Origin of the sequence: Micrococcus terreus (assembly GCF_900116905.1) — a bacterium.
Lineage (GTDB): Bacteria > Actinomycetota > Actinomycetes > Actinomycetales > Micrococcaceae > Citricoccus > Citricoccus terreus.
This window is the reverse complement of record NZ_FPCG01000010.1, coordinates 1-115343: the sequence shown is the minus strand read 5'-3', so window position 1 is coordinate 115343 and position 115343 is coordinate 1. Positions and strand designations below refer to the sequence as shown.

The following is a 115343-nucleotide window of genomic DNA, read 5'->3' as shown; positions in this document are numbered from 1 at the left end:
CCTCGGTCATGGCCGGGGCGGCCAGGGAGTCGGGGACGGCCGCGGCCGGGGTCTGGACCTTCAGGGCGTCCGGGCGGATACGGGCATCGATCGCCACCACGTCGCCGGTGGCGTCGCCGTCCAGCTGGGAGATCATCGGCTCATCCAGCTGCACGCGCACGCGGGTGGCCTGATGGGTCTCCATGATCGGGATCGTCCGGTTGATCTTCAGAGCCGTCTTCGCAGCGATCCGCAGCCAGTCGAAGGCGTTGCGCGGGGAGAGCATGACCACGTCCAGCAGGCCGTCGTCCAGGCGAGCCTCCGGGATGAAGTCCAGCCCGCCGGTCAGCTCGCCGCAGTTGGCGATCATGATCGAGCGGACCTTGCGCCGCTGCGGCGCCCCGCCGTCCAGTGAGAGGGTGATGTCCTTGCGGTGGCCCGGCAGGTGGCGCACGCCGGCCTCGCCGTAGGCCAGCCAGCCGGCCTTCTCCTTCAGGTCGTCGCGGGTGTCGCCCATGACCTCGGCGTCGATCCCCGCACCGGCGATCACCAGGAACGTGTTGTGCACGGTCTGGCCGTCCTGACGCTCCAGGCGGATGTCCACGGCGTCGATGTGCCGGGTGGAGCCGTGCACGGCGGTGTTGATGCAGGCCTCGAGGTTCTGGATCGGCATCTTCAGGTTGCGGGCCAGCAGGTTGCCGGTGCCCAGCGGGACCAGGCCCAGCGCGGTGTCGGTGCCCGCCAGCTCCTCGGCCACGAAGCGCACGGTGCCGTCGCCGCCGGCCGCGATCACCACATCGGCACCGTCGGCCAGGGCGTCCCGGGCCATCTGCTGTCCGGGGTCCTCGGCGGTGGTCTCGTAGACCGTGACGTCCGGCAGGCCGGCGTTGCGCACGGCGGCGGACACCTGCAGGCGGACCTGATCGGCGTTCTGCTTGATCGGGTTGATCACCAGGGCGATCTTGCGCGGGTGCTCCAGGGCACGGGCGATCAGCGGTGCGTCGGTGAGCTCGTGGATCTGTCCGTCCAGTTCCCCGATCCGTCCGTCCAGCGCCTTCAGCCGGCTGGACATGTCCGTCAGCTCACCGAGCTGGGCCGAGCCGAGCTCACCGCTGATCTGGTCCACCGAGCCGCGCATGGTGCGGACCTCCGTCTGAACCTGTCCCACATCCTCGCTGAGGCGGCGCTGCCCGGTCCGCAGTCCGAGGGTGAAGGCCAGCGCGACGACGGCCACCACCACAGCGAGAAAGGCGAGGATCAGTTCAAGGGGCATAGCGCGAGTCTACGGGGCGCCGGCCCGGCTGGTGCGGGTCGCCTCGGTGAGATGCGGCGCATCGGTGAGGCGCCGTCGTCGGGACCTGCCGGGTGCCCGCGTTCCGCGGGCGCTCAGTCGGCCCAGATGGACTCTGGATCGTAGGAGCAGCCTGTCATGGGCAGCCACACCAGACGGGTGAGGTCCAGGTGTGCCGCCGCTCCGGAGGCCTCCAGGACGAGCGTCTCGAGGGAGTCGGTGTCCTCGGAATCCCAGGAGGACTCGTCCCCCACCGGCTCGCCCTCCTCCGTGACCTCGCCCTCCATGGTGCGCAGCACGCGCAGACAGGATGAGCCGTCCCACACCTGGTAGTCGCCCACGGAGGCGACCGAGGACATGGATCCCACCCAGCGCCGGCCGGGCAGCGGCCGGATGAGCAGTTCGGAGAGCTCGACGTCCGGGGAGACCAGCAGGGTCTGCTCGCCCACGGGCGCCACGGCGATCTGGCCGGCGCTCCCGTGCTGGGAGGCCTGCTCATAGGTGGACGTCAGGGTGGGCCCGTCCAGACCCAGGTCCGTGAGCAGCTGCGGGGTGAGGGGTCGGGCCCAGACGGCGAGGGTGTGGTTCATTCCCATCAGGCCAGTGTGACAGCGCGGTTCGCTAGGCTGGAAGGCGTGATCGACGTCAAGCATCTCATCGAGCAGCCCGAGCAGTACCGAGCATCCCAGCGCGCCCGCGGGGCCGATGAGTCCCTGGTGGACCGGATCATCGCCGCCGATGCCGAACGGCGCTCCTCGATCGCCCAGTTCGAGCAGCTGCGCGCCGAGCAGAAGGCCTTCGGCAAGAAGGTCGCCGCGGCCCGGGGCGAGGAGAAGCAGGCCCTGCTGGCAGAGGTCAAGGAGCTGGCCGCCCAGGTCAAGGCCGCCGAGGCCACCTCGAACTCCGCCCAGGAGGAGCTGACGGCCCTGCAGCGCTCCTTCCCCAACCTGATCGAGGACGGGGTGCCTTCCGGCGGCGAGGACGACTTCACCGTGGTCAAGCATGTCGGGCAGATCCGGGACTTCGCCGCCGACGGCTTCGAGCCGCGCGACCACCTGGAGATCGGCGAGAAGATCGGCGCGATCGACATGGAGCGCGGCGCCAAGGTCTCCGGCTCCCGCTTCTACTTCCTCAAGGGCGTGGGCGCGCGCTTGGAGATCGCCCTGATGCAGATGGGACTGGATCAGGCCGTGCAGGCCGGCTTCACGCCCATCATCACCCCCACGCTCGTGCGCCCCGAGACCATGCAGGGCACCGGATTCGACGTGGAGCACGACGACGAGATCTACCGCCTCGAGCGCGACGACCTCTACCTGGTGGGCACCTCCGAGGTCGCCCTGGCCGGCTACCACGCGGACGAGATCCTGAACCTGGACGATCCGCTGCGCTACGCCGGCTGGTCCACCTGCTACCGCCGCGAGGCCGGTTCGGCCGGCAAGGACACCCGCGGCATCATCCGGGTGCACCAGTTCAACAAGCTGGAGATGTTCGTCTACACCACCCCGGAGGAGGCCGCGGCCGAGCACCGCCGTCTGCTGGAGTGGGAGGAGCAGATGCTGGCCAAGGTCGAGCTGCCCTACCGGGTGATCGACACTGCGGCCGGAGACCTCGGCATGAGTGCTGCCCGCAAGTTCGACTGCGAGGCCTGGGTCCCCACGCAGGACGCCTACCGTGAGCTGACCTCCACCTCCAACTGCACCACCTTCCAGGCCCGCCGCCTGAACATCCGTGAGCGTCAGACCAACGAGGACGGCACCCCCGGATCCACCCGGATGGTCGCCACCCTGAACGGCACCCTGGCCACCACCCGGTGGATCGTGGCGATCCTGGAGAACCACCAGAACCCGGACGGCTCGGTCAACGTGCCCCAGGCCCTGCAGCCCTACCTGGGCGGCCTGGAGGTCCTGCCGGTCCTCTGATCGGCTGTGTGGGACCGGTCACCCGGGTGAACACTCACAGCGTGGACAACCCTGTGAGTGTTCACCTGCCGTCCACCGGCTGACGCTGAGCGCGTCCGGGCTGTCTGGTTGACTGGTGTGCATGAGAAACAGCAGTGAGATCGGCATCGAGGACCGATCAGACCAGACCATTCCCTCCCCGCAGCATCAGTCCGCCAGCGAGGCAGAGCAGGCTCAAGCACTGGACCAGGACCGCACCGGTGGCCGCACCGAGCCGGTGGGTCCGAACGGCCGCGGACCGGCTGGGTCCAACATGACCGACTCCGGCATGATCCCCGCGGTGGGACGGCGCAAGATGATCTGCCTGGACGTGGACGGCACGCTGGTGGACCATGACGGGCGCATGCATGAGGACGTCCGCTCCGCCGCCCGCGCCGTGGTGGCCGCCGGACACCACGTGATGATCGCCACCGGACGGTCTCTGGGCGCCACCCTGCCCATCATCCAGGCGATCGGTCTGGAGGAGGGGTACAGCGTGTGCTGCAACGGCGGCGTCACCCTGCGTCTGACCTCCGACCTGGAGGAGGGCTACGAGGTGATCGACCGCAAGACCTTCGATCCCCGCCCCGCGCTGCAGGCGCTGCGGCACCGGCTGCCCAACGCCAAGTACGCGATCGAGGACGATCAGGGCAACTTCCTGTCCACCGAACGGTTCCAGGACGCCAGCTTCGGCGTGGTCGCCGAGGGCGTGACGTTCGAGGAGATGATGCAGGCCACCGCCGTGCGCCTGGTGGTCTTCTCCACCGACTCCTCCGCCGAGGAGTTCGGGGAGGCCGTGGAGGCGATCGGCCTGCAGGGCGTGACCTACTCCGTGGGCTGGACCGCGTGGCTGGACATCGCCGCGGCCGGCGTCACCAAGGCCTCCGGGCTCGAGGTGCTGCGTGACCGCCTGGGCGTGCACATCGACGACACCGTGGCCGTGGGGGATGGCCGGAACGACATCGAGATGCTGGCCTGGGCCGGGCGCGGTGTGGCCATGGGCCAGGCGCCGGACGAGGTCAAGAAGGTGGCGGACGAGGTCACCGGCCACGTGGACGAGCACGGCGCGGCCACGGTCCTGCGCTCGCTGGTCTGAGGCTCAGGCGGTGGTCATCAACCGGCAGGCAGCCGCTCTGGGCTGGCCACCAGGGTCAGGAGACGTGCCGCCGCGGGCCGGCAGGCGTGCTCCTCGGTCCAGAAGGAGCGCTGCACCGCCTTGGACACCGCCTGCACGGTGACACCGAGCTCGGCGGCCACCAGCTTCTGCTGTCCCCGCACGCCGGGCACCATCAGGTCCAGCACGTTCCATTCGGCCTCGGTGCGCGTCCAGACGAGCTGACCCACCAGGCGCAGCACCGCCTCGGCCTGCTCCGCGGCCACCGTGTCCGGACCGTCCACGGCCACCGGGATGCGGACACCGTTCTTGGCGGCCTCCTCCACCGCGGCGCGGGCATAGGCCAGAGCCGGCCCGCCGACGTCGCGCAGGTCCTGGGTGTCCGGAAGCCCTGGCGTCCCATCCGCCGCGTCCAGGGAGCCGACCCCCACGCCCACGTTCCACCGGCGTTCGCGCAGGGCCCGCAGGGCGGCGTCCACAGCGGCGTGCGCGTCCGAGACCACACCGATCGCCTCGTCGCCCACCGAGCGTTGGAACTCGATCACCGTGTCCACCGGGTGCAGGGCACGCAGCAGCTCGGGGACCATGTCGCCCACCTCACGCGAGTCGCGCTGGTTGACGGTCAGGACGAAGTGGGTCATGGAGGGATCTCTCGAGGACGGTGGGCAGACGACAGGGTGCGGATGAACGTCAGGCTGGAAATCCGCGGTCACCACGTGGGCGCACCGCGGATTTCCAGCCTGACAGTGGTCATCGGGGCCGGCTGAGGGCTCAGCGGCCCTGCGGCTCGTTCCGGTCGACCTCTTCGGTGGCCGGCACGGCCTCCTTGGTGTCCACGTCGCGGCCCTGAGGCTCATCGGACGGGGTGTGCTCGCCGGCCTCGTCGAAGCGCTTGATGGAGGCCTCCAGCTCAGCCTCGGCGGCGTCGCGGTCCTTCCAGCCCTCGGCCTTGACCCACTTGCCGGGCTCCAGGTCCTTGTACCGGGTGAAGAAGTGCTCGATCTCCTTGATCAGCCACTCGTCCACATCGGCCAGGCCCTGGATGTGGTCGAAGCGCTTGTCAGAGGGCACGCACAGGACCTTGTCGTCGCCGCCGCCGTCGTCGGTCATGGAGAACACGGCGATCGGACGGGCCTCCACGAGCACGCCGGGGACCAGGTCGAAGTCCGGCAGCCACACCATGGCGTCCAGCGGATCGCCGTCCTCACCCAGGGTGTTCTCGAAGTAGCCGTAGTGCGTGGGGTACTGCATGGAGGTGAACAGCACGCGGTCCAGGCGCAGGCGGCCGCTGTCGTGGTCGAACTCGTACTTGACGCGGGATCCGGACGGGATCTCGATGGTGACGTCGTGGTTCATCGGGGCACGCTCCTTGCCTGTGGCGTTGACGGGGTCTGCCGCCGCCGGACAGGGGGCGGCCACTAGACTCCAGGGTACCGCCACCCCACCCCGCGAAAGGTTTGCCGTGCGCTCTTGGTCCGCGCCTGTGCGCCCTGCCCGACGCACCGTGGCCGGGGTGGGCCTGTCCCTGGCCCTGCTGCTCACCGGCTGCTCTGCTGGTGGGTCGGCTCCTGCGGTCAGCGCCACCGCAGGAACACCGGCCGTCCCGACGGCGGCCACCTCCTCCCAGCCCGCCTCGCCGAGCACGGCGGCCGGGGAGGCGTCCGCGCCGAAGTCCTCTCGAGTGCCGCTGCTGCCCGGGGCGGTCTCGGACGCCCCCGCACCGGACCCCGATGCCCTGGCCGCCGAACTGGACGAGATCCTGGCCGGGTCTCCGGGAACCGTGGGGGCCGCCGTCGTGGATGTCCAGACCGGAGAGCTGCTGTTCGGGCTGGAGGAGGACGAGCCGCTCATCCCCGCCTCCACGGTCAAGATCCTCACCGCCACCGCGGCCCTGTCCGTGCTGGGTTCGGACCACACCTACGCCACCCGGACCTATGCCGTGCCCCAGGAGCAGGGGACCACCGTGGTGCTGGACGCCGGTGGAGACGTGCTGCTGGGTGCGGGGGAGTCGGACCCGGGAGCGGTGCTGGGCCGAGCCGGGCTGGGCACCCTGGCCGAGCAGACCGTGGCGCAGCTGCAGGAGCAGGAGATCTCCGGGCCGGTGACCGTGCAGGTGGACGACTCCGGGTATGACGGCCCCGCCGTGCTGGAGCAGTGGCCGAGTGCGGTGGTGGATGTGGACATCGCCCGGGTGATGCCGATCGCCACCTACGGCGGACGTGAGATCGGGCAGAGGTGGGGAGGGCTCACGCCTGACCCTGCCCTGCACGCTGCCCAGGTGTTCCGTCAGCAGCTGGTGGCCCAGGCGCAGTCCCAGGGCGTGCGGCTCAGTGTCTCACCCCAGATCGCCCGCGGGGCGGTGGAGGACTTGGACCGCACAGGCTCGTCCACTCGAACGGCCCTGAGGCTCGCTGAGGTCCGTTCGGCACCGCTGGCCGAGCAGGTGCGGTTCATGCTGCATGAGTCGGACAACCTCACCGCCGAGGCGATGGCCCGGAACACGGCGCTCGCCGCGGGGCATCCCGGCAGCTTCGAGGGCGCCGCGGCAGCAGTCCGCGAGGTGCTCGAGGAGGAGACGCGGGACCTGACCGGACTGGACCTGACGGACGGCTCCGGCCTCTCCGGGTACACCACCATCACCGCCGAGCAGCTGGCCCGTGCCGTCCGGCTGGCCGGAGAGCGGGAGGAGACGGTGGCCGCCGTGGAGAGCCTGCCGGTGGCCGGACGGGAGGGGACGCTCAAGGACCGCATGGTGGGCACCGCCGCTGAGGGGTCGGCGCGGGGCAAGACGGGGACCTTGGGCACGGTGGCCACCCTGGCGGGGGTGGTGGTGACGCAGGACGGGCGCGAACTGGCGTTCAGCATCCTGGCCAATGACCAGCGCGGCCGGATCCCCCAAGCGCGGGAGATGATCGACCGCGCCGTGGTGACCCTGGCTGAATGCGGCTGCGGGGGAGACTGAACGGATGGGACAGGTGATCGCCGGGCGTTTCGAGCTGGCCGAGCACATCGCCTCGGGCGGCTCGGGCTCGATCTGGCGCGCCTGGGACCGGCGCCGGGCCGTCTGGTGCGCGGCCAAGGTGCTGCGCCAGAAGGACTCGGCCGAGCTGCTGCGGTTCGTGCGGGAGCAGGGCATCCAGCTGGACCACACCCACCTGGCCACCCCGTACGGCTGGGCGGCGGAGGACCAGGACGTGGCCATCGCCATGCCCCTGGTGGCCGGCGGGACGCTGGGCGAGGCCCTGAACGACCACGGCGCCTTCTCCTCGCCTCTGGCCGCCCAGCTGCTGCTGCAGCTGCTGGACGGTCTGGCCCACGTGCACGCCGCCGGCTGGATCCACCGGGACGTCAAACCGGCCAACATCCTGCTCGAACCCACTGGCGAGGGCACCCCGCACCTGCGCCTGGGCGACTTTGGCATCGCCGTCCGCGAGGACGATCCCCGGCTGACCTCCCTGGGCTGGGTGAACGGCACCCCGGGCTACCTCGCCCCGGAGGTGACGGAGCTGGCGGCCCCCGCGCCGGCCCAGGACCTGTACGCGGCCGGCGTCGTGGGCCTGCGCATGCTCGCGCCCACCCTGGCGGGGGAGCGGGAGCTGACCCGCGCCCTGCAGGATCCGGCAGGGACCCTGGCCCAGATTCCCGACGTCGACCCCTCCTTGGCCTCCACCCTCACCTCCCTGCTGGCGCGGGATCCGGAGCAGCGGGTGCGCGCTGCGGCCGCGGCACCGGGTCTGCTGGGCACGCTTGCCCGGCCGACCACGGCCACCGGCGGGTACCTGACCGCCGTGGGAGAGCCCTTCGCGGTGTTCGATGTGCTGGGTGCCGAGGAGACCCGGCGGCGGGAGGAGCCGTCTGGGGCGCCCCCGGTCCCCACCACTGTCCCGGCACCGCCGACCCGCACCCCTCAGGTCGGTGCGGTGGGTGCCGAGTCCGCCGGCTCAGCTGCCGCGCCGGGCACCGGGTCGAGGGCGGCGGGCGCCGCGCCGTCCGGAAGGCCGAGCCGTTCGTGGGTGTCCCTGCTGCCCTGGCTGCTGATCGTGCTCGGTCTGGTGGGGCTGGTGACGGCGGTGGCCCTGCTGTGGCCGCGCGGCGGTGGGGACACGGGAACCCAGGAGAGCCCGTCACCCACAGGCGGCGCCACCAGCGAGACCGCGCCCGAGACGCCGGATCCGAGCGCCACGTCTCCTGCACCGACTCAGACCACGGACACCGCCACCCCCCAGCCTCGTCCCACGTCGACCTCGCCGACTGCCACGACCCCGGATTCGTCCACCGCGTCACCGACCGCCAGCGCCCCGCCGCAGAGCACCTCCGGGGCGCCGATCCGCAGCTCTGTGCGGGAGGGGGACTCCTGCACCTGGCTGGAGGAGGGCCTGGTGGTCACCGGTGCGGACAGCCAGCGACTGATCTGTCAGGAGGGCGGCTCGGGCACGGTCTGGACCGCGGCGGACTGAGACGGACCCAGACGGACTGAGGCCCCGGTCCGCACGGGTGTGCGGCACCGGGGCCTCAGGGTGAGCTGGCGCGCCGTCGGCTCAGGCCTGCTGTCCGCGGCGGCGCAGCAGCAGCCAGGCCACGCCGGAGAGCAGCGCGCCGAGCCCGATCCCTCCGGCCAGCGCGCCGAGCTCGGCACCGGTGGGCATGCCGCCGCCCGAACCGGCGGCCTGCGGCTGGCCGCCGTTCTCGCCGTTCTCGGCCCCATCGCCAGCAGCCTCAGCGGCCTGCTCCTGCGCGGCAGTCACCCAGTCGGTGGTGCCGCCGGGCTCGCCGGTCAGCTCCACGGCCAGCTGGTACCGGAAGGGCTGGGAGCCCTGGCGGTTCGCGCGGGCGTTCGAGGCGGACACCACGATGTAGTAGTCCCCGGCGATGCTCAGACTCCCGTAGCTGTGGCTCCCGTGGTTGTCCGGGCTGGTGGTCACCGAGGTGCTCTGGGTGACCACCTCTCCCACGGTGTCGTAGAACAGGTGCACATAGCTGTTGGTCGAGTCGGGCCGCCGGAGCAACGGGGTGAAGATCCTGCCCTCCACCCGAGCCACGCTGGCGTCCTGGTTGTTGCCCTGAGCCAGCCGGTAGTTCAAGCGCTGGCCGTACTCGACCGGGACCTTGAAGTACTGCACCTGACTGGGGCGGATCTCCACCTCGTGGACCTGGCCCGGGGTGGCCTCCACGGCGGTGGCGAAGGAGGAGCCGCCCTCCAGCGGGGTGGCCTCCCCGGTGATCGTCACCGACTGGGGCGCTTCGGCACTGGTGGGGGCCGCATTCAGCTGGCTCTCATCCACGGGGGGCGCCACCCAGAAGTGCAGCTCCACCGGCATGGGCGTGTCTGACTGCCAGGTGCCCGTACGCTGCACCTGGGCCGCCACGATCCCGGAACCGTCCTCGAAGCAGCCGTAGCTGCGCTCGGGATCCATGGGGTCGGTGACGGCGGTGACCACTGGGTGCCCACTGGGACTGGACGCCGAGTGGTTGGTCGTGTCCCGGCTGCTGCAGCTCTCACCCTGCTGGTTGACCAGCTGGAACTCCAGGCCCACCATGCCGTTGGAGTCGGTGCGCTGCTGGGTGTCCACCGCCAGCACGGCCGCCGCGTACAGCCGTTCGCCCTCCTGCAGGGCGGGGAGCGTGTAGAACCGCTGCGTGCCGTCCCCGGAGACGCCCTCGGAGTCGCCGGCCTCGAGGGTGTCCCAGTGGACCCCTGGCTGGATCTCCACGGCCCCGGCCAGGTCGGATCCGCCGGTGACCTGCTCCCCGGCCGGCTCGTAGACCGGCACCGGTCCGCGGGGGTTGGCGTCAGCACTTCCCGACGACGTCGCGCTCGCGCTGGGCGTCGCGGCCGCCGGGAGGGCGGTGGCCAGCGGGTACGCGGCCAGGGCTATGGCCAGGGCGAGCCCGGCGGCTCGCCGAGGTGCCCGGCCAGGCCGGCCGGACCGGACAGCGAGACCGGCCCGGTCGGATCGGGACATGCGGTGCTCGACCGTGGGGTTCTGCGTGCTCATCGCTGCGGTCCTTCCTGGCCGTAGGGGTTCTGCGGGGAGCTGTTCGGGTACGGGGGCTGCGGCTGCCCGTTGATCAGGGTGCCGCGGCTGTCCCCGGGGTGGCCCATCGGCGCGGTCGGTCCGGTGTGAGCCACACCCGAGGCCCCACCGGCGGCGGCAGGTCCGCGGCGGGTCAGCAGGGCCACCAGGACGCCGCCGAGCAGGGCGCTGCCGGCCAGGCCGCCCAGGAACCAGGGCAGCGGAGCGCTGTCCCGGACAGAGGACGCAGCCTGCGGCTCACCGTCACCCGGTGCTGCGGCGTCATTACCGCCCGCACCGGCCACGGGGGCCTCGCTCTCCTGACCCGCGCCCTCGGTGGGCTGGGCGCTCTGGTCCGTGCCGTCGTCGGGAGACTGGGTCTCCTGCCCGTCCTGCACTGTGGAGGGATTCTGGCCGAGGCCCGGGTCTGCGACCATGGGTCCGTCCTGCTCCTCGCCGGTCACCTCGAGGGCGAGGTCGTAGGGGTAGGGCTCGCGATTGCGGTCCCCGGTCCACTTCCGCGCAGAGACCACCACGTAGTAGTCACCGGCCAGGTAGGCGTCGCTGCCCACGGAGCCGTCTCGGTTGGACTGGCTGACCGGCACCCGCATGCTCTGGGTGGCCGTCTCACCGGTGCCGCTGCGGTAGAGGAGGTCATCGCCCACAGTGCGGACGGGGCTGCGCACGGCGGAGTACACATCCACGTGGATTCCATCTGGGCCGGCGTCGTCCACATTGGCCTGGGAGGCGCGCACGTTCAGTCGCTGGCCGTACCCGACGTGGATCCGGTAGTAGCGGCTCTCCATCGGCATGGTGGAGTCGGTGAGGACCGTGCCCGAGTCCACCTCGGTGGCGTCGTTGAAGCTACCGCCACCGGCGATCGCCTGCGGGGCGTCGGAGAGGGTCACCGACTGCACCGGCTCGGCCTCGCTGGCCGGGGTGTCCAGGCTGGACTCGTCCACGGCCGGCTCCAGCACGTACTTCAGCTCCACCGGCAGGGCCAGGTCGCTCTGACGGTTGCTGGTGCGCATCACCTTGGCATAGAGCTGACCGGAGCCGTCGGAGTAGCAGCGTTCACTGCTCTCCTGGGCGTAGTCCTTGCTGCGCACATAGCCGGCGATCGGCCGACCGCCGTCGTCGTCGCCACGGTAGGCGGAGTCGATGCTGGAGCAGCTGACGCCCTGGCCGTTGACCAGTTCGACCTTCAGGCCGGCGTAGGAGGCCCCGCGCTCGGCCGGTGCGGACTGGTCCGGGATCAGCAGGGCGGAGAAGTGGGCGCGTTCTCCGGGCTGGATGGTGCCCAGGTTGTAGAACTTCAGGGTGCCGTCATCGGCGTGGATCTTCGACCCGCCCTTCTCGTACTTGTCCAGGTACTGCCCGGGGGCGAGCTGCGGAGAGGCGTGCAGGGTCTCGCCGCCGGTGACGGGGGTGCCCTGCGGGACGTAGCCCTGGAAGGCGCGGACCGTCTTGGTCTCGAGCCTGCTCTCCAGCTCCTCGGCGTTCTCGGCCTGCACGTAGGTTCCGCCGGTGGCCTCGGCCACGCAGGTCAGCTCATCACGGGCCTGGTCGTTCACCTTGAACCCGATGGTGTGCACGGTCAGGTCGATCCCGCGGTCAGCCAGGTCCTGGGCGGCCTCGCAGGCCGGGGGCTGGGAGCAGTTCTCCTCGCCGTCGGAGACCAGGATGATCGACTTCTCGCCGTCGTGGTCCTTCAGCTCGTCCGCCGCGTGCAGCAGGGAGGCGCCGATCGGGGTCTCGCCCACGGCGTTGAGGGCCTCGATCTTCTTCTTGAGGTCGCCCTTCTTCAGCGGCGCCACCGACTGCACCGTCTCGATGTCCGCGCAGTCCTCCACAGTGTTGGCGCCGTAGACCACCACGCCCAGGTCCGCGCCGTCCGGGGCCTTGTCGATCAGGTTCAGCGTGGCGGCCTCAGCGGCCTCCAGCCGGGTGGTCCCGTCCTCATCGGCGTCGGCCTGCAGCATCGAGGAGGAGTAGTCCATGACCACCACCACCGGCTGCAGCTCGGATCCGCCCTCCGGTGCGTCCGGGGTGGCGGAGGGACTGGTCACCACGGGAACCACTGCGGCCGCGGAGGCGGGCATCAGCCCGGCCATCCCGACGACGGCCAGCAGGGTGGCGAGGGCGGTGGCCAGTGCCGCTCGGGTCACCCGCGCCAGCGGGGCCCGGTGGACGGGGTGGGAGCCGGGGGCGATCCCCGGGCCTCCCATGGTCTGGGTGCGATGCGATCCGTTCATGATTCCCCTTGGACGTGATCGGGACAACAGATTTGCTGGTGCAAATGTACCCCACTTGTTCGCAGTTGCAAACCCCTCATGGGGCGGGATGCGTCCCGTGGTGGCGACGGCCCCGATGCTCCACGGTCCAGTGTGGCAGACCCGACCGGTTGCCCCGAGGTCGGTGGTCGGCCGCGAGTGTCTCGAGAGATGACCTGTCCTTTTGCGTCTGCAAACACTCAAGTGCACAATCAGGACATGCGTTCCGCCCCGGATGACCACCGCGACCAGCAGCGTGCCCTGTACGGCATGCCCCTCTCCGAGCGGTTCGGCGCGGTGATGCAGGCCTATGGGCTGAGCCAGCGGGCGCTCGCGGGCGTGCTCGGACTCTCCGCGCCCATGCTCTCCCAGCTGATCAGCGCCCAGCGGATCAAGATCGGCAACCCGGCGGTGTACGAGCGGCTGGTCATGCTGGAGGAGCGCCAGGACGAGACCGATCTGCCCGCCGTGCTCCAGCAGGTGCAGGACTCCGATCCCGTGCTGTCCACGGGCGTCTCGCGCGTTCGGCCCGCGGGGGAGTCCTCCCCGTCAGGATCTCCCGACGACGACCCCCGCCTCCCAGCGACCCTGGCCTCCCAGCTGGCGATGCTGGGCACCGCGGACCAGCTGCGCGCGGTGGTGGCCACGGCGCGGGCCGTGCAGGCCGAGGAGCTGGCGGGTCTGCTCCAGGCCGCCGCCGACCACGCCGCGGGCGCCTCGCCGGCCCGCTGAGCTGCGCTGAGCAGTTCTGACCGACGCCGGACCCACCCCACCTCCAGACTCCTGTGGTGGGATGGAGTCATGCAGACCACCCCCGCCCCGCAGTCCCTGGTCAACTGGGACCTGGCCGCCGCCACCGCCGCCCGTCTGAGCACCGCCGGACCCCGGTTCACCCGCCGCCAGGCGCTCAAGGAGGCCGACGGTCTGCGCTGGGCCGCGGACGCCTCCGTGGAGCACGTGCACCGGCTGACCGGACTGGACGCCGCCCGGGACCTGCGTGACTCCGAGGTCCTCGTGGTGGACCGTCCCACCTGGGCGCAGGCCAATGTGCAGGCCTTCTCCACGCTCCTCACTCCGGCGTTCGGACACCTGCGGCAGACCCGCCCGGAGGAGTTCGCCCGCGCCTCCACCGCCCTGGGCACCACCGCCACCGGGGTGGAGGCCGGCACCGTCCTGGCGTTCATGGCCTCCAAGGTCCTGGGCCAGTACGAGCCCTTCTGCGCCCTGCCCGGCCCGGACGGCACCGCCCCGGGACCGGAGGGTGGACGGCTGCTGCTGGTGGCACCGAACATCGCCGAGGTCCGGGTGGAGCTGAACGTGGACCCGGAGGACTTCCGCCTCTGGGTCTGCCTGCACGAGCAGACCCACCGCGTGCAGTTCGCGGCCGCCCCCTGGCTGCGCGAGCACCTGCGCACCGAGATCACCGCACTCGTCTCCGGCATGTTCGACAAGGCCGAGACCCTCCCGGACCGCCTCACCTCCGGGCTGCGCTCCCTGGCCGGCAGCGCCCGTTCCGGGGGGAGTCCCCGCCACCAGGTTCCCGACGACGGCCCCTCACCTGAGGCCTCGGGTTCCGGTGACGCTGAGGTCCCGTCCGCCTCCATGGGACTGTTGGACCTGATCCAGGACCCCGAGGACAAGGCTCGCCTGTCCCACCTGACGGCCGTGATGTCCCTGCTGGAGGGGCATGCCAACGTGGTGATGGACGGGATCGACTCCTCCGTGGTGCCCACCGTGAAGACCATCCGGCAGCGCTTCGACCATCGCTCCGCCCACCGTTCGGCCCTGGACCGGTGGATGCGCCGCCTGATGGGGATGGACGCCAAGATGCGCCAGTACCGGGACGGCCAACGGTTCGTGAAGCACGCCGTGCAGCAGATGGGGATGGACGCGTTCAACATCGTCTGGGACGGGCCCGAGCACCTGCCCACCGAGACCGAGCTGCACCACCCCCAGCAGTGGGTCGAGCGGATGCGGGGTCGGTCCTGAGCACCCCGTCCGGCCCGGATCTCTGGCCGCCGCCGACCCGGTGGCCGCAGCCGTTGCAGCGCGCCGTGCGTGCGGTGCAGGAGATGATCCGCGGCCAGTGGAGTGTGCTGGTCGGGCTCTCCGGCGGTGCGGACTCCCTGGCGCTCGCGGTGGCGCTCGCCGAGGTCCGACGTCTCGAGGAGAACGCACGGTCTGGCGGCTGCGCCCTGCCCCCGGGGGACATGCCTCCACCGCTGCACACCGGGGCGCTGGTGGTGGACCACGGACTGCACCCGGACTCGGCCGAGGTGGCTCGGCGTGCTGCCGAGTGCGCGCGCCGATTGGGGTTCCAGGAGGTCCTCGTCCGACGAGTCCACGTGCCCACGGGCCGCGAGCCGGGAGCCGAAGCAGGGCCGGAGGCGGCCGCGCGGAAGGCCCGCCACGAGGCGTTCGACCAGGCGCTGCAGGCGACCGGGGCGCAGTCCATCCTGCTCGCCCACACGCGGGACGATCTGGCCGAACAGGTGCTGCTGGGACTGGCCCGCGGCTCCGGCACCCGGTCCCTGGCCGGCATCCCCGTGCGCCGAGGACCGATCCTACGACCGCTGCTGGAGCTGACCCGTCAGGACACCGAGCAGATCTGCCGCTGGGCCGGACTGCAGTGGTGGGAGGACCCCGCCAACGCCGACCCCGCCTATCTCCGTTCGCGCGTGCGCACGCAGATCCTGCCCGCCCTCGAGGACCCCGAGACGGGACTCTCGCCCGGGCTGCGGGGGGCGCTCGCTCGCACCGCACAGATCGCCGCCGAGGACGCCGAGGCCCTGGACCTGTGGGCCGAGGACGAGCTGACCCGCCTCACCCTGCCGGGGGGCACCCCCGGTGAGCTGGACGGGGAAGGCGCCGGCCGTCGTCGGGAGGGTGTGACTCTGGACTCACTGGCCCTGGACCTGGAGGGACTGGCCGCCCTGCCCACCGCCGTGCGGCTGCGCGTCCTCCTCTCCGCCGCCCGGGCCTGTGGGGCGCGGGACCTCACGCGGGAGCGGGCGCAGGCCGTGGATCGGCTGGTCGCGGCGCGCTCGCAGGGGGGAGGCTCGGCCGGTCCGGTGCAGCTGCCGGGTGGGGTCGTCGCCCACCGTGAGCGGGCTGCGGGGTATGCGAGACTGGTGCTCTACGCCCCCGGCTCGGCCACAGAGCGTGCGCCCAGCTGACCCCGTCCCCCTCGGCCCACCGCGGCCACTCGACACTGCAGGAGCAGCCCCCATGGATGCACAGGACGTTCACGGCGACCTGGACCACGTGCTCATGACCAAGGAGCAGATCCAGGAGACCGTCCAGGGCCTGGCCGCCCAGATCGATCGCGACTACGAGGGCAAGGACGTCCTGCTGGTGGCCGTGCTCAAGGGCGCCGTGATGATCATGGCCGACCTCTCCCGGGCCATGCACTCCCACGTCACGCTGGACTTCATGGCCGTCTCCTCCTACGGCTCCGGCACCCAGTCCTCCGGCGTGGTCCGCATCCTCAAGGACCTCGAGACCGACCTGATGGGCCGCCACGTGCTGATCGTGGAGGACATCATCGACTCCGGTCTGACCCTGTCCTGGCTCAAGACCAACCTCGAGTCCCGCGGCCCGGCCTCGGTGGAGATCTGCGCGCTGCTCCGCAAGCCCGAGGCGATGAAGGTCGAGATCGACGTGAAGTACGTGGGCAAGGACATCCCCAACGAGTTCGTGGTCGGCTACGGCCTGGACTTCGCCGAGAAGTACCGCAACCTGGACTTCATCGGCACCCTGGCGCCGCACGTCTACTCCTGACGGGCCACTCCCCGCGGTGGGCTGGTCTGCGCCCGCGAGACTGAAACCCGCGCCCGTCTGTGGATCGAGTGATGCGGTCCTGTCGCCGAGCGAATCTCCGCTGTTCGCTGGGCGACATCTCCGCATCAGTCGAGTCTCAGCGACGCGCTGAAACCCCGCTGGGCGACTGACTCAGCACTCGTCTGACCTGCTCCACGGCCGTCCGAAATCCCTGGGCGGCATCCACGGCATCGAACCTCAGGTTGGTCCACCCCTGCCGGACGAACGCCTGCTCCCTGCGGATGTCACGGTGGAGCTGTTCCTCGGACCGGTGATGACGTCCTTCGTAGTGGATGGCGATGCGCCACTGCGGGTACCCCAGGTCGGCGGTGGCCGGAAAATGGGCACTGTATTCCGGATCCCAGCACTGCACCTGCAGCTGGGGTTCGGGCAGCCCCGCCATGATCAGGGCCAGACGCAGCTCTGTCTCCTTGGGAGAGTCCGATCCCACCCGGATCAAGGACAGAGCCTTCCGGGCCACAGTGATCCCGCGGACGCCGGTCGAGCGCTGGAGCTGTTCTTCGAGACGTCCGGGAGTGGTCCACGCCGCCGGCCGGCGCTCCTCCACCCAGGCGTAGGGAGTCCGGACGAGGGAGTCGCCCAGGATCGTGAGCTCGTCGACACTGAACAGGTGGGCACAGTCCAGCCAGGTCCGTTCCACTGAGGTCGCCCTCCGTCCGTCGACCACTGCGATGTCCTCCAGCTCCAAGGCCAGCCGATGGGTGGTGACGCCCGGGCGCGAGGTCGGTGGCCGATGGGGAGGGCGGGCGATGTGGACCGGAGCCTCCGTCACGAACCTCTGTGGCAGCCACCAACCGCGTGCGGCAGCGGCGCTGGTGTGGGACAGGGCGGCATCGGGGATGGCGTCCAACACCGCTCGGGCCCGGTGATCGGCCGTGGCGGGAGAGATCTCTCGGACGATGCCCTCCAGCTCTGCGGTGGGGTGCGGCGCGGACCGCGGTCGGCTACCCGATCTCCGACCCAGCGGTACCTTCCTCGGTTGACGCGCAGGATGTCCCGGCGGCGGAGTCGTTCCGGGTGTACGCCGGCATTCAGGGCCTCCGATCGAGTGAAGATCCGCCCGTGCAGTGATACGGGGATCGGTTCCGGGGCTGCCATCTGATCAGTGTGAGTCCTCTGGGCGCACTGTTCGGTGGGTTGTCCACAGGATGCAGATCTCCTGTGGACAGTGTTCGGCTGGGGCGGGGCGTCGGATGCGGGGCAATGCCTCCCGAGAGATGCGGTCCTGTCGCCGAATCGAGTCTGAGTGGCTGGACGGCGACAGCTTGGCAACAATCCGGGTCAGGCGCCGCGGATCTGGGGGTCGTTGTCCACCGGTCGCGAACGGGTGGCCGAGTTCTCAGGCCGGGCCGGTACCGTGGACGCGTACCGCTGTGCCCTGCGCCCCCTGATCCTCGGTGGCTGGGCGGGCCGCTGTCGTGATGTCAGGAGAGCTGTTGGACGCCAAGAAGATCTTCAAGGGACCGATCATCTGGATCGTGCTCGCCTCCCTGCTGCTCCTGCTGATCGTGCCCGCCTTGACCCAGGGCAGCAACGCCCGCGTGGACACCAACGTGGGCATCCAACTGCTCAAGGACGACAAGGCGTCCCAGGCCAAGATCGAGGACGGCGAGCAGCGGGTGGACCTCACCCTGCGGGAGGACCTGGAGCTGGACGGCCGGGACCTGGGCAAGAACGTCTACTTCTACTTCTCCGAGGCGCGCGCCGAGGACGTGGTGCAGGAGGTCAACTCCTCCTCCCTGGACGGCTTCACGGACCAGCCGGTGCAGAGCAACTGGCTGCTCTCCATGCTCGGCTTCATGATCCCGTTCATCCTGATCGCCCTGCTCTTCTGGTTCCTGCTCTCGCGCATGCAGGGCGGCGGCGGCAAGGTCATGCAGTTCGGCAAGTCCCGGGCCAAGCTGATCACCAAGGACATGCCCCAGGTGACCTTCGCGGATGTGGCCGGCGCCGAAGAGGCGGTGGAGGAGCTGCATGAGATCAAGGAGTTCCTCGCCGAGCCGGCCAAGTTCCAGGCGGTGGGCGCCAAGATCCCCAAGGGCGTGCTGCTGTACGGCCCTCCCGGCACCGGCAAGACCCTGCTGGCCAAGGCCGTGGCCGGTGAGGCCGGCGTGCCCTTCTACTCCATCTCCGGTTCGGACTTCGTGGAGATGTTCGTGGGTGTGGGCGCCTCTCGTGTGCGTGACCTGTTCGAGCAGGCCAAGACCAACGCCCCGGCCATCATCTTCGTGGACGAGATCGACGCCGTGGGACGTCACCGCGGTGCCGGCATCGGCGGCGGCAACGACGAGCGCGAACAGACCCTGAACCAGATGCTGGTGGAGATGGACGGCTTCGACTCCACCACCAACGTCATCCTGATCGCGGCCACCAACCGCCCGGACGTGCTGGACCCGGCTCTGCTGCGTCCAGGACGCTTCGACCGGCAGATCCCCGTGGAGGCCCCGGACCTGAACGGGCGCGCCAAGATCCTCGAGGTCCACGCCCAGGGCAAGCCCATGGTGCCCGGCATCGACCTGCGCTCCCTGGCCAAGCGCACCCCCGGGTTCACCGGCGCGGACCTGGCCAACGTCCTCAACGAGGCCGCCCTGCTCACCGCCCGCTCCAACGCGCAGCTGATCGACGACCGCGCTCTGGACGAGGCCGTGGACCGCGTGATGGCCGGGCCGCAGAAGCGCACGCGCCTGATGAAGGAGCACGAGCGCAAGGTCACCGCCTACCACGAGGGCGGTCACGCCCTGGTGGCCGCTGGCCTGCGCAACTCGGCTCCGGTCACCAAGATCACCATCCTGCCGCGCGGCCGGGCCCTGGGATACACCATGGTGGTCCCGGAGGACGACAAGTACTCGGTGACCCGCAATGAGCTGCTGGACCAGCTGGCCTATGCCATGGGCGGGCGCGTGGCCGAGGAGATCATCTTCCACGACCCCTCCACCGGCGCCTCCAATGACATCTCCAAGGCCACGGACACCGCACACAAGATGGTGACCGAGTACGGCATGAGCAACCGGGTCGGTGCGGTGAAGCTCGGCTCCGGCGGGTCCGAGCCGTTCGTCGGACGGGACATGGGCTCCAGCCGGGAGTACTCCGAGCAGGTCGCCGCCCTGGTGGACGAAGAGGTCCGGATCCTGCTGGACAACGCCCATGCCGAGGCCTACTGGATCCTCAATGAGAACCGGGACATCCTGGACCGTCTGGCCTATGAGCTGCTGGAGAAGGAGACCCTGAACCAGGAGCAGATCGCGGAGATCTTCGCCGAGGTGCGCCGCCGCGAGCCCCGCCCGGTATGGCTGAGCGCCGAGGACCGTCCGGTCTCGGACATCCCCCCGGTGCTCTCCCCGTCCGAACGCCGCGCCCAGCTGGCGGACGGACAGTCCGGTGAAGGCGGCTCAGAGACCCCGGTAGACCCGGAGTCCACCTCGGATTCCCTGGGTCCCACCGTGGATCCCACCCCGGGCGGTCAGCTTCCCGGAGACGGCGACGGCGGCGCCCCGGGTGGACCGTCCACCGGCCCCACCCTGCCCTGAGGGCATGAGACGCAGAAGGCGAGAGGCAGCAGATGAGCGCTGAGACACCTGAGCAGGCCGAGTCGGCCCAGAGCACGCCGAACCCGGTCGACCTGCCCCGGATCGAGGCTGCCGTCCGCGAGATCCTCGAGGCCGTCGGCGAGGACCCGGACCGTGAGGGCCTGCGGGACACCCCCGCGCGGGTGGCCCGGGCCTACGCCGAGTTCTTCTCCGGGCTGCACCGGGACCCGTCTGAGGTCCTGGGCACCACCTTCGACCTCTCCCATGAGGAGCTGGTCCTGGTGAAGGACATCCCCTTCTACTCCACCTGTGAGCACCACCTGGTGCCCTTCCACGGGCGGGCGCACATCGGCTACATCCCCTCCAAGCAGGGCCACGTGACCGGGCTGAGCAAACTGGCCCGGCTCGTGGAGATCTACGCCCGGCGTCCGCAGGTCCAGGAACGGCTGACCACGGAGATCGTCGAGGCGCTGATGAGCCACCTGCACCCCCAGGGGGCGATCGTGGTCATCCAGGCCGAGCACATGTGCATGTCCATGCGAGGCGTGCGCAAGCCCGGCGCTCAGACCGTCACCTCCGCCGTTCGTGGCCAGCTGCGGGACGCCACCACCCGTGCCGAGGCGATGAGCCTGATCCTCAACGGCTGACCGCCTCTCGAAAGGAGACCTCATGGACTCGATGGCAGCAGGACCGGGCACCGGCCCGGCCACCGGAGCGATGACCGTGGTGCGCAAGGTCAGGTGCCGCACCCTGGCCGACCTCCCCACCGACCGCACCCTGGTGATGGGCATCCTCAACGTCACCGAGGACTCCTTCTCCGACGGCGGGGCGTACCTGGACCAGGAGGCCGCTATCCAGCACGGCCTGGCCCTGCACCACTCCGGCGCGGACCTCATCGACGTGGGCGGAGAGTCCACCCGCCCCGGGTCTGAGCCGATCGCCTCCGCCACCGAGCAGGCTCGAGTACTGCCCGTGGTCGAGGCCCTGGTCACGGCGGGCGCCGTGGTCTCCCTGGACAGCCGTCACACGGACACCGCTGAGGCCGCCCTGAAGCTCGGCGAGGTGATCATCAACGACGTCTCCGGGTTGCAGCACGAGGAGGCCATGCCAGAGCTGATCGCCCGCACCGGGGCGCACTACATCCTGATGCACAACCGGGGCGACTCCCGCACCATGGACTCCCTGACCGACTACGACGACGTGGTGCAGGACGTGATCGCGGAGCTCACCGAGGTCCGAGACCGGTTCCTGGCCGCCGGGGTGAAGCCCGAGCAGATCATCCTCGACCCGGGACTGGGCTTCGCCAAGACCGGCGAGCAGAACTGGGAGCTGCTGCGCGGGCTCGAGCAGATCCAGCAGCTGGGCCACCCGGTGCTGGTCGGGGCCTCCCGCAAGCGGTTCCTGGGCACGCTGCTCACTCAGCGTCCCGGTGGCGCTCGGCAGGAGCCGGCCCCGGCCGAGCGGGACCACGCCACGGCCGCCGTCACGGCCCTGAGCGCCGCGCACGGTGCCTGGGCGGTGCGCGTGCACGATGTCCCCGCCTCGATCGACGCGGTGCTCGCCGCAGCCGCCTGGACCGGCCAGGCGGAGCAGGGCTGAGCATGACCGGGACCGAGGCCGCACCGGACACCATCGCCCTGCGCGGACTGCGTGCGCGCGGATTCCACGGTGTCTTCGAGCATGAGCGCCGGGAGGGACAGGACTTCATCACCGATGTCCTGCTCCACCTTGACGCCGGCCCGGCCGCGTCGCAGGACGACCTCGCCTCCACCGCGAACTACGCGGAGGTGGCCGCCACCGTGGAACGGATCGTCACCGGTGATCCCGTCGACCTGATCGAGACCGTCGCCCTGCGGATCGCCACCGCCGTCCTCCAGGAGCAGCCCGTGGCGGCCTCGGTGGAGGTCACCGTGCACAAGCCCCAGGCGCCGATCCCCGCCGACTTCGCCGACGTCTCGGTGACGGTCCGCCGGAGCCGGACTTGAGCGGCACCGCCGACGCGCTGGGCCAAGCGCCTGATCAGCCAGTCCACGCCGTGCTCGCCCTGGGTGCGAACCTCGGAGATCCCGCCGCCACGCTCAGTCAGGCCGTCCAGGACCTGGCGGACACTCCCGGGATCACGCTGACCGGAACCTCACCGCGTGCGGTGACGGCCGCCGTCGGGGGGCCTGCCGGTCAGCCGGACTACCTCAACCAGGTGCTCACCGTGTCCACCACCCTCTCACCTCGCGCCCTGCTGGCCGCCTGCCAGGCGGTGGAGCAGGCCCACCACCGGACCCGGGACGTGCGGTGGGGGCCGCGGACCCTGGACGTGGACGTGATCGCCTACGGGCAGCTGCGCAGCGAGCACCCGGAGCTGACCCTGCCTCATCCCCGCGCCCGTGAACGGGCGTTCGTGCTCGCGCCCTGGTCCTGGCTGGACCCCGAGGCCATGCTGGAGGGAGCACGTGTGGCCGAGCTGGCTGACCAGGCGGCGGACGCGGGCACCGTGCGCCGGGAGGAGAGCCGATGAACACCATTCGCCCCCTGTGGCTGCTGATCATCCTGGGCGCGGCCGGAGTGCTGGGCTGGTGCGCCACCCTGATCACCGCCGGTGCCGGACTGAGCGCCCCCGTGCTGGGCCTGCCCTCGGTCATCACCCTGGCCGCGGTGGGGCTGATCGTGCTGGTGCTGGGCCTGCGAGTCCGCCGTGACCAGGATCGCCCGGCGGGGGCACGGATGGACCCGCTGGCGGCCGCACGCACTTTGGTCCTGGCTCAGGCCGGGGCCTACGCTGGATCACTGATCGCCGGGTGGCACGCCGGAGTGCTGGTGCATCTGCTGGGCGCCACCGGGCCGGGCAGCCGCACCACGAACGACGCCTGGGTCATGGTGATCGCCGGACTCGTGCTGGTCATCCTGGGATACGTGGTGGAGCAGTTCTGCCGCATCCCCCCGGAGGACGGGACCGGGGGAGGCAACGGTGTGAACGGGACGCCGCGCCAGGGCATGCCGCGCACCGACCAGGGGCCGGCCTACGGACGGGAAGGGGACCACGGACATGAGCACTATGGACCGCACACCAGACGCACGCGAAGCTGATGCGGCAGGGCAGGGGATCGAGCTGCACGGGGTGCAGTGGACTCCGGTCTCCCCGAAGCTGATTCCCGCACGCTTCATCAGCGCCATCATCAACACGGTCATCTGGACCGCCCTGTTCTCCGTGCCGCTCGTGCTGCACCTGCTCGGTCCCTGGTCGGGGTACCCCGCCTGGCTGGCGTGGGGCGTTCCGGCCGTGGTGCTGGCGATGTTCCTGGTCAACCTGGCCCTGATCCCGCGCCGCGTCCGTGCCCTGGGCTACGCCGAGCGTGAGGACGACCTCCTGCTGCGCTCCGGGCTCTGGTTCCGCCGCGTGATGGCCGTGCCGTACGGCCGTCTGCAGTACCTGGATGTCAAGGACGGGCCGGTCCAGCGCCGTTTCGGCATCCGCACCCTGGAGTTCCAGACCGCCTCTGCCGCCACCGACGCCACCCTGCCCGGCATCCCCGCCGCGGAGGCCGACCGCCTCCGGGAGGAGCTGGTGGCCCGCGGCCAGACCCGTCTGGCCGGACTGTGAGCGCCCCGCACCCCGCCCCGGGACCAGGGCCGATGCAGAGCACCCACGGGACGCATGGCGTCCAGACCGCCCAGACCGCCGACGGCGCATGGCACCGGGTCCATCCCATCAGTCCCCTGGTGCGCGGCTGGTTGGTGCTGGCCGGTCTGCTCTTCTTCTTCATCCAGTCCGCCGGTGAAGACGTCGTGCAGGTGCTGTTCGAGGGGGGACAGTTCCGCGCCGCCCGGGGTCTGGGCATCTCCCTGGCGATCTTCGGCGGCATCTTCGTGCTCGCTCTCATCGCCTTCTTTCTCTCCTGGCGGTTCACCCGCTACCGCCTCACCCCGGAGACCGTCCAGCTGCACACCGGCATCATCTTCCGCCAGCGCCGCGAGGTCCGGCTGGACCGCGTGCAGGCGGTGGACCTGCGCCAACCACTGCTCGCGAGGATCGTGGGCCTGGCGGAGCTGAAGTTCGAGGCGGCCGACGGCGGCTCCTCGGCCATGGCACTGGAGTTCATCAAGCGCGACGAGGCCGAGGCCCTGCGCCGGGAGATCATGGGCCGTGCCTCGGGCATCCAGTCCGGAGTGGACCCTGACGTGGCCGCCGATCCCCAGGCCCGCGCCGTCGCGGGCCCGTCAGATCCTGCGGATCCTTCCGGACACCCCCATCCCGACGACGGCCGGGACCTGGCGCTGGAAGGCGCCGGGGCCGTCGTCGGGCAGGTGGGCAAGGGCCGCTCCGGCCTGCCCGAGGCGCCGGAGCAGGTGATGCTCCAGGTCCCTGCCGGACGGCTGATCGGTTCGGTGCTGCTGGGCACCGGCATGACCACGCTCGTGGTCGCGGCGCTCTCCCTGGGCGTGGTGCTGGGCGTGATCTGGTGGTTCAACGGGCAGGAGCTGCCGCCGGAGGCCACGCGCGGTGTGCTGCTGGGCTCGATCCCGGTGGCGATCTCCTCGGTGGGTGCCGTGTGGTCGCAGTTCAACTCCGGGTACAACTTCACCGTGGCCACCGCCTCGGACGGGCTGCGCCTTCGCTACGGCCTGCTGGAGACCAGCCAGCAGACCGTGCCGCCGGGGCGGGTCCAGGCGATCAAGGTGCACCAGCCGCTGCTGTGGCGTCCGTTCGGCTGGCACCGGATGGTGGTGAACGTGGCCGGGTACGGCAGCCTGTCCGAGGCCGCGGACGCCAAGAAGTCACTGGTGCTGCCGGTGGGTCCGTTCGAGGACGTCCTGCGCGTGCTGAGCGTCGTGGCCCCGGATCCCGGCGTGCGGGAGGGCGAGGAGGCGGCGCAGATCATCCGCACGGGCGTGGTGGGCTCCGGCGAGGACCAGGGCTACCGTCATTCCCCGCGCAGCGCCCGCTGGGTGGATCCGCTGACCTGGCGGCGCAACGCGGTGCGCAGCACGCAGACCATGATGCTGATCCGCGGGGGCAGGCTGACCCGCCGGCTGACGCTGATGCCGCACGAGCGTGTGCAGTCGCTGTCCGTGGAGCAGGGGCCCTTGGAGCGTCGGCTCGGTCTGGCCGTCCTCAACCTGCACTCCACCATGGGTCCGGTCACGCCCGGCCTGCGGCACGCGGATGTGTCGGTGGCGCTGGAGCTGTTCGAGCAGGAGTCGGCCATCGCCGCGGTCTCGCGCCGGATGAGCGACCGCAACCAGTGGATGCGCCCGGAGGAGCGGGCCCGGTTCGAACGGCGCACCGTGGAGGCCGTGGAGAAGGTCGAGGAGCTCTCCGACGAACGCCCGTCCGCCGTGGCTGTGGATTCAGCCCCGTCCCCACCCCAGGAGCCCGCCCGATGACCTCCACCCCGGACCAGCGCCCTGGCCGTCTCGGCGTCGGCGTGATCGGCGTCGGCAAGGTCGGTGCCGTGCTGGGCGCCGCCCTGCGCAACGCCGGCCACGTGGTGACGGGTGTCCACGCCGTCTCGGAGGCCTCCCGCACCCGCGCCGAGGCCCTGCTGCCGGACGTGCCGATCCTGGAGATCCCCGAGATCCTGCGCCGCTCCGAACTGGTGCTGCTGGCCGTCCCGGACGACGTCCTGCCCGATCTCGTCTCCGGTCTGGCCACCGCCGGTCACCTGCAGGCCGGGCATCTGCTGGTGCACACCTCCGGCCGCTACGGCACCTCCGTGCTGGATCTTGCGCGCGCCTCCGGGGCCATCCCGTTGGCCATCCACCCCGCCATGACGTTCACCGGACTGAGTCTGGATCTGGCCCGGCTCAAGGACTGCATGTTCGGGGTGAGCGCGGACGGGATCGTGCTGCCGGTGGCACAGGCGCTGGTGGTGGAGATGGGCGGGGAGCCCGTGGTCATCGCCGAGGCCGACCGCGGGACCTATCACGCCGCCCTGGCGCACGCCTCGAACCACCTGGTCACCCTGACAGCGCAGTCCCGCCAGCTGCTGGAGTCGATCGGCGTGGAACAGCCCGACCGCATGCTCTCCCCGCTGATGCACGCCGCCCTGGAGAACTCACTGGCCGACGGCGATTCGGCCCTGACCGGACCGGTGGCTCGGGGTGATGTGGGCACGGTGCGTCGTCACCTGGACGTGCTCTCCGAACTGGTGCAGGACGGCCTTCCCGACGACGTCCGCCTCGCCTACCAGCAGATGGCGCGGGTCACCACGCTCCGCGCCCTCCAGCGCGGAGCGCTCAAGGAGTCCGTGGCCCGCGAGCTGCTGGACGTCCTCGCCGACCACCCCTGACCGTTCCTCACCCCCGGCCCGGAAACTCCCTCCCCTGCAGGGGCGTGGGTTTCCGGTGCGGGGGTGCAGAAGCACGCCCGGCCGGCTCTCAGACCGCGTGCCGCTGGACGGTCTCCTCCAGGGAGCCGTCCTGCAGGGCGGCCACCAGGCCGTCCACGGCCTCCTCGATCTGGTCGTACATGGAGACATAGGCCTCCCGCGGGTGGCCGTAGGGGTCCGGCACCGCGCGGGCTCCGGACTCGGCCGCGTCCGAGGCGAAGGCGCCCAGCGGCACGACCTTGGCCCGATCCCTGGCCGTCCGGGCCAGCGCGCGCACGTCCTCGCCGTTGGACTCGTCCATCACCAGGATCAGGTCCGTGGTGTCGAAGTCCTCGGCGCTGAACTGCGCGGCCACCGTGGTGAACGCGTAGCCGCGGGACTCCCCCTCGGCCTGGCTGAGCTCATGCGGGGGCCCACCCAGGTGGTAGTCGGAGGTGCCGGCCGAGCTCACCGTGACGTCCTCCAGCCCGGCCTGCTCGAGGCGGTGCAGCAGCACCGCCTCCGCGGCAGGCGATCGGCAGATGTTCCCCAGGCAGACGGTCATGATGTGCATGCCCCCAGTCTGGCCCATCGGGCCCGGTCGAGGGCTCCGATACCTCAGGCTCCCCCCGGCTTGCATAGGGGGGTTCACTGTCTGCGTACAGCCGCTCGGCCCCTGGTGAGGAGCCGGTGCCGGGCCTAACGTCAGGACGGAGGCCGCCTGCTCCTGTCCGTGGGGCTCGGCGGCCGGGATCGGAAGGACACCCCATGACAACGAACCCGGATCAGTCGGCGAACGTGCCCGGCACGGTCAGCAAGAAGGACGCGGCCCAGGATGCGGCGCGTCAGGAGGCCGGTCAGCTCGGCCACGAGGCCAAGGACGCCGTGCGTGACGTGGCGGGAACCGTCCGCGAGGAGGTCGGCCACGTCAAGGACGAGGCCGTCCAGCAGGTCAAGTCCCTGGCCGGATCCGCCAAGGACGAGGTCGGGTTCCAGCTCTCCGCCCAGCAGGAGCGCCTGGCCGGCCAGTCCCGCACCGTCTCGGATGACCTCGAGCGCATCTCCCGCGGCGAGAAGCCCGAGTCCGACCTGGTCAACCAGGCCGTCTCGATGATCTCCCAGCGGGCACGGACCCTGACCGAGCAGCTGGAGACCAAGGAGCCCCAGGACCTGCTGGAGGACGTGCGCCGCTTCGCCGCGCGCCGGCCCGGCACGTTCCTGGCGATCGCCGCCGGCGTCGGACTGCTGGCCGGTCGACTGACCCGCGGGCTGAAGGACGCCCAGGACGACTCCCAGACCTCCGGTGAACTGGTGCCGCGCCGCACCTACGGCTCCCCGGCTCCGGTGCCCGCTGCCGCCCCGCCGGCCTACGCTCCCCAGGACACCCTGGACTCCCAGCCTGGCATCCAGACCGGTGCTCCGGCCGTGGACGGCACCCCCGGTCTTCCGCCCACTCCCGGCGCCCCCGGCACTCCCGGCACGCCGGGAACCCCGGACACCCCGCGTGTCCCGGGCACCCAGTACCCGGACACTCCGGGAACCCAGAACACGGGAGGCCGCTCGTGACCACCGACCCCCGTCACTTCGGACCGCCGGTCGGCGGCGTGGGCGCACCGGGGGAGCAGGCCAGCGGCGTGGGGTCCACCGAGGCCCCCCTGCCCGAGGCCGAGCACCGGGCGCGCACCGAGTCCCTCGGTGAGATGTTCACCAGCTTCGCCGACCACCTGACCACGCTGATGCGCCAGGAGATCACCCTGGCCAAGGCCGAGGCCACCGCCGAGGCCAAGAAGGCCGGCACCGGCGCAGGCATGCTCGCCGGAGCCGCTGTGGCCGGGTTCCTGCTGCTGCTGTTCCTGTCCATGGCGCTGATGTGGGCCCTGAGCTCGCTCATGCACCTGGGCTGGGCCGCGCTGATCGTGGCCGTGCTCTGGGGCATCGCCGCAGCCGTGCTGGCCCAGATGGGCAAGAAGCACTTCGACCGCATGAAGGGTCTGCCGCAGACCCAGGAGACCGTTCAGGAGATCCCTGCGACCCTGAACCCCAGCAAGGAGACCCCATGAGCAACAACCCCGATGAGATTCGCGCCGACATCGAGCGCACCCGCCAGGAGCTGGGCCGTGACGTGGACGCCCTGGCGGAGAAGGTCAATCCCACCAAGGCCGCCCATCGTCAGGGCGATCGCGTCCGCGAGGGCGTGCGCAACCTCAAGGAGTCGGTGATGGGCACCCCGGACCCGTACGCACACCAGGCCCCCACGCTGGGCGCCAAGGCGGAGAACGCCGCCTACGACGTCCAGCACGCCGCCGAGGGCGTGGCCCACGATGTGCGCGACCGCGCGGAGGACGCCGTCCACGCCGTGCAGAACGCCCCGGCCACGGTGCGCCGCAGCACGCGCGGCAACCCGCTGGCCGCCGGGCTGATCGCCCTGGGCGCCGGCTGGCTGGTCGGCTCCCTGATCCCGGCCTCCCAGAAGGAGCAGGACGCTGCGGAGCGGCTCAAGGACCAGGCCGGCCCGGTGGTGGACGAGGCCAAGTCCGCGGCCCAGGAGATGGGCCAGAGCCTGAAGTCCGAGGCCCAGGAGGCCATGGAGTCCGTCAAGGAGACCGCCGCCGAGGGCGCCGAGCACGTCAAGGGCGAGGGCCAGCAGAAGGCCGGCGAGCTCAAGGACGACTCCACCCGTGCCGCCCAGCACGTCAAGGGAGCCGTCCAGGACGGGAAGTGACCGCCTGAGCTCCAGACCGAGGCCCCCTCCGGACCCATCCGGAGGGGGCCCCGTTGCGCCTGCCCCCTGGGCGCCCCAGGAGGCGTCGCGGAGGATTCATTCCGACCTCGGCCACTCGCCTTACCGGCGTCGTCCGGCGGCCACGGTGGGAGAGGTTCACTGGTCCCCGTAGACCGGCGCCCCCACCGTCCCACCGCTACACCGACTTCCGGACCGGGGCCGACCCGAACCCCCACGGCGACCTGGAGGGCATGGTCCTCACCTTCCTGCGGGGACCTAGACTCGAGCCGTGACTCCGCTCGACCGCGTCCCCGACCGCACCCCCGTCCCCACCGGCACCGGCCTGACCCTCGAGGACACGGCACGCCCGCTGGCCGCGGGGCAGACCCGGCCGCAGATCACGACGACGAAGGCCGAGTTCCGCGCGGCCCTCGCCGAGTGCGTGGGGCAGGCGGTGCAGGACGGGCTGGAGGCGCCCACCGTCGGACTGGTGCCCACCATGGGCGCTCTGCACGGCGGTCATGCGGCCCTGGCGCGTCAGGCGCGGGCGGAGAACGACATCGTGGTGGCCAGCGTCTTCGTCAACCCGCTGCAGTTCGGGGACCCCTCCGACCTGGAGCACTACCCCCGCACCCTCGAGGCCGACGCCGACCTGCTCGGCGCCGAGGGCTGTGACCTGGTGTTCGCCCCCTCGGTGGAGGAGATGTACCCCGGATACCCGGACGGGCCGATCATCCGGGTCTGCTCCGGCCGGATGGGCGCCGTGCTCGAGGGCGCCTCCCGGCCCGGGCACTTCGACGGCGTCTGCACCGTGGTGGTCAAGCTCTGGGGCCTGGCCCTGCCCGTGGACGCCCCCGCTCCGGCCCGGCTGCGCAGCTACTTCGGCCAGAAGGACGCCCAGCAGCTGGCCATCCTGCGCCGCACCGCCCAGGACCTGGACTTGCCGGTGGAGATCCGCCCGGTGGCCCTGGTGCGCTCCCCGGAGGGGCTGGCCCTGTCCAGCCGCAACACGCGCCTGGACTCGGCCGGGCTGGACGCCGCCCTGGTGCTCTCTCGGGCCCTGCAGTCCCTGCGGGACGCTGCCGAGGCCGAGCGCCCCCTGGACGTGAAGGCCGCCCGCCGGATCATCGAGGCCGAGCCGCTCGCCAGCCTGGACTACCTGGAGGTCGTGGACCACGACACCCTGGAGCCGCTCACCGCAGACCAGCTGACCGCGCCCCTGCAGCGTGAGGCGCTGGCCCTGGTCGCGGCCACCGTGCAGCCCGTGCGGCTGATCGACAACATGATCCTGCCTGCGGCCGCCGCCTGACCCAGTCGTGCTCGTCCCCTCACCGGACCCCAGCGGACCTGTTCGCTGGTGGCACAAGAGGCGACCGGCCGTCGTCGTGCCCTTGAAAACGTGTCCGGGCCAGCCGCTAGGTTGGGACCATGGCTACCAATGAGACCGCCCATGGCGAGAAGAAGCAGAGCGTGACCCGCACCATCGAGGCCCCGGCCAAAGACATTTTCGACGTCCTGACCCTCCCGGCCCGTCACCACGAGTTCGACGGCTCGGAGATGGTCCGGTCGGACGAGAAGTCCCAGCGGATCCAGCAGGTCGGCGATGTGTTCACCATGAACATGCACGCCGAGGCTATGGGTGGGGATTACCAGACAGACAACCATGTAGTGGCGTACGACGAGAACAAGTTGGTCGGCTGGAAGCCCGCCCCGGCCGGCGAGGTGCCCGGCGGCTGGCAGTGGGTCTACACCCTGCAGGCCGTAGATCAGGACACCACCGAGGTCACCCTCACCTATGACTGGGAGCAGGTCACCGACCAGAAGCTGCTGGACAAGAACCTGTTCCCCATGGTCAGCGAGTCCCAGATGGAGGACTCCCTGGCCCGTCTGTCCTCGGTGGTCTGATCCTCCGCCTGCCCTGAGGATCGCTAGGATCGTCAGACACTGCAGCGTCCGGTGGCCATGGCTGCCGGACGCTGGTCTGCATCGACGGCCGGCCCAGCGCCAGCGCCGCCGGATGCCCCTGCATCGCCCGCACCCCTGAGACCGTACCAGGAGCACTCGTGACCGAGACCGTGAACGCCCAGCCCACCGCCCGCGAGGACCTCTTCCGTCACGTGAACGGTGCGTGGCTGGACTCCGTGAGCATCCCCGCTGACCAGGGTGCGTACGGGTCCTTCCAAGAGCTGCGGGACGCCTCTGAGCTGGCCGTGCGGCGGCTGTGCGAGAGCGCCGCCACCGGGGTTGACACCTCCTCCGGCCCGTTCACCGCCGGGCATGACGAGGACGGTGCTCGCCGCCGGATCGGCGCGCTCTACGCCTCGTTCATGGACGAGGAGCGGGTCGAGGGACGTGGCCTGGAGCCGATCCTGGCGGACCTGGCGGAGATCGAGACCGTCACGGACCTGCCCGGCTTCCTGGAGCTGAGCGGGCGGTTCCAGCGTCAGGGCATCAGCGGGCTGGTGCAGACCGGTGCGCTGAACGACGCCGGCAACCCCGAGCGGATGCTGCTGCACCTGCTGCAGGACGGACTGGGACTGCCGGACGAGTCCTACTACCGCGAGGAGAAGTTCGCCGAGATCCTGGCCGCCTACCGGGTGCACGTGGCGCGGCTGTTCACCCTGGCCGGGATCGGCGGGGACTCCGGGGAGACCCAGGCGGACGCGGACCGCGTGGTGGAGCTGGAGACCCGGATCGCCGCCCACCACTGGGACGTGGTGAAGGTCCGGGACGCCGTGGCCCGCTACAACCTGATGGACCGGTTTGGCCTGATCGAGCTGTTCCCGCTGGCCGAGCACTGGCTGCGCGGCGTGGGCGTGGACGGGGACCGCAGCGCCGAGGTGGTCGTCTGGCAGCCGGACTTCCTGACCGGACTGCAGCAGGTGCTGGAGGACACCGACCTGGCCGACCTCAAACTCTGGCTGGACCTGCAGCTGCTGCGCTCGCGTGCACCGTACCTGGCCGCAGCGTTCCAGGAGGAGCACTTCGACTTCTACGGTCGCCGTCTGGCCGGCACGGAGGAAGACCGTCCTCGCTGGAAGCGAGCGGTGGCCTTCGCCAACGGTGCCGTGGGTGAGGACATCGCCCGGCTCTACGTGGCCCAGCACTTCCCGGAGACCCACAAGGCCGTGATGGACCGGCTGGTGAACACGTTGATGGAGGCCTACCGCCGCTCCATCTCCACCCTGGAGTGGATGGGGGAGCAGACCCGCCAGAAGGCGCTGGAGAAGCTGTCCATGTTCACCCCCATGGTCGGCTACCCGGTGAAGTGGATCGACTACTCCGCGCTCACCGTGGACCCCTCGGACCTGGTGGCCAACGTCCGCGCGGCCTCCGCCTTCGCCTTCGAGCGGGACCTGGCCAAGATCGAGACCGGCCCGGACCCGGAGGAGTGGCACATGACCCCGCAGACGGTCAACGCCTACTACTCCCCGCTGGAGAACGCCATCGTCTTCCCCGCGGCCATCCTGCAGGCCCCGTTCTTCGACCCCGAGCGCAGCCCGGCTGAGAACTTCGGCGCGATCGGCGCGGTGATCGGCCATGAGATCGGCCACGGCTTCGACGACCAGGGCTCCCACTACGCCGGTGACGGCTCGCTGAAGAACTGGTGGACGGACGAGGACCGGGCCGCCTTCGAGGAGCGCACCGCCCGCCTGGTGGACCAGTACGACTCCCTGCGTCCTGCCGAGGCCCCGGACCACACGGTCAACGGCCGGCTCACCCTGGGGGAGAACATCGGCGACCTGGGCGGTCTGGGCATCGCCTACCAGGCGTTCACCATCTGGCGGGAGGAGAATCCCGACGACGACGCCCCGGAGAGCGCCTCGGATCCCCTGGACCAGGTCTCGCCGGAGGAGCGGGCCGCCGAGCAGGACCGCGCCTTCTTCGCCGCCTGGGCCGAGTGCTGGCGCCAGCTGACCCGCACCGAGACCGCGATCACCCGGATCACCTCGGATCCGCATTCCCCCAACGAATTCCGCTGCAACCAGGTGGTGAAGAACCTGGACGCCTTCCACGAGGCCTACGGCACGCAGCCCGGGGACCCCATGTGGATGGAGCCGGAGGAGCGCGTCACCATCTGGTGAGCCTGGTCGGTCAGCTGGGGACCGGGGCCGGCCCGGGGGCGCCCCCGGGGCTGCCGCCGCCCTGTCCGCCCGTAGACTGGACGACTGTGACGACCCAGAACCAGCCTGCCCAGACCCCCGCCGCCCCCGCCTCTGCCGAGCAGAGTGCCGAGTCCCGCGACCAGCGCCAGGTGCGTCTGGACAAGCGCGCTGAGATCCTGGCCGCTGGTCAGGACCCGTTCCCGGTGGCGGTTCAGCGCACCCACTCTCTGGAGCAGGTGCGCGAACGCTTCCCGGACCTGGAGCCTGGTGCCGAGACCGGTGAGAAGGTCGGGGTCGCCGGCCGCGTGGTGTTCCTGCGCAACACCGGCAAGCTCTGCTTCGCCACGCTGCAGGAGGGAGGCTCGGACGGGTCCGGCCAGCGCCTGCAGGTGATGGTCTCCCTGGCCAACGTCGGCGAGGACTCCCTGGCCCGGTGGAAGCACCTGGTGGACCTGGGCGACCACCTCGTGGTGCAGGGTGAGGTCATCTCCTCGCGCCGCGGAGAGCTCTCGGTGATGGCCGACTCCTGGGAGATGGCCTCCAAGGCGTTGCGTCCGCTGCCGGTGCTGCACGCCGACCTCAATGAGGAGACCCGCGTCCGCCAGCGCTACGCGGATCTGATCGTGCGCCCTGAGGCTCGCCAGATGGTCCACACCCGGGCCGCCATCATCCGCTCCATCCGCCGCACCCTGGAGGACCGCGGCTACGTGGAGGTGGAGACCCCCATCCTGCAGCTGATCCACGGTGGTGCCCAGGCCCGTCCGTTCGGCACCCATCTGAACGCCTTCGATCAGGACATGACCCTGCGCATCGCCACCGAGCTGTACCTCAAGCGCGCCGTGGTGGGCGGGATCGACCGGGTCTTCGAGATCGGCCGGGTCTTCCGCAACGAGGGCGTGGACTCCACGCACTCTCCGGAGTTCACCACCCTGGAGTCCTACGAGGCGTGGGCGGACATGTACGTCATGGCCGAGCGGATGCAGGAGATGATCCTCAACGCCGCTGACGCCATCGGTGCCGGCCGTCAGATCGAGACCCCGCGCGGCACCGTCAACCTGGATGGAGAATGGCGCTGGCTGGCCGTCTACCCGGGGCTGTCCGAGGCCGTGGGCCGGGAGATCACTCCGGACACCCCCGCTGAGGAGCTGCGTGCCCTGGCTGCCGAGCACGAGGTCTCCGTGGACCCCGCCTGGGGTGCCGAGAAACTGGTCATGGAACTCTTCGGGGAGATCGTCGAACCCACCCTGATCGACCCGACCTTCGTCTACAACTACCCGCCGGCGGCCCAGCCGTTGGCCCGCCAGCACCGGTCCGAGCCCGGCGTGATCGAGGCCTGGGACCTGATCATCGGCGGCATGGAGCGCGGGACCGCCTTCTCCGAGCTGATCGACCCGGTCATCCAGCGTGAACGCCTCACCCAGCAGTCCCGGGCGGCCGCGGCCGGTGACGACGAGGCCATGCAGCTGGACGAGGACTTCCTGCGGGCCCTGGAGTACGGGGCACCGCCCATGGGCGGTATCGGCCTGGGCATCGACCGGCTGGTGATGCTGTTCACCGGCGTCGGCATCCGCGAGACCATCCTGTTCCCCCTGCTGAAGCCGGAGGCCTGACCTCGTGGACACCTTCTGGGAGTACTTCTCCGTCCTGGCTCCTTCTGTGGGGCTGGCTCTGATCTTCTGGCTCGTCATGCGCTCGCTGTTCCGCGCTGATGCCGGGGAGCGCAGCGCCAAGGCCGCCGCAGAGGAGCGCGAAGCCCAGGAATGGGCACGTCTGCGTGACCAGGGTGAGACACCGGATTCCGAACCCCGTCTCTGAAGGGAATTCACGATCGCTCTCCCCTGAGGGGATTGATCGGTTGCCCGAGGCGGGATTCTCGAGGCGAGTTTCCCTCATTACCTGAATCTGTATACGATGAGGTGGATGGTGAGCCCGATGCCGATAATCGGGGGTTGAAAGTCTCGCTGAACTCATCGAATGGAACGAACGGATTCTTACGGTGAGAGTTCGCCATCCTTCACCCACCAACAGAGTAGGAATCCATGGCGCAGAAAGTGGAAGTGGTTCTCGTCGACGATTTGGACGGCCAGCCGGCCGATGAGACGGTTCAGTTCGCGATTGACGGACGGCATTACGAAATCGACCTGTCAGCCGATCATGCCAAGGAGCTGCGTGGTGTCCTGAAGCCGTACATCAAGAAGGCTCGTGCTGTGGCGCCCCCGGCGCCCTCCACCGAGGCCGCCAAGATCCGCGAATGGGCCCAGAAGAACGGCTACGAGGTCTCCCAGCGAGGTCGCCTGCACCGCGACATCGTCGAGGCCTACCGCAACTCCAAGAAGTGACCGGTGCCCCCGCCGCGGGGCATCGACGATGCGCCGGACCGTGACGGTTCCGCGCGTTCGGGCGTCCTCCGGGCGGCTGTTCTCCCAGTGGCGAACAGTCGCCCGGTGGCATGTGTGGGTGCGTAGCATCGGAGGCACAGTCAGCAAGGAGTGTGCCCATGTTTGAGAGATTCACGGACCGTGCCCGGCGGGTGGTGGTGCTCGCGCAGGAAGAAGCGCGGATGCTCAACCACAGCTACATCGGTACCGAGCACATCCTGCTCGGACTCATCCACGAAGGCGAGGGCGTCGCAGCCAAGGCCCTGGAGTCGATGAACATCTCCCTGGGAGCCGTCCGCGAGCTCGTCCAGGAGACCATCGGCCAGGGGCAGCAGACCCCGTCCGGCCATATCCCCTTCACCCCCCGTGCCAAGAAGGTGCTGGAGCTCTCGCTGCGAGAGGCCCTGCAGCTGGGGCACAACTACATCGGCACCGAGCACATCCTGCTCGGACTCATCCGCGAAGGCGAGGGCGTGGCTGCCCAGGTCCTGGAGAAGCTGGACGCTGACCTCAACCGCGTGCGCCAGACCGTCATCCAGCTGCTCTCCGGCTACCAGGGCGGAGCCGGCGGCAAGGAGACTGCCGGAGCCGGCGTCTCCTCCGGCGGACAGTCGGAGGGATCCCCTGCCGGCTCGGTGGTGTTGGACCAGTTCGGCCGCAACCTGACCGCCGCTGCCCGTGAGGGCAAGCTCGATCCGGTGATCGGACGCGAGCACGAGATGGAGCGGGTCATGCAGGTCCTCTCCCGCCGCACCAAGAACAACCCGGTCCTGATCGGTGAGCCCGGCGTCGGCAAGACCGCCGTGGTGGAGGGCCTGGCCCAGTCCATCGTGCGCGGCGATGTCCCGGAGACCCTCAAGGACAAGCAGCTCTACACCCTGGATCTGGGCTCACTGGTGGCCGGCTCCCGGTACCGCGGTGACTTCGAGGAGCGCCTGAAGAAGGTCCTCAAGGAGATCCGCACCCGCGGTGACATCATCCTGTTCATCGACGAGATCCACACGCTCGTGGGTGCAGGTGCCGCGGAGGGCGCCATCGACGCCGCCTCCATCCTCAAGCCCATGCTGGCCCGTGGAGAGCTGCAGACCATCGGCGCCACCACGCTGGACGAGTACCGCAAGCACATCGAGAAGGACGCCGCGCTGGAACGCCGCTTCCAGCCGATCCAGGTCAACGAGCCCTCCGTGGAGGAGGCCACCGAGATCCTGCGCGGGCTGCGTGACCGGTACGAGGCCCACCACCGGGTCTCCATCACGGACGACGCCCTCAAGGCCGCGGCCACCCTGGCCGCACGGTACATCTCGGACCGCTTCCTGCCGGACAAGGCGATCGACCTGATCGATGAGGCCGGTGCCCGTCTGCGCATCAAGCGCATGACCACCCCGCCGGAGATCAAGGCCTACGACTCGCGCATCGCCGACGTGCGTGCCGAGAAGGAGGCCGCGATCGACGGCCAGAACTTCGAGGGGGCCGCGCGCCTGCGCGACCAGGAGCAGAAGCTCCAGGATGAGCGTGCCCAGAAGGAAGAGGAGTGGCGGTCCTCCGTCACTGACGGCATCGCCGAGGTGGACGAGGATCTGATCGCCGAGGTGCTCTCCAAGTCCACCGGCATCCCGGTCTTCAAGCTCACCGAGGAGGAGACCGACCGCCTGCGGAACATGGAGGCCGAGCTGCACCAGCGGGTCATCGGCCAGGACGAGGCGATCAAGTCCCTGTCCCAGGCCATCCGTCGCACCCGCGCCGGCCTGAAGGATCCGAACCGGCCCTCCGGCTCGTTCATCTTCGCCGGCCCCACGGGCGTGGGCAAGACCGAGCTGGCCAAGGCGCTGGCCGAGTTCCTGTTCGGGGACGAGGACGCCCTGATCACCCTGGACATGTCCGAGTTCCAGGAGAAGCACACCGTCTCCCGGCTCTTCGGCGCCCCTCCCGGCTACGTCGGCTACGAGGAGGGTGGACAGCTGACCGAGAAGGTCCGTCGTCGCCCGTTCTCCGTGGTGCTCTTCGACGAGGTCGAGAAGGCGCACGCGGATCTGTTCAACTCGCTGCTGCAGATCCTGGAGGACGGCCGCCTGACCGACTCCCAGGGCCGAGTGGTGGACTTCAAGAACACCGTGATCATCATGACCACCAACCTGGGCACCCGGGACATCTCCAAGGGCGTGATGACCGGCTTCCAGTCCACCTCGGACACCCAGACCGGCTACCAGCGGATGAAGGGCAAGGTCCAGGAGGAGCTGCGTCAGCACTTCCGGCCCGAGTTCCTCAACCGCGTGGATGACGTCATCGTCTTCCCGCAGCTGTCCAAGGACGAGATCGTGCAGATCGTGGACCTGTTCATCGCCCGCCTGCAGAAGCGGCTGACCGAGCAGGAACTGGTCATCGAGGTGGACACCGCCGCCAAGGAGCTGCTGGCCGATCGCGGCTACGACCCCGCCATGGGTGCTCGTCCGCTGCGCCGGACCATCCAGCACCTGGTGGAGGACCAGCTCTCCGAGAAGATCCTGTTCGGCGAGATCCTCCCCGGCTCCACCATCCACGTCAGCGTGGAGGGCGAGGGCGAGACCGCCAAGCTCAGCTTCCGCAGCGAGAAGACCGAGGAGGGCGAGCCGGCCGTCGAGGCAGCACCGGCCCGCGAGGCGATCGAATCCTCCCCGTCCGACCCTGCTCAGGAGCAGCACAGCGCCTGACCCTTCGCCCCCGGCGGCTGTCCGCCGGGGGCGAAATCAGTCTCCGTTTTCGTCCGGAGATCTGGCGCACTCAGGTCCCTCCGACCTAGGTTGGGGGGACCGTCGCGGTGACGGTGCGGGGAAGGGTCCGCAGACAGGGCCACGCCCCGTGTTCCCGATCGAAGGAGTTGCCCATGTCATTCGCAGAGAACCTCGGCAACATCAAGGACCAGCACGGAGACCAGATCAACGAGCAGGTCGACAACCTGCAGGAGCAGCACGGCGAGAAGCTGGGCCAGCACCAGGATCAGGTCAACCAGGGGATCGACGGCGCACAGGAGAAGTTCCTGGACAACGCCGGCGAGAACCAGCAGGACCAGAAGTAAGACCGAGTCAGAACCGACCGCACCGCTCAGGCCACACGGCCTGACCTGACATCAGGACCCGTTCCCGGTTTCCGGGGACGGGTCCTGTGCATGCGGGCAGCACTGTGGACTCCGGGTCCGAGCGGCAGACCTAGACTGGAGCGATGACCACCGAGGGACTGACCGTGCGCCCGGCACGCACCAGCGATGTGGCCACCATCCGATCCGTGGTCGCCCCGTTGGCGGAGCAGCGGGTGCTGCTGGACAAGGAGGCCGTGGTCTACTTCGAGTCCATCCAGGAGTTCCAGGTGGTCCAGGCCCCGGACGGCCAGATCGCCGGCTTCGGAGCCCTTCACGTGATGTGGGAGGACCTGGCTGAGGTGCGTACCCTGGCCACCGCCCCGGCGTGGCGTGGACACGGGGTGGGACACCTGCTGCTGGATGCGCTGATCGACCGCGCCGTGCAGCTGGGAGTGGACCGGGTGTTCTGCCTGACCTTCGAGACCGAGTTCTTCGCCCGCCACGGCTTCGAGGTGATGGCTGACCAGTCTGCGGTGGATCCGGAGGTCTACTCCGAGCTGCTGCGCTCCACCGACGAAGGCGTCGCCGAGTTCCTCGACCTGGCCCGCGTCAAGCCGAACACCTTGGGCAACACCCGGATGATCCTGGATCTTCAGTCTCGCGTCCATCCGTGATTGACTCGGGGGCACCAGGGGGCCACACCCGGGTTGCCCCCGCAACTGGTCAAGGAGGTTCCCTATGGGAGTCGGAGACCGCATTGAGAACAACGCCGAAGAGGCGAAGGGCAACGTCAAGCAGGGCCTCGGCGAGGCGACGGACAACGATCGTCTGAAGAACGAGGGCGGTGCCGACGAGGCCAAGGGCAAGGTCAAGAACGCCGTCGAGGATGTCAAGGACGCCTTCAAGGGCGACAAGTGACCTGTTGACCTGCGTGCCTGGGCATCCCAGGCGCCACTGACGACGGTCCCGCAGACCCCTCAGCCGGGCAGGCTGTAGGTGGTCTCGGGGCCGTCGTCGTCTGCGTCGGCAGGTCGGCGCTCCGCCAGCTGGTCGGCCACCAGGGAGGACAGACAGCGCCGCCACTGGTCCGGCTCCGGCGTGTGCTCTCCGAGCCGACCGGAGGAGGCGACCACGCTCTGCAGCTCAGAGCCAGTGGCGGATCCGTTCTCGCGCAGCACCGCCATGATCTCCCCGCGCAGCTGGCGGTCCGTCCCGGCCCAGGACTGGCCTCGCGGCTGATAGTGAGGCTCAGGCATGCCGGCGGTCCGCCAGGCGCACAGCTCTGCCACCGGACACTCACCGCAGCGGGGCGAGCGAGCGGTGCACACCAGGGCTCCGAGCTCCATCACCCCTGCGTTCCAGGCGCACGCGGTCCCGGGATCTTCGGGCAGGAGGGTCTGTGCCAGGGCGGATTCGGCACGGGTGAGCGACTTCTCCGGCAGCGCCCGCCCCGAGACCAGCCGGGCATGGACCCGCCGGATGTTGGTGTCCACCACCACGGTCGGGATCTCGAAGGCGAAGCAGGCGATCGCCGCGGCCGTGTAGGCGCCCACTCCCGGCAGGGCCAGCAGCTCCGCCTCGGTGTCCGGCACGTCACCGCCGTGCTGCTCCACGATCCGCTGGGCGGCCGCCTGGAGCCGCAGCGCCCGGCGTGGGTACCCGAGTCGTCCCCACGCGCGGATGACCTCGGAGGTGGGTTCGGCGGCCAGGTCGGCCGGAGTGGGCCAGCGGCGCATCCACTCGGTCCAGACCGGGAGCACGCGCACCACTGGGGTCTGCTGGAGCATGAACTCGCTGACCATCACTCCCCAGGGGCCGCAGTCCGGGTCGCGCCAGGGCAGGTCCCGGGCCTCATGGTGGAACCAGTCCGTGATCCTGCGGTGCAAGGTGGGCAGGGATCCGAGCTCAGGCATGGGCACCACAGTAGTGCTCGCTCTGGTCCTCTTCACGCCGTCTGGCGGCCCTGCGGCGTGCCAGCGGCCGACCCTGCGGCGCGCTCTCTACCCTGGAGTCATGGCCGGCACACCCCCTGACGATCCCTATGACCACGATCTCTCCGCGGAGGATCCGGAGGAGTTCGGGGGCCCCTCGGAGCTGGACCGTCAGCCGGGGCGTCCCTCGGCGGAGGTGTACCGCCGGCGTCGTCTGGCCGCCGGCCTCGCCGCCCTGGTGGTGCTGGCCCTGCTGATCGGTCTGGTCGTCTGGATCGGCAGTCTGCTGGGCGGCAGCCAGGAGGATCCCGACGACGCCCCCTCACCCACGGTGAGCTCCTCACCGGCCGCCTCGCCCACCTCGAATGCGCCCACGAGTCCCGAGCCCTCCACCGAGGAGCCGGGCTCCGCATCCGCCAGCCCCACGGCGAGCGGCACGCAGTCACCGTCACCGTCGGTCTCGGAGTCCGGGTCCGCCTCCGCCTCGGCTGACGCAACAGCGTCCGCGTCGCCCTCGGCCACCCCGGTGGCCCAGGACTGCCAGCCGCAGGACCTGAGCGTCTCCGGCGCCACCGATCAGACCTCGTACGCGGTGGAGCAGGATCCGGTCCTGGAGCTGCGGATCGAGAACGTGGGGGAAGACCCCTGCCGGGCCAACGTGGGGACCTCGCAGCAGGTCTTCACCGTGACGTCCGGATCAGACCGGATCTTCTCCACGGAGGACTGCCAGGTCGAGGGGGAGGATGTGCAGATGACCCTGGAGCCGGGCGTCCAGGAGTCGGCGCGATTCACCTGGGACCGCACCCGGTCGGCCCCGGAATGCGCCGAGGTCTCCTCCACGCCGGGTGCGGGCACCTATCGGCTCGTGGTCTCCCTCGGGGAGATCACCGCGCAGCCGGTGGCCTTCACCCTGCAGTGAGGGGTGCGTGCCGATCCCGAGACGGCGGGGTCCAGGATGTCCGGATCATGATCGCCTCCTGCAGCGTGGAGACCTGAACCACCTCGATCCCGTCCGGGAGCGTGCCCAGGTCCTCGGGTGAGACGGGGACCAGGGCGCGCTTGAAGCCGAGCCGGGCGGCCTCCCGGATGCGACGCGCGATCCCCGGCACGGGTCGGACCTCGCCGGCCAGACCGATCTCCCCGAAGGCGATGGTCCCGTGCGGCAGGGGGGTGTCGTCATGTGCACTGGCGATGGCCAGCGCCACGGCCAGGTCGGAGGCCGGTTCGCTCAGCCGCACTCCGCCCACCGTGGAGACGTAGGCGTCCTTGGAGGTCACGTTCAGATGCGCCCGGCGATGCACCACGGCCAGCATCATGTTCACCCGTGAGGTGTCCAGGCCGTGCACGGTCCGGCGCGGGCTGCCGCCGCTGCTCTCGGTGAGCAGTGCCTGGACCTCGGCCAACAGTGGACGCCGCCCCTCCAGAGTCACCGTCACGCAGGTCCCGGCCACCGGGGTGGCGGTCCCGGAGAGGAAGAGCCCGGAGGGGTCCTCCAGGGACCGGATGCCGGTGTCGCCCAGATCGAAGCAGCCGACCTCGTCCGTGGGGCCGTACCGGTTCTTCACCGCCCGGACCATCCGCAGTCGCGAGTGCCGTTCTCCCTCGAACTGGCACACCACGTCCACCAGGTGCTCGAGCAGTCGCGGTCCGGCGATCGACCCGTCCTTGGTGACGTGTCCCACCAGCACGGTGGTCATGTTCCGTTCCTTGGCCGCGCGGATCAGGCTGGCGGCCACCTCCCGGATCTGGGTGACTCCGCCCGCAGTGCCGTCCACCTCCTGGGACTGCAGGGTCTGCACGGAGTCCACGATCAGCAGGGCCGGGTCGGTCTTCTCCACCTGTCCCAGCGCCTGGCCCAGGTCGGTCTCCGCCGTCAGGTACAGGGTGTCCGCCACGGCGCTGATCCGGTCGGCGCGCAGCCGCACCTGGGCGGCGGACTCCTCCCCGGTGACGTACAGGACGGGGCGGGTGGCGCCGTCAGGCCGCTGGGTCCGGGCCACCTGCGCGGCCACGTCCAGCAGCAGGGTGGACTTGCCGATCCCGGGCTCACCGGCCATCAGGATCACCGCGCCCGGGACCATGCCTCCGCCCAGCACCCGGTCCAGCTCATCCACCCCGGTGGGATGGAAGCGTGCCTGGGAGGCGTCCACCTCACCGATCCTCGGGGCAGGGGAGGTGACTGCCGAGGCGGTGGTGCGTCCCGCCGTCGGGTCGGAGCCGGCCTCCACCACCGTGCCCCAGGCTTGGCACTCCCCGCACCGGCCCACCCACTTCACGGTGGTCCAGCCGCACTCGGCACAGCGGTATCCGGGGGTGGTCTTGCGCGTCGACTTGGTGGCCATCACCTCAGCGTAGTGATGCGGGCGGACGTGTTAGCCCAGTGCGCACCCGGCTGTGGTCAGGCCAGGTCCGGCAGGTAGGACACGGCCTCCGCATGGGAGGCGCCGGTGGCCTCGAGCAGATCGACCATCATCGGCCGCAGCAGCATCACCAGGGCCTCCGAATGCAGCGTGGTGGCGCCCAGAGCGGCCGGATCCAGCTGCGCGGCGGCCGAGCCGAGGGCGTCCCGGGCCACCGAGAGGGAGCGGTGCCGGCCGGCGGTCTTGGGCTCGGAGAGGGAACGGCCGAGGATGGAGGCGGCGTCGGCGGCCTCGTCGAACCAGTCGGCCAGGGCCCGCATGCCCTCCTCTCCCAGCTGGGCGGAGTCGATCACGGTGATCACGCGCCGGGCCACGATCCGCAGGCTGCGCACGGCCAGGTCGGTCTTCTCGGCGGTGACCGCCGTGGCATCCAGCTCGGGCCGCATCCCGCGTTTGGTGGGGGAGTAGGTGGCCACCTCACGGGCGTTGCGCACGTCCTTGTGCAGGTTCTCCAGGTCCGTCTGGGTCCCACGGCAGGCCACCAGGCCCATCCACGCACTGCGTGACTCATGCTCCCGCATCGCCTCAGCGCAGTCCCGCAGGACGGAGGTGATGGTCCGGTAGAGCTCCCGCAGCCCCGTGGCGGTGTCCTTGTGCAGGCTCCGGGGAGACAGCAGGGTCACCACCAGGGCGATCAGACCCCCGACGACGGCATCCTGGCTTCGCGTGAACGGCCCGCCTTCCGCGGCGGGCAGCAGGACGACCAGGATCGACTGCAGGCTCATCTGCAGGGTGAACGCCGCGCCCGAGTCCAGGAATCGGGCCACCATGATGGAGGTGAACACCACGACCACCGCCTGCCACAGGCCCTGCCCCAGCACGGCCTGCAGGAGGTCGCCGATCAGGATGCCCAGGGTGCAGCCCACGGCCACCTCGAACACCTTGCGGACCTTGGGGTCGCGATTGAAGCCCAAGGCGATCAGTGCCGCTGTGGCCGCGAACAGCGGTTCGTCATGCCCCAGCACGTTCTGGGCGAAGGCGTAGGCGCCCACGGCGCAGACGGCGGAGATCAGGGCCGGCACCACGGCAGAGCGCACTCGGCTGGCGCCGGCTCGCACCCGGCGGCGCAGGAACTCACCGGCGCGGACGCGGCGGGGCAGCTGTTCGCTCTGCTCGCCTGCGCTGCGCTCGTCCATGGGACCAGCGTAGGCAGTGCGGGCTGGCCGGGGGAGTGGTCGCTAGTCCAGCGTGCCGGACATCACAAGCAGACTGTCTCACAGTTCACCCGTCGTTCACCTGCGGCGGACCATGGCTTCACCTGCCCCGCATAGCTTTCAGTGTGGATCGAGACCGTCGGCATCCCCTGCCGCGCGTGCTCACGCTCTTCCGGCTCGCCGGGACGGACTCGACGCACTGTCATCCCATACTCGAAAGAGGCACTTCCGTGAAGGCATTCCGCTTCGGCCGCTCCGCAGCCGTCCTGTCCATCGCCGCTCTGGCCCTGACCGCCTGCGGCGGCAATGACTCCGGTTCCGGGGACTCCACCTCCCCGGCCGGCGAGGGCTCGGGCAACGGCGAGTCCGTCGCCCAGGTCGAGGGCACACTGCGCGGCGGCGGCGCCTCCTCGCAGGAGTCCGCCATGAACGCCTGGACCGAGGGTGTCGTCGACTCCCAGCCCGGCCTGACCATCCAGTACGACCCGGTGGGCTCCGGCTCCGGCCGCGAGGGCTTCATCGGCGGTCAGTACTCCTTCGCCGGCTCTGATGCCGCGATGGAGGAGGAGGAGGTCACCGAGGCCGAGGCTGTCTGCGGTCCCGACGGCGTGTTCCACGTTCCGGCCTACATCTCCCCGGTCGCCGTGTCCTTCAACCTCGAGGGTGTGGACACCGTGAACATGGACGCCGAGACCATCGCGGCTGTGTTCGCCGGCAAGATCACCACCTGGAACGATCCGAAGATCGCCGAGCAGAACGAGGGCGTCGAGCTGCCCGACACCAAGATCACCGTGGTGCACCGCTCCGATGACTCCGGCACCACCGAGAACTTCACCGAGTACCTCACCGCCGCCGCTCCGGAGAACTGGACGTACGACGTCGTTGAGACCTGGCCCTCCGAGATCAACGCCGAGTCCGCCCAGGGCACCACCGGAGTGGTCCAGCTGGCCTCCACCACCGACGGCGCCATCACCTACGCCGACGCCTCGCAGATCGGCCAGCTCGGCACCGTGTCCGTGAAGGTCGGCGAGGAGTACGTGGAGTACTCGGCCGAGGCCGCCGCCAAGGCCGTGGAGACCGCCGAGGAGGGCGAGGCCGGCGCCGTGGAGCTGGACCGCACCACCGAGGAGGCCGGTGTCTACCCGATCGTCCTGGTGTCCTACCACATCTACTGCAACAAGTACGCCGACCAGGAGACCGCTGACCTGGCCAAGGCCTTCGCCACCTACGTGGTGTCCGAGGAGGGCCAGACCGCGGCTGAGGATGTGGCGGGCAACGCGCCGATCTCCGAGGCCACCCGCGAGAAGGCCATGGAGTCCATCGACGCCATCGGCGTCCAGGGCTGATCCACTGCTCTCGCAGTCGACACCGTGGTGATGCGGTTGCCGGTCGTTCCTCGACCGGCAACTGCATCGTCGTGTGACACACTGTGCCTCACTTCCCCCTCCAGGCTGACCGCCTGACCACCGCATTGATCCCTCTGGAGTGTCATGGTGACCGAATCCGCAGTTGAGCCGCAACGGAAGAGCTCACTCACAGCCCCGCGCGGCGGTGCCGCGGGAGACAAGGTCTTCTCCGGCCTGTCCCTGACGGCAGGCATCCTCATCCTGGTGACCCTGGCCTTCGTGGCGGTCTTCCTGGTGGCCGAGTCCCTCCCTGCCCTGGCGCCGGAGGTCTTCTCCGACCAGGACTCGATCGAGAGCGCCGACAACTTCTTCGAGTACGTCTGGCCGCTGATGGCCGGCACGCTGATCGCCTCAGCGATCGCGCTGCTGCTGGCCACCCCGGTGGCCATCGGCGTGGCCCTTTATATCTCGCACTACGCACCGCGTGCCATCGCCACCCCGGTGGGCTATGTGATCGACCTGCTGGCCGCCATCCCCTCCGTGGTCTACGGTGCCTTCGGCATGTTCATCCTGGCTCCGGTGATGGGCCCCATCTACGCCTGGCTCACCGAGAACCTCGGCTTCATCCCCTTCTTCAGCGATGGATACTCGGCCACCGGCCGCACCTTGCTGACCGCCAGCATCGTGCTGGCCGTGATGGTCCTGCCGATCATCACCTCCCTGTGCCGGGAGATCTTCGTCCAGACGCCCAAGCTGCACGAGGAGGCCGCCCTTGCTCTGGGCGCCACCCGCTGGGAGATGATCAAGATGACCGTCTTCCCCTTCGCCCGTGCCGGCATCATCTCCTCGATCATGCTCGCCCTGGGCCGTGCTCTGGGTGAGACCATGGCCGTGACCATGGTGCTCTCGCAGGGTGTGTTCAGCTGGAACATCATCTCCGCCGGCAACACGACCATCCCGTCGGAGATCGCGCTGAACTTCCCGGAGGCGTTCGGCATGCGTCAGAGCGAGCTGATCGCCGCCGGCCTGATGCTGTTCATCATCACGCTCATCGTCAACATGATCGCCCGGTGGATCGTCAGCCGCCACAAGGAATTCTCGGGAGCGAACTGATGTCACACACCGCACAGAACGCAGCTGAGACTGCGCGCACGCAGAACGCCCCCCGCCCCCGCGGGAAGTCCACCCTGACCGCCGGTCAGATGCCCTCCTGGGTGTGGCTCGCCGTGCTGGCCGGTGCCCTGGTCCTCGGCGCAGGCATCGTCGCCCTGATGGGCGGCGGGGACTTCAACATCGTGGGCTGGCTGATCATCTCCGCGATCCTGTACGTCCTGGGCATGTACATCACCACCCGGGTGATGGAGAACAGACGCAAGGCCACCGACGGTCTGTGGCGGAACCTGGTCTGGGCGGCCTTCATCATCGCCCTGATCCCCCTGGTCGCGGTGATCTGGTCCGTGCTGGCCAACGGCCTCTCCACGCTGATCGCCAACCCGCATCTGCTCTGGGAGGACATGGGCGGTGCCGCCGGCGGTGACGTGAAGTTCATGCGCGAGGGCGGGGTGGGTCCGATCGCCGGCGGCTTCGGCCACGCCCTGGTCGGCACCCTGATGATCACGCTGTTCGCAGCTCTGATCTCGGTCCCGATCGGCCTGCTCACCTCGATCTTCCTGGTCGAGTACAGCCGCGGGGGCTGGTTCTCCCGCGCCATCACCTTCTTCGTGGACGTGATGACCGGCATCCCCTCCATCGTGGCCGGTCTGTTCGCCTTCGCCCTGATGGAGCTGGTCATCACCACCTTCATCGGTGACACGCCACGCCACCTGCAGATGGTCAAGATGGGCTTCACCGCATCTGTCGCCCTGTCCGTGCTGATGATCCCCGTGGTGGTCCGCTCCACCGAGGAGATGCTGCGCGTGGTGCCCAACGAGCTGCGCGAGGCCTCCTACGCCCTGGGTGTGCGCAAGTGGCGCACCATCACCAAGATCGTCATCCCCACCGCCATCTCCGGCATCGCCTCGGGCATCACCCTGGCCATCGCCCGCGTGGCCGGTGAGACGGCACCGATCCTGGTGACAGCCGGGTTCGTCGCGAACTTCAACTGGAACGTCTTCGACGACATGATGACGGCCCTGCCGGTCTACATCTACCGTCAGATGATCTTCCCGTCGGCCGCACAGGCCCCGGACCCCTCCATCGACCGTGCGTGGGCCGCAGCGCTGATGCTGATCCTCATCGTGATGGCGCTGAACCTGATCGCCCGCATCATCGCCAAGGCGTTCGCGCCGAAGAAGACCGGCCGCTGAGCCGCGTCGAACGACCGACAGACAGACAAGGAACCACCTCATGTCCAAGCGCATCGACGCCATCGACCTGAACGTCTACTACGGCAACTTCCTCGCGGTCGAGGGCGTGAACATCAGCATCGAGCCCCGCTCGGTGACCGCCTTCATCGGCCCCTCCGGCTGCGGCAAGACCACCTTCCTGCGCACCATCAACCGCATGCACGAGGTGCTGCCCGGTGCCCGCGCCGAGGGCCAGCTGCTGCTGGACGGCGAGGACATCTACGGCCCCGGCGTGGACCCGGTCCGGGTGCGCACCATGATCGGCATGGTCTTCCAGCGCCCCAACCCTTTCCCCACCATGTCCATCCGGGACAACATCCTGGCCGGTCACAAGCTCAACGGCACCCGCATGTCCAAGGGGGATGCGGACGCGATCGTGGAGAAGTCCCTGCGCGGAGCCAACCTGTGGGAAGAGGTCAAGGACCGCCTGGACAAGCCGGGCTCCGGTCTCTCCGGCGGCCAGCAGCAGCGCCTGTGCATCGCCCGCACCATCGCCGTCTCCCCGGACGTGATCCTGATGGACGAGCCCTGCTCGGCACTGGACCCCATCTCCACCCTGGCCGTGGAGGACCTGATCAATGAGCTCAAGGACGAGTACACGGTCGTCATCGTCACGCACAACATGCAGCAGGCCGCTCGCGTGGCGGACAAGACCGCGTTCTTCAACATCGCCGGGACCGGCAAGCCCGGCAAGCTGATCGAGTACGACGACACCAACGTCGTCTTCAACAACCCCGCCAACAAGCAGACCGAGGACTACGTCTCCGGCCGCTTCGGCTGATTCCCGACGACGCCCCTCACCTTCTCCGTTCAGCCCCCTGAGCTGGCCCGCTGGGTCAGATCAGGGGGCTGAACGCTGCCGCCAGGATCAGGGCGACCACGAAGCAGACCACCACGGTGGCCAGGGAATAGAGCAGCACCCGGATCACCTGCGGCCAGCGCACCGCGGTGTAGGGCTGGCGCTGACCGGCGCCGACGATCGCGGCCACTGCAGTGTGGGTGGAGGACAGGGGCAGGTGTAGGGCGAACGAGCCCAGGAAGAGCAGCCCGGCACTCACGCCGGAGGCGACGGCTGAGCGCATCGGGTCCAGTTGCACCAGCCGTTCGGTGAGCGTGTGGGCGATCCGCCAACCGCCCATCAGGGTGCCGCCGGCCAGGACCAGTCCGCAGGCCACCGGGATCCACCAGCCCTCGAACGCTGAGAGTCCTGCGCTGGCCAGGGCCAGGCTGGTCAGCAGCCCCAGGCGTTGCCCGATCTGGACGCCGTGGCCCAAGGCGTTCGCCGCCCCGGAGAGGGCCAGGGTCATCCGTGCGCGGTGGTTGACGGCCCCGGGCGCGGCATTGCGGCTGATCCACACGGACGGGGTGACGATCAGCCAGGCCAGCAGCCAGGCGGCCAGGGGAGAGATCAGCAGCGCCAGGACGATCACCAGGAGCATGTCCCACAGCTGATGGTCGACCCGGTCCAGGTCACCGGTGATCCACAGGGCCAGTGCGGCACCGCCCAGGGCCGTGGTCAAGGCGTGGGTGGAGGAGATGGGCATCCCCTTCCACCAGGCGCCCAGGGCCCAGGCGGTGGAGACCAGCAGTCCGACGGCCAGCAGCATCAGGCCGGTGCTGGACTCAGGGACCAGGTCCAGCACGCCCTCGGTGACGACCATGACCATGCCGCCGGCCAGCACCGCCCCGAGCAGGTTCATGGCCGCAGCGAGCCAGAGGGCCGCCGGGGCGGTCAGGGCGCGGGTGCGCACGGGCAGGGCCACGGCGTTGGGCGCGTCACGCATCCCGGTCACCAGACCATGGGTGGTCAACAGCAGCACGGTGATGACCAGCATCACCATCACGAACGGGTCCACGGGGTCAGGACTCCCGGACCAGGACGCGTCCCAGGTGGCTGACCAGGTCACGCAGGGTGTCCACGGTGCTCTCCAAGGAGTGCGCGACCTCACGCTGCTGGTGGTAGGTGCGCTGCAGCAGATCCCCACTCATGCCCGAGATCCAGGTGGTCAGGATGCGATCGGAGCGTTTGCAGGCGCGCTGCATCTGGATCCAGGTCTCCTCCACGGCATCCAGATCGCGGAACTGGCCGGTGGCGGCGGTGAACAGCTCCGCCTGCCTCCCCAGGATCTCCAGCAGGTCCATCGCGGGCGCCGGGAGGCGGAACTGCTCGGTGGCGCGGATCAGCAGACCGGCGTTGCAGACCTGCTCCACGGCGCGGTTGAGCAGGTCAGAGAACTGGTAGAGGTCCTGCCGGGGCAGGGGCGAGATGAAGGCGCTGCGCAGGCTGGTCATCAGGGCCATGTGCCGCGAGGTGGCGTCGGCGTCGATCGAGTTCAGGGCGACTTCGAGATCTGCGGACTGGCCGGTGGTGGAGCCCAGCATCTGGGCCACGCGGTCCACAGCGGCACCGAGGGACTCGGAGAGGGCGGCGAGGTGCTCCAGACTGGCCATGTCCGGAGCCAGTCCGCGGCGGAGGCGGGAAAGGGAGAAGTCCATTACGGGCAGGATACCCGGGGAGTGAGGTGGGGGCGGTGCCGGACCGGGAACGCCTCTCGGCGGAAGGCCGCTCGCAGCGGCTGAATGTTGGAGCCCGGGGTTACCGCGGCCCGGCACCGTCATCCAGTGTGGGGCCACCAGACCATCACTGTCCACCGTTGAGGGGGGTGACTCGGCTCTCGGCGAAACAAGCTGTCCGGAGGCGCACGCTCCTCCGGATCAGTCCAGGGTCCCGCCTCGCCAGGCGGCCGCCGCCTGCTCCAGATCCTCGGCCGTGCCCAGGAGCCGTTGGGCCCGCTGCAGCATCGAGGCGGCGGGCTCGGGTCGGCTGACCTCCAGCGCCTCCGCGTGGTGGGACTGCCCCAGGCTGATCACCCGGCAGAACGCAGCTGCCCGCTCCAGGGCCATGTCGAAGTCACCGCGGAAGGCGCCGGAGAGCACCGAGTCGGCCATCTGGACCATCTGGTCGGCGCCCGGGGGCTCGGCGGCACCGGCCACGAGGCGTGCCACGGGCGCGGCGTGCCGGCCGTCACGGAACAGGGCCGCGGCGCGGTGCGGATCGGCCAGGATGGCGCTGCGCAGGGCGTAGAGGCGCCAGAGTGCTCCGGGCAGGGAGACCGCCGGGCAGTGGGACCAGAGCTCGGCCACGGCCTCCAGCCCTTCTCGCTCGGTCAGATGCACCAGGCGCTCATGAACCGCTGGGTCCTCCGCATCCCGTCCACCCTGCACCAGAGCCCGAGCGGAGAGATGAGCAGCCTCGGAGACCCGGGCCGGATCCGGGCCGCCCTCGAAGGGTTCGAAGGCGCGTGGTTCGAACGCGACCGGGCGGCGGTGCCGTTGTCCGTCGGTGTGGTGATTGCGGTGCGCCGTCATCTCAGCGACGATACCGCCCGCCCTCTTGCTGGCACCGCGGGCGAGGGAACAGGGGCCGAGCGATGAACTACCATGGAACGGTGAATCGCCGGGCTCAGTCCCTGCGCTTCCCGGGCCTTTAGCTCAGCTGGCAGAGCATCGGACTTTTAATCCGCTGGTCGCGGGTTCGATCCCCGCAGGGCCCACCATTGATCCCGGAGTAAAACCGCTGGCATGGAAAATGCCGGCGAGGGTTGGCTCCCGGTTCTCGGGTTCGTGAGCGAGAGGCTCGCCCTTCGGGGCGGGCCTCTTCGCGTTGGCGGGGATGGTGCGCTGGCTGGCGGCGTGTGCGGCGTGGAGGCGCAGTGCGGGGTTGAGGAGCTGGTTGAACGGCTCGGCCAGTTCGCCCTGGGCGTGGAGCTGTCCGTGCTCGTCGGGGTTGATGCGCACGACCTCGTAGAACACCTGGTTGAGCTGCCGCTTGATGTGCTCTGGGGCTGACTTGTAGAGCTGGTCGCAGTCCTCCGCCAGGGTCAGCGCGTCGGAGAGGTTCGTGAGCAACGTGTCGTGGTCGGCGGTAGCGCCCTCGAGCTCTCGCTTGATCCGTGCCAGTTCCGCGCCGAGGCGGTCTTGCTCTTCCTTGAGCAGATCGGCGGGGATGGCGTTCTGGTAGTGGAGCTGGAGGAGCTTGCGCTGCTGGTTCTTCAGATCGTCAGCGGTTGCCTTGAGCTGCGTGACGCGTTCGCGCTGCTCGGTGGACGCGAGGGCGATCTCCTCGCGCAGGTACTGCTCGAGCTGGACGCGCTCGTCGTGGGTCAGCCGGATGTTCCGGTAGAGGCGTTCGACTTGCTTCTCGACCTCGTGGATGAGGACGGCCTTGAGGTCGCAGTCGGTGCGCTTGGAGCGTCTGCCGACGCAGACGAAGTACGGGTAGAGGTCGCCGGAGCGGGAGGTGGTCATCTGCACGATGAGGCGGGAGCCGCAGCGGCCGCAGACGACGGTGGACTTGAGGAAGTGCTTGTGCACGCGGTTGTACTCGCCGTGGCGGCGTGAGGCCATGACGGACTGCACCTTGAACCAGGTGCCGTCGTCGACGAGGGGCTCGTGGTTGCCGGGATGCTCTGCTCCCTTCCAGGTGACGATGCCGCGGTAGTACGGGTTGGTGAGTGTCGCGGTGCTGGTACAAGCCCGTCGTGAAGCGACTGTTCTGGATGGGCTACCCATTGGAGCTGCACTCCTGGCTGACACCGGAACTGGAGGAGCGGATCGAGCTGAGTCGGCGCTTCGACCCGGGGACACTGCCGAAGACAGTGGCGCTGGAACCGACGTACATCGCGACGTCTGCCTGCTGATGAACGCCGAGCCGTATCCCTCCTGGGACGAGAAGCTGAACCGGAGGCTACAGTCGTGGCGTGATGATGCCGCACGGCAGGCTCGCCGCCCGATGTTCGCGGATGACCGGCCGTGTGACGACTGCCGACGTGATCCGTACGTCGTTATCGCCCAGCTCGAGGACGACTCGACGGCGCATCGGTGGCCCCATTGGATGCAGCACACGCTGCGGGAGCATCTGATCGACGTGCGCGGTGAGCTGTCCGAAGCGCTCGCTCTCCGCGTGTACGCCGGAGCGACGATCGCCGCGTACCTCGATGGTGCCGGGCTCCGACCACGTCATACGTGGGATGAGGCGACACGACAAGCCGTGCAGATCGTGACTGACCAAGCGGTGCTCGTCGACCTGTGGCTGCGCTACCGGATGGCGACGCTGGCGCCGTGGCCGAAGCAGGTATGGCGGGCAGCTCTTCACGAAAAGCGCCGGTCATGAGATAATCGGCGTAGATCGTGACGCTAGGTTGAGCCCGTCCGGCTCCCCGTCGCGAGACTCCTCTCGGCACCGCATCCGGCGCGGCACCTTAGCGGTGTCAGTGGCCGTCGGTAGCGTAGGACACGCCCCGAGAGCACAACTTAAGACGCGCCCTGCGGCGCAGAGGAGACCCACAGCATGGCACGCGCCGCGAAGCCGAAACCGACGAAGACACTCGAGCAGACCCTCTGGGAGGCTGCAGACAAGCTGCGCGGCAACCAGGAGCCGAGCGAGTACAAGCATGTCGTGCTGGGCCTGGTGTTCCTGAAGTACGTCTCCGACCGCTTCGAGGAGCGACGTGCGGCGCTCGAGGCAGAGCTGGCTGCTGACGGCATCAAGCCGGAGCGGCTGCGGGACTTCCTCGAAGACCGCGACGAGTACACCAGTCACAACGTGTTCTGGGTGCCAGAGCTGGCGCGCTGGGGCTACATCCAGTCGGTGGCGAAGCAGCCGGAGGTCGGTCAGCAGATCGACCAGGGGATGGATCTCATCGAGAAGGAGAACCCCTCACTCCGCGGTGTGCTGCCACGCAACTACGGCCGCGACGGCCTGGACAAGCGGCGCCTGGGCGGGCTGGTCGACCTGATCGGCTCGATCGGGTTCACGGAGACTGACGACCATGGTGCAGACGACGTGCTGGGTCGGGTCTACGAGTACTTCCTCGGCCAGTTCGCGGGCAAGGAGACCGGCAAGGACGCCGGAGCGTTCTACACGCCGCGTTCGGTAGTCAAGACGTTGGTCGAGATGCTGGAGCCCTACCAGGGGCGTGTCTATGACCCTGCAGCGGGTTCCGGCGGCATGTTCGTGCAGTCGGCCGAGTTCGTCAAGGCGCATGGTGGCAAGCGCACCGACATCTCCGTCTACGGCCAGGAGTTCACGGACACGACGTGGAAGCTCGCGAAGATGAACCTGGCGCTTCGCGGCATCGAGGCCGACATGGGGCCGCGCTCGGCGGACTCGTTCATTGATGACCTGCATCCTGACCTGCGCGCCGACTTCGTGACTGCCAACCCGCCGTTCAACGTCTCGGACTGGTGGGACGCCAAGCTCGCCGATGATCCGCGCTGGAAGTACGGCACCCCGCCGCAGGGCAACGCGAACTTCGCATGGGTGCAACACTTCATCCACCACCTGAGCCCACGAGGCACAGCGGGCTTCGTCCTGGCGAACGGGTCGCTGTCGTCGAAGACGGGCGGTGAGGGCGAGATCCGCCGTAAGCTCGTCGAGGCGGACCTGGTCGACTGCATCGTTGCCATGCCCGACAAGCTGTTCTTCAACACCGGCATCCCCGTCTCGCTCTGGTTCGTTTCCAAAGCCCGACACGGCAATGGCCACCGCGAACGCCGCGGCGAGGTGCTCTTCATTGACGCCCGCAAGCTCGGCACGATGGAGTCACGCCGTCTGCGCGTGCTCACCGACGACGACATCGCGAAGATCGCCGGCATTTACCATTCCTGGCGCAACCACGATGGCGGCTACGAAGACGTCCCCGGCTTCGCCAAGGCTGCGTCGCTGGAAGAGATCGCCAAGCACGACTTCGTGCTCACCCCGGGCCGCTACGTCGGCGCTGCCGAGGCTGAGGTTGACGACGAGCCGATCGACGAGAAGATCGAGCGATTGACGAAGGAGCTGTTCGCCGAGTTCGAGCGCGGGCGTGAGCTGGAGAACGAGATTCGGCGGCGGCTGGAGGCGTTGGAGTCATGACCCAAATTGCTCATCGTCCCATTGGCGAGCTGGTGGTCAACCTCGATCGGAGACGCGTACCCGTCAAAGCTTCCGACAGACGTGGGGGCCCGTACCCGTACTACGGTGCCAGCGGAGTGGTGGATCACGTAGACGACTACCTTTTTGAGGGGCTTCATCTGCTGGTAGCGGAGGATGGCGAGAATCTTCGTAGCCGCAACACGCCTGTTGCGTTCTTGGCTGATGGGCGCTTCTGGGTGAATAACCACGCGCATGTCCTTCAGGGCAACAGCGAGAATGACACTAGGTACCTATCATATGCGCTTGAAGCCGCAGACATATCGGGCTATGTCACTGGGTCCGCGCAGCCCAAGCTGAGCCAGGCAGCGCTGGCAGCAATTGAGGTTCCAGCACCTCCGTTGGACGTGCAGCGCGCCATCGCCGCGACGCTCGGCGCGCTCGACGACAAGATCGAGTCGAACCGGCAACTTGCTGAACGAGCCTCGGCGGTGATCGATGCATCTGCCTCGCAACTTCGGGCGCGCACATCGACGGAAGTTCTTCCTCTCGCCGACCTTGTGGAGTTCAATCGACTGAGCGTGAAGCCACACTCGACCGATGCCTTGCGCTACATCGACATCGCGTCAGTATCACCGGGGCAGATCGACTCGGTTCAGGAGCTGACTTGGGATGAGGCGCCGAGTCGGGCACGACGTGGTGTGAGCGATGGTGACGTAATTTACTCGACCGTGCGCCCTGGCAACCGCGCCTTTGCTCTGATTGTTGACCCGACCCCCGGCAGCGTCGCCTCGACCGGTTTTGCCGTCATGAGCCCGAGCGTCCGACTGGGCTCATCGATGTTAACGAGCGTGGTGGGCGCGCCCGAGTTCGCTGAGTACCTCGAATCGGTCGCCCACGGTAGTGCGTATCCCGCCGTCGGTATTCAGGCGATGGGCAGCTATCCGGTTGTTGTACCGAAGGAAGCCGTTGTCGCCGAGCAGTTCGAGGCAGACACGATGCCGCTGCGGCGCCGTGTCGCTCAGGCTCGGGCTGAGTCGGAACGTCTTGCTGCGCTGCGCGACACCCTCCTCCCCGAACTCCTCTCGGGTCGCATGCGCGTCCCTACCGAAGGAGTCGCGGCATGAGTGGGCTAAATATCGAGTGGGCACTGGAGCAGCTCGAAGATTTCATCCGGGCTACCACCGTGCATCATGTGCCGCCGCCGAGCGGAGTCGTGAGCGCTGGGAGCTATCGGACGACGGACTCCGAAGCGGAAGTAGTTAAGCGCGCGCAGGTCGCTGAACAGATCCTTGACCGGGTGCTGCCGAACTGGCGTTCCCTTGAGGTCAGCACAAGCCGGAAGAAGTGGGCACTGCACCACGAGGCTTCGCTTCGTGCCCGGGAGAACCTCCGTCGTCAGGAGGAGATCCGCAAGAATCTTGGCGACGATGCGCCGGAGCTGTCGGCTGCGAACCTGCATCCGTGGGTCTGGGACGGCGCGTCGTCGCTGTGGCAGTCAGGACACTTTCGTGAGGCTGTCGAAGGAGCGATCCGCAAGCTGAACGCCGAGACGCAGAACAAGCTCGGTCGTCGGAACGTCAGCGAGACAGATCTCTTCAACCAGGCATTCAGCGAGCAGGCACCTGCGGCGGGTAAGCCCCGTCTCTACCGCATGAAGAACGACGGCAGCAGCACGTTCAAGTCAGTGCAGCGCGGCGCTCGGACGTTTGCCGAGGGTGTGTTTGCTGGTATCCGTAACCCGCTTGCGCATGAGGCTGACCAGGAGATGCCGGAGCAGCAAGCACTGGAGTACTTGGCTGCGCTCAGTGTGCTGGCGCGCTGGGTGGATGAATCGACGTTGGAGGTTGCATCGTGAGCGCGTTCAACGAGAACACTGTCGAGCTGGCGGCGCTGGAGTATTTCGCGGAGCTGGGCTACCGCACCCTGCACGGCCCGGACATCGCTCCTGGCGAGCCGGGAGCGGAGCGCGACTCCTATGCGGACGTGTTCCTGTGGGGGCGGCTGCGTGATGCAATCAGGCGGATCAATCCCGGGACTTCTCCTGCCCTTGTCGATGAGGCGATCAAGCGGGTGCGGCGGGCGGAGTCGCAGAGTCCGATCGATGAGAACTATCGGCTGCACCAGCTCATCACGGAGGGTGTGCCCGTCGAGCACCGGGATGCAGACGCTGCGCTGCGGACGACGCGGTTGTGGCTGGTCGACTTCGAACGCCCCGAGAACAACGACTGGGTGGCGATCAATCAGTTCACGATCGTCGAGAACGGCAAGAACCGCCGGCCTGACGTGCTGGTGCTTGTCAACGGCCTGCCGCTGGCTCTGCTGGAGTTGAAGAACCCGACGGCGGAGCACGCGACGTTGAAGTCGGCGTGGAACCAGGTGCAGACGTACCGACAGGACATCCCGTCCGTGTTCGTGCCGAACGCGGTGACGGTTATCTCCGACGGCACGTCAGCCGCGATGAGCAGCTACGCAGGCGCGTTCGAACATTACGCGCCGTGGAAGACCGTCGAGGGCCGGGAGGTCGTGAGCGACCGCCCAGCCCTTGAGGTGCTGATCAAGGGGGTGTTCGAGCCGAAGCGGTTCCTCGACATCGTTCAGAACTTCGTCGTGTTCAGTGACGAGACCGCCACCGACAAGGCCACCGGGCAGCCGACACGGGTGCTGGTGAAGCGTGTGGCGAAGTACCACCAGTACTGGGCGGTGAACGCGGCGGTCGAGTCGACCGTGCAGGCGTCCCGGCCGGACGGCGATCGTCGTGGTGGTGTGGTCTGGCATACCCAGGGTTCGGGCAAGAGCTTCGAGATGGTGTTCTATGCCGCGAAGATCATGCGCGACCCGCGCATGGTGAATCCGACGCTGGTGTTCATCACTGACCGCAACGACCTTGACGACCAGCTCTTCGGGGAGACATTCGCTCCTGCCCGCATCCTGCCGGAGACCCCGGTGCAGGCCGCGACCCGTACTGACCTGCGCGCGAAGCTGAAGCGCGCATCCGGTGGCATCGTCTTCACGACGCTGCAGAAGTTCGCTCCCGGTGAGGATGGCGATGCCAACCCGGTGCTGACGGACCGCCGCAACGTCGTCGTCGTGGCTGATGAGGCGCATCGTAGTCAGTACGGCTTCGGTGAGACGCTGGACCGTCATGGCCGCTTGCGCTCAGGTCTGGCGAAGCACATGCGAGATGCGTTGCCTGGTGCTACCTACCTCGGCTTCACCGGTACACCGATCGAGTCTGGTGACAAGTCCACCCGCTCGGTGTTCGGTGACTACGTCGACGTCTACGACCTGACCCGTGCGGTCGAGGACGGCGCGACCGTCAAGATCTTCTACGAGTCGCGCCTGGCGAAGATCGACCTGTCCGACGACGACCTTGCCGCGCTCGACGAGCTGGCGGACGAGATCACCGAGACCGTCGAAGAGGATGCGGCCACGGCAGCGAAGTCCCGCTGGTCGCGTCTGGAAGCCATCGTCGGCGCCGACTCGCGCCTCGACCTGATCGCCCGGGACATCGTCGAGCACTGGGAGAAGCGGCGCGAGGCGCTGTTCGGTAAGGGCATGATCGTCTCGATGAGTCGCCGTATCGCGGTGCGCCTCTACGAGAAGATCATCGCGCTCCGCCCCGACTGGCACTCAGACGATCCGGCCAAGGGCAAGATCAAGGTCGTCATGACCGGCTCGGCTGCCGACCCGGCCGAGTTCCAACCACACATCCACTCCAAGGACGTACGCAAGGACCTCAAGCTCCGGGCGAAGAACCCCGACGACGAGCTCGAACTCGTCATCGTCCGAGACATGTGGCTGACCGGCTTCGATGCGCCGAGCATGCACACGATGTACGTCGACAAGACCATGCAGGGCGCAGGGCTCATGCAGGCCATCGCCCGAGTGAACCGCACCTTCCGGGACAAGCCCGGCGGGCTCATCGTCGACTACATCGGCGTGTTCGCGAACCTCCAGGCGGCGCTCCAGGAGTACTCGCCCTCCGACCGCGACCAGGCCGGCGTACCCATCGACGAGATGGTCGCCGTCATGCTGGAGAAGCACGACATCATCCGCGGCGTGCTACACGGTGTCGACTACGACTCCTCGCCGTCACTCACTGCCTCCCAGCGCTTGGCGGAGTACGCCAAGGTGCTCGACTTCGTCATGGCCGACCCTGACCGGACGAAGCGCTTCAACGACCAGGTGCTGGCGCTGGCCAAGGCGTTCGCTCTGGCTGGAGCGCGCGACGAGGCGGCAGCGATCCGCAACGACGTGCGCCTGTTCACCGATGTGCGTGCCGCCATCTTGAAGATCCAGAACCCGGATTCTGGGCGCGGAGGATCGGGCGCGGTCGAGATCGACACGGCGCTCGGGCAGCTGATCAACGAGGCCGTCGCTGCCGACCAGGTGGTCGACATCTACAAGCTCGCTGGCGTCGAGACGCCAGAGCTGTCGATCCTCAGCGATGAGTTCCTCGATTCGCTCGCTGACAAGGACAAGCCGAACCTGCAGATGGGGTTGCTGCGTCGGCTGCTCAACGACCAGATCCGTACTGTGCAGCGCACCAACCTTGCGCAGGCACGGAAGTTCTCCGAACTGCTCGATGAAGCGATCAACCGGTACACGAACCGGTCGCTGACGACGGCGGAGATCATCGCGGAACTGGTGAAGCTCGCCAAGCAGATGCGGGACGATCAGCAGCGCCACGACGCGCTGGGGCTTTCTGCCGCGGAGGTCGCGCTGTACGACGCGATCGCCCAGAACGATGCCGCGGTCATGCGCATGGGCGATGAGACATTGAAGAAGATCGCTGTCGACCTCGTCTGGGCTGTCCGTACCAGCGTTGTTATCGACTGGAATCAGAAGGAGAGCGTACGCGCCGCGATGCGCTCGAAGGTGCGACGCCTGCTTGCCAAGTACGACTACCCGCCTGACGCCGAGGAGAAGGCCATCGAGTTGGTGCTCGAGCAAGCCGAACTGTTCGCTAAGGGGGAGGCATCGGAGGGATGAACCACGCCCCGAAGGAGCCGACCGAGAAGTCCAAGTGGAGCCTCATCCCACTCACCCCTGAGTATCTCGAAGCTGAGCACAGTGGCTACGTCTCGGCGCTTGAGGCTGCACTTGAAGACGATGAAATCCGTAACATCGCGCTGTCCGGAAACTACGGTGTCGGCAAGAGCAGTATCTTGCGGGAGCTCGGGAAGCGACTTGACGGCCGCGTGGTCGAGCTTTCGCTGTCGACCCTTGCCCCGATTGAAGCGTCCAAGCTAGACGAGTCGGTGCCACTGCAGGCCACGACTCCGACGAACCGTATCCAGCAGGAGATCGTCAAGCAGCTGCTTTACCGGGAGGATCCGAGCAAGACGCCTGCGTCCAGATTTCGTCGAATCGAGCGCTTCCGGTGGTGGAGAGAGTTCGGCACGGCTGCACTGATCGGTCTGGCCGTCGCCGTCATTTTCTTGCTGACTGGCTGGACTGCGCAGGTTATAGCGACCTTCACGGCGCTGAACGACCTCGGCGTCTGGACGCATCTGATCGTTTGGGTCGTGGCAACGACTGCGGTGCTCCTGGTGCGCTGGCTGTTCTACGGGAAGATCCGCATCAAGCAGCTGTCCGCCGGCGCAGCGACTGTCACCCTCGATGACAACGCTGTGTCGTACTTCGACCAGTACCTCGACGAGATCGTCTACTTCTTCGACGTGTCGGATCGTGACGTCGTGATCTTCGAGGACATCGACCGCTTTAACGACTCACACATCTTTGAGACGCTGCGTGCGCTGAACACGTTGCTCACCGCCTCGCCTCAGATCGAGAAGCCGATCCGCTTCATCTACGCGATCAAGGACAGCATCTTCGACCGGATCGGGCTGGAGGCGGAAGGCCGCAAGCTCGAGACAGGCGTACTGGCAATCGAGGATCCGGCGCAGGCTGAGGCGGTGCGTGCTAACCGCACCAAGTTCTTTGATCTCGTGATTCCGGTGGTGCCGTTCATCACGCATCGCAGTGCACGGAACCTGGCGACTCGGTTGCTGGCCGAGATCGAGCACAAGGTAGAGCCGGAACTGCTCGATCTGGCTGCGCAGTACGTCCCTGATATGCGGCTACTGAAGAACGTCCGCAACGAGTTCATCGTCTTCCGCGATCGAATCTTCTCAGGCGACGGTGAGCAACTCGACCTGAGCGAGACTGACTTGTTCGCGATGATGCTCTACAAAAGCACGCACCTCACGGACTTCGAGACGATCCGACTCGGCAAGAGCAATCTGGACACCCTCTACAAGCTCAGTCGCGAGCTGGTAGCCGAGAACATCAAGCGGATCGAGGGCGAGCGTCGTACGCTTCGGCAGCGGCTTGCACGCAAGAGCGGCGCAGAGTCGCGCAGCTCCCACCTTGGGGACTTGCTGGCGGCGCACATCGAACGGACGGCAGCCTCGGCCTCAGCGCTAGGAAGCCGACGTCGGAACGGTTTGACATCCTCGGTTGATGGCGCCCCGAAGTCGGACGCGGAGCTACGAAGTGCGGAGTTCTGGGCGGCTTTCGTTGCGGCGGATGGTGACCCGGAGCTCCGTCAGCAGATGTCGTCTGGCAACGTACTAACGTTCTCGCGATCCAGCCTTGTCGGCGCGCTCGGTGATCCATTGGATGCTGACAGCTGGAGCGATGCAGATCGGGATCCGCTGAATGAACAACTCAACGAGAAGTTCGAGGACATCAAGTTCCTGCGCGGTGCGGACATGGGTGATCTGATCAAGCGCCCAGAGTTTCTAGTCATGTTCAAGGAACTCGACACGCCTGCGAGCGAAGGTACGTCTGCGACCTACAAGGAGACGGCGCAGTCGCTTGAGTACGTCGCCAAGGCACTGCTCAAGCCCGGCTTGGCCTATCAGCTTGTTCGGGCCGGACACATCAACCGCAACTTCACGCTGTACACCTCGACGTTCCACGGCGACCGCGTAAGCCCAGCGGCGACGAACTTCATCATCCACCACGTCGAGCGAGACCTGATGGATGCGCACTTTGAACTCGGCCCGGAGGATGTCGATGCCGTCGTGCGGGAACGTGGCAAGAGCGCACTGAAAGAACCAGCGCTCTACAACATCGCGATCCTTGATCGTCTCCTTGCAACCAACGTTGATGCAGCCGACATCATGATTCGCTCGCTGGTTGGCCTGGGAGAGAGGCAGACGCAGTTCCTGCAGGCGTACTTGACCGCCGGTGAGCAGCGCGCACAACTCGTCCAGCGGTTTGTGACAGTGTCGCCGAGAACGCTTCTCTACCTCGTGAACCAAGCGGAGCTGGACGACGCTTCGCAGCTAGAACTAGTAGGCGTTGCACTGGCGAATCTGTCATCGTCAGCGCAGCGCACGGACGCGCGGGTCGTCGATTATCTACGAACGCACTACGCGGAGTTCTCCGTCCTCACGAACGACGGGATGTCCGCCCAGGCAGAGCGAGTTGGAGCGCTCTTCGCCGAGGCGAGTATCACGCTGCCTAGCCTGACGCCGCTCTCGGCAAGTGCCCGTCCGTCGTTCGTCTCGCGCAGTTTGTACGACATCACGCATGAGAACCTGACCCTCGCGATTGGCAATGACGAGACGGTTGCTCTCGACGTCATCCGAGCGGCGAACAAGACGGTCTATGACTACGTCCTCGAACATATCGATGCCTATCTGGGCGCGATCGAAGGCTCTTCCGCAGCGGTCGATACAGGTGAGCAGTTCATCGCAGTGCTCGAGGAACTACTCGAGCAAGGGACGCCTCGCCTGGCCGACGTGGTTGAGCGCGCTGCGCCAGCGTGCCAGGTTGTCGATCTTGGCGCCATCTCCGAGGGAGCGTGGCCGGCGTTGGCTATGCATCAGCGGTTCCCTGCAACGTTCAAGAATGTCAGCCGATACGTTGCTGCTCTTGGAGTCGATGCCCACCTCGCTCCGCTGCTGGCCGCAGCAGGCACGCTCACCGAGGCTGAGTCGGCCGACGAGGACGAGAAGACCACGTTGGCGACCACGATCCTTGCGGCGCGGGAGCAGCTGCCAGCCGCAACACTGCGCGCGGACCTTGTTGCGAGCTTGAAGCTGGGCAGCCATCTCGAGATTGGGGAGATTGCTGCCGAGACCGGCGACTTGTTCGCGGTACTCCTCAAGCACGACATCATCTCGGACACCGCCGAGTCATACGCGCACCTTGCGGCGACTGATTGGCCAACGCGAAGGGCGTTCATCCGCGAGTCGGAGAAGTTCGCGCGCTACATGACGCCGGAGCTGGTGCAGCCGGATCTGGCGGCGCTTCTCGCCGACAATGAGATCGAGGACGCGATCAAGCGGGTGATCGTCGAGCAGTCTGAAGCGTACGCCGAGGTCGCTGGGCAGCGAGGGCTGAATGAACTGGCGCGCCTTGCTGTGAAGCACGGGCACACCATCCCGTCCGCCGTCGTGCAGAAGATGGCGCAGGGTGGCGCTTCTGCGCAGTACGTAGTACCCCTTCTCGAACCGCACCTTGGCGACCTTGCCCGCGCAGACCTCTTCGCGATCTTGCAGGAGCTGGGAGGCGACTATTCGAAGCTGACCGCAGTGGGACGCACCGCCCTGCATGTCGCAAATACACCTGCAGACCGAGCCCTCCTTGAGTGCTTGAAACAGCACGGAACTGTCAGCTCGTACGACGCGGACGTGTCGCCTATCAAGGTGAACAGGAAGCATAAGTAGAGCGGCCATGACTGACCTCATCACTGGCCGTGTGCGCGCCGTCTTCCGCGACGCCGTCTCGCAGCGCATGGTGCTCCGGGAGATCGATCGCATATGGCAAGCCGAAGGCTTCGCTCCGGGGACAACTACGTTTCTTGGCGGCCAGCGCGTCACACTCTGGGCCGAGTACGAGGCATCCGTTGACTGGGCAAGCCTTGAACACATCCGTCGTGTCCTCCGCGTCTACGAGAGTTTCCTCATCGAGTTTGGCGGTGACGACATCACTCCGTTCACTCGCGTGCTCGAACTCGACGGCTTCTCGGTCGACCCGAGTCGCAAGATCACGATGGTCGGCGGTGCGCTCTCGAGCCTCTCGGGCTTGGACGGGCTACGTGATGCCTCAGGAATCCGCGACGCCTTCCGCCGTATCGAACTGCTGCTCGACTCCGACCCGGCCGGTGTCGTCGGGGCAGTCAAGGAACTCATCGAAGCGACCGCCAAGACGGTGCTGGAGCACCTGGGGGAGACGGTAGTCAGGGACGCAGACCTCCCTGCGCTCCTGACTCAGACGCAAGACGCGCTCGGACTGTCGGCGTCAGGCGTGAGCGGCACTGCCGACAGCTCGGGGTCTATCAAGAAGGTGCTCGGCGGGCTCAAGGGAATCGCTATCGGGATCACCGAACTGCGCAATGCCGAGGGTAGCGGCCACGGTCGCACGCGTGCATCCAATCTGACCGCCAGGCATGCACGCCTCGCGGTCAACGCCGGACGCACCTGGTGCGAGATCGTGCTCGACACATACGGCGACCAGTCAGCGCCGTGGCGACGGAAGTGAAGTAACCGTGGGGCATCGCGACTACACGACAGCCGGATTTGACTCACCGGAAGTGCAACACAATATCATGGCACTCGTTGGCAACGGATTTGACCTCCAGGTGGCGAGCGACTACCAGATGCCGATTGATACTCGGTATGCCAGTTTTTACCACTTCCTCAAACTCCGATCATTTGATGAGACAAACCCGATTCTACAGGAGATGGAGGAATTGCAGCGCGCGAGGAAAGACAACTGGAGTGACGTTGAAGCAGTTGTCGAAAAGATGCTTCGAGAGAATCGGGTGCGACCCCGCGAACTCGGCGAATCACTCAAGCGGATACAGGAGCAGTTCTCGCAGTTTCTCGAACTTGCGGTGCCGAGCTCCCTACTCGTTCGACTTGGCGCGGATTCAATGAACAACAACTCGGCAGTAACGTCGTTGCAGGAGTTCTTGGGGGATCTCGATCGTGACGACTACGCCCGACTGCAATTCCCCAAGCGAATCAACAACTTCGACGTATTCAACTTCTTCTTTGTCAATTTCAACTACACGTCACTGCTCGATGACTTTGTCTATCTTGATCAGCAGCAGTTCGATCCGAGGCCCTACAAAACCGTGGACCGAAACTTCGACTTCAAGATCGACCCGGGTGCTGTTGCTGGCGAGTGGGGAGACCATTTCTCTTCCTATGTCACGTCGGACGTCGTTCACCCTCATGGACACCAGAGCATCCCTCGGTCGCTCTTGTTCGGCGTAGACACTCCGCAGCATGTGCGTGGTAACCAAGATCCGGCGCTCAGGCTCGCCAAGCCATTTTGGGCTCAGAATGACCTGCGGTATCGCCACTTGTTTGATGATACCGAACTATTCATCATCTTTGGTTGTTCGCTCGGCGAATCCGATCGATGGTGGTGGAAACATATTGCCGACGCTCTCGGAACTGAGCGCACTCGATCCGATGGGGTGAGAAAATGCTCACCGGAACTCATTCTCTACTGGTTCAATGAGGGCGGAAACGTATGGGATGTCGATGCGGTCTGCGACAAATTCCTTGAGTTTGCTGCCCCATCCGAACGCGCTCGGCTGAGGGAGTATGTCCATGTCGTTATGCACGACGCCGGAACTGCCAGAAACTGGCTCAATACCTCTCGAGCAGATGGCAGTAAACTCTAGCGTGAATGTTTGGTGTTTGTCGGTCGCCTGGATTTAGCACCTGAACCCCGAGGAGCGTCAGCTGATATGCGCTCGCTTCCCCTTCCCGCCCCGCGCTGGCCGCATCTCGATCCCAGCCGCCATCGGCGCCGTGCGGATCGTTGTTGGAGTGGAGTCGAACTCCTTGGCGACGTTCGCGAGCGACGCACCCCGGACATACCGGAGCGCGGCGCCCTGTACTTGCTCCCGTGTCAGTCCTCGGCTCTCGTTGCGGAGCGGCACGCACCTGCGCTTGCAGATCTCGCTCACGGTGGCGCGGTGGATATGGAAGCGCTGAGCGATCTCCTTGACCGAGACACCAGCCTTGTAGAGCTCAACAACTTCGAGCTGCTGCATGATTGGCAGGTGCAGCTGCGGCTTGCGCCCTCGCCGCCCAGGAACGGCGTGCGGGGCCGTCTCCGGCGCCTTCGGGGGCTCTGTAGGCTCTCGGCTAGGCTTGGGCGGGCAGCCCGCCCTGTAGGCCAACAGGGGCGGCCATTCTTTGTAATGGTCGCTGCCCAGGCCCACCACATGCGCACGGCCTCCCGGCGCGACCAGTCATGCCGCTCCGGGGCGGACCAGGGGACGATCAGGACCGAGACGGTCAGGACGGCTCGAGGGGCAGGACGGCCTCCACCAGGAAGCCGAAAGAAGCGGATGGTCCCGCCCAGCCATGGCCTCCGATCCTGACGGCACCGCGGTGGACCGGTGCTGCTGGCGTTCGTCCTGGTCGAGTTCGTGGGCAGCAACTTCACCCAGTGGGCGACCTACCTCTCCGGCCTGCTCGTGGTCCTCGCCTGTGGCGGACTGGCGTGGGGAGTGCTCCGCCCGAGCTGGCGTCTCGAAAGTGACGAAACGGTCTCGACGCCTCGGTCAAAGGTCAAGATTCGATAACCCTCGCGGGCCGACGTGGGGGTCTGGGCGGGGCGCACCTGCCGGGCGGAACGGCCCACCCACCCCGTCCTACCGCTGTTCTGCTGGCGCAGCCTGTGGTCCGCCTCGGTCTGCAACGACGGCTTCACACATGATCACGGTCACTTCTCACCATCCGGGAGCCGTCTTAGGGTGGGGGCGTGAGCGCTTTCTCCCGAGCTCTCCGCCGCCGTTCGCTGTCCGACCGTCGCCCCGGAGCCCTGATGCCCACTGCCGCCACGGCAGTGCTGATCGGTGCGCTCGGATGCGGACTGGCCGTTCCGGCCCATGCAGTCCTGACCGGCGCCCCGGAGCCCAGCTCGGACCAGGAGAACTCCGCGGCCGCCGGCCCCGCGCGGTTCGGTCCGGGCGTGATCCCCGCTGACCCGCGCCACTATGCCGCCTTCCAGATCACCTTGACCGGTCAGGTGCCCGAGCGGGCCGAGGGCGATCTGCGGGTGGGCTCCTTCCAGGCTGGACTGACCCGCGCCGAGCCCGGCGAGCTGCTCGAGGAGCTCTCGGAGCCCGGGTCCGAGCAGGCCCAGCAGGTGGCTGAGGCCGTGCAGCAGGTGCGGCCGGACGTGCTCCTGCTCTCCGGGATCGATGTGGACGAGGGCCTGCAGGTGGCGGCGGCGCTGCGCACCAACTACCTCACCCAGGGCACCAGGCACACTGCGGGCATCGACTACCCCCACGTCTATGTGGCCCCGGTGAACGCCGGAGTGGACACGGGGGCAGACCTGGACGACGACGGCATGATCGGTGGGCCGGGTGACTCCTTCGGCTACGGCGAGTTCCCCGGACAGGCCGGGATGATGATCCTCTCCCGGGTGCCGTTGGAGACCGACCAGGCCCGGACCTTCCAGGACTTCAAGTGGCAGGACATGCCCGCCTCGGCCCTGCCCACCGAGCGGTTCACCGAGCTGGAGGCCTCGGTCCTGCGGCTCTCCAGCACCTCGCACTGGGACGTTCCGGTGAGCGTGGGCGGCCGCACCGTCCATCTGCTCGCCTCTGCTCCGGCCGACCCGCAGACGGCCCCGGCCGGTGCGGAGCGCAACCATGATGAGGTGCGCTTCTGGGCAGACTACATCGCCGGGGCCGGCTATCCCGTGGACGACGACGGCCACGCAGGAGGTCTGGAGGCGTCCAGCGACTTCGTGGTGCTCGGATCGCTCGGCGCCGACCCGTCCACCGAGACCGGCGCGGATGAGTCCACGATGACCCACCTGATCCAGCTGCCCCAGGTGCAGGACACCCATCCCACCTCGAGCGGAGCGCTGCTCTCGCAGACCCCGGAGGACACCGCCGTGGTGCAGGACGCCCAGGGCGAGCCGACCACGGCGCGGGTGGACTACGTGCTGCCCTCGAGCACCCTGACCGCCTCGAACTCCGGCGTGTTCTGGCCGGAGGCCGGGCAGCCGGGGCACTCCGCTGCCACCGACCACCGTCTGGTCTGGGTGGACATCACCCCGGACCTCTGAGCGGTCTCGCTGCCGTCCGCTCCCGCAGGGCCCTAGCGCCCCAGCAGCCGCCGCAGGTGGGCGCTGCCGAACACTCCGTCCGGGTCCACCCGGTCTCGCACCCGCAGGGCATCGGCGAACCGCGGGTGACGCTCCGCCAGCTCCGCCGCCCTGAGTGTGTGCATCTTCCCCCAGTGCGGCCGCCCGCCGAGCTCGCCGAACAGCCGTTCCACCGGCTCGAAGTACGGCTGATGCTCGTGGATGAAGAACTCATGCACCGCGAGGTACACGCGAGGTGAGCCGTAGGCGGTGCTCAGCCAGGCGTCGTCGGGAGCCGCTGTCCTGACCTCCACGGGGAAGCCCACCAGATGACCGGCGGCGCGCGCCTCGGTCAGGATCCGCTGCAGGCCGGACATCGCCGGGGCGAACGACTCCACGGGCAGGGCATACTCCATCTCGCGGAAGCGCACGCGGCGTGAGGAGACGTAGACGCGGTGCCAGTCATCCGTGACCGCAGGCCCGGGCATGCCCCACGCGGCGAGCCGGTTCAGCGCAGGCTGCAGGGCGGGGACGGCCCGGCCCGCACGGCACATCGCGGCGTAGGCGGTGTTGCCCAGGGCCTCCTCGCCCACGAACCGGCGGACAGGACTCGGACGGTGCACGGGAGCATCCGCAGGCAGATGCGTGAGGGTCTTGACGAGCGCTTGGCGTGTGTACGGGAACCAGAAGAACTCCAGGTGATCCTGCGCGGCCGAGCGCTCCAGGAACGACTCCACCACGGCCTCCAGCGGCTCCAACTGCTCCTCGCACCGCAGGCGGTAGGCCGGGACGCACTGGATCTCCACCTCGGTGAGCACCCCGAACGCGCCCAGGCCCACCCGCGCGGCGTGGAACAGCTCCGGATCGGACTCCGCGCTGACGGTCACGGTGGAGCCGTCGGCCAGCACCAGCCGCAGGGACACCACGGTCCCGCTGAGCCCGGTCAGCCCCAGCCCGGTCCCATGGGTCCCCGTGGAGATCGCCCCGGCCAGGGTCTGCCGGTCGATGTCCCCCATGTTCTGCAGGGCCAGGCCCTGCCGGGCCAGTTCCTTCCCGACGACGGCCAGGGGCGTCCCAGCGCGGAAGACGGCACGGTGGGTGGCCGGGTCCACGGACACCAGGCCGGTGAGGTGCTCCAGGGAGAGCTGGAGTCCGTCCGTGGCGGCGATGGGGGAGAAGGAGTGGCCGGAGCCGATCGGGCGCAGGGTGCCGCCGCGTTCGGCGGTGCGGCGGACCAGGTTGGCCAGCTCCTGCTCGGTGTGCGGAGCGGCGTGCCCGGCGGGGGTCCAGGCAGCGGTGCTGGCCCAGGTGGTGCGGGTGTGCTGGGGGTACCCGCTCTGAGGGTGCTGGCGGTTCTGCGGGGATCGGTGGATGAGCTTCACAGGAACGCCTGCCCTTCACCGCGGTAGGTGGGCCAGACATCGGTGATCCGACCCTGGGAGTAGACGAGGGTGCGCTGGACATGCTCGGCGGGCTCGCCGGCCTTGGCGTGGCGCAGGAACACGGTGTCACCGAGCTGCAGACCCGCGGCGGCAGTGCCGGTCAGCGGGGTCTGGACCTCGCCGGCGCCCTCCGCGCTGGAGTAGGACAGCCCCTCCGGCCAGGCGACCGTGGGCAACCGGTCCTTGCCGGGGACCCCGGAGGCCACCCAGCCGCCGCCCAGCACGGTCACCGTGCGCGGGCCGGGACGGCGCACCACGTCCGTGAGCAGGTAGGACGCCGGGGCGGGGCGGAACCCCACGAAGCGGTCGAAGCTCGCCGGCCCCATCAGCCCGGACCCGGCGGCCACCTCGGTCACGCACTCTTCGGCGCACGTGGACTCCAGGGACCCCGTGCCTCCACCGTTGACGAACTCCAGGTCCGTGCCTGCAGTGTGGGCAGCCTCGCGCACCGCGTGGACCACCTGCGCTCGCCGTTCGGCCAGCTCGGTGCGGGAGAACCGCTTCATGCCCCGCACCAGGGTTCCGCGCAGTCGCCCGGCGTCCGGCACCCCGGCCACCTGGCCCTCGTACGCCATCAGTCCCACCAGGGACAGTCCCTCGCGGTGCAGGATCTGTTCGGCCAGCTCCTTCGCCTGCTCGGGCGTGCGCACTGGGGAGCGCAGCGCCCCGATGTGCACGCCTCGGACCGGACGCCACGCGGCGTCCACGTCGATCGCCACACGCAACGGGGCCGTCGTCGGGAAGGTCTGTGTCGGTGCGGTGCTGGACTGGATGAGGTCCAGGTGCTCAGTGCTGTCCACCATCACGGTGATGACCTCACGGGCACGCTCGGAGGCGGCCCAGGCAGCGAGGGCGGCGCGGTCGGCGGTGGGGTAGGCCACCACGAGGTCCGTCAGTCCGCACTCGGCCAGCCACAGGGCCTCCGGGAGGGTGTAGCAGAGCACTCCGCGGAATCCGGGCTGCTCCAGCGCAGTGGTCACGGCCCGGCGGATCCGCAGGGACTTGGAGGCCACGCGGATGGGTGTGCCGGCGGCGCGGCGGGTGAGGTCGGCGGCGTTGGCCAGGAACAGGTCCAGGTCCAGCAGCGCGACCGGACCGCTGCGCTCGGCGGGAGGCAGCGCGTGCAGGGCGGTGAGGTAGCCCTGGAACCGTTCGGCGGTGCTCACCCTAGGATCCTGTCATGACCTCTTCGCCCGGCACCGGCTCTGCCCCCTGGACGCGCACCCAGCTCGACTCCGGACACCACGTGATCTGGAACCGCCCCGCAGGGGAGCGGGACGGCACCGATCTGGTGGTGGTCATCCACGGCTACGGCTCCAACGAGCTGCGGGCCGCCCAGGGCTACTTCAGCATGCTCCCGGAGGGCGTGACCGGACTGGCGGTGCGCGGCGGGTTCGAGATCGACGCGGCGGCCGCTCCGGTGACGGACGGTCCCGTGGGGGACGGATCCGGCCCCGGCGGGCCCGACCCGGGCGCCTGGGGCTGGTTCCTGCTGGACTACTTCCTCACCAACGACTTCGCCGAGGTGATCGCCGCAGCCCACCGGATCTACGACCTGCTCGAGGCCGAGGAGGTCAAGGGCCACCGGTTCCGCTCGGTCTCGGTGCTCGGCCACTCCCAGGGCATGGCCATGGCCTCCACCGTGATGCGGCTGCGTCCGGAGGCGTTCACCTGCGTGGTGGGGCTGAGCGGGTTCGTGCTCTCCAACCAGCTGCTCGAGACCCTGGACTCGCCGGCCGAGGGGCCGGGGCCGCGCCCGTTCTTCTGGGGCCGGGACCCACAGGACCTCGTCATCCACCCGGACGCCGTGGCCTATACCGCGGACTGGCTGGACCGGCACACCCTGCTCACTGCACGGCGGTACGAGGGCATGGGACACGGGATCAGCGCCGAGGAGGCCCGCGACGTGCGGATCTTCCTCCAGCACACCCTGGCCGCCGCGCACTGACCGGAACCTCCCTGTGGGAGGTGCGGGGCCGTCGTCGGGAAGGCTGTCCGAGCAGGGCGAGGCCGCTCAGAGGTCCCGGGTCTCGTTGCGGGTGACGGACTCGCCGGTTCCGGGATCCCGCACCGACCGGGACTCGGTGACGCGGCCGCGTGAGGAGTTCGCCCCCATCTGGACCAGGGAGAGCAGCAGGAGCAGCGCGCCGGCGCCCATCAGGATGTAGCCCACGATGGTCAGGTCCACGCCGGGGACGGCGTCGTTGACGGCGAAGGAGAGGATGGCGCCCAAGGCGATCAGGACGACAGAGGTTCCAAGACGCATGAGAAGGCCCTTCGTTCGAGGTTCCGACCGGGGGTGCGGCCGATGTGGCCCAGCTTACATTCCGGGCCGGACGCGTTCCGCTGAGAGCGGGACAGCGCCGATTCCCATGGTCGAGGCCCGGCGCCGTGGTGTTTCATGGAGACCTACACCCCGTTGTCCCGGAGCGGTGGACGGGCCGGACCGGTCCGCGCCGCACACAGGAGGAGCAGCATGGCCAAGAACGGCAAGATGTCCCTGAAGAGCGTCGCGGGCCAGAAGGCCACCGACTTCGCCCTCAACCAGGCGATCGACGAGGACGGCAACCCCACGCCGGCCTTCCAGACGGCCGTGCTCAAGGCCCTGGACATCCAGCGGCCCCTGGTGCTGATGAACCTGAACCGGCTGCGCACGAAGCACCCGGATGAGACCCCCGCGCAGCTGTCCGATCGGCTCACCAAGCAGTACCTGCTCAGCGTGACCGGCGGTGGGGCGGCTGTGGGCGGCACCGCCGTGGTCCCCGGGATCGGCACCGTGGCCGCTCTGGGCCTCTCCGCCGCCGCGACGGTCGGCTTCCTGGAGGCCAGTGCGCTGTACGCCCAGTCGATCGCCGAACTGCACGGGATCACCACCGATGACCCGGGCCGGGCCCAGGCGCTGGTGATGGCCGTCATGCTCGGCGAGGACGGCCGCAAGATGATCAAGGAGTTCGCCAACCAGGGCCGCGGTGGGCTCAACAGCCTCACCGGTCCCGGCCCGGCCTCCGGTGTGGCAGCGGTGTTCACCGGCTCGGCCGGCGTCTCCGAGGTGCTCTTCCAGCAGCTGCGCCGCAGCTTCTTCCGCAAGATCCTGGTCCGCCAGGGCGCCGGGTTCCTGGGACGCCTCATCCCGTTCGGCGTGGGCGCCGTGATCGGCGGCGTGGGCAACCGCGCCATGGGCAAGGCCGTGGTCAAGTCCGCTCAACACCTGTTCGGTCCTGCTCCGGTCCAGCTGCCCGAGGAGCTGCGCGGTGAGCTCACGGAGCTGCCTGAGGGCAAGGAGGCCCGCAAGGAGGCCCGCCAGCTGGTCCGCCAGGGCGTGAAGGACGACGCCGAGGACATGGCCGCCGAGGTCCGTGCGGCCCGCGAGCGGCACCGGGCTGAGCGCGGCGAGGCCTGATCAGCTGAGCAGGAGGCTGGCCACCGTGTGGATGGCCAGCCCTGCCAGCGCTCCGACAATGGACCCGTTGATCCGGATGAACTGCAGGTCCCGGCCCATGTAGAGCTCGATCGTGCGCGAGGCCTTCTGGCCGTCCCACCGCTGGATGGTCTCGCCGATCACGCCCACGATCTGCGGTCCGTACTGGCGCAGCACATGGTTGGCTGCGGTGCCGGCCCAGCCATCCACCCGGGCAGAGAGCTCCGGGTCCTCCTGCAGCCGCGCGCCCAGGTCCTGCAGCGCGGAGACCAGGGCCAGATGCAGGTCCGACGTCGGCTCCTTCAGCTGGGCCAGCAGCGTCGCCTTGGCATTGGCCCAGGCCTTGCCCGCCCACTCCTGCATGCGCGGATCGTTGAACAGGCTGGTCTTGAGCGACTCCACCTTGGCGCGGGTGTCCGCATCCGAGCGCATGTCCCGGACCAGGTCCTGCAGCCATTGGTCGATGGACCGGCGCAGCTCGTGGTCCGGGTCTGCGCGCACGGCGGCCAGGTACTTGAGCAGCTCGGCGTGGATCCGTTCGGCCAGCAGGTGGTCCAGGGCCTCCGGCACCCAGCCCGGGGAGCGGGAGCGCACCGTGGAGACGAAGAAGTCCGGGTGGGCGGCCACCCAGTCCCCGGTGTGTGAGACCAGCAGGTCGACCACGCGGTCGTGATGGCGCTGGGTGACCACGTTCTCCAGCACGGTGGCCAGGGTGGGGGACCACTCCGGCTCCACCATGTGCCGTTGGACCAGGGAGGCGATCAGGTCCCGGACGGCACCGTCGTCGGTGGCGCTGAGCAGCCCCTCAGCCGCCGTGGAGACCTCTCCGGCCACCCGTTCGGCGTGCGGACGCTGACGCAGCCACGCCCCGGTGCGTTCGGAGAGGGCCAGCTGACCGAGCTTCTCCTCCACCACCTCGCCCTCCATGAAGTTCTGGTGGACGAAGTCCCCGAGGGTCTCGCCGATCATGTCCTTCTTGCGGGGGATCAGCGCGGTGTGGGGGATCTTCAGGCCGAGGGGGTGCCGGAAGATCGCGGTGACGGCGAACCAGTCCGCCAGGGCGCCGACCATTCCTCCCTCTGCGGCGGCTCGCACGTAGGAGAGCCACGGGTACTGGTCCTGCAGCAGGAAGGCGATGGTGAAGATGACCGCCATGACCACGAGCAGTCCCGTGGCCACCGTCTTCATCCGGCGCAGGGCCGCTGCCCGCTCGGCCTCGGTGGGGCCGCCGGGCTGCAGCCGCAGGTCGGGGGCGCCGCGTTCGGGTGTGGGGTGCATGAGACCTTCCGGGCCGTGCAGTCGAGGTGTCATCACCAGTTAACCAGTCGGATGCCCACGGTCCGTGTCGGCGTCCTCCCGCCAGGACTACTCTCTGGGGTGTGCAGTCGATCCGGACCCTGTCCCCCCGCACGTCCTCGACCCAGCTGACCGGTGTCACCGCTGCGGAGGAGGCCCTGCCGGCCCGACCTCTGGTGATCGCCCATCGGGGGTCCTCGGCCGCCTACGCCGAGCACACCCGTGCCGCCTATCTGCATGCTCTGGCCGAAGGGGCCGACGGTGTGGAGTGCGATGTGCACCTGACCAAGGACCGCCAGCTCGTCCTCTGGCACGACTCCACCGTGGACCGCACCTCCGACGGCAGCGGGCGGGTGTCCGATCACACGCTGGCTCAGCTGAGCCGGCTGGACGTGCACTCCTGGCATCCCGCCGAGGTGCCGACCGAGTTTGGCCGAGCCGAGAACCAACTGCTCACCCTGCCCGAGCTGGTGGAGCTGCTGGTCGCCGCCGGTCGGCCCGTCCGGCTGGCCGTGGAGTTCAAGCACCCCAGTCCGTACGGCCATGAGCTGGAGGAGCGTGCCCTGAGCTGGCTGATCGGGGCTGGCTGGGATCCGGAGACCTCTCGGATCGGGCAGGTCCAGATCTCCTTCATGAGCTTCTACGCCGGGTCCCTGCAGTACCTCAGCCCCACGGTGAGCACCGAGATGCTGTGCGCACTCGTGGACCTGGTGCCGGCGGACCCGATCCCCTCCCGCCTGGCCTGGAGCCCGTTGAGCAGGGCCGCGGTGCGGGCGACCCTGCGGCAGGCCGCGGCGGACTCCGAGCGGATCATCTGGGACGGACGGGCCGGGATGGCCGGCCCCGGCGTGGAGTACGTGCGCAGCCACCTGGCCGATGTGAAGGCCTGGCTGGCCGCCGGACGCCGACTGCGCGTCTGGACCGCGGATCACCCCGAGGACGTGGAGCTGCTGGCCGGACTGGGAGTCCAGGAGATCACCACCAATCGGCCGGGTCAGGTGCTGGCGCAGGTGACGGATCGAGCACGGCGTTGAGCCACTTCTCCGGCCAGGTCACCGGGATGTTTCAGGTCTGAAAACACTCCTGCACACCTGGCGCTGACGGCGTGTGGCGTGTCTCCGGTGTCCGGAGGAGTGAGTATGCTCACCATCAAGCACCGTGGTGTTCCATACGTCACAGTGTCCACTCGCCACCTACATGGGAGGGACCATGTCCTTTACTCCACGCCGCCGGCGCCTGTCCGCTGTGACCGCCGCCGCCGCAGCCGCCGCGCTGCTGCTCTCCAGCTGCGCCCAGAGCCAGCGCGATGACTCGGGTGACAACGGGGACTCCGGCTCCGAGTCGTCCGTGGACGGCAACTTCATCTTCGCCGCCTCCTCCGATCCCAAGAGCCTGGATCCCGCCTTCGCCTCTGACGGCGAGTCCTTCCGCGTCTCCCGCCAGATCTTCGAGGGCCTGGTCGGAGTCGAGCCCGGCACGGCGGACCCCGCACCGCTGCTCGCCGAGTCCTGGGAGTCCAGTGAGGACGGCCTGACCCATGAGTTCACGCTCAAGGAGGGCGTGAAGTTCCACGACGGCACCGACTTCAACGCCGAAGCCGTCTGCGCCAACTTCGACCGCTGGTACAACTTCGAGGGCATCCAGCAGTCCGAGACCCAGGCCTACTACTACGGCAAGCTCTTCCGCGGCTTCTCCGACTCCCCGGACACCGCCGTCTACAAGTCCTGCGAGGCCACGGACGAGGGCACCGCCACCGTCACCCTGAACCAGCCCTTCGCCGGGTTCATCGCCTCCCTGTCCCTGCCGGCCTTCGCCATGCAGTCCCCCGCCGCCATGGAGGAGCACGGCGCGGACGAGGCCAGCGGCACCGCCGAGGCTCCGGAGCTGACCGAGTACGCCCGCGCGCACCCCACCGGCACCGGCCCCTACAAGTTCGACTCGTGGGCCGTGGGCCAGGACATCAAGCTCTCCAGCTTCGATGACTACTGGGGCGAGAAGGGCCAGGTCACCAACATCACCTTCCGCGTGATCGATGACCCCGTGGCTCGCCGCCAGTCCCTGGAGGCCGGCCAGATCGACGGCTACGACCTGGTCTCCCCGGCCGATGTGGGCTCCCTGGCCGACGCCGGCTACAACATCGTCAACCGCGAGCCCTTCACCATCCTCTACCTGGGCATGAACCAGGAGGTCGAGGAGCTCAAGGACCTCAAGGTGCGCCAGGCGATCTCCTACGCGATCGACAAGGACGCGCTGATCCGCCAGACCCTGCCCGAGGGCACCAAGAAGGCCGTGACCTTCATCCCGGACATGGTCAACGGCTACACCGAGGACGTGGAGAAGTACGAGTACGACCCGGAGAAGGCCAAGCAGCTGCTGGCCGAGGCCGGCTACGAGGACGGCTTCACCGTGGACTTCAACTACCCCACCGGCGTCTCCCGTCCGTACATGCCCACCCCTGAGCAGGTCTTCTCGAACCTGTCCGGCCAGCTGGCCGAGGTCGGCATCAAGGTCAACGCCAAGCCGGAGAAGTGGTCCCCGGACTACCTGGACCGCGTCCAGGGCTCGGCCAACCACGGCATCCACCTGCTGGGCTGGACCGGCGACTACAACGACACCGACAACTTCGTGGGTGTGTTCTTCGGCGGCGAGAAGCCCGAGTTCGGCTTCAACGATCCGGACCTCTTCGAGGCCCTGAACGAGGCTCGCCAGGTGCCGAACCTGGAGGAGCAGACGCCGATGTACGAGGAGATCAACAAGCAGGTCTCCGAGCTGGCACCGGCTGTCCCGCTGGCCCACCCGGCTCCGTCGCTGGCCTTCGCCGAGCGCGTGGAGTCCTACCCGGCCAGCCCGGTCAACGACGAGGTCTTCAACCAGATCAAGCTCTCGGAGTGATCTGAGGGTCTGGCACCTCACGCATCACCTCGCCTCACCCGTGGGGCACCTGAGTGAGGATCACGACGACGGCCCCGCGCCGTCGTCGTGATCCTCACCTGATCCACGTCTCCCGCACCTGAAGGGAAGCCTCGTGCTTCGACTCATCGGCAAGCGCCTGCTGCTGCTGATCCCCACCCTCTTCGGACTCTCCGTCCTGCTCTTCCTCTGGGTCCGCTCCCTGCCCGGCGGCCCGGCCACCGCGCTGCTGGGGGACAAGGCGACCCCAGAGGCCGTGGCTCGCGTCAACGCGGCATATGGGTTCGACAAGCCCCTGGTGGAGCAGTACTTCCAGTACATGGGCCGGATCCTCTCCGGCGACTTCGGCAGCAGCCTGCTGACCAACCGCCCCGTGCTGGAGGAGTTCGCCGCTCGGTTCCCGGCCACCCTGGAGCTCTCCGCCTTCGCGATCGTCTTCGCGGTGGCGCTCGGCATCCCGCTGGGCTACTGGGCCGCCCGCCACGTGGGCAGGTGGCAGGACCAGCTGGCCGTGCTGCTCTCCCTGATGGGCGTGGTGGTCCCGGTGTTCTTCCTGGCCTTCATCCTCAAGTGGGTGTTCGCCGTGCAGCTGGGCTGGCTGCCCCCGGACGGCCGGCAGAACCCGCGCATCGACGCCACGCACTACACGAACTTCTTCGTATGGGACGGGCTGATCACCGGTGAGTTCGACGCCGCCTTCGACGCCTTCACCCACCTGGTGCTGCCGGGCATCGCCCTGGGCACCATCCCGCTGGCGATCATCGCCCGCATCACCCGCGCCTCCGTGCTGGAGGTGCAGAACGCGGACTACGTGCGCACCGCCAAGGCCAAGGGCCTGGCCCCGAACCTGATCCGCAACCGGTTCGTCATGCGCAACGCGATGCTCCCGGTCATCACCACCCTGGGCCTGCAGCTGGGCCTGCTGATCTCCGGCGCGGTGCTCACCGAGACGGTGTTCGCCTTCAACGGGATCGGCAGCTTCCTGTGGGACGCCATCTTCAATCTGGACTTCCCGGTCCTGCAGGGGTTCATCATCTTCATCGCGCTGATCTACTCACTCATCAACCTGGTCGTGGACGTCTCCTACGGCCTGATCGACCCCCGGGTGCGTGTCTCATGAGCATGAATCTTCCTCCCACACCAGGCGGCGGACCCTCCGCCGAGATGACCCCGGGCGCTGCCCCGGTGGGCGCGCCCGTGGAGGCCGACGGCGCCCCCGTGGCCGCCGGGCAGACCCAGTCCACGTCCGAGCCGGGCATGGACACCAAGGGCACCTCCGTCTGGAAGGACGCCTTCCAGCGGCTCAAGCGCAATCCCGCGGCGATCGCCGGTGCGATCATCGTGGTGCTGTTCTTCCTGGTCGCGATCCTGGCTCCTGTCCTCGCCCCGTATCCCGGCGAGTCCGTTCCCGGTGCACGGGAGATCACCCCGGGCAATATCCCGGGACCGGGCGAGATCGGCGCCTACCCGCTGGGCCTGGACCGCTTCGGCGGTGACGTGCTCTCCAAACTGATCTGGGGAGCCCAGGCCTCGCTGACCATCGGCATCGTCTCCACGGCCATGGGCCTGGCGGGCGGCATGCTCCTGGGCCTGCTGGCCGGCACGTTCGGCGGCTGGGTGGACGGCGTGGTCATGCGGATCGTGGACATCCTGCTCTCCGTGCCGAACCTGCTGCTGGCCGTGTCCATCGCCGCCGTGCTGGGCCAGGGACAGTACGCGGTGATGATCGCCATCGGTGTCTCCCAGGTGCCGATCTTCGCGCGTCTGCTGCGGTCCTCCATGCTCACGCAGAAGGGGTCGGACTACGTCCTGGCCGCCCAGACGCTGGGTCTGAGCCGCAGCACCATCACCATGAGCCACGTGCTGCCGAACTCGGTGGGACCGGTGATCGTCCAGGCCACGCTGACCCTGGCCACCGCGGTGATCGACGCAGCGGCCCTGTCCTTCCTGGGTCTGGGCGGCGGACGCCCGGAGACCGCCGAGTGGGGACGCATGCTCACCTACGCCCAGGCCGAGCTGGGCATCGCCCCGTGGCTGGCCTTCCTGCCGGGCATCTGCATCGCGGTGACCGCCCTGGGCTTCACCCTGCTGGGTGAGTCCCTGCGTGAGGCCCTGGACCCGAAGTCGAGGAGACGGTGATGAACCAGCACCCTGAGCAGACTGAGAACTCTGAGAAGTCTGAGATGACCGAGATGTCGACCAAGCCCGTCCAGGGCGAGCCGCTGTTGAAGATCACCGACCTGCAGGTCGCCTTCTCCACCATGCACGGCAGCGTGCAGGCCGTGGACAACGCCTCCATGGAGCTGGCCGCCGGCAGCACGCTGGCGATCGTGGGCGAGTCCGGTTCGGGCAAGTCCACCACGGCCATGGCCGCCATCGGCCTGCTGCCGGGCAACGGCAAGGTCACCGGAGGCTCCATCCGGTTCGACGGCCAGGAGCTGGTCGGCATGCCGGAGTCCAAGCTGCGCCGGATCCGCGGTGAGCAGATCGGGCTGGTCCCGCAGGACCCCATGTCCAACCTGAACCCGGTCTCCAAGATCGGCACGCAGATCGCCGAGACCCTCCTCACCCACCGTCAGGCCACCAAGAAGGATGTGGACCAGAAGGTGGTGGCGGTGATGGAGCAGGCCGGCATCCCGGAGGCCGCCCGCCGCGCCAAGCAGTATCCGCACGAGCTCTCCGGCGGTCTGCGTCAGCGTGCTCTGATCGCGATCGCCCTGGCCTGCCGGCCCCAGCTGCTGATCGCCGATGAGCCCACCTCCGCCCTGGACGTCACCGTCCAGCAGGTCATCCTCGATCAGATCGGGGAGATGACCCAGGAGCTGGGGACCGCCGTCCTGCTCATCACCCACGACCTCGGCCTGGCCGCCGAACGTGCCCAGAATTTGGTGGTCATGCACCGTGGTCTGGTGGTGGAGACCGGTCCGGCCGAACAGCTGCTCAACGACCCCCAGCACCCGTACACCCAGTCCCTGGTCCGTGCGGCACCGTCCGTGGCGGCCGTGCGGCTGGCACCGGACGCGTTCGCGGCACCCAGTGGCACCTCCGGCAGCCACGCGGCAGGTGAGCCGACCGCGGACGGTGACCGGCCGTCGTCGGGAACTGCTGTGGAGGGGGCGCCGAAGCGCACCGCGGAGCCCCTGGTGACCATCACCGACCTGACGAAGGTGTACCCCAAGAGGGGCCAGGCCGACTTCTACGCCACCCGGGATGTGACGCTGGAGATCCCGCGGGGCTCCACGGTGTCGATCGTGGGCGAGTCGGGCTCCGGCAAGACCACCACGGCGCGGATGCTCCTGAAGCTGATCGAGCCGACCTCGGGGTCCATCACGTTCGAGGGCAAGGACGTGCTGAACCTGAACAAGGCGGACCTGAAGGACTTCCGGCAGCGCGTGCAGGCGGTGTTCCAGGACCCGTACTCCTCGCTGAACCCCATGTTCACGGTGGGGCGGATCATCGAGGAGCCGCTGGTCGCGTACAAGCGGGGCAACGCCCGGGAGCGGCGCGAGCGCGTGCTGAAGCTGATGGACCAGGTGGCCCTGCCGGCGCACATGTTCCGGCGGTATCCGGCCGAGCTCTCCGGTGGTCAGCGGCAGCGCATCGCGATCGCCCGAGCCCTGGCGCTGAACCCGGACCTGATCGTGTGCGACGAGCCGGTGTCCGCGCTGGACGTGCTGGTGCAGGCCCAGATCCTGGACCTGCTCAAGGACCTGCAGCAGGAACTGGGGCTGAGCTACCTGTTCATCTCCCACGACCTCGCCGTGGTGCGGCTGATCTCCGACTACGTCTGCGTGATGAAGGACGGCGAGCTGGTGGAGGCCGCGACCTCGGAGGAGATCTTCACCAACCCGCGGCACCCGTACACACGGAAGCTGCTGGCCTCGATCCCGGGCAACGAGCTGGAGATCGACGCCGACGCCGAGGTGGCCTGAGGCTCAGCGGGGGGAGACCCACATGGTGATCTCGGCATGGACCACCACGGTGCCGGACGGGTCGGTGACGTCCACCGGGACCACCACGTCACGGGACTGATCTGCTGTGAGCATGCTCAGGTCCTCCACGGTGGCCACCGCGGTCAGGGTGCCCTGGGCCTTCTTCCGGTACTCCACCGTCATGCCCTTGGGGATCCAGCGGTGGCTGGCCGGCATGGACATGTCCGCCGTGGATCCGGCCACCAGCTCCGCCAGGTTGCAGCAGGCGATGGCGTGGACGGTGCCGAGGTGGTTGCGCACACCCCACCAGTCGGGCATCCGTGCCTCCCCGCGACCGGGCTCCAGGGAGATCACTCGGGGAAGGATGGTGCGGAAGTACGGTGCCTTCAGGCACAGCGCGGCGCTGAACAGCTGCTTGCCGAGTGGGCGGCCCTGCAGAGCGGCATAGGTCTTCTGGAGTGCGGTGGGCATGGTGTCCCTCTCGTCCGGCGGCGGATGGTTACGGAACGGTAACATTCGGGCGTGCGGCGGGGAAGGAACGGACCCCTCGGCTCAGAGCTTCCCGTGCTGCTGGGCCACCTGAAGGGTGAGGGCGCCGATCGCCTGCTCCTCGTCTGTGGGAACCACCAGGACCGGGATGGCCGAGTCTGGTGTGGAGATCACGCGCGGCTCCCCGGAGCGCTGCTCGTTCAGCTCCGCGCTGTACTGCACGCCCAGGGCACCCAGTCGGTCCAGCACCGCAGCCCGGAACGGGGCCGAGTTCTCCCCGATGCCGGCGGTGAACACGATCGCCTGCGCACCGTCCACGGCCACGTGGTATCCACCGACGTACTTGGCCAGACGGTAGGAGGCCACCTCCAGTGCGGTCCGCGCTGCGGTGTCCCCGGCCTCAGCCGCCTCCACGACCTCACGCATGTCCGCGTTGCCGGACAGCCCCAGCAGGCCCGACTCCTTGTTCAGCAGGTGGTCCATCTGCTCCGCGGTGTAGATCCCGCGCGAGATCAGCTGGGTGATCACCGAGGGGTCCACGTCCCCGGACCGGGTGCCCATCACCAGTCCGGCCAGCGGGGTGTAGCCCATGGAGGTGTCCACCGACTTCCCGTCCCGGATGGCGGTGGCTGAGGCGCCGTTGCCCAGGTGCAGGACCACCGCACGGAACTGATCGCGCTCGATCCCCAGGGTCTGGGCGGCCACCCCGGTCACCAGGTCATGGCTGGTGCCGTGGAAGCCGTACCGGCGGATGCCGTGCTCGGTGTACAGCGCGTCCGGCAGGGCGTACCGCCAGGCCTCCTCCGGCATGCTCTGGTGGAAGGAGGTGTCGAAGACGACCACCTGCGGCATCTCCCGCCACCGTGCCGTGATGGCGCGCAGCCCCTGTGCCGCCGCGGGGTTGTGCAGCGGGGCCAAGGGGGCCAGCCGTTCGATCGCCCGGATGACCTCCATGGTCACCAGGGCCGGTGCGCTGAACCGCTCGCCGCCGTGCACCACCCGGTGTCCGGCCGCGTCGATCGTCCGTCCCGCCAGCACCTCCTCCAGGTGGGCGTCCACCTGCTCCAGTGCCGCGGCGTGATCCGGGATCCCCGAACCAGGCACGCCGATCCTCTCCACCAATCCCTTGGTGAGGATGGGCTGGTCAGGCTCGGAGCCGTCGTCGTGGATCTCCCGCACCTGGTACTTCAGGGAGGAGGAGCCGGAGTTGATGATCAGGATGAGCATGGTGGTCCGTTCCGTCAGGCTGAGTGGGGCTGCTGCGACTGCTGCGACTGCTGCGACTGCTGGGACTACTGGGACTGCGCCTGGATGGCGGTGATGGCCACCGTGTTCACGATGTCCTCCACGGTGCAGCCCCGGGAGAGGTCGTTCACCGGCTTGTTCAGACCCTGCAGCACCGGTCCCACGGCCACTGCCCCGGCCGACTGCTGCACGGCCTTGTAGGTGTTGTTGCCCGTGTTCAAGTCCGGGAAGATGAACACCGTGGCCTGCCCAGCGACCTCCGAGTCCGGCATCTTCGAGGCCGCCACGGACTGGTTCACCGCGGCGTCATACTGCAGCGGTCCGTCCACCTTCAGCTCCGGATGCGCGCCGCGGACCAGCTCGGTGGCCTGGCGGACCTTGTCCACGGCCTCGCCCGAACCGGAGCCGCCCGTGGAGTAGGAGAGCATGGCCACGCGCGGATCCACGCCGAACTGCTCAGCGGTGACCGAGGAGGCGTAGGCGATGTCCGCCAGCTGCTCCGCGTTCGGATCCGGGTTCACCGCACAGTCGCCGTAGACCAGGGCGCGGTCCGGCAGCAGCATGAAGAACACGGAGGAGACGATCGAGACGCCAGGGCGGGTCTTGACGAACTCCAGGGCCGGGCGGATGGTGTTCGCGGTGGTGTGCGCGGCACCGGAGACCATGCCGTCCACATCGCCCAGCTGGACCATCATGGTCCCGAAGTACGCGCCCTCGAGCATCACCTCGCGGGCGCGCTCCAGATCCACTCCCTTATGGGCGCGCAGTTTCGCATACTCCTCTGCATAGCGCTCGCGGTCCGGGGAGGTGGCCGGGTCCACCAGCTCCAGTCCGGTCAGGTCCACGCCCTCACTCGCGGCCAGCTCCTTCAGGGCGGCCTCCGGTCCCAGCACCACCAGGTCACAGACATCACGACGACGCAGGATCTCCGCGGCCCGGAGGATGCGCGGATCCTCACCCTCGGGCAGCACGATCCGCTGGCGGTCGGACTGGGCCCGTTCGATCAGATCGTGCAGGAAGCGCAGCGGGGTGATCCGGGAGGTGCGTGGGATCTCGATCCGCTGGAGCAGCTCGTCCCCGTCCACCCGCTGATGCCAGGCGCCCAGGGCCGCAGCGGTCTTGCGGGGCTGGGCACTGGAGAGCTCGCTGCGCACGGTGGAGACGTCCCGGGCAGTGGTGAAGGTGTCCGCCATGGTGACGAAGATCGGGAACGCCGCATCCCGGTAGAGCCGCTGGACGCTGTGATTGGGCAGGATCCCGTTGGTCAGGATCATGCCGGCCGGCACCGGGAAGTCCGGGGTCAGGGCCGAGGCCACGGTGGCCAGCACGGCGTCGGAACGGTCACCGGAGACGATGACCAGTGCGGCCTCGCGCAGGATCTCCAGGAAGTTCCCGCCCTCCATGGACACCGCCTTGACCTCGGAGACGTCCCGGTCCAGGTTCTCCTGCCCGGCCACCTGGGACAGATCCAGCGCGTGGGCGATCTCCGAGACGGAGGGCAGAGCCAGTTCGGGCAGCTCCGGCAGGACGTAGACCGGCCAGGAGTGGCGGCCGGGGCGAATGGCGTCGTGGATCTCGTCCAGCTGAGTGGGGTCGGCCCGGTTGACCATCATGGCCAGCAGGTCCACGCCGGCCTCGTCCAGGGAACGGCGGGCCAGGTCCACGGCGTCTGCGGCCTGGGATGCGGATAGCCCGGTCCCGGCGACCACCCCGATGACGGGCATGCCGAGGTTCCGGGCCAGATCGGCATTGAGCTCCAGCTCCACGGCGGGGTCGGCGGCGGCCAGGTCGGTGCCCTCGACCACCACGATCCCGCACTCCTGGGCGATCGCGTCGAACAGGGCCACGCAGCGTTCCTGCACCTGGTCGCCGTGGCCCTCGGCGATCAGCGCGCGCGCCTCGGCGGCGGTGAGCCCACCCCGGGACCGTTCAGCGCTCAGGCCGAACTGCTCACGCATCAGCTGGACCATCGGGTCGGCGTCCGGATCGTCCCCGGGGACGATGGGCCGGAAGTAGCCGATGGAGCCGGACCGCTTGTACAGCGAGTCGGCCAGGCCGAGGCTGACCAGGGACTTCCCGGCGCCGCTCGTGGTGGTGGTGACGAAGATGCCCTGGGGCATGGTGCGCCTCTCCTCGGGGGTCGAGTCGTCCGCGTCTGACGAGTGTCAGTCGGACCTGCCTCCACTATAGGGAGCGGGACACAGATGGTTCGTATACCCTCCATGCGCTACAGTTCGTTCATCACACTGGTGATGCCGGACACAGCTCATGGGGATCTGCATCACCGCTTCCATCGCACCATCTCCAGCCGACACCGTGGGGCGTCGGCCGATCCGCACAGAGGGGAATGGAGAACCATGTCACAGCACGCGCATGCTGATCGAGGGCATCCGGTCCACAATCCGGACATCGTCGGGTTCACCCAGGCCGAGATCAATGAGACTCCGGTCAAGCCCAAGTGGAACTCGCTGGGCCCGGGCATCGTCGCCGCCGCCACCGGTGTGGGCGCCGCTGACCTGGTGGCCACCCTGACCGCCGGCTCCCGCTACGGCTACATGCTGATGTGGGCCGTGGTCCTGGGCGTCATCCTGAAGATCGTGCTCGTGGAGGGCACCGGACGGTACTACCTCTCCACCGGCAAGACGATCTTCCAGGGCTGGCGCACGCTGGGCCAGTGGACCAGCTGGTACTTCGGCATCTACATCATCGTCTGGGGCTTCGTGTACGGCGCCACCGCCATGAGCTCCACGGCGTTGCCGCTGGCGGCCCTGTTCCCGGGCGTGGACTCCAAGATCTTCGCCATCGCGGCCGGTCTGATCGGCATGGGCCTGGTGTGGCTCAACAAGTACCGCCTGGTCGAGACCCTGATGACGGTGCTGATCGGCATCATGTTCGTCACCGTGCTGCTCTCCGCAGCCATGACCACTCCGAACATCGGCGAGATCCTCACCGGACTGGTCCCGCGCCTGCCCACCGAGGACGGCGCCATGTTCTACGTCCTGGGCCTGGCCGGCGGCGTCGGCGGCACCATCACCCTGGCCGCGTACGGCTACTGGCTGCGTGAGAAGGGGTGGAACACCCCCAAGTGGATGCGCGTGATGCGCTTCGACAACTCGGTCAGCTACATCCTCACCGGCATCTTCGTGATCGCCACCATGATCATGGGCGTGGAGCTGCTGCACTCGGCTGACATCGCCATCTCCGCAGGCGACCGCGGCCTGCTGGATGTGGGCAACGTGCTGGCCGAGCGCTACGGCGAGGCCTGGTCGGTTGTCTTCCTGGTCGGCTTCTTCGCCGCGTCCTTCTCCTCGCTGCTGGGCGTATGGCACGGCGTGTCCCTGATGTTCGCCGACTTCTGGACGAACTTCCGCCGTCCGGCCGACGAGCTGGACCAGGACGATGCCCCGTCGCTGGCCTCCAAGCCCGCACGCTTCTACCTGATCTGGCTGACCATCCTGCCGATGTCCCTGCTGTTCCTGGACCGCCCGATCTTCCTGATCCTGCTCTACGGCACGCTCGGCGCGCTGTTCATGCCGTTCCTGGCGATCACTCTGCTGTTCCTGAACAACCAGAAGAAGCTGGTCCCGGAGAAGTTCCGCAACAAGTGGTACCACAACGTGCTGCTGGGCCTCACCGCGCTGATCTTCATCGTGCTGGGCGGCAGCGAGCTGATCAAGGCTCTGACCCCGCTGTTCGGCGGCTGATCCAGCCGGCACTCCTGGCAGACGTCAGCAGCGTCCTGCACAGCTGACACAGGCCCTCGAGCCCTCCACCCGGGAGGTTCGGGGGCCTGTTCGCGTTCTGGGACGTGGGGCAGACTGGAGTACATGATCGTCGCATTCTCTGTCGCTCCCTCTGGCCAGCCCAGCCTGTCGAACCATCCGGAAGGGGCCGTCGTCGGGAACACCACCGCCGGCGCCGAGGCCGATGGCTCGGTGCATGAGGCGGTGGCTGCCGCGGTGAAGGTGGTCCGGGAGTCGGGCCTGCCCAACCGCACTTCCTCGATGTTCACCGAGATCGAGGGGGAGTGGGACGAGGTGATGGCCGTGGTGAAGGCAGCCGTGGACGCGGTCTCCCCGTTCGGTTCTCGCATCTCCCTGGTGCTCAAGGCGGACATCCGCCCGGGGCACACGGGTGAGATCGATGGGAAGGTGCAGCGCCTGGAGGCCGCACTGGAGGATCTGTGATCCGCTCCGCCCGCACGGAGCACAGCTACTACGTTCGCGACGCCGCGCAGGCGGATCTGCCTGCGGTCCTGACGATGAAGGCCGCCGCCTGGCGGGAGGCCTACGGACACCTGCGGGATGAGCAGTTCTTCCAGCGTGCCGAGGCCACCCTGGACCGGCAGATCGAACATTGGCGCGGGATCGTGGACCGGGGGACCACCGTCTGGATGGCCGAGGACGAGCGCGGGACCTGCGTGGGCATGGCCTGTGCCGCGCCGGCTCGGCCGGAGCGGATGCACGGGCGGACCGACCTGCCCGACCTCGAGCTCACCGCCCTCTACGTGCTCGCCTCGGCGCAGGGCACCGGGGTGGCCGACGCCCTGCTGGACCGCGCCCTGGGTGAGGCCCCGGCCTTCCTCTGGGTCCTGGCGGAGAATCCCCGCGCCCAGTCCTTCTACCGCCGGCACGGATTTCACGACGACGGCGCCTCCGTGGCCATGGACGGCCCCTGGGAGGGCCTCCAGGAGCAGTTGATGGTGCGGCGCGCTGCCGGCATGGGCTCGAGCGCGTGAACGGACGAGGACGGGGCGGAGGCAAGAGGTCCGGTTCCGCCGAGCGTCCGGGCCGTGGTCGAGGACGCGGTGGGGCGGAGGCGGCGGAGATCGAGCCCGGGGCGTTCCCCATCGACACCGGGACCGCCGAGATCCTGCCCGACCCCTGGACGGACGGCGCCTGGCTGCTGAAGGTCAACGGCGTGGAGTCCTCTCAGCTGAACCCGGACCAGCCCCTGGAGATGGGGTTCGAGTACATGCGCTGGGCCGCCGCGGTGATGATGCACCGCTGGACCTCGGACACGGCGCTGCGCGTGCTGCACCTGGGCGGTGCCGGCTGCACCCTGGCCCGGTGGACGCACGCCTGGTTCCCCCAATCCCGTCAGACCGCGGTGGAGCTGGACGCCGGTCTGGCCCTGGCGGCGCGGGACCGTTTCGGGCTGCCGCGCGCCCCGGCCCTGCGGATCCGGGTGGAGGAGGCTGGAGCCACGTTGGCCGGAGCCCACCCGGACAGCCGTGACGTCGTCATCCGGGACGTGTTCGCCGGCACCGGCCCGAGCGATCAGATCACCCCGCCCCACCTCACCGGCCTGGAATCGGCCGAGGCTGCCGCGCGCACGGTGGGTCCGGGCGGGCTGTACCTGGTCAACTTCGGCGGGGGACCGGATCTGACCTTGGCCCGGCGTGAGGTGTCCACCCTGCGACAGTGCTTCGCCACCGTCGGGGTGATCGCCGATCCGCAGATGCTCAAGGGGCGGCGCCGGGGGAACATCATCCTGGTCGCCTGCCAAGACGAGCTGACCCGTCCTGCGGCCGGGGGCAGGGACGGTCTGGTCCGGCACCTGCTGGCGGACCCGTTGCCAGCCCGGCTGATCGAGCCCGCCGCCGACTTCGCCGCCGGAGCACCACCCTTGACAGCAGCCCTCCAGCCCGTGTCCTGACCGGGGCGGACACCTAGACTGGAGATGCCCCCAGGATCGACGAGGATCCCGCGGACCCGAAGAGGAGATGGCCATGACCCAGCAGTCAAGACAGGTGCAGACACACGGGATCGTCGTGGGGGTGGACGGCTCGGATCAGTCGCATGCGGCCTGCCGCTGGGCCCTGCGCGAAGCTGAGCTGCGTGGCCTCCCGGTGACCCTGGTGACCGCCTACAGCATGCCGGTGTTCGCTGCATCGGCTCTGGAAGCAGGCTACGGCGGCCCGGACGACGAACTGATCCGCACCGGAGCGGCCCAGGTGCTGGAGGAGATGGTCCAGCGGCTGAAGAAGGACGGGCCGTTCTCGGTGGAGGTCCGTCAGGCCGTGGAGATGGGCGACGCCGCCGGAGTCCTGGTGGACTACTCCGCCCAGGCCGAGCTGCTGGTCGCCGGATCTCGCGGCCGCGGCGGGTTCCTGGGCCGCCTGCTCGGCTCGACCTCCGGCGCCCTCCCAGCCCACGCCAAGTGCCCCGTGGTGATCGTTCCCCCGGGGGACCTGACTCCGCGCTTCCAGCAGGGTGTCCCCGTCGCCGTGGGCGTCGATGGTTCGAACCAGGGGCGCGTTGCCGCTCTGACAGCGGCCCGCGAGGCCTCCGTGCGGGGCACCCCGCTGCGCGTGGTCTGCGCCATGCCGCCGGTCTCCGGTGCCGTGGCCTGGCTGCCGGCCACCGTGGACGAGCACGCCCTGGTGGAGGAGCTGCGCGAGACCCTGGACCAGGGGGTGGCCTGGCTGCAGTCCGAGTTCCCCGAGCTGGAGATCAGCGCCCATGTGGTGGACGGCGTCCCGGTGGACGTGCTGGTCGAGGAGTCCCGCACGGCACGGCTGACCGTGGTGGGCACGCGCGGACGTGGCGGGTTCACCGGTGCCCTGCTCGGCTCCACCAGCCACGGCGTGATCGCCCATGCCAAGGGGCCGGTGATGGTGGTGCCGTACGCCAAGGACCAGCGTCTGGCGTCCCGGGAGAAGTTCGGCCCCGTCGACTGATCTGAGGATCCCGGCAGGCGCTCGATGCCCTGCACGAGCGCTGCTCAGTCCCAGCCGAGCTCGTGCAGGCGCTCGTCGTCGATCCCGAAGAAGTGGGCCACCTCGTGGATCACGGTCACGGTGATCTCCTCGATCAGCTCGTCCCGGTCCTGGAAGGCGCGCAGCAGAGGTCCGCGGTAGATGATGATGCGGTCGGGCATCTGCCAGGGCATGCCCGCCCGCTCCGTCAGCGGGATGCCGTCATAGAGTCCGAACAGCTCGGTGTCCGGGTCCTCCCAGGGCTCGGGTTCGTACTCCTCCTCCACGAACACGGCCACGTTGGACAGTCGGTCCGCGAGCTCCGGCGGAATGCGGTCCAGCGCCTCGGTGACGACCTGGTCGAACTCGTCCTCGCTCATCTGGTCCGGAGGTCCCTCGGCGGTGCTCATCCCACCAGTCTGCCTGGTTTGCGGTGGACGCCGTCCGCGCCTTAGACTTCTCTGGTCCACTTCGGGAACCCGAAGTGTTCAGGCCCCCATCGTCTAGAGGCCTAGGACACCGCCCTTTCACGGCGGCGACACGGGTTCGAATCCCGTTGGGGGTACGCAGGAAACGGCTCCAGCAGTCACCCTCTCTGTGTCGCAGATCGCATCCATGTGTGGTCAGAAGCGGAGAGAATGTCTGGTAAAGTTGTTTCTCGCACACTGGCCCTGTAGCGCAGTTGGTTAGCGCGCCGCCCTGTCACGGCGGAGGTCGCGGGTTCGAGTCCCGTCAGGGTCGCTTGGATGTTCCGGTGCCGTTCCGGCGCGGAAGATCCTGGTGACATCGTCAGATATCACCGGGCTCTGTAGCTCAGTTGGTAGAGCGTACGACTGAAAATCGTAAGGTCACCGGATCGACGCCGGTCGGAGCCACCAGCATCACGAAGGCCCCCCGCAGCACGCGGGGGGCCTTCGCCGTTCATTCCACCTGCGGGGCCGCAACAGATTCAACGCCTGGGTAAGGTGGCCCTGTGGAATATGCCAAGCCAGCAGCCGACCGTCCGCCCCTCGGTGACCCTGACGCGCCACGAGCCAGAACGGACCGGACCGTCACCTCCGAACGCTTCGACGGCAGGGTGATGCCGTGGGTGTTCTGGCCCGCCACGGTGGTGATCCTCGCCTTCGTGATCCTCACCATGGTCTTCCCGGAGGGAATGGAGTCTGCCATCGGGACGGTCCAGAGCGTGATCATCTCCAACTTCAGCTGGTGGTACGTCCTCCTGTCCTTCGGACTGGTGGTGTTCTGCCTCTACGTGGGGTTCTCCCGCAAGGGGTCGATCATCCTCGGTCGTCCGGACACCAAGCCGGAGTTCTCCACCGTGGCCTGGCTGTCGCTGCTCTTTGCGGCAGGCATGGGCATCGGCCTGGTGTTCTTCGGCATGACCGAGCCGTTGATGCATTACGCGACGCCCCGACCGGGCGTCGAGGCCGCAGGACTGAACGAGGGTGCGCTCCAGAGCCAGGCCCTGTCCCAGACGTACCTGCACTGGGGGCTGCAGCCGTGGGCCATCTACGCTGTGGTCGGCCTGGCCATCGCCCACGCCATCCATCGACGCGGGCGCCCGCTGTCCATGCGGTGGGCCGTGGAGCCCTTGATCGGAGAGAAGGCCGCCCGCGGAGGCTGGGGCAATCTCATCGACTGCTTCGCCCTGGCGGGCACCGTGTTCGGAGTGGCCACGTCGCTGGGCCTCGGGGTGACTCAGATGGCCGCCGGTCTGCGGTCTCTGGGAGTGGTCCCGGAGGACAATCCGGCCGTCGAGTACATCATGATCGCGGTCGTCACCGGTTTCGTGATCTGGTCCGTGCTCTCCGGTGTGAACCGTGGCATGAAGTGGCTCTCCACCACCAACCTCTTCATCGCGGCGGGGCTGGTCCTGTTCCTGCTGATCGTGGGGCCCACCCAGTTCCTCCTCAAGGAGATGGTGCAGACCTTCGGCATGTACCTGCAGAACTTCATCGGCCTGTCCCTCGACACCTCGGCCTTCTTCGGTTCTGCCGGTGACGACTGGCAGGCGGGCTGGAGCAGCTACTACTGGGCGTGGTGGATGTCCTGGACGCCGTTCGTGGGAGTGTTCATCGCACGCATCTCCCGCGGGCGCACGGTCCGCGAGTTCATGCTCGGAGTCCTGCTGGTCCCCACGATGATCTCCGTGGTGTGGTTCGCCGTCCTCGGCGGCACTGCCCTCTACAACGAGGCGGTGCGTCCTGACGGGTACACCTCCGTGATCGGTGAGGACGGATCGGTGGACTCCAACTCCGCGCTCTTCCAGGTGCTGGAGCAGCTTCCCGCAGGGGGGATCCTGGTGGCCGGTGCCATCATCCTGTCCGCCATCTTCTTCATCACCTCCTCCGACTCCGGTTCTCTGGTGATGGCGATGATCTCCACCGGCGGTGATCCCGAGCCGCCGAGCAGGATCCGCGTCTTCTTCGCTGTCACCACCGCCCTGCTGGCCGCGGCGCTTCTCCTGGCTGGTGGGCTGACGGCCATCCAGACCCTGGCCATCACCATCGGGCTGCCGTTCAGCATCCTCATTGTGCTGATGGTCTTCGCCGTGCTGCGTGCTCTCAGTGCCAATGTGCGCAGGATGGAGGCCTTGAAGCGCAAGTCGTTCCTGACGCACATCCAGGACCGGTTCGGCCTGGAGACGGACGACGACGCCGTGGAGAACCCCGGCGCCAGTGCGGAGAACTGGTGGAAGGGTCTCAGCCGAGAGCATCGTGCCCGTATTGCACGGGCGGCCGCAGACCCACAGGAGGGTTCGCAAATCTGACGGGTGCCGGGTGCCAGATCCTGCCGCGGGGCGATCTCCCGCGGTGGGATCGGTGACTCACTCCCGGAGGAACCAGGCGGCGGAGTCGGGCATCAACTGGCCCTCCACCTCGGCCTCGTCGTGGCTGAACACTGCCGCGGCGTACTCCTGGGGCATGTCCACGGCGGTCTCACTCAGGTTGGCCAGCACCAGCACGGTCTTCTCCGGGATCGGCTCACCCGAGCCCAGGTGCGCACCCCCGCCGGTGGTCACGGTGAAGGACAGCACGCCGCGCTCCGGTGCATGGAGCTGGGACCAGGCGAAGCGGCCCGTGCCCAGGTCCAGCTCGCCGCGGATGCCGATCAGCTGGCGGTACAGCTCGAAGGTCGAGCCCTCCACGCCCACCTGCTGGTCCGCCGCGTAGCGGGCGAAGGACTCCGGCTGCGGCAGCCAGGGGGCACTCGGGGTGCCCTGGGGCTGGGAGGAGGTGGCGCCGTCGGGATGGCCCACGGTGAAGCCGTAGCCCGGAGCGTCCGCGCGCCAGGGCATGGGCACCCGACAGCCGTCCCGCCCCTTCTCCTCACCGTTGGTGCGGAAGAAGCTGGGGTCCTGGCGCAGGGAGTCCTCCAGGGTGGTGTGCTCGGGCAGGCCGAGCTCATCGCCCTGGTAGACGTAGGCCGAGCCGGGCAGGGCCAGCTCGATCAGGGCGGCGGACCGGCCGCGCTTCCAGCCCAGAGGCTCGTCCGGCTGCTCCTCCTCCGCCCCGATGCCCGAGGGGTAGCGGGTGGGATCGGTCAGTCCGAAGCGGGAGGTGTGGCGGACGGTGTCATGGTTGGAGAGCACCCAGGTGTTGGGCGCACCGACCTTGGCGGCCTCGTCCAGGGAGACCTCGATGGCGTCCGAGAGTCGCTGCGCGTCCCAGCCGGCCAGCAGGAAGGTGAAGTTGAACGCCTGATGCATCTCGTCGGGACGGACGTAGCGGAACAGCCGCTCCAGCGGCGAGACCCAGGCCTCGGCCACCAGGACCGGCTCGTGATCGTACTCGTCCAGCACGCGGTGCCAGGAACGGTAGACCTCGTGGACGCCCTCCTGATCGTGGTACGGCACCGGGTGGGCGTGCTCCTCCGGGTTCTCCGCGGCGTGCGGGTCCACGGCGAGGCCGTCGTCCTCGCCGAGCACGGCGGCATCCGTGACCATGCCCGGGCGGGTCTCATGGTCCGGCAGCCCCTCGGCCTTGATCAGCCCGTGGGCCACATCCACCCGGAAGCCGTCCACGCCACGGTCCAGCCAGAAGCGCAGGATGTCCTCGAACTCGTCCCGGACCTCCGGGTTCTCCCAGTTCAGATCCGGCTGGGTGGAGTCGAACAGGTGCAGGTACCAGTCCCCGGGGGTGCCGTCCGGGTCGGTCGTCCGGGTCCAGGCGTCCCCGCCGAAGGTGGACTGCCAGTTGTTCGGCGGCTCGGACCCGTCCTCGCCCTTGCCGGGGCGGAACATGTAGCGCTCGCGCTCCGGGGAACCCGGCTCGGCGGCCAGGGCTGCCTGGAACCACGGGTGCTCCGAGGAGGTGTGGTTGGGGACCAGGTCCACGATGATCCGCAGCCCGGCCTGGTGCGCGGCGGCGATCAGGTCATCGGCGTCCTGCAGGGTGCCGAACAGCGGGTCCACGTCCCGGTAGTCGGCCACGTCATAGCCGCCGTCCTTCTGCGGGGAGACGTAGAACGGGGAGAGCCACACCGCGTCCACACCGAGCTGCTGCAGGTAGGGCAGCTGGGCGGTCACGCCGGCCAGATCGCCCATGCCGTTGCCGTCCGCATCCGCGAAGGACCGGGGGTAGACCTGGTAGATCACCGCGTCCACCCACCAGGGGTTGGTCGGACGGTTCCGTGCCTCTGAGGGAGGGGTGGACATGCTGCCGGTGCTCTTTTCCAAGGTCATGGAAACCAGCCTAGTGTCCGGGTCCGGGGGCATGGCCAGCCCGGGGGCGTGCGGTCGGTCTCAGCTGGCCCGGCCGAGCTGCCGGACGTCCAGCCAGCGCTTGACCATGCGGTGGTTGGCCAGCACGGCGGTGGACATGTCCCCCGCCTCCAGGGAGTCGATGGCGGTCTGCACATCGAACACGGAGTCGTCCGGCCAGACCAGGGCGGCCAGCGGCCCGTAGTCCAGCTCCAGGTGTGCGTCCGGGTGGAAGGACTGCAGCCAGGCCACCAGCGAGGTGACATCGTCCAGCAGGTCCAGGTCCGGGGCGTGCAGGGACATCACGACGGCGGCCCTCCGGCCACGCTCCAGGGCGGCGGTGAGCGAGGTGGTCATCCGGGCGCCGACCACCTCTGCCTCGACACGCTCCACCTCCACAGGGTCCTCGCGGCCGAACAGGGTGAACCACCCCGCCGGGACGCCCCACACAGCAGTCCGGGTGCGCACCTGCAGCTGCTCGTCCTGGTCCACCTGGTCGAACATGCCCGTGCGCTCAGCCCGGGCGGCCAGCCGCTCCAGGTTCGCCTGCCGCGCCGCCTCCGGCACCACCAGGGCGAAGGTCTCCGCGCGCATGGACCCCTCCAGCTGCACGGCGGCCAGCTCCGAGCGCAGGGCCATCTCCTCCGGGCAGTAGAACTCGGAGACCCCGGCGCCGGGACGGCCGTCCGCATCCACCGCCGGCACCTTCAGCACGCGCACCAGGTCGTCCTGGTGAGGGAACGGATCGGTGACATCGCGCACCAGACGGTGACGGGACCGTCGTCGGGCCATCTCCTCCACCTGGGCCCTGCTCAGGTGACGGTGGCGCTGGAAGCCGGCCTGGACGTCGTCGGGAAAGGCGGCGAGCGGCTCATAGACCCGCAGCTCCGCCTGGGCCAGGGTCAGCATGGGGTCAGGATCCGAGCTCGACGACGACCGGTGCGTGGTCCGAGGCGCCCTTGCCCTTGCGCTCCTCGCGGTCGATGTACGCGTCCGTGACGGATTCGGCCAGGGCGGGGGAGGCCATGACGAAGTCGATCCGCATGCCCTCCTTCTTGGGGAAGCGCAGCTGCTTGTAGTCCCAGTACGTGTAGACGCCCGGGCCGGGGTGGCGAGGGCGGACCACATCCACCAGGCCGGCGTCCTCGAACGCGCTGAACGCCGCGCGCTCGGGGGCGGAGACGTGGGTCAGACCGTTCTCGAGGAAGAAGTCCATGTCCCACACGTCCTCGTCCCGGGGGGCGATGTTCCAGTCGCCGGTCAGGGCCAGGCGGGTCTGCGGGTCCGCGGCGAGCTGGGCCTGGGCGTCCTGACACAGCACGTCCAGCCACTCGAGCTTGTAGGGCATGTGCTCGTCATCCAGGGCGCGGCCGTTGGGGACGTAGAGAGACCAGATGCGCAGGGGGGCGGCAGTGTCTCCGTCCCGGGGCTCGGTGCCGACCGTGGCGGCGATGGCGCGGGCCTCCTCCTGGGGATCGATCCCGCCCTTGCCGAAGTGCGGCTGCCCGGGGAACGCCCGCTGGACGTCCTCCAGTCCCACCCGGGAGGCGATCGCCACGCCGTTCCACTGGGAGTAGCCGAAGTGGGCCACCTCGTACCCCATGCGTTCGAAGAGCTCCCAGGGGAAGTTCTCGTCCTTGCACTTGGTCTCCTGGATGGCCAGCACGTCCGTCTGGGTGCGGTCGAGCCAGGCCTCCACGCGGTCGGCGCGGGCACGGAGGGAGTTCACGTTCCAGGTGGCGATCTTCACCGCTCCAACGTACCAAGAGTGGCGGGGTGGGGGTGGGCGGTGGTGGCGCGGTGGGGGTGGGTGCGGCGGTGGGGCCGGGCCGGGGTCCGGGGACAACAGTTCCTCGTGGGGGCGGCTCGGAATGGGAACTCGTGACCCCGGAAGGGGGCGGGGAAACGTGTGGCTGGAAATACGGGGGCGGACAGTCTGCTGACCTGTGATTCTCAGCCGCACGTTGCCGGGGAGGGGGGGTGGGCCCGTCCCGCGCCCGGCCCCGCACCCCGCACGCACCCTCCGCACCCCGCCGGTGGCGATTAGTAGGAAGTCCGAGTATCTTCGACTGTGACCCCGATCACTCCCGTGCGGCGGCCCACAAGGCCTCCCCGCGAACCCCGCATCACGCAGGAAGCCAGGACTCGCATGCGCACCCTCAGCCACTTCATCGACGGACAGCACGTGGAGGGGACCAGCGGCCGCACGGCAGACGTCTACAACCCCAGCACCGGGCAGGTCCAGGCACAGCTGCCCCTGGCCAGCCGTGAGGAGGTGGAGCGGGCGATCACCGTGGCCGCCGAAGCCCAGAAGCAGTGGGCCGCCACCAACCCGCAGCGCCGGACCCGGGTCCTGCTGAAGTTCGTGGACCTGGTGAACGAGCACATGGACGAGCTGGCTGAGCTGCTCTCCCGTGAGCACGGCAAGACCTTCCCGGATGCCAAGGGGGACATCCAGCGCGGGGTCGAGGTGGTGGAGTTCTGCGCGGCCGCCCCGCATCTGCTCAAGGGCGAGTTCTCGGACTCGGTGGGCACCGGGATCGACGTGCACTCGCTGCGTCAGCCCCTCGGTGTGGTCGCCGGCATCACCCCGTTCAACTTCCCGGCCATGATCCCGCTGTGGAAGTCGGGCCCGGCGCTGGCCTGCGGCAACGCGTTCATCCTCAAGCCCTCCGAGCGCGACCCCTCCGTGCCGCTGCGCCTGGCCGAGCTCTACCAGGAGGCCGGCGTCCCGGACGGCGTCTTCCAGGTGGTCAACGGGGACAAGGAGGCCGTGGACGCACTGCTGGACGACCCGCGCATCAAGGCGGTGGGCTTCGTGGGCTCCACGCCGATCGCCCAGTCCATCTATGAGCACGCCGCCCGCACCGGCAAGCGCGCGCAGTGCTTCGGCGGGGCCAAGAACCACATGGTGATCCTGCCGGACGCCGACCTGGACATGGCTGCAGACGCCCTGATCGGCGCCGGGTACGGCTCGGCGGGCGAGCGCTGCATGGCCATCTCGGTGGCGGTCCCGGTCGGCGAGGAGACCGCCGATGCCCTGGTGGCCAAGCTGCGCGAACGGATCGCCCAGCTCACGGTCGGGGAGTCCATGGACCCGAACGCGGACTTCGGTCCGGTGGTGGCCGCCTCCGCGAAGGAGCGCATCGAGGGGTACATCGAGGCCGGTGTGCAGGAGGGCGCGGAACTGCTGGAGGACGGCCGCGGGATCACCGTGGACGGACACCCGGACGGCTTCTGGGTGGGCCCCACGCTGTTCGACCGCGTCACGCGCGAGATGAGCATCTACCGGGAGGAGATCTTCGGTCCGGTGCTCTGCGTGGTCCGCGCGCAGGACTACGAGGAGGCGCTGACCCTGGTCAACGAGCACGAGTTCGGCAACGGCACCGCCATCTTCACCCGCGACGGTGACGCCGCCCGCGACTTCTCCTCCCGGGTGGAGGCCGGCATGGTGGGGATCAACGTCCCCATCCCGGTGCCGATCGCGTACTACACCTTCGGCGGCTGGAAGGCTTCCGGCTTCGGCGACCTCAACCAGCACGGCGCCGACGCGTTCCGGTTCTACACCAAGACCAAGACCGTCACCTCGCGCTGGCCCTCGGGCATTCGTGAGGGCGCCGAGTTCATCATGCCGGAGGGGTCATGAGCACCGAGACCACCGTCCGTGAGCAGCACATCGCGTTCCTGGGGCTGGGCAATATGGGCGGGCCCATGGCGGCCAACCTGGTCCAGGCCGGGTACCGCGTGACCGGGTTCGACCCCATGCCCCCTGCCCAGGAGGCCGCCCGCGCCACCGGTGTGGCCGTCGTCGGGACCATGGTGGAGGCGGTGCAGGAGGCGGATGTGGTGCTGACCATGCTTCCCAGCGGGAGGCATCTGCTGGAGGCCTACCTGGGACAGGCACGTCCCGACGACGGCGCCGCGGCTTCCGCGCCCGAGGGCACCGAGGGTGCCCCGCAGGGTCTGCTGGCCGTCGCCCGTCCGGGGACGGTGTTCCTGGACTGCTCCACGATCGACGTGGCGGAGTCGCGCCGTGCGGCGGAGCTGGCGATCGCGGCCGGGCACCGTTCCGTGGACGCACCGGTGTCCGGGGGCGTGGTGGGCGCCGAGGCGGGGACGCTGACGTTCATGGTCGGCGGGGACGAGGCGGACGTGGCCGCCGTGGCGGACCTGTTGGACGTGATGGGCAGGCGGACCGTGCACTGCGGCGGACACGGCAACGGGCAGGCCGCCAAGGTGTGCAACAACATGCTGCTGGGCATCTCCATGCTCGGCACCGTGGAGGCGTTCGTGCTCGGCGAGCAGCTGGGGCTGGACCATCAGGCGCTGTTCGACGTGCTCTCCACCTCGTCCGGACAGTGCTGGTCCGTCACCACCAACTGCCCGGTCCCGGGTCCGGTGCCCGGCAGTCCGGCCAACCGCGACTACCAGCCCGGGTTCGCCAGCCAGCTGATGCTCAAGGACCTGACCCTGGCCGAGCGGGCGCTCGCGGACACCGGCGTGCAGGCCCAGCTCGGCCCGGCCGCCGCGGCGATCTACCGCCAGTGGGTGGAGGACGGCGGGGCGGGCAAGGACTTCTCCGGGATCATCGAGCAGCTGCGCGAGCGCTCCGCCGGGGGCTGAGGGTCCGTCGGCCGCCGCGTCCGCCCCCGTCCCCGTCCCCTCTCTCCGTCCCGTCCCGTCCCCGTCGAGCCAGAAGCAGTGGTGGGCATCAGCGCTGATGCCCACCACAGCTTCTGGCTCGATGCTCTGCGGGGGCACGAGTAGACTGGTCCGCATGTTCCGCAGTGCCACCATGAAGCCCTGGACTCGCCGCTGACGGCGGCAGAGTCCTTTCACGCCTGTCCAGACCCCTGCTGAGGTCTGCCCGCGGCTTCCTCTCCACTCTGTTCGCCGTCCCGGTCCGTGCCGGGCGGTCACTGTGTGATGCCCGGCTCCCTGACGAGTCGAAGAGAACAGAGTGCAGAACACCTATCGCATCAAGAACACCCAGCCCTCCGCCGCGTCCGGCACCGCCCTGCCCGCCGGGAACGCCGCGCACATCCGCGCGGAGGACATCCACCTCACGCTGGGGGACCGTCCGGTCCTGACCGGGGTGGACGTCACCGTCTCCGCCCAGTCCCGTCTGGCGATCGTGGGAGAGAACGGGCGGGGCAAGTCCACCCTGCTCCACGTCCTGGCCGGGCTGCTCGCGCCCGACCGCGGAACGGTCTCCCGGGTGGGGACCCTCGCCGTGGTGGAGCAGGAGCTCGAGTCCCGGGACGATCAGACCGTGGGATCACTGATCGCGCAGTCCCTCCAGGACAGTCTGGAGGCGCTCGCGGAGCTGGACCGCGCCACCGCCGCCCTGGCCGAGGGGCAGGACGGCGCGGACGAGGCCTACGCGGAGGCCCTGGAGCGGGCCGCCGGCCTGGACGCCTGGGACGCCGAGCGCCGCGTGGACATCGCCCTGGCAGGACTGGACGCCTGCGCCGACCGGAACCGAGCCCCGTCCACCCTGTCCGTGGGCCAGCGCTACCGGGTCCGCCTGGCCTGCGTCCTGGGGGCCGAGCCGGACCTGATGCTGCTGGACGAACCCACCAACCACCTGGACGCGCAGAGCCTGACGTTCCTCACCGAGCGTCTCCGCTCGCTGCGCGGGGGCCTGGCCGTGGTCACCCACGACCGTGCCCTGCTGCGGGACCTGGCCACGAGCTTCCTGGACCTGGACCCGTCCGAGGACGGCCGGCCCCGCCTGTACGCCGGCGGCTATGAGGCCTGGGTGCAGGGGCGGCAGCGTGACCGCGCGCGGTGGGAGCAGGACTACGCCGACCAGCAGGCCGAACGGGCGCAGCTCGCCGCGGCCGCCGAGGAGGCTCGCGGCAGACTGCAGTCCGGCTGGCGCCCGGAGAAGGGGCACGGCAAGCATCAGCGGGCCACGCGGGCCGGGGGCGTGGTGCAGGCGTTCAAGCGCCGGCAGGAGGCGCTGGAGGCCCACGTCATCACCGTCCCCGAGCCGCCCCTGAGCCTGGCCTGGCCCGCCGCGTCCACCCGGGCCGGGCGGCCGGTGCTCACCTGCGACGGCGTGACCGTGCAGGGCCGGCTCCACACCGCCGTCAGCCTGGACGTGGAGGGTGGGGACCGGCTGGTGGTCACCGGCGCGAACGGCGCGGGCAAGTCCACCCTGCTGGGGGTGCTGGCCGGCCAGATCGCCCCGACCTCAGGCCGCGTGGACGTCCATCCGACGGCACGCGTGGTGCTGCTCTCCCAGGAGACCCCGGCATGGGACCCGGAGCGCACCGCGTACGAGGTCTATGACCGGCACGTGAGCGCTATGCACGCGCGGCGGGCTGAGCGGCGAGACCCGGTGCCCCTGAGCGGAACCGGCCTGTTGGACTCCCGCACACAGCGCACGCCAGTGGGGCGGATGTCCCAGGGGCAGCGCCGCCGTCTCCACCTGGCCCTGTGCCTGGCCGAACGGCCCGATCTGCTCCTGCTGGATGAGCCGACCAACCACCTCTCGGTGTCCCTGGTGGACGAGATGACGCAGGCGCTGCGGTCCACCGGCTCGGCGGTAGTGGTGGCCACCCATGACCGGCAGATGCTGCGGGACCTGGCCGTCTGGCCGGCCCTGCGCCTGAGCAGTGGGGAGGAGGCGGAATGAACACTCTTCGTGTTCTGAGTCCTCTGTCCGTGCAGCACTACCGCCGCTTGTTCGCTGCCATGGTCCTGGCGGTCTTCGGTCAGGGAGCCTGGGCGCTGTACCTGGCGATGCAGACCCTCGAGTTGGGTGCCACCCCTGCGGATCTCTCCACGGTGGTGGTCTGGAGCGGCGTGGGGCTGCTGCTGTGGTCCCTGCCTGCAGGCGTGGTCGCCGACCGCCTGCCGCAGCGGACGATCCTGATCGGGGTGATGACCCTGAACGCCGTGGCTGCGGCCGTCACCACCTGGCTGGCGTGGAGTGAGGCCGTGACGTTCTGGCAGCTGGGTCTGTCGGCTTTCCTCATCGGCGCATCCACGGCGTTCTTCTTTCCTGCGTACACGGCTCTGGTCCCCACCCTGGTGGAGGCGGACGAGCTGATGGCCGTCAACGGGTTGGAGGGGGCCGCCCGGCCGGTGATCGGGCAGGCCGCTGCGCCGGCCGTCATCGGCGCCGTGATCGGCGCCAGCGTCCCTCCCGTGGGAGGACTGGTCATCACGCTGGCTTTCCTGATGGCCGTGCTCTGTGCGGTGGGGCTTCCCGTGCAGGTTCGTCTCGAGAAGGGGGGCCGGGAGGATTCCCGGCCCCACCCACTGCGGGATCTGGTGGGCGGCTTCGCCTATGTGGCACGCACGCCGTGGGTGGCCGTCAGCGTGGTGTTCGCGGCGATGATGGGGCTGCTGGTCGTGGGTCCTCTGGAGGTGCTGCTGCCGGCGCTGCTGCGGGAGGGCCATGAGAACGGGGCCGCCGTCTACGGAATGATCCTGGCCGCGGTGGGCATCGGCGGGCTCGTGGGTTCCTTGATCATGGGATCTCTGCGCACACCCCAGCATGTGCTTCCCTGGATGATCGGCCTTTGGGCAGTGGGCTGTGTGCCCTTCGCACTGGTCGCTGTGACGCTGCATCCCTGGGTCCTCGGTACGGGCCTGCTGGTGTACGGTGCGCTGATCGGGGCGGGCATGGTCATCTGGGGGACGGCCCTCCAGGAGCGCGTGCCGCTGGACTACCTGGGCCGGGTGGCGAGTCTGGACTTCTTCGTCAGCATCGCCTTCATGCCGCTGTCGATCTCGGTGACCGGGCTGCTGGCCGAACGACTTGGAACGGGCACCCTGTTCGTGGCGGCCGGTGCCGGTCCGGCTGCGGTGGGTCTTGTGCTGCTGATGGCCTGGGCCCTCATCAGGCGAAGTCGCCGGCGGCCCGGCGGAAACGGGAGAGGATGCGCGTGAGGTCGCGGACGTCGTCGGGCGTGAAGCCGGACTGGGCGAAGACCTGCGCGTTCAGGTCCTTCGCGGCCGCCCGCATCACGCGCTGACCGTCCGGGGTCAGGCTGATCAGGGTGGTGCGCCCGTCCGTGGGGTGCGGAGCGCGGGTGACGAGTCCGGCCTGCTCGAGCCGATCCACGGCGTTGGTGATCGAGGTGGGGTGGACCTGCAGCAGGGCGCTGGCCCGGTTCATCGGCAGAGCGCCGGTGCGGGAGAACTCCAGCAGAGCCAGCACCTCGAACCGCGCGAAGGTCAGGGCGTGTGGCTTCAGAACAGCCTCGATCCGCTGGGTCAGGATCTTCTCCGTGCGGACCAGGGCGGTGATCGCGGCCATCGGCTCGGCCTCCTCGGTCCAGCCGGCGCGGACCCAGTTGGCGTGGGCGTCCACGATGGGGTCGCGGTGCAGCGGTGTGGGCATGGGGAGGGTCCTCTCGCTGCGGCGGCCGGCTCGGGTTGCCTGTGACCTGCGTCACCGGCAGAATAGTTGGAAGTCCAAGTGTTTGCCACTTCGTGTCAGCACCAGTCCCTGCACACCCGCAGGTCGGAACCGCGCAGCTGCCGCCACCACCCCCGGCGCCAGCCGACCCAGGAGATCACCATGACCCTCACCGCCGCATCCGCCCAGGCCCACCAGCCCACCCCCGGGGGCACCTCCGGTGAGGCGAAAGTGGCACGTGAGGGGGCGTCGTCGGGACCTGCGATGCGGGGGATGGCCCCGGGTGCCGCCGCGAAGCCGGACACCTTAGCGTTGCCGGAACTGGACGTGCTGGGCCTGGCGGACCGACTGCCGGCCGAGGAGCGTGAGCGGCTGCTGCAGATCCGCGAGCACCTGCAGAGCGTGGTCCGGCCGGCCGTGATCGAGTACTGGAACCAGGAGGAGTTCGCCTTCGACCTGCTGCCCGGACTGGCCGAGCTGGGCCTGGGGCGGCTGCAGGTGGACGGGACCTCGCGGCTGTTCAAGGGCCTGGTGTACGCGGAGGTGACGCGGGCGGACGTGTCCCTCTCGGCGCTGGTGGGGATCCACAACGAGCTGATCGTGGGGATGATCCACGAGCTGGGATCGGACGCGCAGAGGCAGGAATGGCTGCCGCGGCTGGAGCGGTTCGAGGCGATCGGGGCGTTCGCGCTGACCGAGCCCGAGCACGGCTCGGACATCGCCGGGGGGCTGGAGACCACGGCCGAGCGGGATGGCGAGGAGTGGGTCATCACCGGGGCCAAACGGTGGATCGGGGCCGGGACCATTGCCGATGTAGCGCTGGTGTGGGCGCGGGACACGGCCGATGGTGAGGTCAAGGGCTTCCTGGTGGAGACCGACCGGCCCGGCTACCGCGCCACCAAGATCCGGAACAAGACCGGGCTGCGGATCATGCAGAACGCGGACATCGAGTTGGACGCGGTGCGGATCCCGTCGGAGAACCTGCTGCCCGGGGCCACGGACTTCTCCCAGGCCAACGAGCTGCTCAAGGACTCCCGTGCGTGGGTGGGCTGGCAGGGGGCGGGCATCCAGTTGGCCGCGTTCGAGATCGCCCGCGACTACGCCCTGACCCGCCAGCAGTTCGGCCGTCCGCTGGCCAAGTTCCAGCTGATCCAGGACGGGCTGGCCGAGATGCTCGGCAATGCCTCGGCTTCGCTCGCGATGATGGGGGAGATCGCCCGGCTGCAGGAGCGCGGGGAGCTGGAGATGACCCAGGCGGCCATGGTGAAGGCCACCACCACCCGCCTGGCCCGCTCCACGGTGGCGATTGCGCGCAACGCCCTGGGCGGGAACGGGATCTGCTCAGAGTTCGAGGCGGCCAAGGTCTTCAACGACGCCGAGGTGCTGTACACCTACGAGGGCACCTATCAGATCAACCAGCTGATCGTGGGGCGCGCAGTCACCGGAATGGGCGCCTTCGTCTGAGCGGGGCGAGGGGGGCTGATCGCCCCTCTCATTCCTCCCGACGGCGACTGGCTGGGCGGACCGGATCATCGCTCGGTTCGCCGATGTTGAGACGCAAAGCCTCCGCGGCGACGATCAAGTAGTTGTCGCGTTCACCTGAGAGCGGTATGGAATCTTCGCCGTAGAGATCGAACGCAATGTCGACGATTCTCTCCGGATCGGTGATGCCGAGTCGACTGGCGAGAAGACTGAGGTCGAGGATGTCTTTGCCGCGTTCGGCGGCCAACTTCATGGCCAGCAGAGTCTCATCGGTCGCCACGAGGACCGTCGCGGGCCCACTCGGAACAGCGGTCCATTGAGCCCCGTCGGGGATGAATGCTCGGGCGGAGTCATTCAGCCAGTTCTCGGGCAGATTGTGCTCGGCGGCCATCTGACGAGCGACAGCCTCCACCTCTTCCGTGTGTGAATAGGAAGCGTCGATGTCCTGTGTCATCCGACGGGATCCGTAGAAGATCATTGCTGCACCGTCGACAAGCCGGATGTCACTGTCCACGCCTTGATCTTGCAACCGCCGTGTCAGCGCGGTGATCAAGGAACGGACCTCCTCGGGGCTGAGGTCACGTCCTGCGCTCATGCGCTCATGAGCGATCTGCTGCGTATGCCGATATTCGCGCTGCGCAAAGCCTCTGGAGTCTCCCGATCCGTCAAGGCGATCCAGTCTTTGCTCATCGGAAGGAAGGTATCGCCGGGGTACCACTTGCTGCGCAGCGGCTCTGGGGCAGGCCACGGGCGAGAGGACCCGACTGTCGCACCGACAGCCCAACGGACCCCGGCGCGGAGCAACGTGTCGAAGCGTTCGCTGGAGGTGGATGGGGGTGTTGGCAACGTGGGGAGGGGACGCCCTGCAAGATGGGCACGCAGCCTCGTGAACACGTCGGACAGGAGGCGGAGGGCAAATTCCTCGTCGCCAGACTCAAGCTCGTGCCGGATATCAGCGGCCGCGCGATCTATATCTGCCTGGGCCTGGGCAACAGCCTGAGGAGAAACCGGTGTGAGCTCGATTCCCGCGGCCGTCAGCACAGTCAGGAAGCTGTCCAGATCAGCTCCCGGGTGGCCGGCCTCAATTTGTCTGACCAATCGCGGTGAGACTCCTGAGGCCTCGGCCAGCTGCGTCTCGGTCAGGCCTGCTGCAAGGCGCTGCCGGCGCACGCAAGTACCCACATCGAGCGGTCGCTCCAGTGACATGATGACCATGGGAACCTCCGCAGCGGTCTAGACCGAACATGTCCATCATAGGTTGGGCCTATCGAGAGTGCTCGGGATTCCTGGCCCCTGTGGGGATCACTCCGCGGTGCCGGTGGGGTCCTTCCACCAGGTGTCGAGGATGCTGGCGGGTGTGGTCCGCTTGTGCCGGGACCGCAGGTACATCTGCTCCAAGCGCTGGGCGGCGTCGGCGGGGACCACACGGCCCTCGAGGTAGTCGTCGATCATCTCGTAGCTCAGCCCCAGCTCGGCCTCATCGGTCTGACCAGGCTTGCCGTCCAGCAGGTCGGCGGTGGGGACCTTGGCCCAGAGCCGCTCCTCGGCGCCCAGGTGCTGCAGCAGGGCCCGGTTCTGGCGCTTGTTCAGCCCGAACAGCGGCAGCACGTCAGCCCCGCCGTCGCCGTACTTGGTGAAGAACCCGGTGACGGACTCGGCGCCGTGATCGGTCCCGACCACCAGCAGCCCCTGCCCACCGGCGAGGGCGTACTGGGCGACCATGCGCACGCGCGCCTTGACGTTGCCCTTGTTGTAGTCGCTGATCGGCTCACCGACGGCAGCGGCGTACTCGGCCTCGAACCCGTCCACGGCTGGAGCGATGTCATAGGTGACCTCTTCGTCCCCGTCGATGAAGTCCAGGGCGGCCTGGGCGTCGTCCTCGTCCAGCTGCACGTTGTACGGCAGGCGGACCGGGACGAACACGGCGTCCTTCCCCTCGGCGCGCAGCTCCTCCACGGCCAGCTGGCACAGCCGCCCGGCCAGAGTGGAGTCCAGTCCGCCGGAGATCCCGAGCACGAACCCGCGCGCTCCGGTGGAGGTCAGGTACTCCTTGAGGAAGCGGACCCGGTCGGCCACCTCGGTGGCCGGGTCGATCTCGGGCTTGACGCCCATCTCCTGGATGATTCGCCGCTGCAGTTCACGCATGCGTCCAGACTAGGTCAGCACCCGGGCCGATCACATCCGCGCACCTCAGCCCGTGGACTTCTCGCTCCAGCCCAGGTTGCGGGCCATCTTCTGCAGGGCGGTGACCACGGCCTCGAACTCGCCCTCGTCCAGGCCCGCGGAGACCTGCGCGCGCAGCTCCTTCACCACCTCGGCCACGCGTTCGCCGCTGGCCCGGCCGGTGGAGGTCAGCGTGTACAGCTCGCCCTCGTAGACCAGCCAGCCTGACTCCACGAGCTCCTCGAGGTGCTCCTCCACGGTCTGCGGCCCGTCCGGGTCGTGTGCCTCGGCGGCAGCGGCGGGCGGGGCGGCGCGGTGCAGTTCGGCCATGGTGTGCGGGCGCTGGGTGAGCGCGTTCATGAGCATCCACTGGGTCCGGGTCAGCCCGTGCTCCTCCAGCGACTCCCCGATCTGTGTGGTGATCAGTCCGTCCACCAGGCGCAGCCAGTAGGTGAGCAGGTGGTCCTGCTCGGCGGCATCCGGCGTGTCAGCAGTGTGGTCCATCGGCTCGCTCATGCTCTCACCCTAGGTGCGCCCTCCGTGCGAATCCAGAGGTCAGGTGGATGTGGGGAATCTAGGATGGGGTGCATGACCTCCTCACCTGATGCCTCCTCCGCCTCCCAGGCCTCCTTCCCGACGACGGCCGGCACCTCCCAGCCCGCCGGCACCACCTTCGGTGGCTCCCTGCGGGACGGGCGCAGCGAGCAGGACTCGGCAACGGACCGTGCCCGGCTGCTGGAGCTGATCAAGGAGCTCGCGGTCGTGCGGGGCAAGGTCACCCTGTCCTCCGGCAAGGAGGCCGACTACTACATCGACCTGCGCCGGATCACCCTGCACCATGAGGCCGCGCCCCTGGTGGGGCGGGTCATGTTGGACCTGTTGGACCAGGCCGGTGTGGAGTTCGTCGGAGCCGGTGGTCTGACCATGGGTGCGGACCCCGTGGGTACGGCGATGATGCACGCCGCGGGTGCCCAGGGCCGGGCACTCGACGCTTTCGTGGTGCGCAAGGCCCAGAAGTCCTACGGCATGGGTCGCCAGGTGGAGGGACCGCCGGTGGAGGGTCGGAAGGTCGTGGTCCTGGAGGACACCTCCACCACGGGCGGTTCAGCGCTGACGGCTGTGGAGGGCGTGCGTGCCGCCGGGGGGAACATCCAGGCCGTGGCGGTCATCGTGGACCGGGACACCGGTGCCGCAGAGCGCATCGAGCAGGAAGCCGGCGTCCCGTACCTCTACGCCTTCGGCAGGGACGAACTCGGCCTCGACTGACCTCCGGGCAGTGCATGAACGCTGACGGTTCCCACCCGCTGGGGACGGTGCCTGACGTCAGGGGCCTCTGCGGAGAGAACCGCCCGCTCAGCAGGGCGCGCATCTGGATGCTGATTTGCGAGAGTATGGGTCATGGACATCCCCAGTGATCAGCGTGAGCGGCCGGAGTCGGGCATCCCGCTCGAGGCGCGCATTCGACTCGGCCATGCCATGGTCCAAGGGGTCGCTGACCAGGTCGGCGTCGATCTGGTCCACATCAAGGGCTATGCCGTCGATCAAGGGTTGTACCGCGAAGGGCGTGCCAGCACCGACGTGGACATCTGGGTCCGTCCCAGTCAGGTCGACCGGCTGATCCAGGCGCTCGCCGAGCACGACTGGAAGCCGCTGACCAGCTTCCGGTCCGGCTCGATCTTCGAGCACGCGGCCGTCTCCCACCACCCGACCTGGAGCTATGTGGACATCCACCGAGTGGTCCCCGGGGTCGGGCTCCCGCCGGAGGAGGCGTTCGAGAACGTCTGGGCAGAGCACAAGACGGTGCAGATCGCCGAGTACCCCTGTGCCGTCCCCTCCGCCGACCACCAGATGGCGGTGATCATCCTGCATGAGGCCCGCAGCGGGGCCACGCGTCAGCCGGACGTGGACCACATCCGTGCCCAGCTCACTGAGGAGCAGCGCCTGCACCTGCGCGGCATCGCCTCCAGCTGGAAGGCCGATGTGGCCTGGGCGGCCGCCACGGACCGGCTCGAGCTCTTCACGGACCACCCCGAATACCCCCTGTGGAAGGCCGTGCGCACCAACGCCAGCGGCATTGCCCTGCTCAAGGCCCGTCTGCAGACCGAACAGAGCTGGCTCAAGCGCGCCGAGCTGATCGCCTATGCGGCCACCCCCAACCTGGACCACCTGCGCCTGAGCCTGCACCGCGAACCGACCGCCCAGGACGTCCTGCAGGACCTGTCCTCGCGCTGGACGAGGGGGCTGGGCGGGCTGCGCCGGCAGCTCGTCACCGACCTGACTTCCCGTCTCACCCACCGCAGGAGAGGACCCCGCTCATGACCGCCCTGCGCAGAACCCACCCGGTGGCCCAGGTGCTGGTGGATGACCCCGTCTGCACCGTGGTCGCCCACGTCCCCGCTGGACGAGCGGTGGTCCTCCAGGGCGCCAGTGAGGTGATCTGGCATCGCCTCCCCGCAGCCGAGGAGCCCGCCCTGGGAGCCAGCCAGCTGGCTGCCGAGCTGGCGCAGGAGACCGGGGTGGACGTCGTCGTGCTGGAGCAGCAGGTGCTGGACATGGCCGCTGACCTGGCCGAACAGGGTCTGGTGGAACTGCTCTGACCGGAGCGGCTCAGAGCCAGTCGTTGCGGCGGAACAGGATGAACAGCGTCAGGGCCACGCCGAGCATCAGCGCCAGGGCCATGGGGTAGCCGAACACCCAGTGCAGCTCGGGCATGTGCGTGAAGTTCATGCCGTAGATGGAGCCGACCAGCTGCGGGGCGAAGATGATGGCCGCCCACGAGGAGATCCGCTTGACCTGCTCGTTCTGAGCCACGGAGACCTCCGCCAGCCGCTTGGAGGCCAGCGTGGAGTCCAGCTCCAAGGCGTTCTCCAGCATGGCGCGCATGGCGGCCACGCGGTCGTTGAGCTGCAGGGCGTGATCGCGCACATCCCGCAGGCGGCGCACCAGCTCCACCTGATCGGTGTCCTCGTCCGAGGGCTCCGGCGCATCCGTGGTGCGGTCCCCGCCGTGCTGGTCCCAGCCGGCCCGGACCATCATGTCCTCCACCATCGCCGGCAGGGAGCGGATAGCCCGCTGGAAGTTGAGCACCTCGCGGGAGAGCTCATAGATGCGGCGGGTGACCTCCCCGTCCCCGGAGAAGATCTGGTCCTCGATCTCGGAGACGTCATTGTCCAGCCCGTCCGCCACCGGGTAGTAGTCATCCACCACCCGGTCCAGGATGGCGTGCACCACCCCGGCCGGCCCCATGGCCAGCTGCTCGGGATCGTCCTGCTCCAGCTTCCGCCGCACCTGGGCCAGATCCGGCTCCTGGGCGTGCCGGACGGTGATCACGTGGTGCGGGCCCATGAACACGGCCAGCTCGCCGAACTCCACGGTCTCGGTGGCGTCGATGTACCGTGCGGGGATCAGCACCAGGAAGCGGTCCTCACCGTAGTGCTCGTGCTTGGCCCGCTGGGATCCGGCCAGCGCGTCCTCCACCGCCAGCTCATGCAGCCCCAGCTCCTCGGCCACCTCGCGGAACTCGGCCTCGTCCGGGCGGTAGAGCCCGATCCACGCCATCCCGCCCGTCTCCTGCGCGGCCTCGAAGGTCTCCTCCAGAGTGGTGGGGGCCAGGATGCGCTTGCCGTCGCGGTAGATGGCGTTGTCGATGATCGTCACACCCTCATTCTCGCGTGCCGCGCGCTCCCAAGCGGTACCGTCATGCGCATGAGCCTCTCCGCACTCCTCCAGTCCGCGAAGTCCGCCGAAGACGTCACCACCGCACCGATCGCCGCGCTCGGCCTGATCGGCGGCTACGTCACCGCCCGGGAGACCGGGATCCGCCCGCTGGGCGGCGCAGTCCTCGCGGCGGCAGGTGCCTACGCCGGCCGGACCTGGCTGGCCAAGACCGGGCCCGTCCCGACGACGGCCCTCGCCTTGGTCTACCTCGGCGGCTTCGGTGCCTCGCATCCCTTGGCGAAGAGGATCGGTCCCTGGCCCGCAGTGCTGACGGTGGCCGCGGCATCGGCGGCGGCCTCCTGGGCCGTGGCCGACCGGCGATGACCGGACCCACTGGGTCCACCGGACCCACGGATCCCACCCCCGAGCGCGACGCGCGCTCGCTGGAAGGCGAGGCGACTGCGGACCGGCCGGTCGGCGTCGGGCCCTGGGAGGGAGAGTGGCCCCAGGGTGAGCACTGGGACCCGGACCTGCTGCGGGACGGGGACCGGCGGAATGTGGGCGATGAGTTCCGGTACTGGCGACTGGAGGCGATCGTGGCCGAGCTGGACACCCGGCGGCATCCGTTCCACGTGGCGATCGAGAACTGGCAGCACGATCTGAACATCGGGACCGTGGTGCGCACGGCCAACGCGTTCAACGCCGCGGGGGTGCACATCATCGGGCGGCGGCGCTGGAACCGGCGCGGGGCCATGGTGACCGACCGCTACCTGCACGTGCACCATCACCCCACGGTGGAGGAGTTCACGGCGTGGGCGCAGGCCGAGGGGGTGGCGGTGATCGGGGTGGACATCTTCCCGGACTCGGTCCCGCTGGAGACCTACGAGCTGCCGGAGCGGTGCGTGCTGGTGTTCGGTCAGGAAGGGCCGGGGCTGAGCGAGGAGGTCCACGCCGCCACGCAGGCCACGCTGTCCATTGCGCAGTTCGGCTCCACCCGGTCCATCAACGCCGGTGTGGCCGCGGGGATCGCCATGCATGCCTGGGTCCGCCAGCACGTGTTCGGCCAGCGGACCCAGGGGTGACGCGCTTCTGAGCTGAAGCTGCAGGCGCTCAGGCGTTCAGCGGCGCAGCCTCAGAGCCGCCAGCAGGCGTTGAGCGTGTCCACATTGTTGAACGTGGCCCACAGGTAGGACTGCATGCGCGGCAGTCCGGCCACGTAGCCGCCCAAGTGGGTGGGGGTCAGGATGGTGTCGAACCGGACCTCGGTTCCCTGCTTGCACCACTGCTGGGCCAGGGTGCGGGAGACGGTGTAGGGGATGACGTCGTCGGTCAGCGAGCTGGCCACCATCACCGGGAAGTCCGGGGCGTTGCCCGCAGCGCCCAGGGACTGCTCCTGCACGATCGCCTTCATCTGCGGGTCCGAGGTCATGGTCTGCGCGAAGGTCTCCCCGGTGTGGGTGAGCCCGGCGGACTTGATGAACGAGTGCTTGAGCACACCGTCGATCGTGCAGTTCTCCTGCGCCTCGGCGTGCTTGACCATGCCGGCCTCGTTCAGCACCGTGGACGGATCCAGGCTGTACGCCTCCATCAGCCCGGCGATCCCGTAGAGCAGGAACTCGGAGTAGAGCGTGCCGTCGATGTTCTGGCCCACCGCGGTCAGGTCGGCCGGAGCCGCTCCCACGTAGGCGCCCTGGACGTCCAGCTCCGGTGCGTAGGACCCGGCCAGCTCGGCGGCGGCCGCGGAGGCGCCACCACCTTGGGAGTACCCGGCCAGGGCGATCCGGCTGTCCGGCGTCACCTGGGTGCCGGGGACCTGGGCGGCCGCGCGCACGGAGTCCAGCACGGCGTTGCCCTGGTCCTCGCGCACCAGGTAGGTGTGGATGCCCTCGGTGCCCAGTCCGGCGTAGTCGGTCATGACCACGGCGTACCCGGCGTTGAGCAGGTCGGACACGCCGATCCCCTCGTACTGCATGCCCACGGAGAGTGTGCGGGACGGAGCACAGTGGTCGCCGATCCCCTGGGTGCCCGGGGCGTACGCGATCACCGGTCGGGTGCCCTTGCCGGTCCACGCCTTGGTGGGGGTCAGCACGGTGCCGCTGACCACGGTGGGCTCACCGGCGCGGTTGGTGGAGGAGTAGAGCACCTTGGTGGCGGTGGCCGGGTACTTGATCAGTTTGATGGGGTCCAGGTAGAACTCGGTCTTCTCGGAGCGGATCAGCGTGCCCGGCGTGGTGGGGATGGTGGCCGGGGAATCGTAGAAGCCGGTGTCCGTGGTCTCGGCGATCTCCGCCTGCGCGGCGCCGCGCTCCAGGGCCTGGTCGTCTCCCACCGCATCCTCCACGGTGGACTCGGAGGTGCCGGACGCGGTCACAGTCATCGTGCCGGCGGGGCTGACCGGCGCAGCGTGGGCGGGGGCTCCCATCAGTGCCGCGGTCAGGCCCAGTGCCACGGCCGGGATGATCCCGACGGCGGCGCGCATCCGGCGGCGGACAGGTCCGGCCTCGCTGGGCGCGGGTGAGACGGAGGGGGAATGGGCGGCAGGCGTGCTGCCGGCGGGTGGGGTGGTGGTCATGTCGACTCCTGTCCACGAACGCATCCGTGCGGTGCGGGGCAGTGGGGGCGGTGCTGCGTCGTGGTGCGCAGCCGAGCGGGGTGAGGCTGCCCGGGTGAGGCGAGACGGCGGTCGGAGTTACTGGTGAGTTGTACCGACCAGTAGATGCTAAGTGATCTGGATCACACCTGGCTAGAGGTTCACCGACTGTTCATCGCCGGGTCGTGGGGCAGGCTCCTCAGCGGCCCGGGTGTGTCCGGCGCCGCCCTCCTCGGACCCGTGCGGCCTCATCTGCCATGGATAGGATGGACGGCGAGCAGCAGTCCGCCTCAACGCCGAGCGCCCCTGTGTTCGGCACGCCACGCAAGGAGCACATCATGCCCATCGCCACCCCGGACCAGTACGCCGAGATGATCGACTCCGCCAAGAACGGCGGCTACGCCTTCCCCGCGGTCAACGTCACCAGCTCCCAGACCCTGAACGCCGCCATCCGCGGGTTCGCCGAGGCCGGATCGGACGGCATCATCCAGGCCTCCACCGGTGGCGCCGCCTACTGGTCGGGTTCGAACATCAAGAACATGGTCACCGGTTCGCTGGCCATGGTCGCCTTCGCCCGTGAGGTCGCCAAGAAGTATGACGTGCGCATCGCCCTGCACACGGACCACTGCCCCAAGGACAAGCTGGACGAGTTCGTGAACCCGCTGCTGGACGCCTCCGCCGAGGAGGTCAAGGCCGGGCGGGACCCGCTGTTCAACTCCCACATGTGGGACGGCTCCGCCGAGACCCTGGAGGAGAACCTGCGGATCGCCAAGGACCTGCTGGCCCGCACCCACGCCAACCACCAGATCCTCGAGGTCGAGATCGGCACCGTGGGCGGCGAGGAGGACGGCGTGGCCCACGAGATCAACGAGAAGCTGTACACCACCATCGAGGACGGCGTCGCCACCATCGAGGCTCTGGGCATGGGGGAGAACGGCCGGTACATCACCGCGCTGACCTTCGGCAACGTGCACGGCGTCTACAAGCCCGGCAATGTGAAGCTGCGCCCGGAGATCCTCAAGGAGATCCAGGAGTCGGTGGGAGAGAAGTTCGGCAAGAAGTCCCCGTTCGACCTGGTCTTCCACGGCGGCTCGGGCTCCACGGACATCGAGATCGCTGATGCCGTCTCCTACGGCGTGATCAAGATGAACATCGACACCGACACCCAGTACGCCTTCACCCGCCCGGTGGTCTCGCACATGTTCCAGAACTATGACGGCGTGCTCAAGGTGGACGGCGAGGTCGGCAACAAGAAGCTGTACGACCCCCGCACCTGGGGCGCCAAGGCCGAGGAGTCCATGGCCGTGCGTGTGGTCGAGGCCTGCGAGCGACTGGGCTCGGCCGGCAAGTCCATCAAGTGATCGGAGGGTCCACTCTGAACTCCCTGAACCTGAACCCCCTGAACGTGCTCGACTCCGTGACGGTCGTCGGCATGGACCTGGAGGACATGCTGTTCCAGGACACCTCCTGGATCGGCGAGGTCGCCATCGTCTCGGTCCTCGCCTTCGCCATCATCGTGGTCCTGGGCATGCTGCTCTCCCGCAACGCGCTCTCCGGACGCAAGCGCCTGCGCGAGGTCGAGGCAGAGCGCGACCAGGCCCTGCGCCAGGTCGAATCCCTCCAGACCCGGGTCGACTCCCTAGAGCGGCGAGTGGACCGCCGCCAGGAGCTCGAGTCCGAGCTGGGCAGCTGGGATCGCCAGGCCCAGCAGCTCGGCCTGTAACAGCACAACCATCCCGACGACGGCCGGTCACCTTCCGAGAAGAAGGTGACCGGCCGTCGTCTTGTCAGCGAACCTGCCGCGTCTAGGGATCCTTCTATGTTCGTCAAGCTGGTCTGGTGACTGCGTTGGTGGTGTTAAGGATCCGGTAAATCTGGCGGGCTAGGTAGCGTTTCAGGCAGCGACGGATCTCTTTGGTGGTGCGGCCCTGGACTTGACGCCGCTCGACGTAGGCACGGGTCTGCGGGTCGTGGGTCATCCGAGTGAGCACCGCGATGTGCAAGGCCCGGTTCAGTCGCCTGTCGCCGCCTCGGTTGAGTCGGTGGCGGACGGTGTTCCCCGAGGACGCCGGGATGGGGTTAACCCCGGCCAGGGCGGCGAACGCTGCTTCGGAGCGGACTCGGCCGTGATGGGACCACGCGGTGAGGCAGATGGCGGCGGTCACTGGCCCGATGCCGGTCTTCTCCAGCAGTGGTGCGGCCTGGCTGGCCTGGACGAGCTCGGTCATACGGGTGCTGTTGGCGGTGATCTGCTCGTCGAGTTCGACCACGCGCTTGGCCAACCGGATAGCCTCAACCCTAGCGGTGGTGGTACCCAGGTCTTCGTCGCGGGTTCGCCACCGAGCCACCGTGGCGATCTGCGTGCGGGTCACTGGTTTGCGGGCATCGAGGCCCAGGTCGACGACGCGCAGCAGTGCGATCAGCGCGTTCACGGTGGCGGTGCGCTCGGCGCTCATGTGGTCACGAGCCGCGACCAGCACACGCAGCCCCGCCCGCACGCCCTCGGCCAGGCGTGGCCGGCGCAGCTGCCCGGAGTCCAGCGGAAGGACGGCCGCGGCGATACGGTGCGCGTCCAGGGGGTCCGATTTGCCCAGACCCCGGTTGCTCCGCGCGTTCATCCGGGCGGCTTCGACCACCTCATAACCGGCCTGCGCGACGGCGGCAGCCAGGCCGGCACCATAGGACGCCACGCCCTCGATCACCCACAACGCGGCCAGATCACCCTCGGTGCGGCGTGCCACCCAGGCGATCGCGCGGGACATGCCGGTGGCCGTGGCGGGGAACTGGCCGGTGTCGAGGACTTCACCGGTAGCGGCCAGGACCGCCAGGACGTGGTTGCGGGCGTGGGTGTCGACTCCGATGACGAACGGGTGGGCGTGGGCGACTATGGTCATAGCGGCTCGGGTCCTTCCTAGTCCAGGGTTGATGATCCGGCCGCTGGCGGCCGGTGCCGGTCTGGGTAGGAGTCACCGCGGGGCAGTACTGTGATGAGTCACGCCCGCAAGGGCGGACAGCCTTCTGATCAGGTCACCGAGGTGGGCCAGGACGACGCCGGCCGCTCCGTCCCTGGACGGACAAATCCCTAGCAGGGCACCCGCAGGGGCCGAGCGTGTCTTGAGTCACGACCAAGGACGAGGCGACCGGCATCAACCTTGCCAGCCGGTCCCAGACCAGCCACCAGAAAGACTCACAGCGTGTCTCCCTTAT

105 protein-coding genes, 4 tRNA genes and 1 pseudogene (1 of these 110 running past the window's edge) are annotated in these 115343 nt (G+C 68.8%); 75 read left to right on the top strand and 35 right to left on the bottom strand.

The genetic code is table 11. The annotated features are described in order from the left end of the window. On the bottom strand, positions 1–1252 hold the 5' portion of the coding sequence (locus tag BM355_RS11745) for a diacylglycerol/lipid kinase family protein (protein WP_091698802.1). 26 nt of this gene lie to the left of the window's left edge; 1252 of the gene's 1278 nt are visible here — the first part of the coding sequence; it begins with the start codon at positions 1250–1252; its stop codon lies beyond the left edge, outside the window. A 113-nt stretch (positions 1253–1365) separates the two neighbouring features. After that, entirely contained in the window at positions 1366–1866 is a 501-nt protein-coding gene (locus tag BM355_RS11740) for a hypothetical protein (RefSeq protein ID WP_143109494.1), read from the bottom strand. A gap of 39 nt (positions 1867–1905) precedes the next feature. Between BM355_RS11740 and serS the strand changes: the two genes are divergently transcribed. Both serS and BM355_RS11730 read left to right on the top strand, forming a co-directional pair. Beyond that, positions 1906–3189 carry a serine--tRNA ligase gene (serS, locus tag BM355_RS11735; protein WP_091698797.1) on the top strand — a complete coding sequence of 428 codons (1284 nt, stop codon included), beginning with the start codon at positions 1906–1908 and terminating at the stop codon, positions 3187–3189. 292 nt (positions 3190–3481) lie between these two features. Continuing rightward, entirely contained in the window at positions 3482–4303 is an 822-nt protein-coding gene (locus tag BM355_RS11730; protein WP_177227948.1) for an HAD family hydrolase, read from the top strand. A gap of 17 nt (positions 4304–4320) precedes the next feature. Here the strand turns inward: BM355_RS11730 and BM355_RS11725 are convergent, their stop codons facing one another. Further along, complete coding sequence (locus tag BM355_RS11725) at positions 4321–4962, bottom strand: hypothetical protein (RefSeq protein ID WP_091698795.1); 642 nt, start codon at positions 4960–4962, stop codon at positions 4321–4323. Between the two features lie 130 nt (positions 4963–5092). After that, a complete protein-coding gene (locus BM355_RS11720) occupies positions 5093–5677 on the bottom strand; it encodes an inorganic diphosphatase (RefSeq protein ID WP_091698912.1) in 585 nt (194 codons plus the stop codon). Between the two features lie 106 nt (positions 5678–5783). Between BM355_RS11720 and dacB the strand changes: the two genes are divergently transcribed. Beyond that, positions 5784–7283, top strand: a complete 1500-nt coding sequence (dacB, locus tag BM355_RS11715; RefSeq protein WP_177227943.1) for a D-alanyl-D-alanine carboxypeptidase/D-alanyl-D-alanine endopeptidase — start codon at positions 5784–5786, stop codon at positions 7281–7283. 4 nt (positions 7284–7287) lie between these two features. Then, positions 7288–8778, top strand: a complete 1491-nt coding sequence (locus BM355_RS11710) for a serine/threonine-protein kinase (protein WP_091698790.1) — start codon at positions 7288–7290, stop codon at positions 8776–8778. Between the two features lie 81 nt (positions 8779–8859). Here the strand turns inward: BM355_RS11710 and BM355_RS11705 are convergent, their stop codons facing one another. Together BM355_RS11705 and BM355_RS11700 are read right to left on the bottom strand one after the other, a co-directional pair. Then, entirely contained in the window at positions 8860–10317 is a 1458-nt protein-coding gene (locus BM355_RS11705; RefSeq protein WP_091698788.1) for a hypothetical protein, read from the bottom strand. Then, positions 10314–12590: a vWA domain-containing protein gene (locus BM355_RS11700; RefSeq protein ID WP_091698786.1), complete on the bottom strand. Its 2277-nt coding sequence runs from the start codon at positions 12588–12590 to the stop codon at positions 10314–10316. The genes BM355_RS11705 and BM355_RS11700 overlap by 4 nt, the downstream gene beginning before the upstream one ends. A 237-nt stretch (positions 12591–12827) precedes the next feature. On the opposite strand from BM355_RS11700, the gene BM355_RS11695 reads away from it, so the two are divergent. From BM355_RS11695 to hpt, 4 genes are all read left to right on the top strand, one after another. After that, positions 12828–13340, top strand: a complete 513-nt coding sequence (locus tag BM355_RS11695) for a hypothetical protein (protein ID WP_091698785.1) — start codon at positions 12828–12830, stop codon at positions 13338–13340. Between the two features lie 69 nt (positions 13341–13409). Then, positions 13410–14597, top strand: coding sequence for a zinc-dependent metalloprotease (locus BM355_RS11690; RefSeq protein WP_091698783.1), 1188 nt, complete (start codon positions 13410–13412; stop codon positions 14595–14597). 53 nt (positions 14598–14650) lie between these two features. Continuing rightward, on the top strand, positions 14651–15784 hold the full coding sequence (gene tilS / locus BM355_RS11685; RefSeq protein WP_245760787.1) for a tRNA lysidine(34) synthetase TilS: 1134 nt from the start codon (positions 14651–14653) through the stop codon (positions 15782–15784). 52 nt (positions 15785–15836) lie between these two features. Then, on the top strand, positions 15837–16388 hold the full coding sequence (gene hpt / locus BM355_RS11680) for a hypoxanthine phosphoribosyltransferase (protein WP_091698781.1): 552 nt from the start codon (positions 15837–15839) through the stop codon (positions 16386–16388). A gap of 136 nt (positions 16389–16524) precedes the next feature. Here hpt and BM355_RS11675 read toward each other — a convergent pair whose 3' ends face one another. After that, entirely contained in the window at positions 16525–17220 is a 696-nt protein-coding gene (locus BM355_RS11675; protein WP_143109493.1) for a hypothetical protein, read from the bottom strand. Between the two features lie 664 nt (positions 17221–17884). On the opposite strand from BM355_RS11675, the gene ftsH reads away from it, so the two are divergent. Genes ftsH through BM355_RS11630 form a run of 9 tightly spaced genes read left to right on the top strand, consistent with a single transcriptional unit; the run spans position 17885 to position 26259 of the window. Further along, a complete protein-coding gene (gene ftsH / locus BM355_RS11670; protein ID WP_091698777.1) occupies positions 17885–19975 on the top strand; it encodes an ATP-dependent zinc metalloprotease FtsH in 2091 nt (696 codons plus the stop codon). Positions 19976–20007: 32 nt separating this feature from the next. Then, a complete protein-coding gene (gene folE / locus BM355_RS11665; RefSeq protein WP_091698775.1) occupies positions 20008–20622 on the top strand; it encodes a GTP cyclohydrolase I FolE in 615 nt (204 codons plus the stop codon). Positions 20623–20644: 22 nt separating this feature from the next. Then, positions 20645–21574 (top strand): dihydropteroate synthase, encoded by a 930-nt coding sequence (gene folP, locus BM355_RS11660; protein WP_091698774.1) that lies wholly within the window; start codon positions 20645–20647, stop codon positions 21572–21574. 2 nt (positions 21575–21576) lie between these two features. Further along, positions 21577–21960, top strand: coding sequence for a dihydroneopterin aldolase (folB, locus tag BM355_RS11655; protein ID WP_091698773.1), 384 nt, complete (start codon positions 21577–21579; stop codon positions 21958–21960). Then, positions 21957–22487, top strand: coding sequence for a 2-amino-4-hydroxy-6-hydroxymethyldihydropteridine diphosphokinase (gene folK / locus BM355_RS11650; protein WP_091698771.1), 531 nt, complete (start codon positions 21957–21959; stop codon positions 22485–22487). The genes folB and folK overlap by 4 nt, the downstream gene beginning before the upstream one ends. Further along, positions 22484–23056, top strand: coding sequence for a DUF3180 domain-containing protein (locus tag BM355_RS11645; RefSeq protein ID WP_091698769.1), 573 nt, complete (start codon positions 22484–22486; stop codon positions 23054–23056). Before folK ends, BM355_RS11645 begins: the two co-directional genes overlap by 4 nt. Then, the gene (locus BM355_RS11640) at positions 23016–23570 is read left to right on the top strand and encodes a PH domain-containing protein (RefSeq protein WP_374785749.1); all 555 of its coding nucleotides are present in this window, start codon (positions 23016–23018) and stop codon (positions 23568–23570) included. Before BM355_RS11645 ends, BM355_RS11640 begins: the two co-directional genes overlap by 41 nt. A gap of 32 nt (positions 23571–23602) precedes the next feature. Continuing rightward, positions 23603–25354, top strand: a complete 1752-nt coding sequence (locus BM355_RS11635) for a PH domain-containing protein (protein WP_091698764.1) — start codon at positions 23603–23605, stop codon at positions 25352–25354. Further along, a complete protein-coding gene (locus BM355_RS11630) occupies positions 25351–26259 on the top strand; it encodes a Rossmann-like and DUF2520 domain-containing protein (RefSeq protein WP_091698762.1) in 909 nt (302 codons plus the stop codon). Before BM355_RS11635 ends, BM355_RS11630 begins: the two co-directional genes overlap by 4 nt. 88 nt (positions 26260–26347) lie before the next feature. On the opposite strand, the gene BM355_RS11625 is transcribed toward BM355_RS11630, so the two are convergent. Then, positions 26348–26851 (bottom strand): low molecular weight protein-tyrosine-phosphatase, encoded by a 504-nt coding sequence (locus tag BM355_RS11625; protein WP_091698907.1) that lies wholly within the window; start codon positions 26849–26851, stop codon positions 26348–26350. Between the two features lie 194 nt (positions 26852–27045). Between BM355_RS11625 and BM355_RS11620 the strand changes: the two genes are divergently transcribed. The 13 genes from BM355_RS11620 (at position 27046) to BM355_RS11560 (ending at position 39453) form a co-directional block, all read left to right on the top strand. After that, the gene (locus BM355_RS11620; protein WP_091698759.1) at positions 27046–27843 is read left to right on the top strand and encodes a hypothetical protein; all 798 of its coding nucleotides are present in this window, start codon (positions 27046–27048) and stop codon (positions 27841–27843) included. Between the two features lie 134 nt (positions 27844–27977). Continuing rightward, positions 27978–28337 (top strand): phage holin family protein, encoded by a 360-nt coding sequence (locus BM355_RS11615; protein WP_177227946.1) that lies wholly within the window; start codon positions 27978–27980, stop codon positions 28335–28337. Beyond that, positions 28334–28999 carry a DUF3618 domain-containing protein gene (locus BM355_RS11610; protein WP_091698754.1) on the top strand — a complete coding sequence of 222 codons (666 nt, stop codon included), beginning with the start codon at positions 28334–28336 and terminating at the stop codon, positions 28997–28999. The genes BM355_RS11615 and BM355_RS11610 overlap by 4 nt, the downstream gene beginning before the upstream one ends. Before the next feature lie 289 nt (positions 29000–29288). Further along, positions 29289–30308 (top strand): pantoate--beta-alanine ligase, encoded by a 1020-nt coding sequence (gene panC / locus BM355_RS11605; protein ID WP_091698752.1) that lies wholly within the window; start codon positions 29289–29291, stop codon positions 30306–30308. A gap of 119 nt (positions 30309–30427) precedes the next feature. Next, positions 30428–30904, top strand: a complete 477-nt coding sequence (locus BM355_RS11600) for an SRPBCC family protein (protein ID WP_091698750.1) — start codon at positions 30428–30430, stop codon at positions 30902–30904. 158 nt (positions 30905–31062) lie between these two features. Then, complete coding sequence (locus BM355_RS11595; RefSeq protein ID WP_091698748.1) at positions 31063–33084, top strand: M13 family metallopeptidase; 2022 nt, start codon at positions 31063–31065, stop codon at positions 33082–33084. An 86-nt stretch (positions 33085–33170) separates the two neighbouring features. Further along, the gene (gene lysS / locus BM355_RS11590) at positions 33171–34715 is read left to right on the top strand and encodes a lysine--tRNA ligase (RefSeq protein WP_091698746.1); all 1545 of its coding nucleotides are present in this window, start codon (positions 33171–33173) and stop codon (positions 34713–34715) included. Positions 34716–34719: 4 nt separating this feature from the next. Then, positions 34720–34920, top strand: coding sequence for a hypothetical protein (locus tag BM355_RS11585; RefSeq protein ID WP_091698743.1), 201 nt, complete (start codon positions 34720–34722; stop codon positions 34918–34920). A gap of 224 nt (positions 34921–35144) precedes the next feature. After that, positions 35145–35444 (top strand): histone-like nucleoid-structuring protein Lsr2, encoded by a 300-nt coding sequence (locus BM355_RS11580; RefSeq protein ID WP_091698741.1) that lies wholly within the window; start codon positions 35145–35147, stop codon positions 35442–35444. 158 nt (positions 35445–35602) lie between these two features. Beyond that, positions 35603–38170: an ATP-dependent Clp protease ATP-binding subunit gene (locus tag BM355_RS11575; protein WP_091698739.1), complete on the top strand. Its 2568-nt coding sequence runs from the start codon at positions 35603–35605 to the stop codon at positions 38168–38170. 173 nt (positions 38171–38343) lie between these two features. Then, positions 38344–38535, top strand: coding sequence for a hypothetical protein (locus BM355_RS11570; RefSeq protein WP_091698737.1), 192 nt, complete (start codon positions 38344–38346; stop codon positions 38533–38535). A 143-nt stretch (positions 38536–38678) separates the two neighbouring features. Next, positions 38679–39209, top strand: a complete 531-nt coding sequence (locus tag BM355_RS11565; protein WP_091698735.1) for an amino-acid N-acetyltransferase — start codon at positions 38679–38681, stop codon at positions 39207–39209. Positions 39210–39273: 64 nt separating this feature from the next. Next, on the top strand, positions 39274–39453 hold the full coding sequence (locus BM355_RS11560; RefSeq protein WP_091698733.1) for a CsbD family protein: 180 nt from the start codon (positions 39274–39276) through the stop codon (positions 39451–39453). Between the two features lie 59 nt (positions 39454–39512). On the opposite strand, the gene BM355_RS11555 is transcribed toward BM355_RS11560, so the two are convergent. Next, a complete protein-coding gene (locus BM355_RS11555; RefSeq protein WP_091698731.1) occupies positions 39513–40448 on the bottom strand; it encodes an HhH-GPD family protein in 936 nt (311 codons plus the stop codon). Between the two features lie 100 nt (positions 40449–40548). Here BM355_RS11555 and BM355_RS11550 point away from each other — a divergent pair, with 100 nt between their 5' ends. Further along, a complete protein-coding gene (locus BM355_RS11550) occupies positions 40549–41385 on the top strand; it encodes a hypothetical protein (RefSeq protein ID WP_245760786.1) in 837 nt (278 codons plus the stop codon). On the opposite strand, the gene radA is transcribed toward BM355_RS11550, so the two are convergent. Together radA and BM355_RS11540 are read right to left on the bottom strand one after the other, a co-directional pair. Further along, positions 41372–42808 (bottom strand): DNA repair protein RadA, encoded by a 1437-nt coding sequence (radA, locus tag BM355_RS11545; protein WP_091698728.1) that lies wholly within the window; start codon positions 42806–42808, stop codon positions 41372–41374. The two genes, BM355_RS11550 and radA, sit on opposite strands and share 14 nt — an antisense overlap. A 56-nt stretch (positions 42809–42864) precedes the next feature. Then, positions 42865–44022: an FUSC family protein gene (locus BM355_RS11540; protein ID WP_091698725.1), complete on the bottom strand. Its 1158-nt coding sequence runs from the start codon at positions 44020–44022 to the stop codon at positions 42865–42867. Positions 44023–44270: 248 nt separating this feature from the next. Between BM355_RS11540 and BM355_RS11535 the strand changes: the two genes are divergently transcribed. The 4 genes from BM355_RS11535 (at position 44271) to pstB (ending at position 48512) form a co-directional block, all read left to right on the top strand. Then, the gene (locus BM355_RS11535) at positions 44271–45386 is read left to right on the top strand and encodes a phosphate ABC transporter substrate-binding protein PstS (RefSeq protein ID WP_091698723.1); all 1116 of its coding nucleotides are present in this window, start codon (positions 44271–44273) and stop codon (positions 45384–45386) included. A gap of 144 nt (positions 45387–45530) precedes the next feature. Further along, positions 45531–46499 (top strand): phosphate ABC transporter permease subunit PstC, encoded by a 969-nt coding sequence (gene pstC / locus BM355_RS11530; RefSeq protein ID WP_091698720.1) that lies wholly within the window; start codon positions 45531–45533, stop codon positions 46497–46499. Continuing rightward, on the top strand, positions 46499–47692 hold the full coding sequence (pstA, locus tag BM355_RS11525) for a phosphate ABC transporter permease PstA (RefSeq protein WP_245760784.1): 1194 nt from the start codon (positions 46499–46501) through the stop codon (positions 47690–47692). Before pstC ends, pstA begins: the two co-directional genes overlap by 1 nt. A 40-nt stretch (positions 47693–47732) precedes the next feature. Further along, positions 47733–48512: a phosphate ABC transporter ATP-binding protein PstB gene (pstB, locus tag BM355_RS11520; protein ID WP_091698717.1), complete on the top strand. Its 780-nt coding sequence runs from the start codon at positions 47733–47735 to the stop codon at positions 48510–48512. 55 nt (positions 48513–48567) lie between these two features. On the opposite strand, the gene BM355_RS11515 is transcribed toward pstB, so the two are convergent. The 3 genes from BM355_RS11515 to BM355_RS11505 form a co-directional block, all read right to left on the bottom strand. Next, positions 48568–49638 carry an inorganic phosphate transporter gene (locus BM355_RS11515; protein ID WP_091698715.1) on the bottom strand — a complete coding sequence of 357 codons (1071 nt, stop codon included), beginning with the start codon at positions 49636–49638 and terminating at the stop codon, positions 48568–48570. Beyond that, a complete protein-coding gene (locus tag BM355_RS11510; RefSeq protein WP_091698712.1) occupies positions 49592–50227 on the bottom strand; it encodes a hypothetical protein in 636 nt (211 codons plus the stop codon). The genes BM355_RS11515 and BM355_RS11510 overlap by 47 nt, the downstream gene beginning before the upstream one ends. 219 nt (positions 50228–50446) lie before the next feature. Continuing rightward, positions 50447–51100, bottom strand: coding sequence for a hypothetical protein (locus BM355_RS11505; protein WP_091698709.1), 654 nt, complete (start codon positions 51098–51100; stop codon positions 50447–50449). Positions 51101–51212: 112 nt separating this feature from the next. On the opposite strand from BM355_RS11505, the gene BM355_RS11500 reads away from it, so the two are divergent. Both BM355_RS11500 and BM355_RS14475 read left to right on the top strand, forming a co-directional pair. Next, positions 51213–51288, top strand: a tRNA-Lys gene (locus tag BM355_RS11500). Positions 51289–51424: 136 nt separating this feature from the next. Continuing rightward, positions 51425–51580: a hypothetical protein gene (locus tag BM355_RS14475; RefSeq protein ID WP_218154338.1), complete on the top strand. Its 156-nt coding sequence runs from the start codon at positions 51425–51427 to the stop codon at positions 51578–51580. 390 nt (positions 51581–51970) lie between these two features. Here BM355_RS14475 and BM355_RS14945 read toward each other — a convergent pair. Beyond that, positions 51971–52303: pseudogene (locus tag BM355_RS14945) on the bottom strand (recombinase family protein); the annotation flags it as partial. Between BM355_RS14945 and BM355_RS14365 the strand changes: the two are divergent. From BM355_RS14365 to BM355_RS11445, 9 genes are all read left to right on the top strand, one after another. After that, entirely contained in the window at positions 52273–52431 is a 159-nt protein-coding gene (locus BM355_RS14365; RefSeq protein ID WP_177227941.1) for a hypothetical protein, read from the top strand. The pseudogene BM355_RS14945 and the gene BM355_RS14365 overlap by 31 nt on opposite strands. Further along, positions 52431–52904, top strand: a complete 474-nt coding sequence (locus tag BM355_RS11480; protein WP_091698703.1) for a hypothetical protein — start codon at positions 52431–52433, stop codon at positions 52902–52904. The genes BM355_RS14365 and BM355_RS11480 overlap by 1 nt, the downstream gene beginning before the upstream one ends. Before the next feature lie 177 nt (positions 52905–53081). After that, on the top strand, positions 53082–54647 hold the full coding sequence (locus BM355_RS11475; protein WP_091698701.1) for a class I SAM-dependent DNA methyltransferase: 1566 nt from the start codon (positions 53082–53084) through the stop codon (positions 54645–54647). Then, positions 54644–55771, top strand: a complete 1128-nt coding sequence (locus tag BM355_RS11470; protein ID WP_091698699.1) for a restriction endonuclease subunit S — start codon at positions 54644–54646, stop codon at positions 55769–55771. The genes BM355_RS11475 and BM355_RS11470 overlap by 4 nt, the downstream gene beginning before the upstream one ends. Then, positions 55768–56502 (top strand): TIGR02391 family protein, encoded by a 735-nt coding sequence (locus BM355_RS11465; protein WP_091698696.1) that lies wholly within the window; start codon positions 55768–55770, stop codon positions 56500–56502. Before BM355_RS11470 ends, BM355_RS11465 begins: the two co-directional genes overlap by 4 nt. After that, positions 56499–59639, top strand: coding sequence for a type I restriction endonuclease subunit R (locus tag BM355_RS11460; RefSeq protein ID WP_091698694.1), 3141 nt, complete (start codon positions 56499–56501; stop codon positions 59637–59639). Before BM355_RS11465 ends, BM355_RS11460 begins: the two co-directional genes overlap by 4 nt. Further along, positions 59636–63331 carry a YobI family P-loop NTPase gene (locus BM355_RS11455; protein ID WP_091698691.1) on the top strand — a complete coding sequence of 1232 codons (3696 nt, stop codon included), beginning with the start codon at positions 59636–59638 and terminating at the stop codon, positions 63329–63331. The genes BM355_RS11460 and BM355_RS11455 overlap by 4 nt, the downstream gene beginning before the upstream one ends. Before the next feature lie 7 nt (positions 63332–63338). Continuing rightward, positions 63339–64145 (top strand): abortive infection family protein, encoded by an 807-nt coding sequence (locus BM355_RS11450; RefSeq protein ID WP_091698688.1) that lies wholly within the window; start codon positions 63339–63341, stop codon positions 64143–64145. A gap of 7 nt (positions 64146–64152) precedes the next feature. Next, positions 64153–65301, top strand: a complete 1149-nt coding sequence (locus BM355_RS11445) for an AbiH family protein (RefSeq protein ID WP_177227940.1) — start codon at positions 64153–64155, stop codon at positions 65299–65301. A 57-nt stretch (positions 65302–65358) separates the two neighbouring features. Here BM355_RS11445 and BM355_RS14170 read toward each other — a convergent pair whose 3' ends face one another. Continuing rightward, entirely contained in the window at positions 65359–65847 is a 489-nt protein-coding gene (locus tag BM355_RS14170) for a helix-turn-helix domain-containing protein (RefSeq protein WP_281247578.1), read from the bottom strand. A gap of 545 nt (positions 65848–66392) precedes the next feature. Between BM355_RS14170 and BM355_RS11430 the strand changes: the two genes are divergently transcribed. Continuing rightward, positions 66393–67712 (top strand): endonuclease/exonuclease/phosphatase family protein, encoded by a 1320-nt coding sequence (locus BM355_RS11430; RefSeq protein WP_143109491.1) that lies wholly within the window; start codon positions 66393–66395, stop codon positions 67710–67712. 32 nt (positions 67713–67744) lie between these two features. Here BM355_RS11430 and BM355_RS11425 read toward each other — a convergent pair whose 3' ends face one another. Continuing rightward, positions 67745–69112 (bottom strand): D-arabinono-1,4-lactone oxidase, encoded by a 1368-nt coding sequence (locus BM355_RS11425; RefSeq protein WP_245760782.1) that lies wholly within the window; start codon positions 69110–69112, stop codon positions 67745–67747. Then, complete coding sequence (locus tag BM355_RS11420; protein WP_245760781.1) at positions 69109–70338, bottom strand: alanine racemase; 1230 nt, start codon at positions 70336–70338, stop codon at positions 69109–69111. The genes BM355_RS11425 and BM355_RS11420 overlap by 4 nt, the downstream gene beginning before the upstream one ends. Before the next feature lie 14 nt (positions 70339–70352). Here BM355_RS11420 and BM355_RS11415 point away from each other — a divergent pair, with 14 nt between their 5' ends. Further along, positions 70353–71120: an alpha/beta hydrolase gene (locus BM355_RS11415; protein WP_091698675.1), complete on the top strand. Its 768-nt coding sequence runs from the start codon at positions 70353–70355 to the stop codon at positions 71118–71120. Positions 71121–71186: 66 nt separating this feature from the next. On the opposite strand, the gene BM355_RS11410 is transcribed toward BM355_RS11415, so the two are convergent. Further along, the gene (locus BM355_RS11410) at positions 71187–71438 is read right to left on the bottom strand and encodes a DUF6458 family protein (RefSeq protein ID WP_091698673.1); all 252 of its coding nucleotides are present in this window, start codon (positions 71436–71438) and stop codon (positions 71187–71189) included. A 210-nt stretch (positions 71439–71648) separates the two neighbouring features. Here BM355_RS11410 and BM355_RS11405 point away from each other — a divergent pair, with 210 nt between their 5' ends. Beyond that, positions 71649–72572 carry a hypothetical protein gene (locus tag BM355_RS11405; protein ID WP_245760780.1) on the top strand — a complete coding sequence of 308 codons (924 nt, stop codon included), beginning with the start codon at positions 71649–71651 and terminating at the stop codon, positions 72570–72572. Here BM355_RS11405 and BM355_RS11400 read toward each other — a convergent pair whose 3' ends face one another. Continuing rightward, the gene (locus tag BM355_RS11400; RefSeq protein ID WP_091698671.1) at positions 72573–73868 is read right to left on the bottom strand and encodes a DUF445 domain-containing protein; all 1296 of its coding nucleotides are present in this window, start codon (positions 73866–73868) and stop codon (positions 72573–72575) included. It lies immediately after the preceding gene. 176 nt (positions 73869–74044) lie between these two features. Here BM355_RS11400 and BM355_RS11395 point away from each other — a divergent pair, with 176 nt between their 5' ends. From BM355_RS11395 to BM355_RS11375, 5 genes are all read left to right on the top strand, one after another. After that, positions 74045–74920 carry a glycerophosphodiester phosphodiesterase family protein gene (locus BM355_RS11395; protein ID WP_091698888.1) on the top strand — a complete coding sequence of 292 codons (876 nt, stop codon included), beginning with the start codon at positions 74045–74047 and terminating at the stop codon, positions 74918–74920. A gap of 175 nt (positions 74921–75095) precedes the next feature. Then, positions 75096–76778: an ABC transporter substrate-binding protein gene (locus BM355_RS11390; protein ID WP_091698886.1), complete on the top strand. Its 1683-nt coding sequence runs from the start codon at positions 75096–75098 to the stop codon at positions 76776–76778. A gap of 133 nt (positions 76779–76911) precedes the next feature. Continuing rightward, the gene (locus BM355_RS11385) at positions 76912–77916 is read left to right on the top strand and encodes an ABC transporter permease (RefSeq protein WP_091698669.1); all 1005 of its coding nucleotides are present in this window, start codon (positions 76912–76914) and stop codon (positions 77914–77916) included. Beyond that, positions 77913–78935, top strand: coding sequence for an ABC transporter permease (locus BM355_RS11380; protein WP_091698667.1), 1023 nt, complete (start codon positions 77913–77915; stop codon positions 78933–78935). Before BM355_RS11385 ends, BM355_RS11380 begins: the two co-directional genes overlap by 4 nt. A 44-nt stretch (positions 78936–78979) precedes the next feature. Continuing rightward, on the top strand, positions 78980–80728 hold the full coding sequence (locus BM355_RS11375) for an ABC transporter ATP-binding protein (RefSeq protein ID WP_245760792.1): 1749 nt from the start codon (positions 78980–78982) through the stop codon (positions 80726–80728). Between the two features lie 3 nt (positions 80729–80731). On the opposite strand, the gene BM355_RS11370 is transcribed toward BM355_RS11375, so the two are convergent. The 3 genes from BM355_RS11370 to pta form a co-directional block, all read right to left on the bottom strand. Further along, positions 80732–81199, bottom strand: coding sequence for a hotdog fold domain-containing protein (locus BM355_RS11370; RefSeq protein ID WP_091698663.1), 468 nt, complete (start codon positions 81197–81199; stop codon positions 80732–80734). A gap of 81 nt (positions 81200–81280) precedes the next feature. Further along, entirely contained in the window at positions 81281–82444 is a 1164-nt protein-coding gene (locus BM355_RS11365) for an acetate/propionate family kinase (protein WP_091698660.1), read from the bottom strand. Positions 82445–82509: 65 nt separating this feature from the next. Then, on the bottom strand, positions 82510–84582 hold the full coding sequence (gene pta / locus BM355_RS11360; RefSeq protein ID WP_091698657.1) for a phosphate acetyltransferase: 2073 nt from the start codon (positions 84580–84582) through the stop codon (positions 82510–82512). 237 nt (positions 84583–84819) lie between these two features. On the opposite strand from pta, the gene BM355_RS11355 reads away from it, so the two are divergent. The 5 genes from BM355_RS11355 (at position 84820) to BM355_RS11335 (ending at position 89144) form a co-directional block, all read left to right on the top strand. Continuing rightward, a complete protein-coding gene (locus BM355_RS11355; RefSeq protein WP_091698654.1) occupies positions 84820–86166 on the top strand; it encodes an Nramp family divalent metal transporter in 1347 nt (448 codons plus the stop codon). Positions 86167–86289: 123 nt separating this feature from the next. Next, a complete protein-coding gene (locus BM355_RS11350; RefSeq protein WP_091698651.1) occupies positions 86290–86649 on the top strand; it encodes a thiamine-binding protein in 360 nt (119 codons plus the stop codon). Further along, on the top strand, positions 86646–87200 hold the full coding sequence (locus tag BM355_RS11345) for a GNAT family N-acetyltransferase (RefSeq protein WP_245760779.1): 555 nt from the start codon (positions 86646–86648) through the stop codon (positions 87198–87200). Before BM355_RS11350 ends, BM355_RS11345 begins: the two co-directional genes overlap by 4 nt. Further along, positions 87197–88120: a spermidine synthase gene (locus BM355_RS11340; RefSeq protein WP_177227939.1), complete on the top strand. Its 924-nt coding sequence runs from the start codon at positions 87197–87199 to the stop codon at positions 88118–88120. The genes BM355_RS11345 and BM355_RS11340 overlap by 4 nt, the downstream gene beginning before the upstream one ends. A gap of 73 nt (positions 88121–88193) precedes the next feature. Then, entirely contained in the window at positions 88194–89144 is a 951-nt protein-coding gene (locus BM355_RS11335; protein WP_245760778.1) for a universal stress protein, read from the top strand. Between the two features lie 44 nt (positions 89145–89188). Here the strand turns inward: BM355_RS11335 and BM355_RS11330 are convergent, their stop codons facing one another. Continuing rightward, on the bottom strand, positions 89189–89572 hold the full coding sequence (locus BM355_RS11330; protein WP_245760777.1) for a metallopeptidase family protein: 384 nt from the start codon (positions 89570–89572) through the stop codon (positions 89189–89191). Positions 89573–89654: 82 nt separating this feature from the next. Here BM355_RS11330 and BM355_RS11325 point away from each other — a divergent pair. The 4 genes from BM355_RS11325 to BM355_RS11310 all read left to right on the top strand — a co-directional run bounded on the left by BM355_RS11325 (position 89655) and on the right by BM355_RS11310 (position 91935). After that, positions 89655–89727, top strand: a tRNA-Glu gene (locus BM355_RS11325). A 102-nt stretch (positions 89728–89829) separates the two neighbouring features. Continuing rightward, positions 89830–89903, top strand: a tRNA-Asp gene (locus BM355_RS11320). A gap of 61 nt (positions 89904–89964) precedes the next feature. Next, positions 89965–90040: transfer RNA gene (locus BM355_RS11315), tRNA-Phe, on the top strand. 95 nt (positions 90041–90135) lie between these two features. Beyond that, positions 90136–91935: a BCCT family transporter gene (locus BM355_RS11310; protein ID WP_245760776.1), complete on the top strand. Its 1800-nt coding sequence runs from the start codon at positions 90136–90138 to the stop codon at positions 91933–91935. Between the two features lie 57 nt (positions 91936–91992). On the opposite strand, the gene BM355_RS11305 is transcribed toward BM355_RS11310, so the two are convergent. Genes BM355_RS11305 through BM355_RS11295 form a run of 3 tightly spaced genes read right to left on the bottom strand, consistent with a single transcriptional unit; the run spans position 91993 to position 95617 of the window. After that, positions 91993–93849, bottom strand: a complete 1857-nt coding sequence (locus BM355_RS11305; RefSeq protein WP_091698642.1) for a glycoside hydrolase family 13 protein — start codon at positions 93847–93849, stop codon at positions 91993–91995. Positions 93850–93909: 60 nt separating this feature from the next. Continuing rightward, a complete protein-coding gene (locus BM355_RS11300; RefSeq protein ID WP_091698638.1) occupies positions 93910–94776 on the bottom strand; it encodes a DUF8083 family protein in 867 nt (288 codons plus the stop codon). A 4-nt stretch (positions 94777–94780) separates the two neighbouring features. Then, on the bottom strand, positions 94781–95617 hold the full coding sequence (locus tag BM355_RS11295; protein WP_091698633.1) for an exodeoxyribonuclease III: 837 nt from the start codon (positions 95615–95617) through the stop codon (positions 94781–94783). Positions 95618–96016: 399 nt separating this feature from the next. Between BM355_RS11295 and BM355_RS11290 the strand changes: the two genes are divergently transcribed. The 4 genes from BM355_RS11290 to BM355_RS11275 all read left to right on the top strand — a co-directional run bounded on the left by BM355_RS11290 (position 96017) and on the right by BM355_RS11275 (position 101772). Beyond that, positions 96017–97513, top strand: a complete 1497-nt coding sequence (locus tag BM355_RS11290; RefSeq protein WP_091698629.1) for a CoA-acylating methylmalonate-semialdehyde dehydrogenase — start codon at positions 96017–96019, stop codon at positions 97511–97513. Next, positions 97510–98490 (top strand): 3-hydroxyisobutyrate dehydrogenase, encoded by a 981-nt coding sequence (mmsB, locus tag BM355_RS11285; RefSeq protein WP_091698626.1) that lies wholly within the window; start codon positions 97510–97512, stop codon positions 98488–98490. The genes BM355_RS11290 and mmsB overlap by 4 nt, the downstream gene beginning before the upstream one ends. A gap of 355 nt (positions 98491–98845) precedes the next feature. After that, on the top strand, positions 98846–100510 hold the full coding sequence (locus tag BM355_RS11280) for an ABC-F family ATP-binding cassette domain-containing protein (protein WP_218154339.1): 1665 nt from the start codon (positions 98846–98848) through the stop codon (positions 100508–100510). Then, positions 100507–101772 carry an MFS transporter gene (locus BM355_RS11275; protein ID WP_091698623.1) on the top strand — a complete coding sequence of 422 codons (1266 nt, stop codon included), beginning with the start codon at positions 100507–100509 and terminating at the stop codon, positions 101770–101772. Before BM355_RS11280 ends, BM355_RS11275 begins: the two co-directional genes overlap by 4 nt. Here BM355_RS11275 and BM355_RS11270 read toward each other — a convergent pair. Further along, on the bottom strand, positions 101723–102226 hold the full coding sequence (locus BM355_RS11270) for a MarR family winged helix-turn-helix transcriptional regulator (protein WP_091698618.1): 504 nt from the start codon (positions 102224–102226) through the stop codon (positions 101723–101725). The genes BM355_RS11275 and BM355_RS11270 overlap by 50 nt on opposite strands. Before the next feature lie 282 nt (positions 102227–102508). Between BM355_RS11270 and BM355_RS11265 the strand changes: the two genes are divergently transcribed. Further along, positions 102509–103708: an acyl-CoA dehydrogenase family protein gene (locus tag BM355_RS11265; RefSeq protein WP_091698868.1), complete on the top strand. Its 1200-nt coding sequence runs from the start codon at positions 102509–102511 to the stop codon at positions 103706–103708. Positions 103709–103736: 28 nt separating this feature from the next. Here the strand turns inward: BM355_RS11265 and BM355_RS14360 are convergent, their stop codons facing one another. The 4 genes from BM355_RS14360 to BM355_RS11245 all read right to left on the bottom strand — a co-directional run bounded on the left by BM355_RS14360 (position 103737) and on the right by BM355_RS11245 (position 106405). Continuing rightward, entirely contained in the window at positions 103737–104279 is a 543-nt protein-coding gene (locus BM355_RS14360; protein WP_177227938.1) for a hypothetical protein, read from the bottom strand. Between the two features lie 38 nt (positions 104280–104317). Further along, positions 104318–104932, bottom strand: a complete 615-nt coding sequence (locus BM355_RS14940) for a helix-turn-helix domain-containing protein (protein WP_177227937.1) — start codon at positions 104930–104932, stop codon at positions 104318–104320. 96 nt (positions 104933–105028) lie between these two features. Beyond that, entirely contained in the window at positions 105029–105871 is an 843-nt protein-coding gene (nadE, locus tag BM355_RS11250; RefSeq protein WP_091698612.1) for an ammonia-dependent NAD(+) synthetase, read from the bottom strand. 45 nt (positions 105872–105916) lie between these two features. Then, a complete protein-coding gene (locus tag BM355_RS11245; RefSeq protein ID WP_245760773.1) occupies positions 105917–106405 on the bottom strand; it encodes a MarR family transcriptional regulator in 489 nt (162 codons plus the stop codon). A gap of 72 nt (positions 106406–106477) precedes the next feature. Here BM355_RS11245 and pyrE point away from each other — a divergent pair, with 72 nt between their 5' ends. The 3 genes from pyrE to BM355_RS11230 all read left to right on the top strand — a co-directional run bounded on the left by pyrE (position 106478) and on the right by BM355_RS11230 (position 108486). Continuing rightward, positions 106478–107155 (top strand): orotate phosphoribosyltransferase, encoded by a 678-nt coding sequence (pyrE, locus tag BM355_RS11240; RefSeq protein ID WP_091698607.1) that lies wholly within the window; start codon positions 106478–106480, stop codon positions 107153–107155. Positions 107156–107287: 132 nt separating this feature from the next. Continuing rightward, the gene (locus BM355_RS11235; protein ID WP_091698604.1) at positions 107288–108208 is read left to right on the top strand and encodes a nucleotidyltransferase family protein; all 921 of its coding nucleotides are present in this window, start codon (positions 107288–107290) and stop codon (positions 108206–108208) included. Beyond that, on the top strand, positions 108205–108486 hold the full coding sequence (locus BM355_RS11230) for a PqqD family peptide modification chaperone (protein WP_091698601.1): 282 nt from the start codon (positions 108205–108207) through the stop codon (positions 108484–108486). The genes BM355_RS11235 and BM355_RS11230 overlap by 4 nt, the downstream gene beginning before the upstream one ends. A gap of 10 nt (positions 108487–108496) precedes the next feature. On the opposite strand, the gene BM355_RS11225 is transcribed toward BM355_RS11230, so the two are convergent. Then, the gene (locus BM355_RS11225) at positions 108497–109546 is read right to left on the bottom strand and encodes a magnesium and cobalt transport protein CorA (protein WP_177227936.1); all 1050 of its coding nucleotides are present in this window, start codon (positions 109544–109546) and stop codon (positions 108497–108499) included. 48 nt (positions 109547–109594) lie between these two features. Between BM355_RS11225 and BM355_RS11220 the strand changes: the two genes are divergently transcribed. Further along, positions 109595–109930, top strand: a complete 336-nt coding sequence (locus tag BM355_RS11220) for a hypothetical protein (RefSeq protein ID WP_091698866.1) — start codon at positions 109595–109597, stop codon at positions 109928–109930. Continuing rightward, a complete protein-coding gene (locus BM355_RS11215) occupies positions 109927–110628 on the top strand; it encodes a TrmH family RNA methyltransferase (RefSeq protein ID WP_091698598.1) in 702 nt (233 codons plus the stop codon). Before BM355_RS11220 ends, BM355_RS11215 begins: the two co-directional genes overlap by 4 nt. Before the next feature lie 50 nt (positions 110629–110678). On the opposite strand, the gene BM355_RS11210 is transcribed toward BM355_RS11215, so the two are convergent. Then, a complete protein-coding gene (locus tag BM355_RS11210; protein ID WP_177227935.1) occupies positions 110679–112118 on the bottom strand; it encodes a lipase family protein in 1440 nt (479 codons plus the stop codon). Positions 112119–112474: 356 nt separating this feature from the next. Between BM355_RS11210 and fbaA the strand changes: the two genes are divergently transcribed. Then, positions 112475–113497 carry a class II fructose-bisphosphate aldolase gene (fbaA, locus tag BM355_RS11205; protein ID WP_091698858.1) on the top strand — a complete coding sequence of 341 codons (1023 nt, stop codon included), beginning with the start codon at positions 112475–112477 and terminating at the stop codon, positions 113495–113497. Beyond that, entirely contained in the window at positions 113494–113859 is a 366-nt protein-coding gene (locus BM355_RS11200; protein WP_091698596.1) for a hypothetical protein, read from the top strand. The genes fbaA and BM355_RS11200 overlap by 4 nt, the downstream gene beginning before the upstream one ends. A 103-nt stretch (positions 113860–113962) precedes the next feature. Here the strand turns inward: BM355_RS11200 and BM355_RS11195 are convergent, their stop codons facing one another. After that, positions 113963–115030: an IS110 family RNA-guided transposase gene (locus BM355_RS11195; protein ID WP_091698592.1), complete on the bottom strand. Its 1068-nt coding sequence runs from the start codon at positions 115028–115030 to the stop codon at positions 113963–113965. Positions 115031–115343 lie beyond the last annotated feature (313 nt).

Coding starts and splice junctions, on each gene's coding strand:
- BM355_RS11375 (WP_245760792.1), top strand. CDS start 78,980: ATGACCGAGATGTCGACCAAGCCCGTCCAGGGCGAGCCGCTGTTGAAG.
- BM355_RS11390 (WP_091698886.1), top strand. CDS start 75,096: ATGTCCTTTACTCCACGCCGCCGGCGCCTGTCCGCTGTGACCGCCGCC.
- BM355_RS11645 (WP_091698769.1), top strand. CDS start 22,484: ATGAACACCATTCGCCCCCTGTGGCTGCTGATCATCCTGGGCGCGGCC.
- BM355_RS11220 (WP_091698866.1), top strand. CDS start 109,595: ATGAGCCTCTCCGCACTCCTCCAGTCCGCGAAGTCCGCCGAAGACGTC.
- BM355_RS11690 (WP_091698783.1), top strand. CDS start 13,410: ATGCAGACCACCCCCGCCCCGCAGTCCCTGGTCAACTGGGACCTGGCC.
- folB (WP_091698773.1), top strand. CDS start 21,577: ATGACCGGGACCGAGGCCGCACCGGACACCATCGCCCTGCGCGGACTG.
- BM355_RS11350 (WP_091698651.1), top strand. CDS start 86,290: ATGATCGTCGCATTCTCTGTCGCTCCCTCTGGCCAGCCCAGCCTGTCG.
- BM355_RS11415 (WP_091698675.1), top strand. CDS start 70,353: ATGACCTCTTCGCCCGGCACCGGCTCTGCCCCCTGGACGCGCACCCAG.
- BM355_RS11215 (WP_091698598.1), top strand. CDS start 109,927: ATGACCGGACCCACTGGGTCCACCGGACCCACGGATCCCACCCCCGAG.
- pstC (WP_091698720.1), top strand. CDS start 45,531: ATGGTGACCGAATCCGCAGTTGAGCCGCAACGGAAGAGCTCACTCACA.
- BM355_RS11355 (WP_091698654.1), top strand. CDS start 84,820: ATGTCACAGCACGCGCATGCTGATCGAGGGCATCCGGTCCACAATCCG.
- BM355_RS11620 (WP_091698759.1), top strand. CDS start 27,046: ATGACAACGAACCCGGATCAGTCGGCGAACGTGCCCGGCACGGTCAGC.
- BM355_RS11465 (WP_091698696.1), top strand. CDS start 55,768: ATGAGTGGGCTAAATATCGAGTGGGCACTGGAGCAGCTCGAAGATTTC.
- BM355_RS11405 (WP_245760780.1), top strand. CDS start 71,649: ATGGCCAAGAACGGCAAGATGTCCCTGAAGAGCGTCGCGGGCCAGAAG.
- BM355_RS11580 (WP_091698741.1), top strand. CDS start 35,145: ATGGCGCAGAAAGTGGAAGTGGTTCTCGTCGACGATTTGGACGGCCAG.
- BM355_RS11265 (WP_091698868.1), top strand. CDS start 102,509: ATGCGGGGGATGGCCCCGGGTGCCGCCGCGAAGCCGGACACCTTAGCG.
- radA (WP_091698728.1), bottom strand. CDS start 42,808: ATGGCCACCAAGTCGACGCGCAAGACCACCCCCGGATACCGCTGTGCC.
- BM355_RS11625 (WP_091698907.1), bottom strand. CDS start 26,851: ATGCACATCATGACCGTCTGCCTGGGGAACATCTGCCGATCGCCTGCC.
- BM355_RS11560 (WP_091698733.1), top strand. CDS start 39,274: ATGGGAGTCGGAGACCGCATTGAGAACAACGCCGAAGAGGCGAAGGGC.
- BM355_RS11505 (WP_091698709.1), bottom strand. CDS start 51,100: ATGACGGCGCACCGCAATCACCACACCGACGGACAACGGCACCGCCGC.
- BM355_RS11630 (WP_091698762.1), top strand. CDS start 25,351: ATGACCTCCACCCCGGACCAGCGCCCTGGCCGTCTCGGCGTCGGCGTG.
- BM355_RS11365 (WP_091698660.1), bottom strand. CDS start 82,444: ATGCTCATCCTGATCATCAACTCCGGCTCCTCCTCCCTGAAGTACCAG.
- BM355_RS11290 (WP_091698629.1), top strand. CDS start 96,017: ATGCGCACCCTCAGCCACTTCATCGACGGACAGCACGTGGAGGGGACC.
- BM355_RS11615 (WP_177227946.1), top strand. CDS start 27,978: ATGTTCACCAGCTTCGCCGACCACCTGACCACGCTGATGCGCCAGGAG.
- BM355_RS11570 (WP_091698737.1), top strand. CDS start 38,344: ATGTCATTCGCAGAGAACCTCGGCAACATCAAGGACCAGCACGGAGAC.
- BM355_RS11300 (WP_091698638.1), bottom strand. CDS start 94,776: ATGCTGACCCTGGCCCAGGCGGAGCTGCGGGTCTATGAGCCGCTCGCC.
- hpt (WP_091698781.1), top strand. CDS start 15,837: ATGGATGCACAGGACGTTCACGGCGACCTGGACCACGTGCTCATGACC.
- pyrE (WP_091698607.1), top strand. CDS start 106,478: ATGACCTCCTCACCTGATGCCTCCTCCGCCTCCCAGGCCTCCTTCCCG.
- BM355_RS11330 (WP_245760777.1), bottom strand. CDS start 89,572: ATGAGCACCGCCGAGGGACCTCCGGACCAGATGAGCGAGGACGAGTTC.
- BM355_RS11695 (WP_091698785.1), top strand. CDS start 12,828: ATGCGTTCCGCCCCGGATGACCACCGCGACCAGCAGCGTGCCCTGTAC.
- BM355_RS11275 (WP_091698623.1), top strand. CDS start 100,507: ATGAACACTCTTCGTGTTCTGAGTCCTCTGTCCGTGCAGCACTACCGC.
- BM355_RS11370 (WP_091698663.1), bottom strand. CDS start 81,199: ATGCCCACCGCACTCCAGAAGACCTATGCCGCTCTGCAGGGCCGCCCA.
- folP (WP_091698774.1), top strand. CDS start 20,645: ATGGACTCGATGGCAGCAGGACCGGGCACCGGCCCGGCCACCGGAGCG.
- BM355_RS14940 (WP_177227937.1), bottom strand. CDS start 104,932: ATGTCACTGGAGCGACCGCTCGATGTGGGTACTTGCGTGCGCCGGCAG.
- BM355_RS11335 (WP_245760778.1), top strand. CDS start 88,194: ATGACCCAGCAGTCAAGACAGGTGCAGACACACGGGATCGTCGTGGGG.
- nadE (WP_091698612.1), bottom strand. CDS start 105,871: ATGCGTGAACTGCAGCGGCGAATCATCCAGGAGATGGGCGTCAAGCCC.
- BM355_RS11600 (WP_091698750.1), top strand. CDS start 30,428: ATGGCTACCAATGAGACCGCCCATGGCGAGAAGAAGCAGAGCGTGACC.
- BM355_RS11455 (WP_091698691.1), top strand. CDS start 59,636: ATGAACCACGCCCCGAAGGAGCCGACCGAGAAGTCCAAGTGGAGCCTC.
- BM355_RS11305 (WP_091698642.1), bottom strand. CDS start 93,849: ATGACCTTGGAAAAGAGCACCGGCAGCATGTCCACCCCTCCCTCAGAG.
- fbaA (WP_091698858.1), top strand. CDS start 112,475: ATGCCCATCGCCACCCCGGACCAGTACGCCGAGATGATCGACTCCGCC.
- BM355_RS11380 (WP_091698667.1), top strand. CDS start 77,913: ATGAGCATGAATCTTCCTCCCACACCAGGCGGCGGACCCTCCGCCGAG.
- BM355_RS11565 (WP_091698735.1), top strand. CDS start 38,679: ATGACCACCGAGGGACTGACCGTGCGCCCGGCACGCACCAGCGATGTG.
- BM355_RS11550 (WP_245760786.1), top strand. CDS start 40,549: ATGGCCGGCACACCCCCTGACGATCCCTATGACCACGATCTCTCCGCG.
- BM355_RS11510 (WP_091698712.1), bottom strand. CDS start 50,227: ATGGACTTCTCCCTTTCCCGCCTCCGCCGCGGACTGGCTCCGGACATG.
- folE (WP_091698775.1), top strand. CDS start 20,008: ATGAGCGCTGAGACACCTGAGCAGGCCGAGTCGGCCCAGAGCACGCCG.
- BM355_RS11730 (WP_177227948.1), top strand. CDS start 3,482: ATGACCGACTCCGGCATGATCCCCGCGGTGGGACGGCGCAAGATGATC.
- BM355_RS11710 (WP_091698790.1), top strand. CDS start 7,288: ATGGGACAGGTGATCGCCGGGCGTTTCGAGCTGGCCGAGCACATCGCC.
- BM355_RS11400 (WP_091698671.1), bottom strand. CDS start 73,868: ATGCACCCCACACCCGAACGCGGCGCCCCCGACCTGCGGCTGCAGCCC.
- BM355_RS11475 (WP_091698701.1), top strand. CDS start 53,082: ATGGCACGCGCCGCGAAGCCGAAACCGACGAAGACACTCGAGCAGACC.
- BM355_RS11555 (WP_091698731.1), bottom strand. CDS start 40,448: ATGCCTGAGCTCGGATCCCTGCCCACCTTGCACCGCAGGATCACGGAC.
- mmsB (WP_091698626.1), top strand. CDS start 97,510: ATGAGCACCGAGACCACCGTCCGTGAGCAGCACATCGCGTTCCTGGGG.
- BM355_RS11410 (WP_091698673.1), bottom strand. CDS start 71,438: ATGCGTCTTGGAACCTCTGTCGTCCTGATCGCCTTGGGCGCCATCCTC.
- BM355_RS11640 (WP_374785749.1), top strand. CDS start 23,016: ATGAGCACTATGGACCGCACACCAGACGCACGCGAAGCTGATGCGGCA.
- BM355_RS11635 (WP_091698764.1), top strand. CDS start 23,603: ATGCAGAGCACCCACGGGACGCATGGCGTCCAGACCGCCCAGACCGCC.
- BM355_RS11230 (WP_091698601.1), top strand. CDS start 108,205: ATGACCGCCCTGCGCAGAACCCACCCGGTGGCCCAGGTGCTGGTGGAT.
- BM355_RS11740 (WP_143109494.1), bottom strand. CDS start 1,866: ATGGGAATGAACCACACCCTCGCCGTCTGGGCCCGACCCCTCACCCCG.
- BM355_RS11480 (WP_091698703.1), top strand. CDS start 52,431: ATGAACGCCGAGCCGTATCCCTCCTGGGACGAGAAGCTGAACCGGAGG.
- BM355_RS11470 (WP_091698699.1), top strand. CDS start 54,644: ATGACCCAAATTGCTCATCGTCCCATTGGCGAGCTGGTGGTCAACCTC.
- BM355_RS11705 (WP_091698788.1), bottom strand. CDS start 10,317: ATGAGCACGCAGAACCCCACGGTCGAGCACCGCATGTCCCGATCCGAC.
- BM355_RS11725 (WP_091698795.1), bottom strand. CDS start 4,962: ATGACCCACTTCGTCCTGACCGTCAACCAGCGCGACTCGCGTGAGGTG.
- BM355_RS11235 (WP_091698604.1), top strand. CDS start 107,288: ATGGACATCCCCAGTGATCAGCGTGAGCGGCCGGAGTCGGGCATCCCG.
- BM355_RS11575 (WP_091698739.1), top strand. CDS start 35,603: ATGTTTGAGAGATTCACGGACCGTGCCCGGCGGGTGGTGGTGCTCGCG.
- pta (WP_091698657.1), bottom strand. CDS start 84,582: ATGCCCCAGGGCATCTTCGTCACCACCACCACGAGCGGCGCCGGGAAG.
- BM355_RS11210 (WP_177227935.1), bottom strand. CDS start 112,118: ATGACCACCACCCCACCCGCCGGCAGCACGCCTGCCGCCCATTCCCCC.
- BM355_RS11270 (WP_091698618.1), bottom strand. CDS start 102,226: ATGCCCACACCGCTGCACCGCGACCCCATCGTGGACGCCCACGCCAAC.
- BM355_RS11540 (WP_091698725.1), bottom strand. CDS start 44,022: ATGGACGAGCGCAGCGCAGGCGAGCAGAGCGAACAGCTGCCCCGCCGC.
- BM355_RS11245 (WP_245760773.1), bottom strand. CDS start 106,405: ATGAGCGAGCCGATGGACCACACTGCTGACACGCCGGATGCCGCCGAG.
- BM355_RS11610 (WP_091698754.1), top strand. CDS start 28,334: ATGAGCAACAACCCCGATGAGATTCGCGCCGACATCGAGCGCACCCGC.
- BM355_RS11720 (WP_091698912.1), bottom strand. CDS start 5,677: ATGAACCACGACGTCACCATCGAGATCCCGTCCGGATCCCGCGTCAAG.
- BM355_RS11195 (WP_091698592.1), bottom strand. CDS start 115,030: ATGACCATAGTCGCCCACGCCCACCCGTTCGTCATCGGAGTCGACACC.
- pstB (WP_091698717.1), top strand. CDS start 47,733: ATGTCCAAGCGCATCGACGCCATCGACCTGAACGTCTACTACGGCAAC.
- BM355_RS11700 (WP_091698786.1), bottom strand. CDS start 12,590: ATGAACGGATCGCATCGCACCCAGACCATGGGAGGCCCGGGGATCGCC.
- pstA (WP_245760784.1), top strand. CDS start 46,499: ATGTCACACACCGCACAGAACGCAGCTGAGACTGCGCGCACGCAGAAC.
- BM355_RS11450 (WP_091698688.1), top strand. CDS start 63,339: ATGACTGACCTCATCACTGGCCGTGTGCGCGCCGTCTTCCGCGACGCC.